Source organism: Bacillus sp. GbtcB10, assembly GCF_019091365.1.
In the GTDB taxonomy this organism is placed as follows: Bacteria; Bacillota; Bacilli; order Bacillales; family Bacillaceae; genus Bacillus; species Bacillus altitudinis.
In genome coordinates this window covers 576,012-683,958 of record NZ_JAGXJP010000002.1, presented here as the reverse complement: position 1 = coordinate 683,958, position 107,947 = coordinate 576,012, and the positions used below count along the sequence as shown (strand labels likewise).

The 107,947-nt window shown below is 42.6% G+C and carries 116 protein-coding genes and 1 pseudogene (1 of these 117 running past the window's edge); 84 read left to right on the top strand and 33 right to left on the bottom strand.

Going from position 1 to position 107,947, the window contains the following annotated elements; translation table 11 throughout:
* Both KVT11_RS21265 and KVT11_RS08855 read left to right on the top strand, forming a co-directional pair.
* A pseudogene (locus KVT11_RS21265) lies at positions 1 to 834 on the top strand (hypothetical protein); the annotation flags it as partial.
* A gap of 227 nt (positions 835 to 1,061) precedes the next feature.
* Positions 1,062 to 2,138 carry a chitobiase/beta-hexosaminidase C-terminal domain-containing protein gene (locus KVT11_RS08855; RefSeq protein WP_098680507.1) on the top strand — a complete coding sequence of 359 codons (1,077 nt, stop codon included), beginning with the start codon at positions 1,062 to 1,064 and terminating at the stop codon, positions 2,136 to 2,138.
* 45 nt (positions 2,139 to 2,183) lie between these two features.
* Here KVT11_RS08855 and KVT11_RS08850 read toward each other — a convergent pair whose 3' ends face one another.
* Both KVT11_RS08850 and KVT11_RS08845 read right to left on the bottom strand, forming a co-directional pair.
* Positions 2,184 to 2,993: a bifunctional hydroxymethylpyrimidine kinase/phosphomethylpyrimidine kinase gene (locus KVT11_RS08850; RefSeq protein ID WP_210552253.1), complete on the bottom strand. Its 810-nt coding sequence runs from the start codon at positions 2,991 to 2,993 to the stop codon at positions 2,184 to 2,186.
* Between the two features lie 126 nt (positions 2,994 to 3,119).
* On the bottom strand, positions 3,120 to 3,425 hold the full coding sequence (locus KVT11_RS08845) for a general stress protein (RefSeq protein WP_017368274.1): 306 nt from the start codon (positions 3,423 to 3,425) through the stop codon (positions 3,120 to 3,122).
* 127 nt (positions 3,426 to 3,552) lie between these two features.
* Between KVT11_RS08845 and KVT11_RS08840 the strand changes: the two genes are divergently transcribed.
* Both KVT11_RS08840 and KVT11_RS08835 read left to right on the top strand, forming a co-directional pair.
* A complete protein-coding gene (locus KVT11_RS08840) occupies positions 3,553 to 4,380 on the top strand; it encodes a glycosyltransferase family 2 protein (protein WP_035702458.1) in 828 nt (275 codons plus the stop codon).
* Positions 4,377 to 5,063, top strand: a complete 687-nt coding sequence (locus tag KVT11_RS08835) for a uracil-DNA glycosylase (protein WP_008343640.1) — start codon at positions 4,377 to 4,379, stop codon at positions 5,061 to 5,063. The genes KVT11_RS08840 and KVT11_RS08835 overlap by 4 nt, the downstream gene beginning before the upstream one ends.
* Positions 5,064 to 5,089: 26 nt before the next feature.
* Here KVT11_RS08835 and KVT11_RS08830 read toward each other — a convergent pair whose 3' ends face one another.
* Positions 5,090 to 6,448, bottom strand: a complete 1,359-nt coding sequence (locus tag KVT11_RS08830) for an aldehyde dehydrogenase (RefSeq protein WP_210552252.1) — start codon at positions 6,446 to 6,448, stop codon at positions 5,090 to 5,092.
* A gap of 172 nt (positions 6,449 to 6,620) precedes the next feature.
* Here KVT11_RS08830 and KVT11_RS08825 point away from each other — a divergent pair, with 172 nt between their 5' ends.
* From KVT11_RS08825 to KVT11_RS08815, 3 genes are all read left to right on the top strand, one after another.
* Positions 6,621 to 6,953 carry a YwdI family protein gene (locus KVT11_RS08825; RefSeq protein WP_008343634.1) on the top strand — a complete coding sequence of 111 codons (333 nt, stop codon included), beginning with the start codon at positions 6,621 to 6,623 and terminating at the stop codon, positions 6,951 to 6,953.
* 33 nt (positions 6,954 to 6,986) lie between these two features.
* Entirely contained in the window at positions 6,987 to 8,297 is a 1,311-nt protein-coding gene (locus tag KVT11_RS08820; protein WP_007497786.1) for a purine/pyrimidine permease, read from the top strand.
* A 67-nt stretch (positions 8,298 to 8,364) separates the two neighbouring features.
* Positions 8,365 to 8,736, top strand: a complete 372-nt coding sequence (locus KVT11_RS08815) for a DUF423 domain-containing protein (RefSeq protein ID WP_003215282.1) — start codon at positions 8,365 to 8,367, stop codon at positions 8,734 to 8,736.
* A gap of 42 nt (positions 8,737 to 8,778) precedes the next feature.
* On the opposite strand, the gene KVT11_RS08810 is transcribed toward KVT11_RS08815, so the two are convergent.
* From KVT11_RS08810 to KVT11_RS08800, 3 genes are all read right to left on the bottom strand, one after another.
* Positions 8,779 to 9,396, bottom strand: a complete 618-nt coding sequence (locus KVT11_RS08810) for a cupin domain-containing protein (RefSeq protein ID WP_007497783.1) — start codon at positions 9,394 to 9,396, stop codon at positions 8,779 to 8,781.
* Positions 9,397 to 9,527: 131 nt separating this feature from the next.
* Positions 9,528 to 10,070, bottom strand: coding sequence for a spore coat protein GerQ (gerQ, locus tag KVT11_RS08805; protein ID WP_007497781.1), 543 nt, complete (start codon positions 10,068 to 10,070; stop codon positions 9,528 to 9,530).
* Between the two features lie 223 nt (positions 10,071 to 10,293).
* A complete protein-coding gene (locus KVT11_RS08800; protein ID WP_017360120.1) occupies positions 10,294 to 10,968 on the bottom strand; it encodes a YIP1 family protein in 675 nt (224 codons plus the stop codon).
* 175 nt (positions 10,969 to 11,143) lie between these two features.
* On the opposite strand from KVT11_RS08800, the gene KVT11_RS08795 reads away from it, so the two are divergent.
* The 12 genes from KVT11_RS08795 (at position 11,144) to KVT11_RS08740 (ending at position 22,184) form a co-directional block, all read left to right on the top strand.
* Complete coding sequence (locus tag KVT11_RS08795) at positions 11,144 to 11,914, top strand: glycosyltransferase family 2 protein (protein WP_017360119.1); 771 nt, start codon at positions 11,144 to 11,146, stop codon at positions 11,912 to 11,914.
* Positions 11,915 to 11,920: 6 nt separating this feature from the next.
* On the top strand, positions 11,921 to 13,333 hold the full coding sequence (locus KVT11_RS08790) for a capsular polysaccharide export protein, LipB/KpsS family (RefSeq protein ID WP_210552251.1): 1,413 nt from the start codon (positions 11,921 to 11,923) through the stop codon (positions 13,331 to 13,333).
* 21 nt (positions 13,334 to 13,354) lie between these two features.
* Positions 13,355 to 14,533, top strand: a complete 1,179-nt coding sequence (locus tag KVT11_RS08785; RefSeq protein WP_074041784.1) for a DegT/DnrJ/EryC1/StrS family aminotransferase — start codon at positions 13,355 to 13,357, stop codon at positions 14,531 to 14,533.
* Positions 14,530 to 15,405 carry a GNAT family N-acetyltransferase gene (locus tag KVT11_RS08780; protein WP_210552250.1) on the top strand — a complete coding sequence of 292 codons (876 nt, stop codon included), beginning with the start codon at positions 14,530 to 14,532 and terminating at the stop codon, positions 15,403 to 15,405. Before KVT11_RS08785 ends, KVT11_RS08780 begins: the two co-directional genes overlap by 4 nt.
* A gap of 1 nt (position 15,406) precedes the next feature.
* Positions 15,407 to 16,534, top strand: a complete 1,128-nt coding sequence (locus KVT11_RS08775; RefSeq protein ID WP_060832738.1) for an N-acetylneuraminate synthase family protein — start codon at positions 15,407 to 15,409, stop codon at positions 16,532 to 16,534.
* Complete coding sequence (locus KVT11_RS08770; protein WP_048001140.1) at positions 16,524 to 17,264, top strand: cytidylyltransferase domain-containing protein; 741 nt, start codon at positions 16,524 to 16,526, stop codon at positions 17,262 to 17,264. Before KVT11_RS08775 ends, KVT11_RS08770 begins: the two co-directional genes overlap by 11 nt.
* Positions 17,261 to 18,289, top strand: coding sequence for a glycosyltransferase (locus KVT11_RS08765; protein WP_210552249.1), 1,029 nt, complete (start codon positions 17,261 to 17,263; stop codon positions 18,287 to 18,289). The genes KVT11_RS08770 and KVT11_RS08765 overlap by 4 nt, the downstream gene beginning before the upstream one ends.
* Positions 18,290 to 18,291: 2 nt before the next feature.
* Complete coding sequence (locus tag KVT11_RS08760; RefSeq protein WP_017360113.1) at positions 18,292 to 19,032, top strand: sugar phosphate nucleotidyltransferase; 741 nt, start codon at positions 18,292 to 18,294, stop codon at positions 19,030 to 19,032.
* A complete protein-coding gene (rfbB, locus tag KVT11_RS08755; RefSeq protein WP_081114238.1) occupies positions 19,029 to 19,994 on the top strand; it encodes a dTDP-glucose 4,6-dehydratase in 966 nt (321 codons plus the stop codon). Before KVT11_RS08760 ends, rfbB begins: the two co-directional genes overlap by 4 nt.
* A gap of 3 nt (positions 19,995 to 19,997) precedes the next feature.
* Positions 19,998 to 20,852: a dTDP-4-dehydrorhamnose reductase gene (rfbD, locus tag KVT11_RS08750; protein WP_057078905.1), complete on the top strand. Its 855-nt coding sequence runs from the start codon at positions 19,998 to 20,000 to the stop codon at positions 20,850 to 20,852.
* Complete coding sequence (locus tag KVT11_RS08745) at positions 20,845 to 21,300, top strand: dTDP-4-dehydrorhamnose 3,5-epimerase family protein (protein ID WP_035702434.1); 456 nt, start codon at positions 20,845 to 20,847, stop codon at positions 21,298 to 21,300. Before rfbD ends, KVT11_RS08745 begins: the two co-directional genes overlap by 8 nt.
* 92 nt (positions 21,301 to 21,392) lie before the next feature.
* Positions 21,393 to 22,184, top strand: coding sequence for an SDR family oxidoreductase (locus KVT11_RS08740; RefSeq protein WP_272937393.1), 792 nt, complete (start codon positions 21,393 to 21,395; stop codon positions 22,182 to 22,184).
* 15 nt (positions 22,185 to 22,199) lie between these two features.
* Here KVT11_RS08740 and KVT11_RS08735 read toward each other — a convergent pair whose 3' ends face one another.
* From KVT11_RS08735 to KVT11_RS08710, 6 genes are all read right to left on the bottom strand, one after another.
* Positions 22,200 to 23,393, bottom strand: a complete 1,194-nt coding sequence (locus tag KVT11_RS08735; RefSeq protein WP_170916843.1) for an aminotransferase class I/II-fold pyridoxal phosphate-dependent enzyme — start codon at positions 23,391 to 23,393, stop codon at positions 22,200 to 22,202.
* Between the two features lie 17 nt (positions 23,394 to 23,410).
* Positions 23,411 to 24,832 (bottom strand): alanine--anticapsin ligase, encoded by a 1,422-nt coding sequence (bacD, locus tag KVT11_RS08730; RefSeq protein ID WP_210552248.1) that lies wholly within the window; start codon positions 24,830 to 24,832, stop codon positions 23,411 to 23,413.
* Between the two features lie 14 nt (positions 24,833 to 24,846).
* Complete coding sequence (locus tag KVT11_RS08725) at positions 24,847 to 25,608, bottom strand: SDR family NAD(P)-dependent oxidoreductase (protein WP_008343608.1); 762 nt, start codon at positions 25,606 to 25,608, stop codon at positions 24,847 to 24,849.
* Positions 25,605 to 26,312 carry a 3-((4R)-4-hydroxycyclohexa-1,5-dien-1-yl)-2-oxopropanoate isomerase gene (bacB, locus tag KVT11_RS08720; protein WP_017368257.1) on the bottom strand — a complete coding sequence of 236 codons (708 nt, stop codon included), beginning with the start codon at positions 26,310 to 26,312 and terminating at the stop codon, positions 25,605 to 25,607. Before bacB ends, KVT11_RS08725 begins: the two co-directional genes overlap by 4 nt.
* 1 nt (position 26,313) lies before the next feature.
* Complete coding sequence (locus tag KVT11_RS08715) at positions 26,314 to 26,919, bottom strand: bacilysin biosynthesis protein BacA (RefSeq protein WP_008343604.1); 606 nt, start codon at positions 26,917 to 26,919, stop codon at positions 26,314 to 26,316.
* A 149-nt stretch (positions 26,920 to 27,068) separates the two neighbouring features.
* A complete protein-coding gene (locus KVT11_RS08710; protein ID WP_046526758.1) occupies positions 27,069 to 28,301 on the bottom strand; it encodes an MFS transporter in 1,233 nt (410 codons plus the stop codon).
* A gap of 145 nt (positions 28,302 to 28,446) precedes the next feature.
* On the opposite strand from KVT11_RS08710, the gene KVT11_RS08705 reads away from it, so the two are divergent.
* Positions 28,447 to 28,926, top strand: a complete 480-nt coding sequence (locus KVT11_RS08705; RefSeq protein ID WP_008343601.1) for an Lrp/AsnC family transcriptional regulator — start codon at positions 28,447 to 28,449, stop codon at positions 28,924 to 28,926.
* A 15-nt stretch (positions 28,927 to 28,941) separates the two neighbouring features.
* Here KVT11_RS08705 and KVT11_RS08700 read toward each other — a convergent pair whose 3' ends face one another.
* The gene (locus KVT11_RS08700) at positions 28,942 to 30,102 is read right to left on the bottom strand and encodes an MFS transporter (protein WP_144625557.1); all 1,161 of its coding nucleotides are present in this window, start codon (positions 30,100 to 30,102) and stop codon (positions 28,942 to 28,944) included.
* Between the two features lie 67 nt (positions 30,103 to 30,169).
* Positions 30,170 to 30,940 carry a hydrogen peroxide-dependent heme synthase gene (hemQ, locus tag KVT11_RS08695; protein ID WP_007497744.1) on the bottom strand — a complete coding sequence of 257 codons (771 nt, stop codon included), beginning with the start codon at positions 30,938 to 30,940 and terminating at the stop codon, positions 30,170 to 30,172.
* A gap of 239 nt (positions 30,941 to 31,179) precedes the next feature.
* Here hemQ and pta point away from each other — a divergent pair, with 239 nt between their 5' ends.
* The 15 genes from pta (at position 31,180) to KVT11_RS08620 (ending at position 44,366) form a co-directional block, all read left to right on the top strand.
* Complete coding sequence (gene pta / locus KVT11_RS08690) at positions 31,180 to 32,151, top strand: phosphate acetyltransferase (protein WP_008343597.1); 972 nt, start codon at positions 31,180 to 31,182, stop codon at positions 32,149 to 32,151.
* A gap of 136 nt (positions 32,152 to 32,287) precedes the next feature.
* Positions 32,288 to 33,139 carry a MurR/RpiR family transcriptional regulator gene (locus tag KVT11_RS08685; RefSeq protein ID WP_035389854.1) on the top strand — a complete coding sequence of 284 codons (852 nt, stop codon included), beginning with the start codon at positions 32,288 to 32,290 and terminating at the stop codon, positions 33,137 to 33,139.
* Between the two features lie 141 nt (positions 33,140 to 33,280).
* Positions 33,281 to 33,952: an RraA family protein gene (locus tag KVT11_RS08680; protein WP_080964930.1), complete on the top strand. Its 672-nt coding sequence runs from the start codon at positions 33,281 to 33,283 to the stop codon at positions 33,950 to 33,952.
* Positions 33,953 to 33,963: 11 nt separating this feature from the next.
* A complete protein-coding gene (locus KVT11_RS08675) occupies positions 33,964 to 34,842 on the top strand; it encodes a prephenate dehydrogenase/arogenate dehydrogenase family protein (RefSeq protein ID WP_046526754.1) in 879 nt (292 codons plus the stop codon).
* Positions 34,843 to 34,885: 43 nt separating this feature from the next.
* Positions 34,886 to 36,220, top strand: a complete 1,335-nt coding sequence (locus KVT11_RS08670; RefSeq protein WP_217608997.1) for a TRAP transporter large permease subunit — start codon at positions 34,886 to 34,888, stop codon at positions 36,218 to 36,220.
* 13 nt (positions 36,221 to 36,233) lie between these two features.
* On the top strand, positions 36,234 to 36,500 hold the full coding sequence (locus KVT11_RS08665) for a hypothetical protein (protein ID WP_035702413.1): 267 nt from the start codon (positions 36,234 to 36,236) through the stop codon (positions 36,498 to 36,500).
* Between the two features lie 170 nt (positions 36,501 to 36,670).
* The gene (locus KVT11_RS08660) at positions 36,671 to 37,069 is read left to right on the top strand and encodes a YwqH-like family protein (protein ID WP_008343584.1); all 399 of its coding nucleotides are present in this window, start codon (positions 36,671 to 36,673) and stop codon (positions 37,067 to 37,069) included.
* A 4-nt stretch (positions 37,070 to 37,073) separates the two neighbouring features.
* The gene (locus KVT11_RS08655) at positions 37,074 to 37,352 is read left to right on the top strand and encodes a YwqI/YxiC family protein (RefSeq protein ID WP_008343583.1); all 279 of its coding nucleotides are present in this window, start codon (positions 37,074 to 37,076) and stop codon (positions 37,350 to 37,352) included.
* An 11-nt stretch (positions 37,353 to 37,363) separates the two neighbouring features.
* The gene (locus tag KVT11_RS08650) at positions 37,364 to 39,151 is read left to right on the top strand and encodes a T7SS effector LXG polymorphic toxin (RefSeq protein WP_217608996.1); all 1,788 of its coding nucleotides are present in this window, start codon (positions 37,364 to 37,366) and stop codon (positions 39,149 to 39,151) included.
* A complete protein-coding gene (locus KVT11_RS08645; RefSeq protein WP_056704175.1) occupies positions 39,151 to 39,591 on the top strand; it encodes an SMI1/KNR4 family protein in 441 nt (146 codons plus the stop codon). Before KVT11_RS08650 ends, KVT11_RS08645 begins: the two co-directional genes overlap by 1 nt.
* A gap of 165 nt (positions 39,592 to 39,756) precedes the next feature.
* Positions 39,757 to 40,152, top strand: a complete 396-nt coding sequence (locus KVT11_RS08640) for an SMI1/KNR4 family protein (protein ID WP_056704178.1) — start codon at positions 39,757 to 39,759, stop codon at positions 40,150 to 40,152.
* Between the two features lie 233 nt (positions 40,153 to 40,385).
* Positions 40,386 to 41,231, top strand: coding sequence for an octanoyl-[GcvH]:protein N-octanoyltransferase (lipL, locus tag KVT11_RS08635; RefSeq protein ID WP_008343563.1), 846 nt, complete (start codon positions 40,386 to 40,388; stop codon positions 41,229 to 41,231).
* A gap of 39 nt (positions 41,232 to 41,270) precedes the next feature.
* Positions 41,271 to 41,756: a tetratricopeptide repeat protein gene (locus KVT11_RS08630; RefSeq protein WP_008343561.1), complete on the top strand. Its 486-nt coding sequence runs from the start codon at positions 41,271 to 41,273 to the stop codon at positions 41,754 to 41,756.
* A 103-nt stretch (positions 41,757 to 41,859) separates the two neighbouring features.
* Complete coding sequence (locus KVT11_RS08625) at positions 41,860 to 44,136, top strand: glycosyltransferase (RefSeq protein WP_116306396.1); 2,277 nt, start codon at positions 41,860 to 41,862, stop codon at positions 44,134 to 44,136.
* Positions 44,133 to 44,366: a DUF5970 family protein gene (locus KVT11_RS08620; RefSeq protein ID WP_008343557.1), complete on the top strand. Its 234-nt coding sequence runs from the start codon at positions 44,133 to 44,135 to the stop codon at positions 44,364 to 44,366. The genes KVT11_RS08625 and KVT11_RS08620 overlap by 4 nt, the downstream gene beginning before the upstream one ends.
* A gap of 35 nt (positions 44,367 to 44,401) precedes the next feature.
* Here KVT11_RS08620 and KVT11_RS08615 read toward each other — a convergent pair whose 3' ends face one another.
* Positions 44,402 to 45,202 (bottom strand): RsfA family transcriptional regulator, encoded by an 801-nt coding sequence (locus KVT11_RS08615; protein WP_046526748.1) that lies wholly within the window; start codon positions 45,200 to 45,202, stop codon positions 44,402 to 44,404.
* A 242-nt stretch (positions 45,203 to 45,444) separates the two neighbouring features.
* On the opposite strand from KVT11_RS08615, the gene KVT11_RS08610 reads away from it, so the two are divergent.
* The 3 genes from KVT11_RS08610 to KVT11_RS08600 all read left to right on the top strand — a co-directional run bounded on the left by KVT11_RS08610 (position 45,445) and on the right by KVT11_RS08600 (position 47,669).
* Positions 45,445 to 45,666: a YuzB family protein gene (locus KVT11_RS08610; protein ID WP_003215259.1), complete on the top strand. Its 222-nt coding sequence runs from the start codon at positions 45,445 to 45,447 to the stop codon at positions 45,664 to 45,666.
* Between the two features lie 170 nt (positions 45,667 to 45,836).
* Positions 45,837 to 47,138: an HD domain-containing protein gene (locus tag KVT11_RS08605; protein WP_007497716.1), complete on the top strand. Its 1,302-nt coding sequence runs from the start codon at positions 45,837 to 45,839 to the stop codon at positions 47,136 to 47,138.
* A 30-nt stretch (positions 47,139 to 47,168) separates the two neighbouring features.
* Positions 47,169 to 47,669 carry a YwgA family protein gene (locus tag KVT11_RS08600; protein WP_007497715.1) on the top strand — a complete coding sequence of 167 codons (501 nt, stop codon included), beginning with the start codon at positions 47,169 to 47,171 and terminating at the stop codon, positions 47,667 to 47,669.
* 104 nt (positions 47,670 to 47,773) lie between these two features.
* On the opposite strand, the gene KVT11_RS08595 is transcribed toward KVT11_RS08600, so the two are convergent.
* Genes KVT11_RS08595 through ssuE form a run of 8 tightly spaced genes read right to left on the bottom strand, consistent with a single transcriptional unit; the run spans position 47,774 to position 53,288 of the window.
* Entirely contained in the window at positions 47,774 to 48,517 is a 744-nt protein-coding gene (locus KVT11_RS08595) for an amino acid ABC transporter ATP-binding protein (RefSeq protein WP_217608995.1), read from the bottom strand.
* A complete protein-coding gene (locus KVT11_RS08590; protein WP_008343549.1) occupies positions 48,514 to 49,224 on the bottom strand; it encodes an amino acid ABC transporter permease in 711 nt (236 codons plus the stop codon). Before KVT11_RS08590 ends, KVT11_RS08595 begins: the two co-directional genes overlap by 4 nt.
* Before the next feature lie 16 nt (positions 49,225 to 49,240).
* Positions 49,241 to 50,083 carry a transporter substrate-binding domain-containing protein gene (locus tag KVT11_RS08585; protein ID WP_008343547.1) on the bottom strand — a complete coding sequence of 281 codons (843 nt, stop codon included), beginning with the start codon at positions 50,081 to 50,083 and terminating at the stop codon, positions 49,241 to 49,243.
* 17 nt (positions 50,084 to 50,100) lie between these two features.
* Positions 50,101 to 50,862, bottom strand: coding sequence for an amino acid ABC transporter permease (locus KVT11_RS08580; RefSeq protein WP_008343545.1), 762 nt, complete (start codon positions 50,860 to 50,862; stop codon positions 50,101 to 50,103).
* Positions 50,863 to 50,875: 13 nt separating this feature from the next.
* A complete protein-coding gene (locus KVT11_RS08575) occupies positions 50,876 to 51,439 on the bottom strand; it encodes a GNAT family N-acetyltransferase (RefSeq protein ID WP_008343543.1) in 564 nt (187 codons plus the stop codon).
* Positions 51,440 to 51,473: 34 nt separating this feature from the next.
* Entirely contained in the window at positions 51,474 to 51,728 is a 255-nt protein-coding gene (locus tag KVT11_RS08570) for a glutaredoxin family protein (RefSeq protein WP_008343541.1), read from the bottom strand.
* Positions 51,728 to 52,753, bottom strand: a complete 1,026-nt coding sequence (locus KVT11_RS08565; RefSeq protein WP_008343539.1) for an LLM class flavin-dependent oxidoreductase — start codon at positions 52,751 to 52,753, stop codon at positions 51,728 to 51,730. Before KVT11_RS08565 ends, KVT11_RS08570 begins: the two co-directional genes overlap by 1 nt.
* Positions 52,737 to 53,288, bottom strand: coding sequence for an NADPH-dependent FMN reductase (gene ssuE / locus KVT11_RS08560; protein ID WP_008343538.1), 552 nt, complete (start codon positions 53,286 to 53,288; stop codon positions 52,737 to 52,739). Before ssuE ends, KVT11_RS08565 begins: the two co-directional genes overlap by 17 nt.
* A gap of 150 nt (positions 53,289 to 53,438) precedes the next feature.
* Between ssuE and KVT11_RS08555 the strand changes: the two genes are divergently transcribed.
* Positions 53,439 to 54,323 carry a LysR family transcriptional regulator gene (locus KVT11_RS08555; protein ID WP_076821284.1) on the top strand — a complete coding sequence of 295 codons (885 nt, stop codon included), beginning with the start codon at positions 53,439 to 53,441 and terminating at the stop codon, positions 54,321 to 54,323.
* Between the two features lie 39 nt (positions 54,324 to 54,362).
* Here KVT11_RS08555 and KVT11_RS08550 read toward each other — a convergent pair whose 3' ends face one another.
* Positions 54,363 to 55,691, bottom strand: a complete 1,329-nt coding sequence (locus KVT11_RS08550; RefSeq protein ID WP_017368237.1) for an LLM class flavin-dependent oxidoreductase — start codon at positions 55,689 to 55,691, stop codon at positions 54,363 to 54,365.
* A 374-nt stretch (positions 55,692 to 56,065) separates the two neighbouring features.
* Between KVT11_RS08550 and KVT11_RS08545 the strand changes: the two genes are divergently transcribed.
* Positions 56,066 to 56,878 (top strand): zinc-dependent metalloprotease, encoded by an 813-nt coding sequence (locus tag KVT11_RS08545; RefSeq protein WP_210552245.1) that lies wholly within the window; start codon positions 56,066 to 56,068, stop codon positions 56,876 to 56,878.
* A 52-nt stretch (positions 56,879 to 56,930) separates the two neighbouring features.
* On the opposite strand, the gene KVT11_RS08540 is transcribed toward KVT11_RS08545, so the two are convergent.
* Positions 56,931 to 57,116 (bottom strand): 2-hydroxymuconate tautomerase, encoded by a 186-nt coding sequence (locus KVT11_RS08540; protein ID WP_008343530.1) that lies wholly within the window; start codon positions 57,114 to 57,116, stop codon positions 56,931 to 56,933.
* A 113-nt stretch (positions 57,117 to 57,229) separates the two neighbouring features.
* On the opposite strand from KVT11_RS08540, the gene KVT11_RS08535 reads away from it, so the two are divergent.
* Positions 57,230 to 57,886: a site-2 protease family protein gene (locus KVT11_RS08535; RefSeq protein WP_223255609.1), complete on the top strand. Its 657-nt coding sequence runs from the start codon at positions 57,230 to 57,232 to the stop codon at positions 57,884 to 57,886.
* Between the two features lie 12 nt (positions 57,887 to 57,898).
* The gene (locus KVT11_RS08530) at positions 57,899 to 58,417 is read left to right on the top strand and encodes a YwhD family protein (protein WP_007497712.1); all 519 of its coding nucleotides are present in this window, start codon (positions 57,899 to 57,901) and stop codon (positions 58,415 to 58,417) included.
* A gap of 125 nt (positions 58,418 to 58,542) precedes the next feature.
* Here the strand turns inward: KVT11_RS08530 and KVT11_RS08525 are convergent, their stop codons facing one another.
* Entirely contained in the window at positions 58,543 to 60,612 is a 2,070-nt protein-coding gene (locus KVT11_RS08525) for a transglycosylase domain-containing protein (protein ID WP_116306392.1), read from the bottom strand.
* Positions 60,613 to 60,837: 225 nt separating this feature from the next.
* Between KVT11_RS08525 and speE the strand changes: the two genes are divergently transcribed.
* The 5 genes from speE (at position 60,838) to argS (ending at position 65,253) form a co-directional block, all read left to right on the top strand.
* Positions 60,838 to 61,668, top strand: coding sequence for a spermidine synthase (gene speE / locus KVT11_RS08520; protein WP_003214614.1), 831 nt, complete (start codon positions 60,838 to 60,840; stop codon positions 61,666 to 61,668).
* Between the two features lie 69 nt (positions 61,669 to 61,737).
* Positions 61,738 to 62,610: an agmatinase gene (speB, locus tag KVT11_RS08515; RefSeq protein WP_017360073.1), complete on the top strand. Its 873-nt coding sequence runs from the start codon at positions 61,738 to 61,740 to the stop codon at positions 62,608 to 62,610.
* A 78-nt stretch (positions 62,611 to 62,688) separates the two neighbouring features.
* Positions 62,689 to 63,036, top strand: a complete 348-nt coding sequence (locus tag KVT11_RS08510; RefSeq protein ID WP_035389831.1) for a hypothetical protein — start codon at positions 62,689 to 62,691, stop codon at positions 63,034 to 63,036.
* A 124-nt stretch (positions 63,037 to 63,160) separates the two neighbouring features.
* Positions 63,161 to 63,583, top strand: coding sequence for a YwiB family protein (locus KVT11_RS08505; RefSeq protein WP_007497707.1), 423 nt, complete (start codon positions 63,161 to 63,163; stop codon positions 63,581 to 63,583).
* Positions 63,580 to 65,253: an arginine--tRNA ligase gene (argS, locus tag KVT11_RS08500; protein WP_007497706.1), complete on the top strand. Its 1,674-nt coding sequence runs from the start codon at positions 63,580 to 63,582 to the stop codon at positions 65,251 to 65,253. The genes KVT11_RS08505 and argS overlap by 4 nt, the downstream gene beginning before the upstream one ends.
* A gap of 520 nt (positions 65,254 to 65,773) precedes the next feature.
* On the opposite strand, the gene KVT11_RS08495 is transcribed toward argS, so the two are convergent.
* The gene (locus tag KVT11_RS08495) at positions 65,774 to 66,742 is read right to left on the bottom strand and encodes a S66 family peptidase (protein WP_210552242.1); all 969 of its coding nucleotides are present in this window, start codon (positions 66,740 to 66,742) and stop codon (positions 65,774 to 65,776) included.
* A 151-nt stretch (positions 66,743 to 66,893) separates the two neighbouring features.
* Between KVT11_RS08495 and cls (KVT11_RS08490) the strand changes: the two genes are divergently transcribed.
* The 3 genes from cls (KVT11_RS08490) to KVT11_RS08480 all read left to right on the top strand — a co-directional run bounded on the left by cls (KVT11_RS08490) (position 66,894) and on the right by KVT11_RS08480 (position 71,425).
* The gene (gene cls, locus KVT11_RS08490; RefSeq protein WP_025208143.1) at positions 66,894 to 68,396 is read left to right on the top strand and encodes a cardiolipin synthase; all 1,503 of its coding nucleotides are present in this window, start codon (positions 66,894 to 66,896) and stop codon (positions 68,394 to 68,396) included.
* Positions 68,397 to 68,501: 105 nt separating this feature from the next.
* The gene (locus tag KVT11_RS08485; RefSeq protein WP_048001119.1) at positions 68,502 to 70,217 is read left to right on the top strand and encodes an ABC transporter ATP-binding protein; all 1,716 of its coding nucleotides are present in this window, start codon (positions 68,502 to 68,504) and stop codon (positions 70,215 to 70,217) included.
* 209 nt (positions 70,218 to 70,426) lie between these two features.
* A complete protein-coding gene (locus KVT11_RS08480) occupies positions 70,427 to 71,425 on the top strand; it encodes a S66 family peptidase (protein WP_046344683.1) in 999 nt (332 codons plus the stop codon).
* A 220-nt stretch (positions 71,426 to 71,645) separates the two neighbouring features.
* On the opposite strand, the gene KVT11_RS08475 is transcribed toward KVT11_RS08480, so the two are convergent.
* The 3 genes from KVT11_RS08475 to cls (KVT11_RS08465) form a co-directional block, all read right to left on the bottom strand.
* Positions 71,646 to 71,900 (bottom strand): hypothetical protein, encoded by a 255-nt coding sequence (locus KVT11_RS08475; protein WP_008343494.1) that lies wholly within the window; start codon positions 71,898 to 71,900, stop codon positions 71,646 to 71,648.
* Between the two features lie 73 nt (positions 71,901 to 71,973).
* Entirely contained in the window at positions 71,974 to 72,936 is a 963-nt protein-coding gene (gene uvsE / locus KVT11_RS08470; protein WP_210552241.1) for a UV DNA damage repair endonuclease UvsE, read from the bottom strand.
* Positions 72,937 to 72,948: 12 nt separating this feature from the next.
* The gene (gene cls / locus KVT11_RS08465; protein ID WP_210552240.1) at positions 72,949 to 74,145 is read right to left on the bottom strand and encodes a cardiolipin synthase; all 1,197 of its coding nucleotides are present in this window, start codon (positions 74,143 to 74,145) and stop codon (positions 72,949 to 72,951) included.
* Positions 74,146 to 74,288: 143 nt separating this feature from the next.
* Between cls (KVT11_RS08465) and KVT11_RS08460 the strand changes: the two genes are divergently transcribed.
* The 6 genes from KVT11_RS08460 to KVT11_RS08435 all read left to right on the top strand — a co-directional run bounded on the left by KVT11_RS08460 (position 74,289) and on the right by KVT11_RS08435 (position 81,172).
* The gene (locus KVT11_RS08460; protein ID WP_146270901.1) at positions 74,289 to 76,400 is read left to right on the top strand and encodes a (Fe-S)-binding protein; all 2,112 of its coding nucleotides are present in this window, start codon (positions 74,289 to 74,291) and stop codon (positions 76,398 to 76,400) included.
* A gap of 103 nt (positions 76,401 to 76,503) precedes the next feature.
* Positions 76,504 to 77,679 (top strand): acetyl-CoA C-acetyltransferase, encoded by a 1,176-nt coding sequence (locus KVT11_RS08455; protein ID WP_060781516.1) that lies wholly within the window; start codon positions 76,504 to 76,506, stop codon positions 77,677 to 77,679.
* Between the two features lie 19 nt (positions 77,680 to 77,698).
* The gene (locus tag KVT11_RS08450) at positions 77,699 to 78,562 is read left to right on the top strand and encodes a 3-hydroxybutyryl-CoA dehydrogenase (protein WP_007497692.1); all 864 of its coding nucleotides are present in this window, start codon (positions 77,699 to 77,701) and stop codon (positions 78,560 to 78,562) included.
* An 11-nt stretch (positions 78,563 to 78,573) separates the two neighbouring features.
* Positions 78,574 to 79,686: an acyl-CoA dehydrogenase family protein gene (locus KVT11_RS08445; RefSeq protein ID WP_217608994.1), complete on the top strand. Its 1,113-nt coding sequence runs from the start codon at positions 78,574 to 78,576 to the stop codon at positions 79,684 to 79,686.
* A 16-nt stretch (positions 79,687 to 79,702) separates the two neighbouring features.
* The gene (locus KVT11_RS08440) at positions 79,703 to 80,845 is read left to right on the top strand and encodes an acyl-CoA dehydrogenase (protein WP_017368220.1); all 1,143 of its coding nucleotides are present in this window, start codon (positions 79,703 to 79,705) and stop codon (positions 80,843 to 80,845) included.
* 129 nt (positions 80,846 to 80,974) lie between these two features.
* Complete coding sequence (locus KVT11_RS08435) at positions 80,975 to 81,172, top strand: hypothetical protein (protein WP_135226406.1); 198 nt, start codon at positions 80,975 to 80,977, stop codon at positions 81,170 to 81,172.
* A 13-nt stretch (positions 81,173 to 81,185) separates the two neighbouring features.
* Here the strand turns inward: KVT11_RS08435 and KVT11_RS08430 are convergent, their stop codons facing one another.
* A complete protein-coding gene (locus tag KVT11_RS08430) occupies positions 81,186 to 81,659 on the bottom strand; it encodes a DUF2798 domain-containing protein (protein WP_474078682.1) in 474 nt (157 codons plus the stop codon).
* Between the two features lie 377 nt (positions 81,660 to 82,036).
* On the opposite strand from KVT11_RS08430, the gene rpoE reads away from it, so the two are divergent.
* Positions 82,037 to 82,573 carry a DNA-directed RNA polymerase subunit delta gene (gene rpoE, locus KVT11_RS08425; RefSeq protein ID WP_035389808.1) on the top strand — a complete coding sequence of 179 codons (537 nt, stop codon included), beginning with the start codon at positions 82,037 to 82,039 and terminating at the stop codon, positions 82,571 to 82,573.
* 238 nt (positions 82,574 to 82,811) lie between these two features.
* Positions 82,812 to 84,419, top strand: coding sequence for a glutamine hydrolyzing CTP synthase (gene pyrG, locus KVT11_RS08420; RefSeq protein WP_017360053.1), 1,608 nt, complete (start codon positions 82,812 to 82,814; stop codon positions 84,417 to 84,419).
* Positions 84,420 to 84,460: 41 nt separating this feature from the next.
* On the opposite strand, the gene KVT11_RS08415 is transcribed toward pyrG, so the two are convergent.
* A complete protein-coding gene (locus KVT11_RS08415) occupies positions 84,461 to 84,991 on the bottom strand; it encodes a DUF2529 domain-containing protein (RefSeq protein ID WP_008343445.1) in 531 nt (176 codons plus the stop codon).
* A gap of 180 nt (positions 84,992 to 85,171) precedes the next feature.
* Here KVT11_RS08415 and KVT11_RS08410 point away from each other — a divergent pair, with 180 nt between their 5' ends.
* From KVT11_RS08410 to KVT11_RS08365, 10 genes are all read left to right on the top strand, one after another.
* Positions 85,172 to 85,546, top strand: a complete 375-nt coding sequence (locus KVT11_RS08410) for a response regulator (protein ID WP_003214681.1) — start codon at positions 85,172 to 85,174, stop codon at positions 85,544 to 85,546.
* 178 nt (positions 85,547 to 85,724) lie between these two features.
* Positions 85,725 to 86,582 carry a class II fructose-bisphosphate aldolase gene (locus tag KVT11_RS08405; protein WP_007497678.1) on the top strand — a complete coding sequence of 286 codons (858 nt, stop codon included), beginning with the start codon at positions 85,725 to 85,727 and terminating at the stop codon, positions 86,580 to 86,582.
* Positions 86,583 to 86,693: 111 nt separating this feature from the next.
* The gene (gene fsa, locus KVT11_RS08400) at positions 86,694 to 87,332 is read left to right on the top strand and encodes a fructose-6-phosphate aldolase (RefSeq protein ID WP_003215343.1); all 639 of its coding nucleotides are present in this window, start codon (positions 86,694 to 86,696) and stop codon (positions 87,330 to 87,332) included.
* A 246-nt stretch (positions 87,333 to 87,578) separates the two neighbouring features.
* The gene (locus KVT11_RS08395; RefSeq protein WP_048001110.1) at positions 87,579 to 88,868 is read left to right on the top strand and encodes a UDP-N-acetylglucosamine 1-carboxyvinyltransferase; all 1,290 of its coding nucleotides are present in this window, start codon (positions 87,579 to 87,581) and stop codon (positions 88,866 to 88,868) included.
* 32 nt (positions 88,869 to 88,900) lie between these two features.
* Positions 88,901 to 89,866 (top strand): class II fructose-bisphosphatase, encoded by a 966-nt coding sequence (gene glpX, locus KVT11_RS08390; RefSeq protein WP_007497670.1) that lies wholly within the window; start codon positions 88,901 to 88,903, stop codon positions 89,864 to 89,866.
* Between the two features lie 365 nt (positions 89,867 to 90,231).
* The gene (gene rho / locus KVT11_RS08385; protein WP_007497667.1) at positions 90,232 to 91,515 is read left to right on the top strand and encodes a transcription termination factor Rho; all 1,284 of its coding nucleotides are present in this window, start codon (positions 90,232 to 90,234) and stop codon (positions 91,513 to 91,515) included.
* A gap of 130 nt (positions 91,516 to 91,645) precedes the next feature.
* On the top strand, positions 91,646 to 91,846 hold the full coding sequence (gene rpmE / locus KVT11_RS08380; RefSeq protein WP_003215407.1) for a 50S ribosomal protein L31: 201 nt from the start codon (positions 91,646 to 91,648) through the stop codon (positions 91,844 to 91,846).
* Positions 91,847 to 91,933: 87 nt separating this feature from the next.
* Positions 91,934 to 92,536: a thymidine kinase gene (locus KVT11_RS08375; RefSeq protein WP_007497666.1), complete on the top strand. Its 603-nt coding sequence runs from the start codon at positions 91,934 to 91,936 to the stop codon at positions 92,534 to 92,536.
* A 279-nt stretch (positions 92,537 to 92,815) separates the two neighbouring features.
* Positions 92,816 to 94,516 carry an oxaloacetate-decarboxylating malate dehydrogenase gene (malS, locus tag KVT11_RS08370; protein WP_072367350.1) on the top strand — a complete coding sequence of 567 codons (1,701 nt, stop codon included), beginning with the start codon at positions 92,816 to 92,818 and terminating at the stop codon, positions 94,514 to 94,516.
* A gap of 91 nt (positions 94,517 to 94,607) precedes the next feature.
* The gene (locus KVT11_RS08365) at positions 94,608 to 95,564 is read left to right on the top strand and encodes an AEC family transporter (RefSeq protein ID WP_108611056.1); all 957 of its coding nucleotides are present in this window, start codon (positions 94,608 to 94,610) and stop codon (positions 95,562 to 95,564) included.
* Between the two features lie 35 nt (positions 95,565 to 95,599).
* Here KVT11_RS08365 and racA read toward each other — a convergent pair whose 3' ends face one another.
* Positions 95,600 to 96,151: a chromosome-anchoring protein RacA gene (gene racA, locus KVT11_RS08360; protein ID WP_017360049.1), complete on the bottom strand. Its 552-nt coding sequence runs from the start codon at positions 96,149 to 96,151 to the stop codon at positions 95,600 to 95,602.
* Between the two features lie 210 nt (positions 96,152 to 96,361).
* Between racA and prfA the strand changes: the two genes are divergently transcribed.
* The 16 genes from prfA to atpF form a co-directional block, all read left to right on the top strand.
* Positions 96,362 to 97,429: a peptide chain release factor 1 gene (prfA, locus tag KVT11_RS08355; protein ID WP_008343422.1), complete on the top strand. Its 1,068-nt coding sequence runs from the start codon at positions 96,362 to 96,364 to the stop codon at positions 97,427 to 97,429.
* Complete coding sequence (gene prmC / locus KVT11_RS08350; protein ID WP_210552238.1) at positions 97,419 to 98,306, top strand: peptide chain release factor N(5)-glutamine methyltransferase; 888 nt, start codon at positions 97,419 to 97,421, stop codon at positions 98,304 to 98,306. The genes prfA and prmC overlap by 11 nt, the downstream gene beginning before the upstream one ends.
* A gap of 137 nt (positions 98,307 to 98,443) precedes the next feature.
* Positions 98,444 to 98,923 (top strand): hypothetical protein, encoded by a 480-nt coding sequence (locus tag KVT11_RS08345; protein ID WP_017360046.1) that lies wholly within the window; start codon positions 98,444 to 98,446, stop codon positions 98,921 to 98,923.
* Positions 98,924 to 99,085: 162 nt separating this feature from the next.
* Complete coding sequence (spoIIR, locus tag KVT11_RS08340) at positions 99,086 to 99,736, top strand: stage II sporulation protein R (RefSeq protein WP_017360045.1); 651 nt, start codon at positions 99,086 to 99,088, stop codon at positions 99,734 to 99,736.
* 63 nt (positions 99,737 to 99,799) lie between these two features.
* Positions 99,800 to 100,243 (top strand): GNAT family N-acetyltransferase, encoded by a 444-nt coding sequence (locus KVT11_RS08335; RefSeq protein WP_007497650.1) that lies wholly within the window; start codon positions 99,800 to 99,802, stop codon positions 100,241 to 100,243.
* A gap of 161 nt (positions 100,244 to 100,404) precedes the next feature.
* Positions 100,405 to 101,457: an L-threonylcarbamoyladenylate synthase gene (locus KVT11_RS08330; RefSeq protein ID WP_024718758.1), complete on the top strand. Its 1,053-nt coding sequence runs from the start codon at positions 100,405 to 100,407 to the stop codon at positions 101,455 to 101,457.
* A gap of 60 nt (positions 101,458 to 101,517) precedes the next feature.
* Positions 101,518 to 102,072: a manganese efflux pump MntP gene (locus KVT11_RS08325; protein WP_035702305.1), complete on the top strand. Its 555-nt coding sequence runs from the start codon at positions 101,518 to 101,520 to the stop codon at positions 102,070 to 102,072.
* A 63-nt stretch (positions 102,073 to 102,135) separates the two neighbouring features.
* Positions 102,136 to 102,594 carry a low molecular weight protein arginine phosphatase gene (locus KVT11_RS08320; protein ID WP_017360042.1) on the top strand — a complete coding sequence of 153 codons (459 nt, stop codon included), beginning with the start codon at positions 102,136 to 102,138 and terminating at the stop codon, positions 102,592 to 102,594.
* Positions 102,595 to 102,735: 141 nt separating this feature from the next.
* Entirely contained in the window at positions 102,736 to 103,185 is a 450-nt protein-coding gene (gene rpiB / locus KVT11_RS08315) for a ribose 5-phosphate isomerase B (protein ID WP_003214714.1), read from the top strand.
* 12 nt (positions 103,186 to 103,197) lie between these two features.
* Positions 103,198 to 103,737, top strand: coding sequence for a TIGR01440 family protein (locus KVT11_RS08310; RefSeq protein WP_116306371.1), 540 nt, complete (start codon positions 103,198 to 103,200; stop codon positions 103,735 to 103,737).
* 177 nt (positions 103,738 to 103,914) lie between these two features.
* Positions 103,915 to 105,162 (top strand): serine hydroxymethyltransferase, encoded by a 1,248-nt coding sequence (gene glyA, locus KVT11_RS08305; protein WP_024718755.1) that lies wholly within the window; start codon positions 103,915 to 103,917, stop codon positions 105,160 to 105,162.
* A 147-nt stretch (positions 105,163 to 105,309) separates the two neighbouring features.
* Positions 105,310 to 105,939, top strand: a complete 630-nt coding sequence (upp, locus tag KVT11_RS08300; RefSeq protein ID WP_003214553.1) for a uracil phosphoribosyltransferase — start codon at positions 105,310 to 105,312, stop codon at positions 105,937 to 105,939.
* 498 nt (positions 105,940 to 106,437) lie between these two features.
* Positions 106,438 to 106,821: an ATP synthase subunit I gene (locus KVT11_RS08295; RefSeq protein ID WP_007497639.1), complete on the top strand. Its 384-nt coding sequence runs from the start codon at positions 106,438 to 106,440 to the stop codon at positions 106,819 to 106,821.
* A gap of 7 nt (positions 106,822 to 106,828) precedes the next feature.
* The gene (atpB, locus tag KVT11_RS08290) at positions 106,829 to 107,563 is read left to right on the top strand and encodes a F0F1 ATP synthase subunit A (protein WP_007497637.1); all 735 of its coding nucleotides are present in this window, start codon (positions 106,829 to 106,831) and stop codon (positions 107,561 to 107,563) included.
* A gap of 48 nt (positions 107,564 to 107,611) precedes the next feature.
* The gene (atpE, locus tag KVT11_RS08285) at positions 107,612 to 107,824 is read left to right on the top strand and encodes a F0F1 ATP synthase subunit C (RefSeq protein WP_003214968.1); all 213 of its coding nucleotides are present in this window, start codon (positions 107,612 to 107,614) and stop codon (positions 107,822 to 107,824) included.
* A 120-nt stretch (positions 107,825 to 107,944) separates the two neighbouring features.
* Positions 107,945 to 107,947: the start of a F0F1 ATP synthase subunit B gene (gene atpF / locus KVT11_RS08280; protein WP_007497634.1), read on the top strand. Its footprint extends 510 nt past the window's final position; the window shows 3 of its 513 coding nt (coding positions 1–3); the start codon lies at positions 107,945 to 107,947; its stop codon lies off the right edge, out of view.

Sequence of the window (107,947 nt, the reverse complement as noted above, 5' to 3'; positions counted from 1 at the left end):
GGAGCAACCGGAGCGACAGGAGCCACAGGAGATACGGGCGCAACTGGAGCAACAGGAACAGGAGCGACCGGTGCTACAGGAGATACAGGAGCAACCGGAGCGACAGGAGCCACAGGAGATACGGGCGCAACTGGAGCAACAGGAACAGGAGCGACCGGTGCTACTGGAGATACGGGTGCTACAGGAGCAACAGGAACAGGAGCAACCGGTGCTACAGGAGATACAGGTACTACCGGAGCGACCGGCGCCACAGGAGATACGGGTGTTACAGGAGCCACGGGAGCCACAGGAGATACGGGTGCCACGGGAGCGACAGGAGCCACGGGAGCAACAGGAACAGGAGCAACCGGTGCTACAGGAGATACAGGTACTACCGGAGCGACCGGCGCCACAGGAGATACGGGTGCCACAGGAGCCACAGGAGTTACAATACTATTAGTAACTGCCGCTGCTTCTACTGTTAATACTGATACTCAAACTGTTGCTAATGATGGTAATTTCTCACTAGTAGGGACTCAATTCTTGAATAATGTAACTTTTACTGCACCAGATACTTTTACCATACAACAAAGTGGTAATTATGATATAAATGCAATTGTTTCTGCTGTCGCTGGGCAAGCTGGTCCTCTTGGAATTGATGTAGTAATCGATGGTATTACATCAATCGCTGGTGGTAGAGTTAGGGGAACCACAGCTGGTCAAGAAGTAACAGCTATCGGTTTTACAGGTGCAATTTTTGCAGGACAGACAATTCGATTAACGAATACTAGTGGGCAGGCTATTACAACAGATTATTTAAGACTTACGCTTAACAAAATCGGTGAAACTATTTGATTTAGCAACGATAGATAGTTGGGTAACTTTATACTTTGTGTATTGATAGAATTAGATTGACCCCTTCATGAATCTGGCTGAAACTCAGTCAGGTCTTTTTTATATCTACTTGTGAATTTTTTTATTTTAGTCAGATCATTCAGAAATTTAAATGAAAGCGTTGACATTTCTTTTGTCATGATACAAAATAAATAAAAATTCATCTGAGCATATACAGGAGGAACGATATGAACCATGCAACCAAGAAATGTCTGATCATCTTTATCATTGTGCTATTTTCTATGAGTTTTCTTCATCCTTCCGTTTCATCTGCCCGAACGCAACACACATCATTTTTTACACCTACTGCCTCCGTACCATCTGGTCAATATTATCGCTCACAAGAGGTGGCACTCCATTCCCAGGTGCCAAAAGCTTCTCTTTATTACACAACAGATGGCAGCCAGCCGACAACTCAAAGTCAGCGATATACAAAGCCTATTCATATCGATACCGATACGACTTTAAAAGTAAGCGTTTACAAAAATAGACATCGCTTAGCTACGTCTACATACAATTATCGTTTTGTCACGCGAGAGGACATTGCCTCATCATTTTTATCTTTTGAATATCAAGGAATGCCTTATCGGTTATACATTCCGAAAAATCATAAGAGGGGTAAAGCTTATCCTCTCGTCCTGTTCTTACATGGAGGAGGGGAGCGGGGGACTGATAATCAAAAGCAGTTACTTGCAAATGATGGTGCAGTTTTATGGGCTTCTCCTGAAGTTCAAAAGAAACATCCTGCATACGTACTAGCACCTCAGGCTCGAAATGCTGTGGATGGGGGTTTTGCTTTAACAAGAAACGCGCAAAATGAAATCGACCTGACAAATGTGTTTCAATTTTCACCAGATTTACACAAAGCGTATGAAGTGCTTCAGCATGTGTTAACTTCTTATAAGATTGATCAGAAAAGGATTTATGCGACTGGTTTATCTCAAGGCGGATTTGGCTCGTATCAGTTAAACATCACATATCCTCGTTTGTTTGCAGCGATGATTCCTATTGCGGGGGGTGCAGATCCAAGTAAGGCAGGAATTTTAGCGAACAAGCCAATATGGGCATTTCATGCAGAGGATGATTCCATTATTCCTATCAGTTATGCGAGAAATACAATTCAAGCGATTCAAAAAGCTGGTGGAAGACCGATTTATACCGAGTATGCAAGCAAGTATGGGTATGATCATGCATCATGGACGCCTGCTTATGAGACGCCAGGCTTAACAGATTGGTTATTTGCACAGAGACTCAGCTTACGATAAACAAAAAAACCGATTCACCCAAGCGGCGGATCGGTTTTTATTGTTTTATTTGTCCAAACGATGTGCGGAATGTTTCGTTGGTCCGATGTATTCGTTTAGTTGGAAAGAGCCTTTAATGGCAGCTGTGATGAATTCTTTTGCTGCATAAATGGCTTCTTTCACGTCTGCGCCGTTGGCTAGTTCAGCTGTGACTGCGGCTGAGAATGTGCAGCCTGCGCCGTGTGTGTATTCTGTGTCGATCTTATCTGTTTCAAGGCGTTCGAAGGTTTGTCCATCATAAAGCAAGTCAATCGCTTTATCTGGGCTTAGCTTACCGCCGCCAGTGATGACCACATATTTTGCACCAAGTTCATGGATGCGTTTTGCGGCTTCTTCCATTTGTTCCATCGTTTTGATTTCGCCAATGCCGCTTAATTGACCTGCTTCGAAAAGGTTAGGTGTGATAACTGTTGCTAGTGGTGTAAGCTTTTCGCGCAATGCTTCAGCATGCTCTGGGTAAAGGACTTCGTTCGCACCTTTACATACCATAACAGGATCAATGACGACATTTTTCAGCTCATTTGTTTTGATCGTTTCAGCTGCGAGTTCAATGACGTCAACTGTTGGTAGCATACCTGTTTTTAACGCATCTACACCGATGCCTTCCACGATCGTCGAGAGCTGCGCGCGGATGGTTGATGTATCGATTGGAAACACTTGATGATCCCAGTTGTTATGAGGATCCATTGCAACGACAACGGTTAAAGCTGTCATCCCGTAGACGTTTTTTTCTTGAAACGTTTTTAAATCTGCTTGGATACCTGCACCGCCGCTTGAATCCGAACCTGCAATGGTGAGTGCTTTATTCATAGACATAGTTGCTGAACCTCCAATGTGATGTGTAACAGTTACTGTTCTATCCCTTATTATAATCAGCTTTTCCATTTATCACAATGAAACGGCATAAAAAAGCGTTCCACTCTTCATGGAACGCCTCATTCTTTATCTTTTACAAATCACCAATTTCCCTTTTTTTAGCTCCTCTAAAAGCGTTAAGGCTAATTCTTGATCGGCACCGGTCGACATGATTTTGGCCATCAGTTCATCATCCCTGGTGCGAATGACATTGGCGATCTGATCTAAAATCCCTTGATCGACAGCTGTCATGCTCTTTGCTTCCGTGTACTCAGTAACGGTATCAGAGCGTTCGGGGTCATACGCAAACACAAACACATCGTCCTTTGCTGATTGTATCTGTTCGATCGTCTGTTTGGCTTCTTTACTATTCTCAACTGTGAAAAATTCCATCATCATCACTCCTTTTCATCAAAAATTCCCATTTTCTCGATCGATCAAACCGTCTTTTATATCATGAGAAGAAAGCCGATTTATGTTTTAATGAAAAAGACGAATCTATTAAAGGAGTTAGACCGATATGAAGATTTCTTTACTAATTGTGACACATAACCGGCTGAGCGCATTGTGTGAACTGCTTGAATCCATCTCGAGACAAAGTGTACAGCCTTTTGAAATTGTGGTCGTAAATGATGCAGGAGAGCGAGTGGACGTGATTCAGGAACTCTATCCAGAGCTGCCAATCCGCTTGATTCATTTAGATGAGAATGTCCAGCATGTGAACGCAAGAAATGTTGGCGTGCGGGAGCTGACAGGTGACGTCATTATGCTGAGTGATGACGATGATTATTTTACACCTTGTCATATTGAACGTATGAGCAAGGCGTTGGAAGACGCTGATTTTGTCTTTTCGGATGCGGAAATTGTTTCGTTTGAAGAACGAGGTGCGACTCGTTTTCCAGTATCAAGACGTTTGTTTGCTTATACAGCGGACATTGAGGACATGCGTGTTTTTTCTACATACGTTCCTTCTGGCAGTATGTACAAACGCCGCATACATGATGAGATCGGCTATTTTGATCCAGCGATGCATCACTACTGGGACTGGGACTTTTTCCTGCGTGTTACGCAGCATGCACGAGCCAAACGAGTGCCAGCTGCCAGTGTGATTTATGCGTTCTTTGATGGTGGGGGCAATCAGTCGAGTGATCTTGGTGAAACAAGGAAGAACTACTTAGATGACCTGAGTGAAAAGCATGGGCTCGGTGATTTGCCGACAGCGAATTTTGCTGTCCTATTAGAAGAACCTGCGATGAAAAATCGAGAATCAGAGAGTGAGATTGTATGGGATGGAAAACCGATGATCTCAAGATTGGCACAGCAGACAGAAGGAGGACAACCGCAATGAAGCCATTTTTAAATGATAGCTGGTGGGCTGTGATGAAAAGTGAATTTGAACAGCCGTATTATCAGGAATTACGTGAGTGGGTAAAGGAAGAATATCATACGCAGATCGTGTTTCCAAAGCCAGATGACATTTATCGTGCCCTCCATTTGACGTCGTATGAAGATGTGAAGGTCGTGATTTTGGGACAAGACCCTTATCATGGCCCAGGACAGGCACACGGATTAAGCTTTTCTGTTCAGCCTGGTGTCAAACATCCTCCATCTTTGAGAAATATTTTTCAGGAGCTAAAGGATGACCTCGGCTGTCCGGTCCCTAACCATGGCTCGCTTGTCAGCTGGGCAGAGCAGGGTGTCTTGCTGTTAAACACCGTGCTCACTGTAAGAAAAGGAGAAGCGAACTCGCATAAAGGCAAAGGCTGGGAACGTGTGACAGACCGCGTCATCGACGTCCTGAATGACCGAGATCAGCCAGTCGTTTTTGTGCTTTGGGGCAGACATGCGCAAAATAAAAAAGAACGCATTGATCAAAGCAAGCATTACATCATTGAGTCACCTCATCCAAGTCCTTTTTCCGCAAGAAACGGCTTTTTTGGCAGTCGTCCGTTCTCAAAAGTAAACGCCTATTTAAAGCAAATGGGGATCGATGAAATCAACTGGTGTATCAAGGACATCGAATCAAAATAGGACGAGGGAAAATCCCTTCGTCCTGTTTATTTTAAAAATTTACGGACAATGTCGAGTCCGTTTTTCGCATTTGGATAGCGGAAAGAAAAATCAAAGCGATTGGTCTGGCGCAGGACGCTTTTTTCATGCGTAAAGGTGAAAAAGCTTTCCTTTCCATGATATCGTCCGATACCACTTTCACCAACGCCGCCAAATGGTAAGTATGGAGTGGCGACATGCATCAGCGTATCATTGATGCAGCCTCCGCCAAATGAGAGGTTGTCAAGAATATAAGCTTCTGTTTCTTTATTTGTTGTAAATAAGTAAAGAGCGAGCGGCTTCGGTCTTGCCTTAATCATGTCAGCTGCCTCTTGAAGAGAGTCAAATGAGATGACAGGCAAAATAGGTCCGAAAATTTCCTCCTGCATCACAGGGTCTTCCCATGTAATGTGATCTAGAATGGTCGGTGCGATTTTGAGCTCTTGTTCATTGCGCTGTCCACCTGTCACAATCGTGCCATTAGAGAGAAATTGTGAAAGTCGATCAAAATGACGCTGGCTGACATTTTTTCCGAAATGCGGATTTGTTTCAGGCTGGTCCCCGTAAAAGTCTCGGATACAGGTCGTCATTTCACGCAATAGGTCCTCTTTGATCGATTCATGAACAAGTAAATAGTCTGGTGCAATACATGTTTGACCAGCATTCGTGAATTTACCAAAGGTGATTCGCTTCGCAGCGAGCTTGATGTCTGCATCAGGTATGACAATGCATGGACTTTTTCCGCCGAGCTCAAGTGTGACAGGTGTGAGATGTTTTGCGGCCGCTTCCATGACGACTTTGCCGACGGCTACACTCCCAGTAAAGAAAATATAATCAAAAGGTAGTTTCAGAAGCTCTGTGCTGACATCCACACCGCCTTCAACGACCGCTGCAAGATCTTCTTGAAACACGCTTTCCACAATCGTGCCAATCACGTTTGAGACGTGCGGCGTTAATTCTGACGGTTTTAAAGTAACGGCATTTCCCGCAGAAATGGCTCCAACTAATGGCGAGAGGGCCAATTGGAAAGGATAGTTCCAAGGGGCAATAATCAGAACACTTCCGTACGGTTCCTTAATGATCATACTTTTTGATCCGATATGGGTCAGAGGTGTTTTCGCGCGAGATGGTTTGGCCCATTTGTGAAGATATTTGACGGTATGATTGATCTCTTCATATACCATGCCAATTTCTGTTGTATAGGCTTCCTGTTCGGATTTATGTAAATCATGGGCTAAGGCTTGTAATATGTCCTTTTCATGATGTTTAATGGCTTTTTTTAAATCGTTAAGAAGACGGATTCGATCTTGAACCGCTGGTGTTTGCACGTTTTTTTGTTTGTGAATGAGTTCAGTGAGTTTGCTCATCTTTCAGTCCTTTCAAAGACGATATTGTTTCTTTTTTATTATGTGTGAATCTTGGGTAAGGGTCAAATCAGATGAACAGAAGCACACAGCTTTGAAAAAATGAGCCCATTCGGTTTGTTCATTTGGTAAAATAATGTTGGAAAACGAATTTTTTAGATTGGAGGGTCTACCCTTGAATATTCATATATCAAGTCTGCTTCAAAAAATGGAGGAAGCCATTCAAAAAGCAAAACAAAGTGGAAATGATGAAGAGGTGAAACGTCAAGCGGCGGTCATTTCTTCACTATGTGATGTCATTCTCGACACATCATCACAGGTGCAAATGCCGCAGTCTTCGGTTATTTCACCACCTCCATCTATACAGACACCATCTGCACCGGCTGTGTCTACGGATCAAGCCATGCTAGAGAAATTGATGGGCACTAGCGGTGCAAAGAAATTTCAGCATAAAGAAGAGGGTCAACAAGAGAAAGATGGCAACGGTGACTCTATTTTTGATTTTTAATGGTCTTGTCACGACAAAGGGAAGGTGATCGGGTTGAAACTATTTTTGGGCGCCATTCAGTGGATGGCATTTTTTATCGCAGCTTCTATTGCTGTGCCGATTGCGATTGCACAAGCATTTGAATTAAATCAAGTGCAGTCGGCGGAACTGATTCAGAGTACATTCTTTTCACTTGGACTTGTGGCGATGGTGCAGTGTTTATGCGGTCATATGCTGCCGATCAATGAAAGTCCAGCAGGGCTGTGGTGGGGGGTATATACCCTTTATGCAGGCATGACAGGGACGATTTTTGCTACATATCCTGAAACCTTGCAAGCGTTACAAGGGGCGTTAATTTTTAGTGCTGCGTTCTTTTTTATTTTTAGTCTTTTTAAAATCATTAATTGGCTTGCGTCTTTATTTACGCCGGTTGTCACAGGTATTTATTTGCTGCTGCTTGTTGTGCAGTTAAGTCAGCCAATCATGAAAGGGCTGATGGGGATCGGCTATCGGGGAAATCAGGTAGATGGGCTTGTCTTTTGTCTATCGATCTTGATTATTGTCATCACCTTCATGATCAGCCGCTCAAAATGGCATTATTTAAGACAGTTTTCTGTGTTATTTGCACTTGCAGGCGGCTGGCTGTTATTTGCTTTACTCGGACTAGCGAAGCCTGTTCGCATTCCTGAGCAGATCATTGAGTTTCCAAAACTGTTTCCGTTTGGCATGCCGGTCTTTGACAGTGGACTGCTTGTCACGTCCTTTTTTATTACGATCTTACTCATTGTGAATATGTTGGCAAGTATTCGAATTGTGGAAAGTTCCGTCAAGGCATTTGGTGAACTGCGTGAGCGGAAACGAGCCAGACCGGCTGGTTTTGTCGCCGCATTTGGTCATTTGCTGAGCGGACTGATTGGTGCGATTGCGCCTGTTCCTATTTCAGGGGCAGCGGGTTTTATACAAACAACCAAAATTCCATCGAGAAAGCCATTTTTCCTTGGCAGTCTGCTCATTGTCCTCATTAGTTTATTTCCATTATTGATGAGCTTTTTCTCTGCATTGCCTTCACCTGTGGGGCTGGCTGTGAACTTTGTGGTGTTCTCTTCTATGATTGGGATTGCTATGTCTGAATTCGATCAGTATGAAAAAGAAGACATCCCGCGCATTCGATTTGTGCTTGGCATCGCTGTTTTAGCAGGCGTGGGCGCAATGTTTGTGCCGCAGGGGGCATTGAAAGGCATGCATCCTGTGCTGATTTCTTTATTGAGCAATGGTCTTGTGCTTGGCACGCTGATTGCAATTGTGGTCGATCAAGTGCTGCTGCGAAAGAAGAAGAAATCCGACAATCTCGTGTCAGCATCATAGGAAAGTTGAATGTTGGATAAGACCCGCGCTATGATAAACATAATTGACGAGATAAGGAGAATGACGAATGAAACTATTTTTCATATTAGGTGCCATTAACGCCATGCTTGCGGTTGGTCTTGGAGCCTTCGGTGCACATGGACTGGAAGGGAAAATTCCTGAAAAGTATATTGAGATATGGAATAAAGGGGTTCAATATCAGATGTTCCATGCCATTGGCCTGTTTATTGTCGCCTTTCTGGCAGATAAGCTGTCAGGTGTTTCCCTAGTGCCGACCGCTGGCTGGGTGATGCTGGCAGGCATTCTTTTCTTCTCAGGAAGCCTTTATGTGCTTGCCTTGACTCAGGTGAAGATATTAGGTGCCATTACACCAATTGGCGGAGTGGCATTTATCGCTTCTTGGATCATGCTAGTGATTGCAGCAGCAAAAAATTTATAAGCTAGGAAAACCGATGCTCTCATAGGGGCATCGGTTTTTTTCTTAACTCCAATAAGGAGAATAGTTCGGAGGTGCTTGATAATAAGGTACATAGTGGGAAGGGGGGACAGGGTGAGTTTGTGCCTCTTCCTCCCGGTGGCAGAAAGGTCCGATAAACACACCAGGCTTCACAGGCTGCGTCGCCTGTTTCCACTGCGTTTCGTTCATGCAATAAGTATGTGCCATGATGTGAGAAGGCGTGAGGGTTAGAAGGTCTGAACCTAAGATGACTTCTGGTGTCGATGCGTTAAAAATGGCTAACAAATGGGTTTTGTCCTGTAAGGCGACTTCGTAATGCCACCAGCCTTGTGGCACATTGGCTACCTGCCCGGGGGTAATGGTGTAGGTGGACAGCTTTTTTGTAAAAGGGTTCAGCATGGATACAGCAGCAGAGCCGGCGATACAATAAACAAGCTCGGCAGCATTTTGATGATAATGAGGCTCTACTACTTTGCTTTTACTCAAATATATATCCAGCAGAGATACTTGATCGAGCGAATTTAATTGTTTTTTTCCTAAAACATTAATCAGGTTGTGTTGGTCATATTTCACAAGGGGGCTTTGATTCAAATCAAATGAATATTTGACATTCGGCGATGTATAATCCAGCTCAACAGTCATTGATGTCACCTCTAGGCGTTTAATAAAAACTACTAGGCATCTTATGAGCCTTCCCCCGAAGGTGTGTCAAAAACCTAGACAAAAGAAAAAAGCAAGGGCGTCTGCACCTTGCTGTTGATATGAACTTGAGGTTATCTCGGAGAATACGTAGACATCGAGTATGGATAGTCATATTGAATTTCCCCATCAAACGTAATGTAATCAAGATAGATCGTTAACAATAAGTATCGTGTCCCTGTTTTGTTATCACTGATGATAATGTGATCACGTCCTGCGGCCTCAATGACTCCTCTAAAAATCTTAGAGTTCCATTCTTTACTTGCCTCAAACGTCATATAGATCGTGGCTACTTTGCCGCGGTTTAATCGTAAAATATTTTCAATATAGGACTGCTCAAGCGGCAGCTGACCGGTGACATTCTGCTGATAAATCGGTCCAGAAGGAATTTGATAGGGCTGCCCGCCACTTTGCCCACCTTGGCCTCCTTGTGAAGTACCAGTAGACGGCATTGGCGAATACCCCTGCTGCATTTGACCTTGCATTTGACCCTGCGTTTGGGGAGGGACTGAATAACCCATCTGCTGCGCAGGATACGGATTTGCTCCATATTGTTGCTGGCGAAAATCTTGACCTTCGAAACCCGAACCTTGCCCAAATTGATTTTTCAATTTCATAACGTTCCTCCTCTTTCCTCATGGTGTTCTAAACAGAAGGCAGAAAAGCGCCTGTTGTTTCCATAGCATTCTTTTTCTCTTTCACACTATGAGACAGGAAGAGAGAATATGTACATTGAACGAAAAAAAGGAACTGCTTTGTGCAGTTCCTCAGTATTCCGACAAACCCCATATTCGTACTGCCTAGATTGCAAAGGTTTCCAACAATTTAAGGAATGCCTGTTTACATCAACCAATTCATAGCCCGCTGCACGTCATAGAGAAGGGTCATGATGAGAAAAAATAAGGCGATCGGTGTGATGGCAATGATAAAGGCCTGCCATATTCTCAGCTTCATCACAGCAACAAGGCCTAAAACAGCCATCCCAAATATCCATGCTTTGGTATACGCATCAACCAGTGGTAAAACGCTGAGATAATACCATACTTCATAGTGCTGGTCTAAATAGGGTGAGATTTTCACAAATGTATACGGACCAAGCAACCCCACAGTAAAAATCCAAGTAAGAGCAAATAAGGTGGAAGGGAAAATGACCGTCAGTGTGCAAGCTTTGAGCACATCTCGATACGGCGCTTTACTGCCAAAAAACAGTCGTCCTAACCACTGTAAAATGAATGAACCGAAAAATAGAAGAAAATTGCCTACTAAAATACCAAAACCTGCTCCGTGTAACAGAATAAAAGGATATGGAATATGATTGCCCATATACTCACTAAAATACCCTTCGTACATCCAGCTTGTACCAGCGATACTTGCAAGGAGTATCATCAGCCACATGGGAATAGAGGTATGTTCATATGAGCGAATAATCGTTTTTGTCGCGACAAAAATTTTAAAGAATCGAAAAAAACCTTTTGCTTCCTCTTCTTGGGAGAGATCACTCTTCATATACTCCAATGTTCTTTACTCCTTTAATACACATAAATGATTACTTATATTACCAAAATTTTTACGTTTTTCAAAGATAGATCATGAAAAAAATCCAATTTTATAAAAAATAGGTCACTCTACAGTCTCTTTAAGAGGAGACACATATGATAACCATAGTTTAAAAGAGACCGAGGTGAAAACATTGACGAAAGTAACGGTCATTATGACGAGCTACAACAAAGCGGCCTACGTTGGCAGATCAATTGAAGCGGTGCTGCAGCAGACCTTGTCAGACCTTGAACTTTTTATCATGGATGATGGATCAAACGAACAAACTCTTGCTGCTATTGAGCCTTTCCGTAAAGATCCACGCGTCCATTTTATCCAAAGCGGGGTGAAAACGCTGGAGGAAAGAACGGCGAAAACACGCTATGCCGTCCTCATTAATCAAGCATTAGAACAGGCAAAGGGCGAGTATATTTCCTATGCCACAGATGACAATGTCTATGCACCAGACCGTTTAGAGAAGCTCACGAAATATTTAGATGCTCGTCCGAATGAAGAAATTGTCTATTCTAGTTCAAAAGTTATCTATTTAAATAGCGAAAAAGAGCCAGTAAAGGAAACGATTCGACCTGCGCAAACGGTGCAGTGGAATGCACCTTGTGCCATTGATCACTGCTCGGTTGTACATCGTGCATCCATTTTAACAAAGATTCGTGCTGAGTTTGGATCCTACTGGGACGAGAGTCCGCATTTTTATCGAATAGGAGATGCCCGGTTCTTTTTTAGATTAAATCACTTTTATCCGTTCTACCCTTTTGATGAGGTATTGGATACAAACTACATCACAGAACAGTCTATTCATTATCAGTTGGCAGAAGAAGAGAAAAGCGATTTTATTCAAGCACTTCCTCCGCAGTCTACCTGCAGGGAGCTCCGCCATATATTAAAACAAAGACATGGGAGGTGACCTTAAGTGTCGCATTATATTCATCATTATTGGCAAGTGTACTTTGAGTATGTGAATCTGATGAAAGACTTATCCTATCGCCACATACCCCTTGGGTTAATCAGTAATTTTTATCAATACATCAGTCCTGAAGTGAGGGAACGTATGGAAGATGAAGCGTTTGGTGAAGAGCTGACAACGACTTGTCCAAAGCCGCAAGACATTCAGCCCTTTTTTGATCAGCATAAACAGCAGATCAAGCGTACCCCTTATCGTCCGAGTCATGGAAAGGTGCTTCTTCACTTTGAACACTTGCGTTTTACTGAACAAAATTACACGCGGTTTCATCCGAACCAAACAGTGGTGCTCGCGCGCTGGAAGAAGGCTGATTATTTCGGGTTACCGGTGATCAGCAAGCCGGAATTAGCCGGAGAGGTTAATAAAGAAGCCCATGTTGAATATATTGAAAAAGCAAATGCTCTATTGAAACCTTACGCCCAGCATCCTGTCTTTGGCAATGTCTTTTTTAGAGAAAAGCTTCAGAAGGACATTGTGCAATTTATTGATGTGATTGACCAAATAGAAACGCTATTTGAGATGCAGCCTATTGCAGCTGTTGTTGTTGGTACGACGGAGGATGCTTATAGCCGTGTGCTCGCCTTGCAAACCGTGAAGCGTCATCTCACAAGTATTTGTCTTCAGCACGGTGCGCTCATGGGAGACGAAGCCTTTTTGCCGATTTTCACCACCTGCCACGGAGTGTTTGGAAAATATGAAAAGGACTGGTATGTAGATAAAGGCTGTCAGCCTGAGCAGGTGGAGATCACAGGTCACCCGAGATTTGATTTGGTGCAGGAGCGAACACCGCTTCAACAGGAAGTGGTCTTTCGTAAATTGAACTTCAACCCTGCCCAAAAGACTGTGCTTGTGGCAACACAGCCGTTTTCAGAAGCCTTTTACGGTGATGTTCTTAAAACGATTGCAAAACGGAAAGACATTCAGCTGATTATGAAGCCGCACCCGTGGGAAATCGCTCGAAATCGTTTAAATGACTATACAGCGATTGAGCGCGCGGGGAACCATGTGAGATTAATTAAAAAAGAGATCGACTTGTATGACCTCCTGCCGTATATGGATATGGTCATTACGCTCACATCAACAGTTGGTCTGGAAGCAATGCTCTTTAAAAAGAGTGTACTGATTGGAAAAATGACAGAAGGCAGAAGATACCCTTATTACGAGTCGCTTGGCAGCTGCCACATGGAAAACCCTATTGAGCTGGCCGAGAAAGCGATCCGTATTTTATCGGATGAACAAGAAATGAAGCTGGCGAAACAGCAAGGGGCTCGTTTCATTCAAGAACATTATCCGCATGCACAATCGACCGATGTTCTGCTTTCTCTGCTCAAAACAAAAACAGGCGTGGATTTTCAGAGATGAAGATAGGGGTGTGCAAGCGATATGGGACAAAAGAGAGCACAATTTCTTCCTTATGCACTGCCTTTTATTGAACAGGAAGAAATTGATGAAGTCATTGGAACATTAAAGTCTGGCTGGTTGTCCACCGGACCAAAAGTTAGACAGTTTGAAGAAGAGTTTAGGCAGCTGACTGGAGCGAAGCACGCGATAGCAGTTAATTCATGTACAGCTGCTCTATTTTTAGCGTTAAAGGCAAGAGGTATTGGAGCTGGTGATGAGGTCATCACAACGCCTCTGACGTTCTGCGCAACAGCCAATACGATCATCCATACGGGGGCAGCCCCTATTTTCGTGGATATTGATCCGGCAACACTCAATCTAGATGCGAAGAAATTAGAAGCGGCCATTACACCACATACAAAAGCGGTTGTCCCTGTACATTTTGCTGGTCAATCGTGTGATATGGACCGAATTTTAGCGATTGCCAAAAAGTATGATTTGTTCGTGCTGGAGGATGCCGCTCATGCCCTTTATACGACCTATCACGATCAACCGATTGGATCAATTGGTGATGCGACCGCTTTTAGCTTCTATGCAACGAAAAACATAGCGACTGGTGAAGGCGGCATGCTGACGACAAATGATGATGCACTTGCGGCTAGAATCAGAAGGCTGGCGCTTCACGGGATGAGCAAGGGAGCGTGGAATCGTTATGGAGAAAAGGGAACATGGTATTACGAGGTCGAGGAACCGGGCTATAAAATGAACATGTTTGACGTGCAAGCATCGTTAGGGCTCGTTCAGCTAAGCCGGTTGAAGGAGATGCAGACACGCAGAGAACAGATTGCGAAGACATACAATCAGGCATTTCAACATGAAGCTGGTCTCATCTTACCGCCTGTACATGATGAGGGAAGACATGCGTGGCATTTATATGTGCTACAAGTTGATCCAAAAGAAGCACTGATCACACGCGATGACATGATTGATCAGCTGCAAAAGGAATATAAAATCGGCACGAGTGTTCATTTTATTCCCGTTCACTTGCATCCATATTATGAGAAGACCTACAACTATTCACCAGAGGATTTCCCTGAGGCACTCACTTATTACAAACGAACGCTCTCGCTTCCGCTCTATCCAAGTATGACAGATGAAGATGTGCAGGATGTCATCACCGCAGTCGTGTCAATTTTAAAAGACAAGAGGGCCTCTTCATGAAAGTCGTTCATGCAATAGACGATCAGGTGCTGACAGCTTGGCTGAAAACATATGATCATGAAGCGGAACGCATGGCAGGATTCAAGCAGTTTGCTCTTGTCAGCGGCGCTAAGCTCAAAGCAGTGCTGTTATACGAATGGTCCAAATGGGAGAGCGGCATTTTTGACAAGCATATTTTTCATGTGAAGTTTGTGGAAGCTGAATCAGCGCTGCTCTTTAAAGAATTGATGGAGAGATTCATCAATTGGATGAGAACAGAAAAATGTGATTTTTTCTTTTTACGTCTTGAGGCGGCTGATCTTGAAAAAAACCGCATTGTTCAAAAACTATCCCATGTGTATTATGTCGGTGGTCTCACTAGGCTTGAGGCACCGCCAGCCCTCATGGAGATGCCATTATCAGATCAAGATGTGGTGATGGGTGTGCCAGATGAAAAGGATTACGATGAGGCGGTCTTACTAGGTGATCAGGCTTTTGTGAAAAGCCGTTATGCCCTTGACCCATATTTAGACCAGCGTGTTGTTCAGCATTTTTATCAGGAATGGATGAGAAACAACCTACTTGGACGCGCAGATATTAACCTCGTTGCCAAGGTGAATGATGAAGTGGTTGGTTTGATTCAAGGTATGACAAAGGGTCATGAGATGAGGCTTGAGCTTTTTGCGATTAGACCGGATGTTCAAGGAAAAGGGATCGGAAAAAAGCTGTTTATTGAGATGATGAAAGTGTCTCATGACAGAGGGCATCACTTCATTTCTGCGGGGACACAGCTTCATAATACGACAGCCATCCAGCTGTACGAAAAGATGGGATTTAGGACAACAAATGCCTTTTTGTATTACCATGTGTGGCCGAAAAAAGGAGAGAGGTAAGATGGCGCATTTCTATATCGGAGATCGCAAAGTGGGAGATGGTGCGCCTGTCTTTATCATTGCAGAGGCAGGCATTAACCATGATGGAAAGCTGGATCAGGCACTTGCTTTAATTGATGTGGCAAAAGAAGCAGGGGCTGATGCGGTGAAATTTCAAATGTTTCAAGCGGATCGGATGTATCAAAAGGAACCGGGGTTATACGAAACGGCCAAAGGAGAAGAAGTGTCTATTTTTTCTTTAGTGGAACAAATGGAGCTTCCGCCAGAATGGCTGCCTGTCTTATTGACACGTTGTAAGGAAAAAGGACTGATGTTTTTAAGCACCGTGTGTGACGAAGAATCGGCTGATTTATTGAATCAAACGAATCCGCCTGCTTTTAAACTGGCATCCTATGAAATCAACCATTTGCCTCTTTTGCGTCATACGGCTTCTTTTCAAAAGCCGATCATTTTTTCAACAGCTGGGGCCACCATTGCAGATGTTCATGAAGCATACGAAACGATTACGAGCCAGCAAAATAAGCAAGTCGCCATCATGCATTGTGTGGCAAAGTATCCAGCGCCTAGAGCATTTACGAACCTGCGGGTGATTCAAACCTTAAGATCCGCTTTCCCTGAAGCAGTCATTGGCTTTTCAGATCATAGTGAACACCCGACGGAAGCGCCAGTAGCCGCTGTGAAGCTCGGTGCAGCAATGATTGAAAAACATTTTACAATAGATAAAACATTACCCGGAGCGGATCATTCCTTTGCTCTTGATCCTGAAGAATTAAAGGAAATGGTTCAGCACATTCGAGCGGCAGAAAAGCAGCGGAATCAAGCAGAAATAGACGTTCATTCATTACCAGAGGAGCTTCTTGGCAGTTCTTATAAAACAACAACAGCCATTGAAGGGCAGATTCGAGAATTTGCGTATCGAGGAATTTTTACGACAAAAGGCATTGCAAAGGGCGAGACCCTCACGTCAGAAAATGTAGCCGTGCTGCGCCCTGGACAAAAGAATCAGGGATTGCATCCGCGATATATGCCGATTTTACTTGGCACAAAGGCTGTGAGAGACATCCCAGCTCATACAGGCGTTTCGTGGAAAGACGTACTGACGCAGCAGGAGTCTCATGATGATGCATGATGTGCTTTTTGTCATTCAGGCTAGGATGGGGTCAACAAGACTGCCCAAAAAAGTGATGAAACCGATCGGCGGCATGGCGCTGATTGATTTGATTGTGGAGCGGGTGAAGCAATCAGATGATTACCATCACAAAATGCAAAACCTTATGATTGCCACAACGGTCGAGCCAGAGGATGACTATTTGGCTCAATATTGTATGTCAAAGGGCTATAAGGTGTTTCGAGGCAGTGAGGCAGATGTGCTTGAGCGGTTTGCGCAGATTGTCCGCCAATTTGAACCTAAAACGGTTGTACGTTTAACGGGAGACAATCCATTTATAGATCCTTCGCTTTTGTCGAAAATGCTTGAAAAACATAGACAGGAAAAGGCTGATTACACATATACGAACGGAACACCACTCGGTATTTCCGGGGAAATGATTGAAGCATCTATTTTATGTGAAATCGACAAATTTCCCCTCACTTATTCAGAACGTGAGCATGTCACGCTGTATATCAGAAAGCATCCCGAGCAATTTTCCCTTCAATTATTCACACCGCCCAAAGAACTTGCATATCCTGCTTATCGATTCACGATTGATACAGAAGAAGATTATGTGTTTGCTACCCGTTTACTAGAGAAAGCTGGTGGTTCTATTGCTGTGCCGACAGCTGAGCTCATTTCCATCTGTGAACAACATCCAGACATTGTTCGTTTGAATCAATCTGTGAGACAGAAGGATGCTGAATGAACAAAAAAATCATGATTGTTGTTTATGGTGGTTTTTTAAGAGGAATGGGGCATGTCGTCAGAATGAAACGTTTGGCAAAAGAACTGCTTCAGGAAGGGAACGACTTATATTTCTATACAAATGATCAGATTTGTGTAGAAATACTTTCGCACCCAGAGTGGTACGTTCACATGGTGCATGAGTCTAATGCGCTTCTCCAGGTCCAACAAGACATCAAAAAGCTAAAGCCTGACCTTTTAGTCATAGATGTCCTTGATTGTGATCTTCAGTTTCTTCAAATGATCAAAGACTCCTGCGATAGTGCGAGGCTGGTCTTATTTGAGGAAAAAAGAGAGGAAGCCTGTCAGCTTGCAGACACGGTCATAAACGGCATTTATGGCGGTCTGGACGGGAAGCACGAGCAGCTTAATGGCACGGCTTATTATCATGGAACGCCCTATTTATTGTTAGATCACGAGTTTAAACGATTCAAAGACACATATGAGGTTCGGAAAGAATGTAAAAAGGTGGTCATCAGTCTTGGCGGTAGTGATCCGTGCGGCCTGTTATCAAAGGCTGTATCGGCGCTTCTTCAAACAAATCACCTAGACATTTTAGCGGTCGCAGGAAAAGCCTCTCACATCAAAGAGCAAGTAGAGGCGGAACATATCCAATTCATTCAACATACAGATCAACTACCGGTTCTTTTATCAGAAGCTGATGTGGCTATCGTAGCAGGCGGTATGACGTTATATGAGGTAATTTGTATCGGGGTGCCCAGCATTGTCCTATCGCAAGTAGACCACCAAGCAGTGACAGCGAGCATGTTTGCGCAAAAGGGCGCTTGTTTTCACCTTGGATTAGGTGACCTTGTGGAAGAAAAAGACCTGTTGCAAGCTGTTCAAAAACTGTCTGACAGCTATTTTCTCCGCAGAAGCATTCATCTTAATGGACGTTCACTCATTGATGGAAAAGGAATCGAACGAGTGAAAAACATTCTTATACACCTCATGAATTCACACCAAAAAGAACATAAGGATGTGTAGATGTGAAGGGAGTTATTTTAGCAGGAGGAAAGGGATCACGGCTGGCACCATTAACGAAGATTTTCAACAAACACTTGCTGCCAGTTGGTCCATACCCGATGATTTATTGGTCATTATTCAAACTGAAAGAAGCAGGAATTGTAGATGTGATGCTGATTTCACAGGAAGAACAAATTCCGCTGTTTCAAAAGTTACTGGAAGATGATCGTGAACTTGGGATGAACATTGTGTATCAAGTACAGCCAGAAGCGTCTGGTATTTCCGATGGTTTATCCTATGCAAAGTCCTTTGCTCAAGGGGAAAAATTTGTGCTGATGCTTGGTGATAATGTATTTGAAGATTCATTACGCCCTTTTGTCGACGCCTTTAGGCAACAAGAAAGCGGAGCCAAGGTTTTATTGAAAGAGGTGGCAGATCCAAAACGGTTTGGCATTGCAGAAATTGATCCTGCTCATCACCGAATTTTATCAATTGAAGAAAAGCCAGAGCATCCGACGTCATCTTACTGCGTCACGGGCATCTATTTTTATGATCAAGACGTCTTTCAATATATCGAGGAAATCTCGCCGTCAGATCGAGGTGAACTAGAGATTACTGATGTGAATAATCTCTACATCTCAAATAGCCAGCTGACCTATGATATGTTAAAAGGGTGGTGGATTGATGCAGGAACTCATGAATCTCTCCACGAAGCATCAACAAAAATGTTTGAAACGATGAAGGAAAAAGAGGGATACGAATGACGAAGTCTTATTTAATTACAGGTGGAGCAGGGTTTATTGGACTGAATTTTGTGAAGCTGCTGCTTCAAGAATCCGATGTCCGGCTGACCGTATTTGATAAATTAACATATGCCAGTCATCCAGAGGAGATGGAATATTTATCAAAGCTGCCTCATGTCCGTTTTGTCCAAGGAGATATCACGCTACAAGACGAACTAGATCAAGTATTTGATGAAGCCTATGATGCCATCATTCATTTCGCAGCAGAATCACATGTCGATCGCAGTATTGAGTCAGCAGAACCCTTTATCCAAACAAATGTCCTTGGTACCTATCGTATGCTTGAAGCGGTCTTAAAGGGAAAGGCGAATAAACTCATTCATATTTCCACAGATGAAGTATATGGAGATTTGGAGCCGGATGATCCTGCTTTCACAGAACAAACACCACTCTCACCGAATAATCCTTATTCAGCAAGCAAGGCAAGTTCAGACCTGCTTGTGAAATCTTATATCCACACCCACCAATTACCCGCCATGATCACAAGATGCAGCAACAACTACGGACCTTATCAGCATGAAGAAAAATTAATCCCAACCATTATTAGAAAAGCGGTCAATGGTGAAAAGATTCCGATTTACGGAGACGGCCAGCAGATTCGCGATTGGCTCTATGTAGAGGATCATGCGAGAGCCGTAAAACAAGTAGTAGAAAACGGAACAGCCGGTCAGGTGTACAATATTGGCGGAGGCAACGAGAAAACAAATCTTGATTTAACCAAAACCATTCTCACACATCTAGGCATCTCTCATGACCAAATCGAGTTTATTCAAGACCGGAAAGGGCATGACAGGCGGTATGCCATTGATGCCAGTAAGCTAAAAGAAGAGCTCGGCTGGATGCAGGCAACTTCATTCGAAAAAGGTATCGAAAAAACGATCGATTGGTATCGTGCCAAATATGATCAAAGTGAAGAAGGGTGACCGATGAAAGTTTTAATCACCGGTGCAGGCGGCCAATTAGGGAAAGAATTGACGAAACAGCTGAAAGAAAAAGACATCACCGTCATTGCTTTAACAAGGAGTATGCTGAATATCGCAGATCAACAGGCAGTCAGACATGCAATGAGACATTTCCGACCGGATATTGTTGTCAGTGCGGCTGCTTATACGTCTGTGGATCAATGCGAAATAGAAACGGAAAAAGCCTATCTTGTGAATGGGATTGGCGCCTACTATACAGCGCTTGAGGCTAAGAACGTAGGGGCTGATGTGTTACATGTCAGCACAGATTATGTATTTGATGGGCAAGCGGATACCCCTTATCAAATCGACGCACAAGCAGATCCACAAACCATTTATGGAAAGAGTAAAAAACTTGGAGAAGAATTGATTCATCTTGTGTCAGATGAAGTGAAGATCATTCGGACATCGTGGCTCTATGGACATGAGGGACATAATTTTGTGAATACCATTCTTCGACTGGCTGAAACGAAGGATCATTTGCGCATCGTCAATGATCAGTTAGGGTCTCCTACTTATACAAAGGATGCCGCAGAAGCTTTGATTCACTTGTTTGACCAGAAAGCAGGTATTTATCATGTCAGTAACCGAGCAAGCTGTTCATGGTTTGACTTTGCGACAGAAATTGTGGCAGCAAGCGGTCTGTCTACGACAATTGAACCCATTTCCACTGAAGAGTATGGTTTCCAAACACCTCGGCCCGCCTACTCTGTTTTAGATCTGCAAGCGATTGAAGCGACAGGCTGGAAGCCAAGACATTGGAAGGATGCACTTCACGAATACTTGCAGAAAGAAGGGAGATTCGAGCAGCATGATTGATGGTGTACAAACGAAAAAACTCATGAAACATTGTGATGATCGCGGCTTTTTCGCAGAGCTTATTCGAGATGACGAACCGATGCTGAAGCGCTTTGGGCAGGCGTCGTGGTCGAAAAGCTTTCCGGGCGTGATCAAAGCCTTTCATTATCATGAAAAACAAGACGATGTTTGGTTTTTCCCAGCAGGTCATGCACAGGTCGTTTTATACGATTTGAGAGAAGATTCTCCGACAAAGGATCAAACCGATGTGTATTATATGGGAGAAGATAATCCGATGCTGCTCCTCATCCCAAAGGGAGTTGCACATGGCTACCGCGTATTAGGGGAGACGCCGCTGCAGATTGTTTATTTTACAACAGAATCGTACGACCCAAAAAACCCAGATGAGAAGAGAATTGCGTGGAATGATGAGGCGATCGGATTTAACTGGGAAACGACATTTAAATAGAGAAGAGAGGCCTTTCGCAGGAGAAAGGTCTTTTTTTGTTGAAATACATTCTATATGTGTCATTTTATGTATATTGATGAAAAGGGATGTGGATGAGTTTGTCGAAAAGAATTGCATTTGTAACAGGGGCAAGTACAGGCATTGGAAAGGCAATCGCAATAAAACTTGCCGCTCAGAGCGATATGAAGGTGATCATCAACTCTAGAAATATGGCCTCACTTGAACAGACGAAACAGCACATTCAAGATATGACAGAAACAAAAGAACCGCTGTCTCTATTCTGTGGAGATATGTCTCTTGAAGCAGTGAGGTCGGAAGCCTTTGAACAAATAGAAAAGGAGTTTGGCAGACTCGATGTGCTGATCAATAACATTCCAGGAGGAAAGCCAGATACATTTGATTCATGTGAAACTGACCAGATGCTGGCTGCTTTCTCCCAAAAAGCCATCGCTTACGTCGATACAATGAAGCGTGCAGCCGCATTGATGAAAAGACATGAATATGGACGGATCATTCAAATTGTCGGGAACCTGTGGAAGGAACCTGGTGAACAAATGTTTACGAATAGTATGATGAATGCAGCGATTATTAATGCCAGTAAAAATGCAGCGACACAGCTTGCGTCGTCTAGTATTACGGTAAATTGTTTAAATCCAGGTTTTATTGCAACCGATCGGTATGAACAATTTATCGGCAATATGATGACGAAGCAGGGAGTGTCACGAGAGCAGGCTGTACAAGCTGTCGCATCAGGTATCCCAATGCAAAGAGTGGGCTCAGCGAGTGAGATGGCGTCATTGGCTGCTTTTATGGCATCAGAGGAAGCTTCTTATATCACAGGTCAACAAATCTCCGTAGACGGTGGAACGATGAAAAGTATATAAACTGAAAAAAACCCGCTATAGGCGGGTTTTTTGATGAAATCGAATGGGGAGGATGGACAGGCGATCGATAAAGAGAGCAAGCTCCTCAATCGGGGCAACCATTGAAATGCGTACATGACGGCTTCCATTGGCTCCAAATACTCCTCCAGGCGTGACAACAACATCGGCATGTTCGAGTAAATAGTCAGCAAAGGCATGAGAATGTTCAAAGTCATCAGGAATCGGAGCCCATAAATAAAAGGCGCCGGGTGGACGTTCGATTGTCCAGCCAAGCTTTTTCGCCGCTTGCCGGATGAAGAAATTGATTCGTTCAAGGTATATCGCCTTTAATGATTGAATATGGCAGTCATCACTTTGCAAGGCAGCAGTCGCAGCGTGTTGAAATCCGCCATACATACTAACAAACACGTGGTCTTGGAAGGTGTTGATGGCTTGGATGATCTCCTCATTTCCAACAGCAAAAGCGACTCTCCATCCTGCCATATTAAATGTCTTTGATAGAGAATATAATTCGACTCCTACACTTTTCCCGAGAGGAGTATTCATGAAGCTCACGGGTGTTTGTTCATAATGAAATGAACCATAGGCAAAATCATGAATAACATACAGCTCGTGAGCGGCCGCAAAGGCAGCAGCCTCTTCAAAGAATGCCTCATTTGCAACAGCACCCGTGGGGTTATTCGGATAATTCAAGAACAGTACTTTTGCTTTTTTGACTATGTCAGGATCAATTGAGGAGAGATCTGGTAAATAGCCATTTTTCTCTTCAAGTTTGATACTGTATGGCTTGGCGTCCGCCATCAAAATGCCTGAATGATATTCAGGGTATCCTGGATCGGGAACGAGTGCGATATCTCCTGGATCAAGCAGACACTGACTCATGACATACAGCCCCGTTTTTCCGCCAGTGAAAAGAGCAATTTCCTTCTGCGGATCAATCTCAGCACCGAATTCCGATCTATAAAAATCTGCAATGGCTTGTTTGAAAAAGTCAAAGCCTCTAAAAGGGGCATATTGTTGAAATGGCAAAACACCCGCTGACTCCTGTAGGGCACTCACGATATGGGGAGGAGTTGGTAGATCAGGGTTTCCCTGACCTAGATTCATGATGTTTGCTCCGTTTTTTGTCTTTTGAGCTATTTTTTCAAAGACGGTGCCGAATTTCTGTTCAGGCAGCCGTTCAATCATTTTAGATGCTAACATTTTCACCACAGCAGCCTCTCTTTCTATCCCTTCACTAATTCATCCATTAACTGAATCGTTGCCTGTTTCTGAATGTTGCGGATGGACGCGGCAACATCTTGTGAGGATGATCCTTTTAATTCAAGAGATACGATTCCATTAAAAGCTTCAAATAAATCAAGATCCACCATAGTCCCTTTGGCAGGGAATGATTGACTGACAATCGCAGTATCTCCAACGAATGCTTCCTGCGGAATAGACACATGATCAATGGTGATATGTGTGGATTCAGGTGGTATGTGCCCACTCTCTTTAAAATGCTGAGGATACAAGTGGCAGTCCGCTACATAAAATGTATGTCCAGAAAGCAGTTGTTTTGGCAGTACAGCCTTTTTTCCATCAACTAATACATCAATCAATAGCTTGGCCATATCGACGCCAAAGACCTTTTTAATATTCGGGATCATATTCCAGCCAGCGAATCGAGCCGCTGATTCGATCAGTCCAGTTTCTCGATTTTTCATGAGTTTGATTTCTGTATGGGTTGCACAATGTTCAAGACCTAGCCCTTCATTTGCCTTCCTTGCTGCTTCAATGATGATTTGCTTTGCTTCATTGTCTAAGATCGTCGGAGTGATATGAGCCGTTTCTGTAAAGCCGATTTGAGGGGTTTTATCATGTATGACAAAAGGGAGATATTCGCCCTCTACGACCAGCCCTTCTACACTGACATAATCAGCATAACCTTCATCTTGATACCAATCTTCGTAAGCACCCTCTAAATACGTTTCAGCGACAAACGGTGCTTCATACGTGACAGCGTCTGGGACTGGTATGGTTTCCAAATACGATTGTACTTGTAAAAACAAGTCATCACTTCCGGCTTTGTCATGAAACAAGGTGACGCCAATAGAACTGGCTAAATATGTAGGCTTTAAAATGAGCGGTGTTCCGATAGACTCAATGGCTTTTTGGAAATCAGATAAAGTCATGACAGGCTGAGTTTTCACCGCTTTGACGCCAGAGGCATTGAATGCAGCCCTCATTTGGCTTTTATCACGCGCCATTTCGGCTGCCTTGACACCGGCACCTCGTAGCCCAAGACGTTCAGCGGCCTTTGCCATCGGTGCAATGAATAATTCATTATTGGTCGTGATTGCATCTGCTTTGAAAAAGGAAGCTACTCGAATGAAGTCTTCCACAACTTCTTCTTCTGATTTTGGATAATCATCATGTGCCCAGTAAATAGAATCAGGGTGTTCAAAAGAAGGGTGTGTCTCAAAATAATCACGGTCTTTGATGACCGCAATGGAGTATTTTTCGATTAGCTCGGCGTGTCCCTTTGTAATCGCAAAGGGTCTTGGGATATAAGAAACGATATGGTATGATGCCGCCACGCTTTCATAAAACATATGGGGCGGGCACCCTCCTAAGTCAGCAATGACAAGTACAGTTTTTTTACTCAATGAAAGCACTCCTTTTATCTAGCGGTGTAACCGCCATCTGCAGTGACGACACTTCCAGTCATATAGCTGGATAGGTCAGAGGCGAGAAACAGCATCACGCCAGCAATTTCTTCAGGTTTTCCAAGCCGTAGCATAGGATTCACCTTTGCTTTTTCCTTTTTGACGATCTCGAGACTTTCTGTGTGATTGTCTAAAAAGGACTTCTCGTTTAATGGTGTATCAATGATGCCAGGGGCAATACAATTCACCCTGATTTGATGAGCGGCATAGTCGATGGCCATTGATTTGGTGAGCTGAATGACACCGCCTTTTGTTGCGTTGTATGCAGGAATGTCAGGCCAACCCACAAGACCTCCGACAGATCCGGTATTGATAATACTTCCACTCTTCTTTTCAAGCATATGCGGCAATGTATGCTTACTCATGAGAAAGACGCCGGTCAGGTTGACCTGAAGAATACGATGCCAATCCTCCAGTGCCATCTCATGAATAGGTGAGACAATTTCGATGCCTGCATTGTTAATGAGGACATCAATGGCACCGAATCGGCTCAGCACGCTCTGAACGGTTTGGTGACAGTCAGACTCCTTCGTAATATCTGTTTTAAAAAATGCAAGGTGCTCATGCGGCAATGATTCAATGAGTTGGTTGCCGCTGCTTTCATTGATGTCAGCGACAGCTACTTTTGCTCCATGCTCGAGGAAGAGCTTGACGGCAGCAAGCCCAATCCCCGACGCACCTCCTGTAATGAGGACAACTTTTCCGTCCAGCTTCATTTCTTCACCTTAGATGCCTTTGGCTTCAAGCGATTATAGCGGGGAGGGAAGAAGAGATTAATAGACTTTGAAGCTTCTGGCTTTGGATTGATGGCCCCATGATCTTCCCTTGGGTCACAGAAATAGGTGGTGCCAAATTCCATCTTTTCTGTAAAGCCTTCGATCGTCATATCATACCCTCCGCTGATGCAAATGCCGATTTGTTCATTTCTATGTTTATGAAAAGGCATTTCTCCGCCGTTTCCAGGGATATTGGCAATCATCAGCTCCATCCAATCCTCCACAAAAAAAGTCACTTCCATGCCAGGGAGTAAATCCCGTGTTTTGAAAATGTCTAAGAAATAAGTGGGGGGAGCTGTATATTCTTCGTCATCCTTTAATCTCTTAATATCAATGGCGATCACTTCTTCATCTGTCAGATTTGAAGCGCCGTGAGGGACAAACGGTGGTGCGATATAGGCTGATTCTAAAGGGGTGAGCAGTTGAGTCGATTGGCCGACAGTCATTTGAAGCTCGCCCTTTAACACAATACCGATTTGTGCTTCGGGATGTTCGTGAGGTTCAATGATCGTGCGGGGAGGGACGTATGAAATTAATACTTCCGTACCGCCTCTTACAGTGGAATATTGGATAACGCCATTATCCCATTCTAATTTTTTCGCTTGAGGAAAATATCGTTCTTGCGTCTTTTGTTCAGTTTGCATCTTATATCTCTCCTTTTCCGAATATGGACCAGCTCATGGGTATACTTTTAAACGTTCGAATGAAGATGAGGCCATATGTGGCTCTTGCCACCTCATTCGTTAAAGCAAAATCAAATTCTCCGTCCCTTACTTTCTGCGCGGCAGTACTTGTAGAATTAACAAGTTCAAATTCAGCATTTTGGTGAATGAAATATTGAATTAAATTGACAGGTGCAGGATGTGAGACAATTTTTAAATGGTGGAGCATTTGTTCATGGAATGGGAAATCAGGTCTGACAGCCAAACCATACATGGGCGTGTCACATCTGAAAATTTGTAAAAGCTGTAGATCTGGTCTCATGTAGAAGTGTTTGATGCCTTCATATGCGTGTGGAACGAGAGTAAATTGAAGTGGTTGAGAGAGAGTATGTTCAATGCAAGTTTCGAATGTGTCATAAAGGGATAGTTTCGTATGAGTGCCGAGTGTAGTGGTGGATTGAGAGATGAAATGTTTTGCTGCGTATTCACTGCTTGTCCCCTTAGGGCCTAGTGTGTTGACTGTAAACATCTTGGGTGAAGGGCTAGGCTCTTCTTTGAAATGAAACACATCATCATTCTTTAGGATCATGTTTACCATCCAATCTTTTTCAAATTTTTACTAGATTATAAAATTTAAAATTGGCAATTGTCAACAAATTTTATAAAAAATGTAATATATGATGATATTAAAAATTGATCTAAAAAACTGCACATATCGAGATGTGCAGTGAAATGTGCTTACGTTTCAAGTGTAGTTGGCTGTTTTTTCTGTAAGGCACGTTCTCGTTTATAGCTGCCGAAGCTGATGATAAAACCAACAAGTGTGATCAATGCACAGACAAGACCTACCGTATGATATCCGAAATGGACATAAACGGGTCCCATCAGTGCGGAACCGAGCATAACAGCAAGGTTGGAGGCCAGGCTGTAAAAAGCCATCACTTTGCCGCGATGGGTTTGAGAGCAGTCGCTTAGAACGGTGCTTAGAAGCGTGACAGATAAGCTTTGCATAGCCCCCCAAATAAATAGGGCGAAAATCAGCAACATCCACGAGAATGGCGCATAAGGAAGCAAGGCTAGAACAAGCGCAATTCCACCCAGCACAAAGACAAGGGAACGGGTTTTACCGAACCAGTCTGCTAATTTTCCAGTAAACATACTCATAGAAAAGCCGACGCCATAAGCCATAATAAGAAGTCCAGCTGTTGATTGTCCGCCATCAAACAGACTTTGCAAATAAGCACCTAAAAACGAGTACATGCCGTAAAATCCAAGCATATTGCAAAACGTCACAGTCAAATAGGCAGGCACGCGATCAATTTTCAAAGCTCCCCATAAAGAGCCTGTTTTCTCTCTAGCTTGAGGTGCCTTCGGATCAGCTGCTCTGACTTGTTTTCTTGATTCAAGGATGACGAGTAGCAGGACAATGAGACTCATCATAGCGAAGATCCAAAACGTCCAGCGCCAGTTTAAACTCTGGCCGATAAAGGCGCCAATGGGCACACCAAGGACAAGAGAAAGAGACCAGCTCGATACAATGAGTCCCATCACTTTGCCGCGGTATTCGTATGGAACCCGGTCGCCCACAAGAGCATAGGCTGTTGGCACGAATACACCAGTTGCCAGCCCTGAAATAGCACGGCCTGCAAAAAACACTGCCAAATTTGGGGCAGCAGCACACATCACTGTTCCAATTAAAAAGAAGGACAGCCCAATTATCAAACACAGCTCTCTTGAATATCGGTCCCCTAAAGGAACGAGTAGCGGAGCTCCAACCAGCACAGCTAACCCATAAATGCTGATGGAAAGAGCGAGAACATCAAGAGAGTGCTGAAAGGAGTTTGATAAATCAGGCAGCAGTGGTGAAATCACCAGTTCCTCCGATCCCGCCGCAAAAACGCCAAGTGTGAGTGCAATGGCAAGTGTGATGGGAAAAGTTTTAGAAGCCTGGCTGTCTAAAGATTCTTTCATCAAGTGATCCCTCCATACTTGCTTTTTCATTCAATTCCGTTAAAATAAATTCTACCATTATTTAGTTTTATTTTACATTTCGTATCATAAGTATCATCATAAAATACTTTTCAAATGGAACGATTTTGGGATAGGAGCGTAACGAATGAAAATCACCGATGTGGATGTGCATATTTTAAACGAATTGAGAGAAGATGCCCGCTTATCAATGAGGGAATTGTCCAAACGAGTGAATTTATCGGCGCCTGCGGTAGCAGAAAGAGTGCGAAAACTAGAGGATGCAGGGATTATCGAAGGGTATTCTGTTCAAGTCAATTATAAAAAGCTGGGTCTGATGATAGACTGTTTACTGGAAGTCACCGTATTAAATGGGGAGTATCAGCGTTTTGTGACATTTATGAACCAGCATCCACGTGCGTTCTTTGCTTATCGAGTGGCAGGACAGTCCTGTTTTTTCATTAAGCTGTCTGTTTCTTCTCTTGAAGAAATTGAAGCCTTTATTCAAGATGTGTCTGGCTTTACAAAAACGGTCTCCCATATTGTCTTATCAGAGCATTCCTTTACCCATCCCATTCAGGAACGTGTGAAACAAATAGAAGAGCCAGAAATGACCGTGGTGAAATAGAAAAAGGACCTGCCCTCAGGTCCTTTTGATTCGTTTATCTGACTGATAGCTCATGATCGTAATGATCAATCCAATGAATGTTACACCTGCCGCAAAGAGTGGGACAAGCTGTAAATGAGTGATTTCGATAGCAAGACCGCCAAGCGCTGCACCGCCGGCATTTCCAATATTAAAGGCAGAATGACTGAGCGTTGATGCGAGTGTCGGGGCTTCATGTGCCATGTTCATCGTGCGGTATTGCAAGGTAGGAACGAGAATAAATGAAATAATTCCCCACACAAAAATCGTCAGCACGGCAGGCACTTTAAAGGCAGATGTATATGTGAATAACAACAGAACAGCCATCAGCAAGATCAATGTGACGATAATACTCGGCATCAGCTTCCAGTCGGCAAGCTTTCCGCCGACTAAATTCCCAATGGTGACCCCAAGCCCAAAGAGGACAAGAATGAGGGTGACCCCGTTTTCCTGAAAGCCAGTCACTTGCAGCAGGATCGGGCTGATATACGTAAAGGCGGTAAACACACCCGCAAAACCGAATATCGTCATCGCAAAGGAGACGAGGACCTGCGGCTTTTTCAACACCAATATTTCATTTCGAATATCTAATACTTCTTCTTTCGATTGATTGGGTACTAAACAGATAATACCGATTAAGGAAATGAGACCAATGATGGCAATGACGAGAAATGACATGCGCCAGCCGAATTGATTACCGATAAAGGTGCCAAATGGCACACCCAGTACATTGGCTACTGTCAGTCCTGTAAACATGAAGCTGATCGCACTTGCGCTTCGCTCCTTAGGAACAAGCCGTGCAGCCATAATGGCGCCCACACCAAAGAAGGTACCATGGGCAAATGACGTTAAAATACGTGCAGCCATCAAGAGACCATAAGAAGTCGATACAGCGGCGACAGCATTTCCTGCTACGAAAAGAATCATTAATAGAATGAGGAGACGTTTTCTCGACATTTTTCCAGTTGATAACGTTAAAATAGGGCCGCCAACTGCGACACCGAGTGCATATCCGGTAATCAGCTGACCTGAAGCAGAAATAGATACATGAAGATCATCTGCGACATTTGGCAAAAGTCCCATGATCACAAATTCAGTCATGCCAATCGAAAACGCACCGAGCGTTAACGCAAAAATAGCGATGGGGAAGTTTTTCATGATGAGATCACCTTTCTAAACAAATACATAAAAAGGCTTCGGAGAGATCCGAAGCCTTAAAAGTTTATCATACATGGAAATAAGACGCTAGTTGCTCGTTTGCTAATCGGTTTCCAACAAAGAAGGAACCAAATTCGCCGTAACGTGCACTCACTTCATCAAATCGCATTTCGTAAACCAATTTTTTAAATTGAAGCACATCATCAGAGAAAAGAGTGACGCCCCACTCATAATCATCAAAGCCAACAGAACCTGTAATGATCTGTTTTACTTTCCCAGCATAGCTTCTGCCAATTAAACCATGGCTTCTCATAAGGGATTTACGTTCATCCATTGAAAGCATGTACCAGTTGTCATTGCCAGAACGTCTTTTATCCATTGGATAGAAACAGACATATTGAGAAGAAGGAAGCTCTGGATAGAGGCGCGCACGTACATGCGGGTTCTCGTAAGGGTCTCCGCCATCTCCGCCTCCTGCTAAGTAGTTGCTGAGTTCAACAACTGACACGTAAGAATAAGCTGGAATCGTAAACTCAGCTAGTCGTGTCTTGTTGAATTCAAGTTCAATTTCACCTAGTTCTTCCATGGTCGGACGTAAAATCATGAGCATAATATCTGCTTTTTGGCCGACAATACTATAGATTGTTTGGCTTCCAGCCTGATGGTGCTCAGCTGTTTTCCATTTTTCTAATAGACCTGTGAACTCATGAATGATCGCTTGACGCTCATCGCTTGTCAGCAGCTTCCAAGCTGTCCAGTCAATCGTTCTAAAATCATGCAGTGCATACCAGCCATCTAGTGTTTGAGCTGCTTCATTTGTTGTATGTTGTTCGCTCATTTCTTTCACTCCTATTTACAGTTTTCCATCTGTTCCAACTATAACATAGTTTGTCCAAATGAAGATGTGATCAAAACTTGAACGACGAAAACGCTTTTCTAGAAATTGATTTAATTAGTTTGAAAAATAAGAATTTAAATTGTAAGCGCTATAATGTAAGTTGGTAGTTTGAATTTATGTAGAAGAAGAGTATGCTTAAAAGAGAACGCTTTTTTTGTAAAATCAAGGAGGGTATTGAAGTGGCAGATATTTTTTCAACAGTTCAGGAAAAGGTTGCAGGTAAAGGAGTTAAGATCGTTTTTCCTGAGGGAATGGACGAACGCATTCTAACAGCCGTTCAAAAACTAGCAGATGGCAAAGTATTGCAGCCAATTGTTGTAGGTAAGAAAGAAGAAGTAGAAGCAAAAGCAAAAGAATTAGGTCTTACACTTGATGGTGTTGACGTGTATGATCCTCATACATATGAAGGTTTTGAAGATCTTGTACAAGCTTTCGTCGAAAGACGTAAAGGCAAAGCGACAGAAGAGCAAGCGAGAAAAGCATTACTGGATGAAAACTACTTCGGTACAATGCTTGTGTATAAAGGTCTTGCAGACGGCCTTGTAAGCGGAGCAGCACACTCAACTGCTGACACAGTGCGCCCAGCACTTCAAATCATTAAAACAAAAGAAGGCGTAAAGAAAACTTCTGGCGTCTTCATTATGGCTCGCGGCGAAGAGCAATATGTGTTTGCTGATTGTGCGATCAACATTGCACCAGACAGCCAAGATCTTGCTGAAATTGCGATCGAAAGTGCAAACACAGCAAAAATGTTTGACATCGAACCACGTGTAGCAATGCTTAGCTTCTCTACAAAAGGTTCAGCAAAATCAGACGAAACAGACAAAGTATCTGAAGCGGTTCGCATTGCAAAAGAAAAAGCACCTGAGCTTGTTCTTGATGGAGAGTTCCAATTCGATGCAGCTTTCGTTCCTTCAGTGGCAGCGAAAAAAGCACCAGATTCCGTCATCAAAGGCGATGCTAGCGTATTTGTTTTCCCTAGCCTTGAAGCTGGAAACATTGGCTACAAAATTGCCCAGCGCTTAGGTAACTTTGAAGCTGTAGGTCCAATCCTACAAGGTCTAAATCAGCCAGTAAACGATCTTTCAAGAGGCTGTAATGCCGAAGACGTTTACAATCTTGCGCTGATTACAGCAGCTCAAGCACTATAAAATAGCATCTCGACTAGAGCAGTCAGTACGATAGATTCGTGCTGGCTGTTTTTTTATTTTGTCCAAATGTGTACAATAAAGGGTGAAAAGAAAACACGAATCGTAGATAAAGCCGATAGGATAGGCAGGTGCTATAATGGAGGATTTAATATATAAACTTCAGCATAAGGTCGCACTTTTAACCGATGCGCAGAGGAGAATTGCAGATTATATCGTACAAAATCCAATGGAAGTCGCTTTTTTAACTGTAGATAAATTGGCGTCAAAAGTCGGGACGAGTACAGCAACGATCATGCGATTCTCTGCTGCGATGGGGTATTCCGGTTTTTCTGAGTTCCAAAAAGAGCTTCAATCAGCTATGAAGCATAAAGCCGACCCTCAAACGAGACTGGAAGCGAATCTTAAGCATTCAAATAAGAATAAGCTCTTGCATGACCATGTAGAACTTCAATTTCAAAATATCCAGTACGCACTAGACAATATCACGGAAGAAACCTTTCAGCAGATTGTTGGGAAAATAGCCAGCGCACGCCACGTTTTGTGTACAAGTGTTCGAAGTGGAAGACCTGTTGGTGAGTATCTGTCACTCGGAATCAATCGGTTATTGGGGAATTGCCAATACATTGATGCAGACCAAAGTGATTGGGTGGATGATTTGGTTCATTTCAACTCTAGTGATTTCATTATAGCGGTCAGCTACCCGCGTTATGCAAAACGCATGAAGGATTTATTGGAAGCAGCGAAGTCTTATGGGGTGGAAGTCCTTTTAATTACAGACAGCTACAGCTCTCCATTAACCAAATATGCACAATATGTATTACCATGTTCCTCAGCAAGTGTAGGCTCTCATAACTCTGTCGTATCTGCTATCTTTATCGTCGATTACATTTTAAGTGCCTTAGCGATGAATGATCCTGAAAGAACAAAACCACGTTTAGATCAAATCAATCATATGTTAACGAAAATGAGTTACCACACAACACATTAGTCGTGTGGAACTCATTTTTTTATTTTTGAAAGCGCTTTACTAATTGAAAATGAGGTGGTATGATCATATCACGAAAGTAATAAATATTACTTTAATAAAAATAAGTGTAATGAATATAACTCAAAGGGGATGATGGAAACAATGAGTACTGTTCATTTCGTGTCAAATGATCTTATCGCTAGGGCAAAAAAGCTTAACTCGACCTTGCTGTCAGACGTAATGGGATGCACCGGCGCGATGGATCATCAAATCAAACCAGTTGCGAAAGGCATGAATGTAGTCGGCACAGCTTTTACTGTTAGCTTACGGCCAGGGGATAATTTATTTCTTCATCAAGCGATCTACTCTGCTAAAGAAGGAGATGTACTGATTGTGGATGGAAAAGACCATAAGGGTCATGCCTATTTAGGGGAATTGATGGCACATTCAGCAAAGGCTGTAGGAATAGAAGGAATCGTGATTGACGGGCTTGTTCGCGACAAACTCTCTTTAGAGGAGCTGGCTTTTCCAATCTACAGTAAGGGATTTATGCCAAACGGACCTTTTAAAGATGGTCCTGGGGAATTGAATCAAACCATCTCGTGCGGCGGTGTCAAAGTAGCCCCAGGTGATCTAGTCATTGCTGACGATGATGGAGTCGTCATCGTTCCAAAGGAAAAGGCGGAACACCTGCTGACACTAGCGGAAGAGAAACAAGCGTATGAACATCAGAGATTAAAAACGATTCAACAGTATGTGAACGAAGGAAAACAAGACATCAGTCTCTTAGCACCGGCATGGCTGGAAGGCAGAATGAAAAAATTTCAAGGATAGGGGAATCTGTGATGAAGATAGGCTTTATCGGATATGGTGAAGCAGCATATGAGCTGTCAACGGGATTGAAAACAGAAGGATTAAATCAATTTTATGCGTATGATGTCCTATTAAAAAATGAGAAATTAGCTGGCTCATTGAAAGAAAAAGCATCGCAAACAGGCGTTCAATTAACGAGCAGTATTAGCGAAGTCATTGAGAAATCTGATCTTGTGATTGCAGCTGTGCCAGCGAATAAAACCTTAGAAGTGGCACAATCCGTATCGGGAAGTTTGAAAAAGAATCAATTATATGTCGATGTATCGGCATCAACACCAGACATCAAAAAACAAGTAGCAAACGAAATTGAAAAGCAAGAAGCTCTATTTGTAGATGCCGCCATGCTAGGGCCTCTTCCAATCAACAAACACAAGGTTCCGATCACGGCAAGCGGCAGTGGAGTTGACCAATTCATGAAAGTGATGAATGCTTATGGCATGAATATCACAAAAATTAGTGACCAGCCAGGAGATGCTTCGGCACTAAAGCTAATCAGAAGCATTTATATGAAGGGGATTGTCGGTCTCTTGATTGAATTTTTGGAAATTTCCAAAAAATATAATGTGGAACATCAAGTGATTTCTTCACTAAGCGATACAATCGATAGCAAAAGTTTTGAAGAGACCATGAACCGTCTTGTGACAGGGAGTGCATTGCATGCAAAAAGACGGGCGGTTGAGCTGCTTGGCTCTATTGAAATGCTAGATGAAGCAGAGATTGATGCCAGCATGTCTCGGGCAGCACAACAGAAGCTTGAGAGATTAGCAGACTTTCACTTTGCTGAACGATTTGACGGGGTAAAACCTGCTAGCTGGGAAGAAGTCATTGACGTGATGCAGCAAGGGGAATAAATTGTAAGCGTTTTATTTAATAAAGGGGAGGCGAAGAAACGATATGGGTTTTATTGCGTTGATTGTGTTCATAGCTGTCATCATTATATGGAATGTTATGGTGAAACGGAATATGGGAGAAGCCATGCTATTAGGCTTTATTGCAACCACATTATTTGGCGGATTGGATGCGTTAAGACTTTTCTGGGATGGTTTAATCTTTGCATCCACATATGAGGTGCTTTATGCAGCTGTCGCATTTGTATTCATGGCCTATTTAATCGAAAAGTTGGAATTAATTCATGCACTCTTACGAATCCTAAATTCGGTTGTAGGCAAACTTCCTGGTGGAGCGGCTTATATGAGTACGTTAGGTTCAGCAGTGTTAGGCGCTCTTTCAGGTTCAAATTCTGCAAACACAGCTGCGACTGGCTCTATCACGGCCTCTTGGATGATTAAATCCGGGTGGAGCCGGACCCATACGGCCACGATTCTAGCAGGGAATGGCGGACTTGGAGCGGCACTGCCTCCGAACTCTTCCATGTTTATCATGCTTGGGTTTGCCCCGGTTGCCGCCCTTGTATCTGAGGGAGATTTATATATTGCCCTTCTAATAGGAGGACTGTATCAAGTCGTATACCGATTTATTTTGGTGTATCTTCTGGTGAAAAAGAATAAAATTCAGGCCATGCCGCCAGATGATATTCTTCCTTTCTGGGAAGCGGTGAAACAAGGGTGGAAGTCGATCTTTATTTTTTTCGGTGCCTTGATTCCTATCATGATCACCATTGGTCCGTTGGCAAACTACTTAAAAAGTAATCCAAACATCGGACCGGAGGCAATGGATCAAATTTCTTTAATTACGTGGATTCCGATTCTCATGATATTAATTAGTCTAACAATTGGAAGAAAAAAGGCGTCTGCACTTGATTGGTCTCAGTTTTTCAAGTCGGCTATTCCTAAGTTTACAACGATCGGAGCCTTGATGCTGTTTGCAGTGGCTGCTAGTCAAGTGCTTGCTGAATTAGGGCTCGCAGATGATTTGAAGCAAATCACATCAGTACTTGCCATTCCGAAATGGCTCATGGTGCTCATTGTGGGTGTTCTTGTCACACTGGTGGCAGGCCCTCTATCTTCAACAGCGACACTAACAGCTGTTGGCCTTGTCTCATTTTCAGCTTTAATCTCAGTTGGAGTGGACCCAGTTGTGGCTGTAGTTGCCATTCTTGCTTTTTCATCAACAGAAGGGGCTTCCCCGCCTGCATCAGGGTCCATATTTATCGCTTCTGGTCTTGCAGGGGCCAGACCAGAAAAAACCTTTATCCCACTGATCCTCTATTATATGCTTCCGATCGTTGGCATTGGCTGGCTCATTGGAATGGAGATACTTCCCGTATAGAAAGGAGAAACAGATGAGAGTATTGATGGAATTCTTATTTAAAGTGCTGCTTGTCCTATTCCTAACGTCAGGAACGTTGTTGGTATTCGGTCAAATACTAGGAATACTCTTGCAAAAGGGAGATATGATCATTGCTAGTACGAACCTATTTAAAAACCCAACACTGGTGTTAAGTGCCTTTTTTAGCCTTGTCGGGTTTTCACTCCATTATATCCCCGAGAAGAAAGACGCTGCATGTAACGATCATGGCTCAGCATCAGTCACTGAAACTTTAAAATAAGCATCAAAAGCTGGATCCTATCAAAGGATTCAGCTTTTTTATGTGAATTAGGTATAAAAACCCAATACATACGATTCATTTTTTAGTGAATTCGTTTTCAATCATATGCCTCTTGTGCTAGTAAATGGTAACATAACGGAGGACTATTTGAGGAATAGAGGTGTTTGACGATGTCTGGAGCTATCATCGGTTATACAACAGCCTTGTATTCGTTAAAGGCAGACATATCCATAAAAAAAGAACAAATCATAGAACTGAACATGTGTCGAAAAGAAATAAAAGAAGCAAAGTCTGCTCTGGCAGATGCTAACAAGAAAATGACTCATCCAGATCTGACATCACATACATGGTTTGGCCATCTCGCAGATACGTTTGATGACATTCGAGACGAGATGGCATCCGCCAGTCAAGAGATAAAAAGTGTACAGCTGACCAATCTAGTGAACCGAATTGATGAGAAAATCAGCGACTTAAAATCAGAGATCCATTCATTAGAACATGAAATTCATTCGGTTGAAAGAAAAATAGAGAAAGAAAAGCAGAAACAATTGGAAGAAAAAAGAGGGTAGTCACATGAGCAGAGAAATTAAAATAGATGCCAGTCAGGTCAAACGAGTATTACAGCATGCAAAACAATCAGGCGCTCAAATGAATGCAACACTTCCAACAACCATCAAAGGAAGAAATCAGCTCCTGACGGCAGACACATTAGAAAAAATCAATCAGCAGTTGAACGAATTAAGTACATCCTATATAGACATTCTTCAGAAACAACTTGTACAAACAGAACAAGCGGTGAACACCATGATCGAAACGGACAAGGCGCTTGCTTCCAGCAGTAAAAGAAAATAAAGGAGAACGCAATGAAAACCCTTGATGCTTTTGCGCTAATAAACGGAATTGACCAAACGCTGAATACATTAAAGCAGCAATCACAACAGATTAGCTCCATAGAAAAACAAATCCAACAGATCATCTCACTTGATGGCGCACTAAAGGGAGAGGCGGGACAAGCCATCCGCTCCTTTTATACAGAATGCCATATTCCCTTCCTGCAATTTTTTCAGGTTGTCATTGAGGAATACAGCTCTGCGCTCAAACAAACAAAGCAGGCACTTCATACACTTGAATCAAATCAGCACGGCTTTATATCACAAGCATTTATTGAACACGAACTTGATTCAGGTTTAAAAAAAGCAGAGCGAGCGATTTCTGACATTGTTTCAGATGTGAGCCAGGCGATCGGCAGGGTCAGTCATATCGTTCACTTGCCTCACGTAGACGAGTCTGCTTTTCAACAGAGCTATCAAAAAGCGTGGCTTGAGACATCCAGAACCATTGGACTGCTCCATGCCTTTGACAGAGAACAAACAAGTGCTATGAATGAAACAACAAGTGCATTGCAAACAATGAAGCAATACATCAACACGCTAAGCACCATGTTCACCGGTCCCAAAATCGACATCACGAGCTATCAAAAAGGGTCTATTTTCAAAAATGGAAAAGAAGAAAAAATAAGCAGCACGATCAGCGGATTGAATGACAAAATAGACAACACGAAAGACCATCCGATGATGATCATGCTGAAGAAGCTGAGAGAGAAACAACAGGCGAATGTGGAGACGGTTGTTCGGGACGAATCTCATAAAAACATTAATCAACAAGTCACAGCAAACGATCCATCACTTACGACATTGCAAAGGGAAGCTGTGGACGGGAAAAACAAGATTCATAGAGACATCAGGGTCATAAATGGTAAACTATACAACGTCAAAGGCATTAAAAAATTAAAAGAATTCGATATAGCAGATGAAGTCGTCACTGACTCATCCGATATTGATTTTATTGGCGGCCGATACACTGTTTACGCCAATAAACAAATCATCCGAACGTATATCGCAAACGGCGAAGTAAAAATAGAAGAAGTCGACAAAATTCCAGAAAGCCGCAGCCGTGGCAATGCGAAACGCATATTAGACGGTGAAGTTGTCTCAACAACCGAAAACATCATCCTAGAATACAGCGGAATCTATGACGGTTATCGAGCCGTCACCGGCAAAGACCCAGAAACCAGCAAAAATATTAGTAGCACAGAACAAGCTCTGTCCGCAGCTTCAATTATCCCAATCGCGAAAATAGGGAAGATAGGTAAATATGTTTTTAAGATAGATCAAGGGAAGAGTGCGGTAAAGAGGATTACTACTAGTACAGGGAGTAAGATAGATTCTGATACAATAAAAAAATATGTTAGAGATATAGAAGGACGAACAGGAAGAGAGTTACCTAAAAACCAAATAGATAATTTGAAAGCAGCATTAAGAAATAAAGAGTATAGCAAAATGTCACCTATAGAAACGGCTAAGCATCGGGCGAAATTTGATAGTGTGAAAAATAAAGTAATCAAAGAGTGGGAAAGAAATACTGGACAAAAGTGGCCAGTGTATAATGAGAATATTATTTCAGGAAAAACTGGTAAAGTAATTAGAAAAAAAGGAGATAAGTATGATGCTCACCATATAATTGAAAATACTTTTGGAGGAGAGCATGAGTGGTGGAATATGCATCCTGCAAAATTTCCAAATGAGCATCAAGCAGGTATACATGGAGCAGGTTCACCCGCAAATACATTATTTAAAGGAGTTAAAAAATAATGGGATATGAAATTATTAAGAAAAACGAAGAAAATAGTTTTTTTTTAGTAACTGAAAAAGAAATCTTAGATGTTGAAAAGGAACTTGATTTAAAGTTTCCTAAGGAGTTAATTCGTTTTTATATAGAGGTAGGTTACGGTTTTATTAATGGGTCTGAGTTTAACACTAATCGCATCATGGACCCTTATTCTGTAAGAGACTTTCGATTAAGGGCTAATGATTTTGAATTTTATCCTGACATTGAAATCTATGATGAATTTGAGAATAACAAATTAATCTTTTTTGAAGCAAATGAGACAGCATTAATGTCAATTGAATTGAATGAAAAGGATAAAAGCGCAATATATTATTATGATATAAAAATCGCTAATTCTTTGGAAGAATTTTTAACCAAAATACAAGAGGATGATAAATATTATCTAGATTTACTAGCAGACTAATAAAAGCCTTTCAAAAGTTACTTTGCATTGATTAACTAATAGATGAGAATTGCAAAAGTCGAAATTCATAATTTGGAATATAAGTATGGGTTGAGTGACCTGTTAAGTAAAATTTAAAGATAAATCAAAAATTTATAAACATAGCACTCATCGAGGAGGATTCACATGATCGATGTAACCCAAATTCCATGTTTAATCATCAACAAACCAGAAACTGATATAAACATCAAAGAGGCAGAATTCCAGCTAAACATGCTGCTACCCCATGCTTATAAGACATTGCTGAAACAGACAAATGGATGTTCCGTCGAAGGCGATGTTCTTCTATACGGAACTGAGGACATAGTAGAACGCAATAAAACATGGGAAGTCCATCATTATGCCAGCGGCTATGTAGCCATTGGTGACGATGGCGGCGGGCGAGTATTTCTTATGCGGCAGGCAGAAGAAGAGAAAAAAGTGTGGATCGTCGATGCTGGTGTGATGGACCCTCAGCATGCGGAATTGGTGGCTGAAGACTTGTTAAGCTGGGTAAGTCACGGCTGTTTCATAGAAGTTTAGTCTATTAAGGAGATGATCGATTTGCCGTGGAACACATTGATCGCTGCATGCCTCGTGGTTGGGGTTCCTGTCGTTTTGATTGCAGCTGTTTATTTCATTTCGAAAAGGAAGAACAAGAAAACCAAATCCAGTTGAAAAGCTCTGTGACGTTCCTTGTCATAGAGCTTTTTTCTCTCTCATTCTCCCTCCATGTTATAATAAACACAGTTTATGAACGAGAGGATATGCAGGACATGAAAAATGAACCTATTGAGTTATTGACGCAGCCGACATGGCGAATCATAGATCAATCGAGCCTTGGTCTCTATGTAGACCCAAAGCAATCTTTTGCGATGGATGATACGCTTTGTGCGTCGGTCGGGAAAGGACTCTCACCAGCGACAGCGCGTTCTTGGGTGCACCACAATACGATCGTTCTTGGGATTCAGGATACAAGACTTCCATTTCTCCAAGATGGTGTAAAGCTTCTTGCGAAAGAGGGATATCGCGTGATTGTGCGCAATTCAGGCGGTCTTGCTGTTGTGCTGGATGAAGGCGTACTGAATGTGTCTTTAATCTTTGCGGAACAAAAGAAGGGCATTGATATTGACCGAGGATATGATGCGATGGTGGAATTGATCCGCCGGATGCTGTCGCTGTATGAGGTGGACATTGAAGCTTATGAGATTGTCGGATCTTATTGTCCGGGCAGCTATGATCTAAGCATCAATGGAAAGAAATTTGCCGGCATTTCTCAGCGTAGATTACGCGGAGGGGTCGCTGTGCAGATCTATTTGTGTGCAGATGGAAGCGGCCGGGAACGAGCTGATTTGATTCGCCGTTTTTATGAGGCGGCCTTAAAGGATAAACGGCATGAGGTGAAAGCGGTATTCCCTGATATACAGCCTGATACGATGGCATCCCTATCAGAATTAACTGGAGAACCCATTGACTGTGCGCTTCTCATGCGTCTTTTACTAGAAGAACTTCAAAAGCTGAGCGAGCAACTGACCGCTTCAGGGTTGACCACCGAGGAACAACTGGAGTTTGAGAAGAACATGACACGGATGATTGAGCGGAATGAGAAAGTGTTCTCGTAAACATATCTTTCCAGCCATCTTAAAAATAGGGGTGATGTAATGGAAACGAAACTTCTGAAAGCGATTGAACTTCGAGAAAGTGGACATCTTCAAGAATCCAATGACATGCTCATCCGTCTTGTAGAAGAGTATCCAGATCATGCCTCCATTCACTATCAATGTGCTTGGAGCTATGATGTGTTAGGGAAGGAAAAACAAGCTGTCTTTTTTTATGAGAGGGCGCTTGAGCTAGGTTTGTCTTCAGAAGAAAGAGAAGATGCTTTTTTAGGATTAGGAAGTACATACAGAACCATAGGGGAATATGAACAGTCAAAACAGATATTCCTCCATGCGATGGAAGCTTATCCGCATAATAAAGCCATTCAAACGTTTTATGCCATGACTTTGTATAATTTAAATGAACATAACAAAGCCATGGAAATATTACTGAACTGTTTAACTGAAACGACAAACGATCCTGCTATTTTGAGTTATCGAAAGGCCATTGATTTTTATTCAAATCAGTTAGATCGATTGTGGAAATGATTTATATAGACATGGAGGGGCAATGTAATGGAAGAATCCCCTCCTTTGCTATGACATTTTATATGTGATCGTCCTTTATGACATAAGAAAGAAGGAAAATGTTTTGTCATTCATCACCACGTATTACCCGCTGTTTATGCTTTGTATTTTGTCTCTGTTGTATATGATATATCGTATCCAGCCAATGGCCTCTACTGTGAAAAAAGTCATCATTGTGCTATGTGTGTTAACAAATGCTGCCTATATTTGCTGGCGCCTCTTCTTTACATTGCCGCATGAAGGTACTTTTAATGTTGTCATGGGCATTTTGCTTGTTGCCTGTGAATGCATTGGGTTTATCCAGTTGCTTGTGTTTTATACACTGGTTTGGAAGCCTTCAAATCGGAAACAAGTCATGATTAGTGATCTTGACAGGCTGCCAACAGTTGATATTTTCATAGCTACATATAATGAACCAATTGAGGTGCTGAAACGTACTGTTGCAGGTTGTTTGAATCTCTCTTATCCGAAGGAAAGCGTTCAAATTTATTTATGTGATGATGGCAATAGGGAAGCAGTAGAGCAGCTTGCTTCTGAGTTTGGTGTTCATTATCTGACAAGAACAGATAACAGATTTGCTAAGGCAGGTAATTTAAATCATGCGATGTCTCAAACGGATGGAGAGCTGATTCTGACACTTGATGCAGATATGGTCCCTCTTCCTTCATTTTTAGAAAAAACAGTGCCCTATTTTCATGATGGGGCAACTGCGTTTGTTCAAGTTCCACAGGCGTTTTATAACGAAGATCCTTTCCAATATAATATGTTCTCGAAAGATCGAATTCCAAATGAGCAGGACTTCTTCATGCAAACTCTCCAAGCTGGTAAGGATCGGTTTAATGCCGTCATGTATGTTGGGAGTAATACGGTATTTAGAAGAACGGCATTAGATGAAATTGGCGGATTTGCTACAGGAGTAATTACAGAAGACATGGCAACAGGAATGCTTCTTCAGGGGAAATTCAAATCTGTGTCTGTCGGAGAAGTATTAGCCGTCGGTCTGGCACCTGAAAGCTGGCTTGATCTGTTAAAGCAGAGAGATCGCTGGTCGAGAGGGAACATTCAGTGTGCCCGTAAGTTTAATCCATTGAAGGTTCGCGGCTTAACGCTGATGCAGCGTGTTCTTTATTTAGATGGCATTGTGTATTGGTTTAACGGTTTGTTTAAAATGATTTATATTCTCACACCGATTTTGTTTTTATTGTTTGGTATTCAAAGTTTCTGGGCAGATTTCCAGTCCGTTTTCATGTTTTGGCTGCCGGCGTTCTTTAGCTCGTATTTAGCATTTAAACTTGTGTCGAATCAAAAAAGAAGTATGTTTTGGAGTCATATTTATGAAAGTTCAATGGCATTCCACTTAGCTGGTGTGGCACTCAGTGAACTGTTCTTGAAGAAACGTGTTGAATTTCTGGTGACACCGAAGGGAATTCAAACGGACAAAAGGCATTTTCATTTGAAAACGATGATTCCCCATCTGATCTTCTTGCTGCTCTCATTGCTTGCCCTTGTGAAAATAGGTTACGATGTGAAGGTAAATGGGACGATGAACGCTGATCTTATGTTGATTAATATTTTTTGGGTGCTTTATAACGGTGCAGGCTTATTCATGGCACTGCTTGTGGCGTTTGATCGACCGCGTTATCGGAAATCAGAGCGATTTGTCATTGAAAAAGAGGGGCATCTTCGTTCTGATCATCAAGATCAGTCGATAGCTTGTTTTCTACTAGATATGAGTGATTCAGGTGCGCGTCTGTCCATTCCATTGGACCAAGCGTCTTCTCTTTATCAAGGACAAACGCAATTATTTTTTTCAGAGAATGAAAGCGTGTCGTGTGACGTGGTTTGGAGCTATCCAGAGGGAGACAAGCTGATGGTTGGTGTTGCTTTTACTGACACAAAAAAATCAGAGTATTTATCACTGATCCGTTTCTTATTCACACGAGAGCATGTAGCGGTGACGGATCGTGAGAAAAAATCTCATGCTGTTCGCACGTTTCTCCGCTTTTTAAGAGAAACGGAGAAGGTACCAAAGGCTCTGCGGCGCAAATGGATGAGAAGGCCATTGCAAGGTGTGACAGGCACGATCGCCTATGAGGACCGACTAGAAGAGAAGGTGCCGGTGATCATACATGATATCAGTTTATCTGGGTGCAAAATTGAGTTTGAAGATTCAATTGAATTAAAAGGGCAAGTGCTGATCACCATTGACACAGAATCTCTAACGGATCAGCCGGCGATTGCGATTTGGACATCACAAAAACGCAGACGTACAATGGCCGGACTCAAGTTTGTTCAGCCTGAAATCAAGCAGATAGAAGAAAGAGAGGGAGTGGTTTCTTGAAATCCAAAAATGGCGGTTACCTCTATTTACTATGGCTTCCTGTCATCATAGGAGCCGGTTACGGCATTTCGCTTTTCGTGCCGTTTCTTCAGCCTGTACTGACGCTTGGTATCGCAGGGCTTTATATTTTTATCTTTGGTGATTTTCAGGTGAGGCAAGTTAGGTATATTTTTATGTTCGTCTTCTTGATCAATGTCCTTTTTAGCGTGATGCTATTTTTGGATATTTAAAAAAGTGCTTCCCGCAGGTGGGGAGCACTTTTTGGTTATTCTGCCATTTTTTCAAGGTTGCCGTTCCGGTCCATTTTAAAGGTTGGTGCGGCACTGTCGTCCTCTTCAAACAAAACTAGTTTTCTTGCACGGTTCATGATTTTGACGAGTGTTTCATAATCTTCTTGAATGGTGAGCTGATCCTTTTCAAGCTTTTTCACTTCAGCTTCTAGCTGCGACACTTTATGTGAAAGTTCATTGTTTTCTTGTTTTAACCGGCTGTTTTCCATCCGTAAGGCAGCTGATTGCTGTCCATCGCCTTCATAGCGGCGTAAGAAATCAATGATATCCTCAATGGTTAACTCTTGGCGCTGCCCAAATGGATTGGCTTCTAGCTTTTTCTCTGTCACTTGAGAAGCCTGTGACAATAAATGTGATAAACTAGCTAACTCTTCATTGTAGCTTTGATCCACAAACTGAAGCTGTTCGGCTGTTTCGGCTGCAGGTGCAAACGTTTCTTCTTGTGCAGGTTCCAGTTCTTGAGAGAACTCTTCCTGTGTGATCGTTTCTTCAACTTGCGGCTGATAGAGCAAACGTTTTTTCGCAGGTTGCCCATTGCCGAGTGCACGCATGCGTTGTTTACGCTGTTTTTTGGCAAGTGCCAATGCTTTTTCATATTGATGTCTCACGACAGCATTCCATCTAAATCCGCATGCCGCTGAGGTACGGTTTAGCTTGTCTCCCACTTCTTCAAATGCGTTCAGCTGTGTACTGCCCTCTCTGACGTGACGTAAGACGGTTTCTGCCAGAAGGAGATCATTTTCCTCTGACCAAGCATCTTGTCTTTGTTTTGACATGTGTTTAAACCCCCATAAGATTTGATGGTATTAGATTAGCCAAGTTGAAGAAGGTTTATACAAGTTTGCTAAAAGGATAGTGGAAAATACTAGCTTTTATGTGAATACGTCTCTGTGCTGACAATGCGTCTTGCAACTCCAGTCGCTTCGATGTACAATGTTGGGTGGTATATTATTCACTCTTAGTTGTCCAACTGTTTCATATAGAATGAAGTTTCATCATTGAAAGGAAGCGTAAGAACATGGCTAATGAGTTTCGCGTATGTGACGATTGTGATGCGACGAACCTAAAAACGTTATTGCCTCGACTTAAATCGGTTGACCCTGATGCAAAAATTGAGATTGGCTGTCAATCGTATTGCGGTCCAGGACGAAAAAAGGCTTTTGCGTTTGTGAACAATCGCCCATTATCCGCACCAACAGAAGATGAGTTACTCGAAAAGGTTCAAAAAAAAGTCAAATAAATGTCACTGAATGTGTTCAGTCGACCTAAAAAGAGGTCCGTCCCTGTCAGGTCGGGCTTTTTACGTCCGTTCAATCTATGAGAACACATTCGCCAGCAAATTCAAGGATGTTTTCGGGAAAAGTTACCCGATATAATAGAAACACGTCTTAAAAAAAGAGGGACGAAACGATGGCGTATCCAAAAGGGAAATTATCCGAAGAAAAGGTATTTAAAGATCCTGTGCACCGCTATGTTCACGTACGGGATGCATTGATATGGGATTTAATCGGAACGAGAGAGTTCCAGCGCCTTAGACGAATTAAACAGCTAGGCACCACTTATTTAACGTTTCATGGGGCAGAACACAGCCGATTTAATCATTCACTCGGTGTATACGAGATTGTCAGACGAATTGTGGATGATGTGTTTAAAGGAAGACCCGAATGGGATGAAGGGGAGCGTGAGCTTGTACTGAGTGCCGCCCTGCTTCATGACCTTGGACATGGTCCGTTTTCTCATTCCTTTGAAAAGGTCTTTCATTTAGATCATGAATCGTTTACAAGAGATATCATTTTAGGGCAGACGGAAGTCAATGAAGTGCTGCGCCGGGTCAGTGACGATTTTCCAAAGCATGTAGCAGAAGTCATTGCCAAAACGTATCAAAACAAACAGGTGGTCAGTTTGATTTCAAGTCAAATTGATGCCGACCGAATGGATTACTTGCAGCGCGATGCTTACTATACAGGCGTCAGCTATGGTCACTTTGATATGGAACGTATTTTACGCGTGATGCGTCCAAGAGAAGATCAGATTGTGATGAAACAGAGCGGGATGCATGCCGTAGAGGATTATATTATGAGCCGCTATCAAATGTACTGGCAAGTGTATTTCCACCCAGTGACACGCAGTGCGGAAGTCATTTTAACAAAAATCCTCCATCGTGCAAAAGAGCTGCATGAAACGGGATATATTTTTACACATGCCCCGGTTCATTTTTATTCAATTTTTGAAGGAAATGTCACCACAGAGGACTATATTAAGCTGGATGAATCCATTGTCTTATTTTATTTTCAGGCGTGGGAAGATGAAGAAGATCACGTGCTGGCTGATTTGTGCCGCCGTTTTATGAACCGCCGTTTATTCCAATATACAGAGTTTAATCCTAACGAAGAAATGACGAAATATTTCAAGCTGACTGCTTTGTTCAAAGAAGCAGGAATTGATCCTGACTATTATTTAGTGGTCGATTCTTCCTCTGATTTGCCTTATGACTTTTATAGACCGGGCGAAGAAGAAGAGCGGCTGCCGATCCACCTTTTGACGCAAAGTGGTCATATTAAAGAACTGTCGAGACAGTCAGATATTGTTGACGCCATTTCCGGTAAACGAAGAACCGATCATAAACTTTATTTCCCGATGGACTTAATTGTAGATATGTCGGAAAAAGCTGAAGAAAAGAAGGCGATCATGAAGCTGCTTGGATTGGGATAAGGAAGTACTGAAAAAGGAGATGTCGGGAATTTGTTGAAAGAGCATGCAAAGTTGATGAAGGTGTTCTCTGAATCTGGGGAAATCGTTGGACGGAAGAAGCTGCAAAAAATGATTTACATAGCAAAAAAGCTAGATTTGCCTTTTTACGAGAAATACGATTTTCATTTTTATGGCCCCTATTCAGAGGAGTTGACGCTCAGAATTGAAGAGCTGTGCAACCTTGGATTCTTGGACGAAATGAAGGAAAAAAAGGGCGGATACTATCAATATCGTTATTCGCTGACGGACAATGGGAAAGAGTTTCTCGATCAGTGTGAAGTGGACATGCCTGACCTCAAAGTGCTGACGCAGCAGATGAATGAGCAATCGTCTCGTTTTCTAGAGCTTGTCTCAACGATTTTATACTTTGATGATCTGCCAAAAGATGAGGTAAAGGAAAAGGTCTTCACCATTAAAAGCAAGCAGCGCTATACGGACGAAGAATTTGAGGCAGCCCTTGCTTATATTGATCAGTTGAAGGAATTGAACTAACGACAAGAACCAGTTTGTGATAGCCAATGGCTAGAACAGACTGGTTTTTATTTTGCACGCATATAGAAACAGAAACAAGTCGACCTCATGGATCGACTTGTTTTTTAGGAATGATGATAAGAAAATCTTGCTAAAAATTGTTTCGTCCGTTCTTCTTTCGTCTGTTCAAAGACTTCTTCTGGTGTGCCTGATTCGACAATCACACCATCTTCCATGAAAATGACCCTGTCGGCAATATCATAGGCAAAGCTCATCTCATGCGTGACGATGATCATGGTGACGCCTGTTTGTGCCACTTGTTTAATGACGTCAAGTGTTTCACCTACAAGCTCGGGATCTAAAGCGGAGGTCGGTTCATCAAACAAAATGACCTCCGGATTCAATGCAAGTGCTCTTGCAATGCCTACTCGCTGCTGCTGTCCGCCAGATAATTGATGCGGATAGGCATCTTTTTTCTCTAGTAACCCTACTTTTGTGAGCAACTGGAGTGCTGTGTCATAGGCTTGGTCTTTCGGTTGTTTACGGGCAATGACTAAGCCTTCCATGACATTCTCAAGTGCTGTTTTATGAATAAACAGGTCGTATTGCTGAAAGACCATGGCTGTTTTTCTGCGAATTGCTAGAATGTCTTTCGGTTTTGCTTGATTGAATGTGACAGTGGTCTGATCAATGCTGATTTCACCTTGATCCGCACGCTCAAGAAAATTTAAGCATCTGAGAAATGTTGATTTCCCAGAGCCGCTCGGACCTAAAATGACAACGACTTCGCCTTTTTCCACCGTTAAATCAATTCCCTTTAGAATCTGGTTTTGACCGAATGCTTTATGCACTTGTTTGATGTGAATCATGCGAACCGCCCCCTTTTACTTTTGTGTACATATTTCTCATATCCAGCAGTGATGGCTTCAATAGAGGCACACAAAGCCCAGTAAATAAGGGCAACAGCAATGTATGCTTCAAGATAACGGTAATTCACATTGGCTTTGATTAAAGCGCCGTTTAAAATATCGACCACAGACACCATAGAGACGAGAGAAGAGGCTTTGATTAAACTGATGAGCATGTTGTTCAGTAAAGGAAGAGAGATGGGAAAGACTTGTGGAATGATCACTCTTCGCAACACCTGCCTGCCTGTGAAACCAACGGATAGAGCGGCATCAAATTGACCCTTTGGGATGGACGCAAGAGAGCTTCGAAATATCTCTGATAACCCGCTGACGGCATATAAAGAAAGGGCGAAAATGGCAATCCATCGTCTATCTAAATCGCTAAAACGGATGGGCAACGAAAGAGATGCAGCCAATTGATCGAGCGAATCGGAAAAAATAAGATAAGATACGAGCAAGATTAATACAACAGGAATGGCTTTAAAAATCGCCACAAACCATTTGAACAATGGAGACAATACAGGCACTTGATAAAAACGGATAAGGGCAATACCAAAGCCAAAGATGGAGCCGAATACTAGCGGAAGAAAGCCTAATAGCAGCGTCGTTGGCAAATAATGAAGTGCGGCTACAAAGGCCTGAAACATAAAAGCAACGTCAAAATCCACTCAGATCGCTCCTTTCTTATGATGTAGTAAAGTCTCCGCCCAATATTTTTTTAGACAATTCAGCGAGCTTGCCGTTATCAATCAGTTTTTGCAGGGCTTGATCAATGTCCTTTTGAAGTTTCGTATTGTTTTTTTGGTATAAATAATACGTTTTAGATACGTTTACAGGCTTTCCGGATGTCACAAGATGAGCATTGAACTGTTTGTTTAGCTTATTGACGTCATACTTTGTGAGTAAGGCAGCATCGACCGTGCCATTCTGCAGGTTTTTGACTAAAATTTCGTTCCCGCCATCCCCGTAGACAATGTCAATTTTCCGATCATGCTTTGCGTTATATTGCTCTAGAAGATAAGCGAAATTACTTCCTGTAGAGGTGTGCACTTTGTGTCCAGCTAAATCGTCCAGGCTTTGAAAGTCATGACCGGATGCTTTATTTACCACCACATAGCTTGTATAATCTGTGTAGCCAACTTTTCCAAATAGATATTTCTTCTGACGCTCGTCATTGATTTCATATTGGTGTGCAGCGAGATCAACTTTACCGGCATCTAAAGCAGGCAGAATATTTTTAAACTCAAAGGATTCATATTTAAACTTATATTGTGGCAGCAGCTGATCCACTTCATCTAATACAGCCTTCTCGTAGCCTGTTAATTTGCCGTTTTCATCTAAGTAAACGAAGGGTTGATAGGCGTTCCCTGTCCCGATGACGATTTCTTTTGCATCTGGGTCATTATTGTTTGCTTCTGCTTTGATTTCATCCGATTGCTCATTATTTCCGCAGGCGGCAAGGAGCAATGAACCAAGTAGAAGCAGGCCGATGATGTAATGATTACTGAATATTCTGTTATTTTTCATGTAAATTCCTCCTCAGTTTATTTTGCACGTTTTTCTACAGTAAAGGCCGCTTCGGCTCTTTTTAAGGGAAGCAATGCCGTCTGACGCTGTTTTTTTGTTTTCGGTGTATTGATCCGTTTTTCCAATAGGTCAAATGATTTTTCTAACACCATACTTAAAATGATAAATATAACGGCAGCAATAAAGTATCCTTCTAATACGCGATAGTATAAAGCCCCTAATGTTTGAACCTTTCCGATCATGTCCATCACACCTAATGTAAAGGCGAGGGAGGTATTTTGTAATAAGTTGACAATGGCCACGCCGATATTAGGTAGGGCGATTCTCCCTGCTTGAGGAATAAGCGTTCTTCTATAAATCTGCCATTTCGTCAGTCCAATCGAGGCGGCCGCTTCATATTGAGATGCTGGGACACTCGATAGGGCAGATCGGAATATTTCTGAAAAATACCCAGCTGTATTGAGTCCATATGTAATATACAGAAAGATCAATTTGTTCCACATGGAGATATCAAGCCCTATTGTTGCAAGCACACCAGGCAGGCCATAAAACACAATAAACATTTGAACAAGGATAGGTGTTCCGCGAATAAATGAGACATAAATTGCACTGAGCTGATGCAGGATGGGAATACGCTCAATTCGAAAATAAGCAAGAATGAATCCAAGAAAACTGCCAATCAAAGTGGCAAATAAAACGATCAGTAAGGTTGTTGGAAGAGCTGACAATACTTTAGGGAAGAGTGTGACGACATACTCCCATTTGAAAAACTCCCCCATGTTGAATCACCTCCTATGTTGAAGTCGTTTGGACTTTTTCTTCTGAGGGCGGTGCGCCTAATATGGCGGCATCGAACCGTTCAGGGATGAGGACTTTATACATTAATACACCTAAGTCGCCATTATCGGCTTCACGTTCAATATATGCTGTATAGCCTTTTCGTTCGTACATCTCTAGAAGCCAGGGGTGTTTCCGGCCAGAAGTACCCAGTGTGTATGCTGGTGCTTTAAATGTCTGCCGGAGCAAGGTGTTTTCTACATAATCGAGCAGCTTATTTCCGATCCCTTGACCGGCTAAATCAGGAGCTGTGGCAAACCACCAAACAAATGGATAGCCTGAAACCGGTTGAGTGCTCTCCCACGGAAAACGTATGGTGATGGTTGATATGAGCCGCCCGTCTCGTTCTAACACAACAGCAACGGATTGTTTGATGTTTTCTGTGACCATTTCAAGTGTGGCGTTCGTGGATGGCCAATCAATGCCCATTTCTCCAAGCGGTTTAAATGCACTGGACAGCAATTCTAGAAAAGCCGGTGCATCTTCTTCGGTAGCGATGCGAAAAATATCTCGACTCATGACAAACCTCCAATCAAAAGGGTAGTGTGTAATGTCAGCTCAACGCTTTTCGTAAAGCATCGATATCTGGATTCAGCAATGCTTGATACACGTGGGGATCACGGCTGATTTCTACTACTGGCACGTAACGGACGCCGTATTTTTCTTCTAAAATATTTCTGTAATGATCATGTTCTGTTACATCAATGGTTGAATAAGTAATGTGCTGTTCGTTGAAATAGGACTGAATGTCCTGACAATAGCTGCATCCATTTTTGCTCCATAAAATGATTTTTTGATTATTTGACATTAGACGCTCACCTCTTGGTTTATTTGGTTTTTGGCTGTTAGTTCATGATCAAATGCTTCTTTTAATAATGTGATAGACGCTATTCTTGCCTCAATGTCTACAATCGGAGATAGCACAATGAACTCATTGATATCATATGTCTCGGCTAGTTCAGTCAGCCGGTGATGAACGGTTTCTTTTGTGCCAGCGGTATAACCGGTTTTTTGAACGTGAATGTTGTAGTGTTCCTTGTTTGTTCCTTTCACCAGCTTTTCTGCATCTTCTAGTGACGTCACATTAAGCTTTCTTCCATCGGAAAAGGAGACCTTTACTGTTTCCTTTTGCTTGATGTACGAGAGGGCTTGTTCATGGTCTTCTGCTACAGATACGGTGATGGCGAGAAGAAATTGCTGGTGGGTGTTCTGTGTCTTGAATTTTTGAAAAGTCTCTCTTGCTTCTTTTAATAATGCGTCATCCCCGTTAATAAAATAGGCAAACACAAAGGATATCCCAAGTTTTGCTGCGAATTCCGCGCTCTCAATACTGCCGCCTAGAAGGAACATGTCGGGTGATACGCTAGGAATTGGCTGAGCATTTAACTCATTTGCTTGTTCAGTAAGATACGTTTTGAGATCCACTAATTTTTGAGAAAAGTCTTTCCGTGACGCTTGATAATCTTCCTGAAGCGCTTGTGTCGAGAGGTTCAACCCTCCTGGTGCTTTCCCAACGCCTAAATCGACTCTGCCAGGCGCTAGTGATGCCAGTACATGAAATGTTTCAGCCACCTTAAACGGGCTGTAATGCTGAAGCATGACACCGCCAGACCCAATTCGCAAATGGTTCGTTTTTGCTAAAAGATAACCAGCGAGGGCTTCAGGGGATGATCCTGCCACTTGAGAATTATTGTGATGTTCAGACACCCAAAACCTGTGATAACCAAGCTGATCTGCTGCTTCAGCCAATCTGACAGTATGCTGAATACCCGTCTCTGCTTTCTCGTTTTCACTGACGAGGCTTTGATCAAGAATACTAAGGGTGAGCGACATTGGCTGTTCCTCCTATTAGACTTTGATATTGAGATAGTGCGAGGTTTAATCTGTTTGTGGCATCTGGATCAAGCACATAGCTATCTGAATCCTGCTTTGAGACCTGTTGATCGACAACATACACGCCAGATTGAACGACGGTTGCACCGAGTTGATGAATGATCGGTTTAAGTGCATATTCAATGACGAGCAAATGTCCGTATGTTCCTCCTAAAACAAAGGGAAGAACGGGTTTCCCTTGTAACGCTTTCTGGGGGAGTAGATCTAAAAAAGTTTTTAAAATACCGGAAAAAGACGCTTTGTAGACAGGTGTTAACACAATGACACCGTCGCTCTCATTCACAAGCTCAATGGCTTTGACAATGTCTTCGTTTGAAAAATCTGCTCCTATTAAGGCACTGCTAGGAAGCTGGTGGACTTGAATGACATGAACATCAATCCCATGTAACGCCAAACGATGATGGATGTGTTGCAGGACACCGGTTAACCGAGATTGGACGGAATGCCCGCCTGCTATAATCGTTACTTTTGCCAATTCGTCTCCTCCATTTCTGATAATTCCTTCTAAACAACTTGGAATAGTTGATAATATAAATTATAATAAGGCAAACCAATAGAAAAGTATAATTAGTAATCATAAATACACGATTCAGATATTTAAAATACAGGGAGAAGAGGGGTTTTCATGGAGATTCGAGCGATACGCACCTTTGCCACGATCGTGAAATACGGAAATTTTTTAAAAGCAGCAGAAGCGCTGAATTATTCTCAGCCAACCATCACTTTGCACATCAAACATTTAGAAGAGGAAATTGGAGAGAAGCTTCTAGAAAGAGGGAAGACCTTAAAGTTAACAGCATCAGGACAGCTTTTTTATGAAAGAGCCAATTCTTTACTCAATGAATATGAGAAATTGACGAAAACACTCCAAGATTTAGAAGTGGGCATTGCGGGGTTCATTAGAATCGGTGTTTCTGAGCCTACAGCCAGCTTAGAATTTCCTGCACTTATTGCAGAATTCAAGGAAAGGTTTCCGAATGTAGAATTTTCTGTGCAAGTAGCGGATGCGAATACGTTGAGTTCCTTACTTTCTCATGATGAGATTGATTTTGCGATTTGCGGAGCACCAGAAGCTTCGATGGAGAATAGCTATAAGCCTCTTTTTCAAGATGATATCGTGCTGCTCGTCCCGTCTTCCCATCGATTAGCGGAAAAAAGGGTAGTGGAGGTGACAGATTTAAAGGATGAGACCATTTTATTCACGCCACACAATTGCCCCATCCGTATTCAAATCGAACAACAAATCGTCGATGTCATTGGGACCAATTACAATAAGTTAGAGATTACGAGCAGCATGTCCCATAAACATTATGTTCAGGCTGGATTAGGTGTCTCTCTTTTTACACGAACTGCTCATTCCTTTACCCTTCCAGGCACCAAGGTATTAGAGATAAAGGGCATTCATGTTTCCCCGCCAGTTGGTCTATTGAGGAAAACAAATGATTCGCCAGGAAGAGCCGTACTTCAATTCATTGATCTCATCGAAAATCGACTGCATCAACCAACATGAAAAGAGGGGGAGCCTTTGAGCTAACCCCTCTTTTCATGTTTATTTCACGGTTTGTTTAAGAAACTGATTCTTCTTAATAGGCAGACCCAAATTTTCACGAAGGGTATGAGCTGGATAATTCGGGTCGTAATATCCTCTTTCTACTAATATCGGAATGACGTGCTCCGTCCATTCAGATAAACCGCTTGCTAGAATAGGCGCGCCAAAAATAAATCCATCTGCGGCATCTTCTTCGATCCATTGGATCAGCTGGTCTGCCACTTGTTCATAAGTACCGAAAAAAGCACTTTTGGGAGTGGTCACTCGTAGAGCGACTTCTCTTAAGGTCAAGTTTTGTTCTTTCGCCATTTTTTTAATCGATTCTGTTGTGGATTGAAAGCTGTTTGAACCGGCATCACCGATATCAGGAAATGGCTCATCAAGTGGAAATTGACTGAAGTCCAAGTGATCAAAGAACCTGCCCAGGTAATGAAGGGCTTCTTCAATAGAGACCAGATGTTGAATGGCTTCATATTTTTCTTCTGCTTCTTCGACTGTTCTCCCTGTAATCGGGTGGATGCCAGGGAAAATTTTGATATCAGCTGGATTTCTGCCCAGCGCTGCGGCTCTATTTTTCACGTCGCGGTAATATGCTTTCGCCTTCTCAAGTGAGTCTGCATTCGTAAATACTGCGTCCGCTTCTTTTGCGGCTAGATCCTTTCCTGCCTCTGACGCACCTGCCTGGAAAATCACCGGTTGCCCTTGTTCAGATCGTTCGATATTCAAAGGACCTTTGACAGAAAAGTGTTTGCCATGATGGTTTAATGTGTGCAGTTTATCCCGATCGAAGAAAACCCCTGTTGATCGATCTCTTATAAAAGCATCCTCTTCCCATGAGCTCCATAGGCCGTTCACTACTTTTAAGTATTCTTCTGCAATTTCATACCGAAGTGAATGGCTTGGATGCGGACGAATGATGTGGTTTTCAGCAGAGCCTTCAAGTGGGGAAGTCACAACATTCCATCCGGCCCGGCCTTTGCTTAATTTATCTAGGGATGCGAATTGCCGTGCAATGGTAAAGGGCTCACTGTAAGAAGTGGATACGGTGCCCACAAGTCCAATCTGTTTGGTGACCGCAGCAAGAGCGGATAAGATGGTTAATGGTTCAAATCGGTTCAAGAAATGAGGAATTGAATGTTCATGAATATATAAGCCATCTGCGACAAAGACAAAACGGAAACCCGCTGCTTCTGCCTTTTTTGTCATTGCTTGATAATAATCAATGTTCACACTTGCATCTGCTGGAACGGATTCATCCTTCCATGCATTCATATGACCTCCTGGACCATGTAACATCAATCCAAATTGTATGTGCTTGTTTTCAGACATGTGGATCGTCCCTTCTGTTTTGAAGTAGCATTGTTTTTATGTTCTTCATCATAAGGGAGATTCGCAGAGAAGTATAATTGGTATCAGTAAAGTCTGACTTTATCTTTTCTAATATCAATTTTTTCTCCCTTATATGATGTGGCTGGGTCTATGACATCATTTTAGAAAAAGGCGGATGATTACTATGTAAATGACCCAGACCAAAAGTGCTGTTTTTTGATGAAATGTGTGTCAAAATATCCGAAAAATTAGTGAAAATGACATGTTTCGACTTTCTTCCTGTATATCCAATTCCCTGTTTTTGACTGAATAGAAGGAAAATGGTGAATTTTCAGTGAATATATAACCTTGTGAAAAACAAAGGAGGGATAGGAATGAAAAAGCGTTCAGTCTTTTTGTCATTTTTATTGGTAGGTAGTTTGTTACCGGGGGTAAGTTCAGCTTCAGCACCAGTTGCAAGTGCAGGTCATGGGCATGATCATGGTCATGCACCGTTCGAAACACATATTAGTGAAGGGTTGCCAAAGGCAAGCGATTTTAAAGATTTGACGAAGGCACCTCCTATTGAAAGAGATGTGACAACAAAAATTTTAGACGAGTCTGGTAAACAGGTAGGGTCTAGAACCTTTAAAGCAAATACAGGAGATTCGATTTCAACAAAAGCTAGTACAGGCAGTCAGAAAGTGACCGTCTATGCAGTAGCTGATGCGCAGTATCGTGCGAAATATAGTGATTGGCAGACGCGCATTGTCAGCATCATTGAGCAAGCGGATGTGACATTTAACCGTGATCATGATGTGGACTTTGTCGTACAAGCCGTAGGATCTTGGACGTCCTCAGGATCAAATGCATCACAAATTTTGTCCAACCTTCAGCGCAGCTTTGATGGCAGAGGATACGATTTTGTCACAGGATTTACAGCAAATCCAAACTTTGATGCTGGCGGAATCGCTTATGTTTACAATAGTGCACCGAGCGGAAGTGCATTCAGTGTCAACCTTGATCAAGGAACAGCGAATACAGCAAAAGCGGCTACACATGAATACGGCCATAACTTTGGTTTGCCGCATGACCCTCAAGGCAGCGGAATTGTCTGCTTAATGAATTATGATTATTCTTACACTGTCGATTACTTCGATGCGGCTCATAAAAATCAAGTGAACCGTAATAAAGCTTGGTACAGATAAGGTAAGAGACAAAAGGACAAACACCGAAAAAGTGTTTGTCCTTTTTATATGCTTACAGGTCGCTCATTCGCTTTCCTGCTACAGCATAATGTTCTTTTTTCATTTCTTCAATAATGACAGAGACTTTTTCTGCACCTGCGCCTGTTGTTTCAACAACGGCATCTGTGACTTTCTCCACAAGAGCTCTTTTCTGCTCATCTGTTCTTCCTTCAAGCATTTGAACGGTGATAATTGGCATGGCGAAAACCTCCTTTTTCCTTTCATGCTACGCTTCCCTTTAGTTTAAGGGACTTCTTATAGTATACTGAATGAAGTAAATCATTGTATAGAAAGAAAGAGGGATTCATGCCTTTGGACCAATTTCTTGTTTATCCATTAGAACTGATTCCATATGTCGCCATTACGCTTGTTGTGGCTTTTACGATGCACGAGCTGGCGCATGCATATGTTGCGTATCGTTTTGGAGATCCGACAGCTAAAAATCAAGGCAGACTGACGCTCAATCCATTGAAGCACCTTGATATTTTCGGGACGATCTTGATCTTTGTGGCTGGGTTTGGCTGGGCGAGGCCTGTACCTGTGAATCGGTACCATTTCAAAAACCCGCGCTTAGCAGGAATTTGCGTCTCGATTGCTGGCCCATTAAGTAACTTGGTGTTGGCGTTTCTAGGCTTTTTTGTGTATGTGCTTCTTCAGAAATTTGGCGGGGAGTCGCTCATGCGCTTTGAGCCGGGGATCGATTATTTCTTCCAAATCTTTATTAACTTGAACGTGATTTTGTTCCTATTTAACTTATTACCGATCCCGCCGCTGGATGGATATCGTATTATTGAGGATGTTGTCAGTCCCGGCATCCGTGCAAAGATGACGCAATTTGAACAGTATGGAATTATCATTTTCCTCATCTTCGTCATCACACCGCTAGGTCAGTTTGTTTTTGGTCCGTTGATCGGAATGCGTAATCAAATTATTGACTGGTTCAATCTTATTTTTAAGCCGCTGCTTTAGGAGGTCTAATGAATGGAAGGTAAAAAGAAGAAACCAATTGGTTTTAATATCATTAAAAAAACAGATGCAACGGATGGGCATGGAGGTTTTGGGGCAGGTGCCCTCAGCCTTGATAATATCTCGCCAGTCATCATTGATGTGGAGGAAAAGGAAGCCGTCATTGATATTGGTGCGATGCATGCAAGAAGTGCCGTCGAAAAAGGAATTAAATTTTTAAAAACCAAAGAAGAGGTACCTAACGGAAAACCGTATTGGCTCGTATGGGTGACGATTGACCGTAGAGAAGAGGGGCCATATTATGCAGGAGTCACAGCTTGTGAAATGACGGTTGACCGCTCGATCCGCAGAGGATATAAGTCACTTCCTGAGCATGTGAATTTAATGGATAAATCCATGAAGCGTAAAATCGTTGTCAGTCATATGGATGATGGTTCGAAAAAGGTGCTCGCTGATTTCTTGAAGAGTCACAATGAGGCGTTATGGGAAGCATCCACAGATGAATTAAAAGAAGGATTGGCTGTTCCTGAGTAATTGTGAAATTTTTGTGAAGAATGATGAATGGATACCAATTCCAGTCGTTTTTTCAGTAAACTGGTGTTAAAGCTAGGACATGGAGAATCCCGAGATGCAGATCTCGGGGTTTTTCATGTCCATTTTTAACGTTTCAGCCACTTTTCCCACCATTTCTTAGGCTGTTGATCCTGAGCCGTGTCTTGCTCAGATGCTTTGTTCTCGGCACCATAGCAGACACCGGTCGGCTCCGTTCCTTCTATAAAATAGGTAAATACCTTTGATTCGCATCCTGGGCCTGCGAGATCACCGGTTTTTGGATTGATATATACGCCTTTTACACCGTCTGGCGGCATGAAGGAGGAGGCTGGCTGGTTTGAGAGGGCTGATTCCATAAAGGAAGCCCATATCTTTTTCGCATAGGCGGTTTCTTTGACCGAGTCAATGGTGCGTCCTTTATCATAGCCGGTCCACACACCTGTGACGAGCTGGGGAGAGAAGCCGATCATCCAGCTGTCAGCGCCTGTCGTCCCTGATTTTCCTCCATAATTTCTGGTAAGATCTTTTGAAATGGTACGTCCTGTGACACTTGTATAGCCATTTAATTGATCATTGAACATCCCTGACATCATGTCAGTGGTGACAAATGCTGCTTTTTCATCTAGTACTTGCTCTCGTTTTTGTTTCTCCTCAAATAGTACGTTGCCCTTTGCGTCCGTTACTTTCGTAATAAAGGTTGGTTTGACGCGTTTTCCTCCATTGACCAGCATCGCGTAAGCATTGGTCATTTCGATTGGTTTGACAGGTGAGGTACCTAGCGCAAGTGAAGGCACTTGATCTAGTTTTTCGTGAATCCCAAACGCCTTGCCTGCACGTACGAGCTGTTCCATTCCTAAAAACAGATGGGTTTTGACCGCATAAATGTTATCAGATAGAGCCAAAGCCTGAAGCATCGTAATACCGTCATTGGCGTAATAGCCGTGATAGTTGCTTGGTGAATAAGCAGCGCCGCTTCCTTGCTCATCCAGTTCAAAAACGGTTTCCTCACTGCGCATCACCGTTGCTGGTGTAAACCCATTTTGCAAAGCCATGTAATAGAGAAGTGGTTTCATTGTTGAACCGGGCTGTCTTTTCGCTTGTGTGACCCGGTTGAATGGGCTTTTCTCGTAATCTCTTCCCCCGATGAGTGCAAGCACATGCCCTGTTTGGGGATGGATGGCGGTTAAGCCAATTTGGATACCTGATTCAGAATCCATGATGTTGGTTAAAGTCTTTTCAGCGATTTTTTGTAATTCAGGTTGTAAGGTCGTTTCGATATGAAGACCATACGTTTCAATTTGTTCCTCGGTTAAACCCAGCGTTTGTTTCAGTTCGCGAATCACATCATCATAAAAATACGGGGCCTGCTTTGCTTGCAGCTGCTTTTGCTTGAGCGGGCGATAGGACAGCTTTTCCTTGCTGGCATCAGCAGCCGCTTTTTTTGTGATCATGCCATCCTCTTGCATTTGCTTTAGGATCATCTTTTTTCTTGCTTCGGCTCTTTCTTCGTTCACATAAGGGGAGTAGAGAGAAGGCCCCTTAGGAATACCGGCAAGCAAGGCAGACTCAGCTAAAGTTAAGTTCTTTGCTTTTTTTCCAAAGTAAAGGCGGGATGCCGCTTCCACGCCGTATGCGCCGTGGCCATAATATATGGTGTTCAAGTATCCTTCCAATATCTCATCTTTTGTATAGTTTTGTTCTAAGCGGATCGTGTAAAAGGCTTCATTCCACTTCCGCTTCCATGTTTTATCATGATCTAAATATAAATTTCGTGCGTATTGCTGGGTGATCGTGCTGGCGCCTTGTACTTTTGCCATTGCACGAATATCTGCCACCGCAGCACCTGCCATTCGTTTCACATCAAAGCCGTGATGCTGATAAAAGGTTTTATCCTCAACCGCGACCACTGCCTGCTGTATATGAGGAGACATGTCCTTTAACGGAACCCAGTATCTCTTTTCTCCAAAGCTCGATTCGCCAAGTTTAGACCCATCGGCTGCATAAATGGTCGTGGATTGGGGAACTTGAACAGAGGGAGCGCCTTGCCACTTAGCAAGTAAAAGAATCGTCAAAAAGACTGTGCCTGCAAATAGAAAAGCGAGCAAGCCGATAAAAAAACAGGCCCGAATCGTTTTCACGGTCATGCGGATTTTTTTATTACTCATGATTGTGTCCATGCAAAGCCCCCATTTTGACGATTTTTTATCAGTATGGGACAAAGAAAACCGTTTTAAACAGGCGACTGCAAGGGTGCGCTTTAAAAATGAAGTTATCTCATGCGGTTCTTTACAATTTGATACGAATCCACTATACTTTTTTCTTGGACAATCGATATAGTCATAGCCGATAAAAGGCGCTAACAATAGATGTTTGTTTATTATTGGATGAGAGGAAGATGAACAATGAGCGAACTTTGGTATACAGAGAAGCAAACGAAGAATTTTGGCATTACATTGAAGGTGAACAAAACCCTTCACACAGAACAAACAGATTTTCAGCATTTAGAAATGGTGGAAACAGAAGAGTTTGGCAATATGCTGTTTTTAGACGGTATGGTGATGACATCAGAGAAAGATGAGTTTGTATACCACGAAATGGTGGCACATGTTCCTCTTTTCACTCATCCAAACCCTGAAAATGTTCTTGTCGTAGGCGGAGGAGACGGTGGTGTTATTCGTGAAATCCTGAAGCATCCAAGTGTGAAAAAAGCGACACTTGTTGATATTGATGGCAAGGTCATTGAATACTCGAAGAAGTTCCTTCCTTCAATTGCTGGGAAACTAGACGATCCTCGTGTAGATGTGAAAGTCGGAGACGGCTTTATGCACATTGCGGAAGCCGACAACGAATATGACGTGATCATGGTTGACTCAACTGAGCCAGTTGGACCAGCTGTGAACTTGTTCTCTAAAGGTTTCTATGCAGGAATCTCAAAAGCACTCAAAGAAGATGGTATTTTCGTTGCACAAACGGACAACCCTTGGTTCACACCTGAGTTAATTACAAATGTACAGCGTGATGTAAAAGAAATTTTCCCGATTACCAAGCTATACACAGCGAATATCCCAACATATCCAAGCGGTCTTTGGACATTTACTATCGGTTCTAAGAAGTATGATCCACTTGCTGTAGAAGACAGCCGCTTCTTTGATATCGATACGAAATATTACACAAAAGAATTGCACAAAGCGGCATTCGTTCTGCCGAAATTTGTGAGCGACTTAATCAAATAAATCAAGCGAAGTAGAAATGCGCAAATGAAAGTTTGCGCATTTTTTGAAGCGTAAAAGGAGGAATCTTGTATGAGATTCGACGAGGCTTATTCAGGAAAAGTGTTTATTGGAAGTCATCCAACATGGGAAGATGCGAAAGTCATTTTATACGGGATGCCGATGGATTGGACCGTCAGTTACCGTCCAGGCTCACGTTTTGGCCCGAACCGTATTCGTGAAGTATCCATTGGATTAGAGGAATACAGTCCTTATTTAGATCGTGAACTGCACGAGGTACCATTCTTTGATGCTGGCGACATCCCGCTTCCATTTGGCAATGCACAGAAAAGCTTAGATTTAATTGAAGAGTATGTCGACAGCATTTTAGAAAAAGGGAAGTTTCCATTAGGAATGGGCGGAGAGCATCTTGTGTCTTGGCCGGTTTTCCGTGCGATGTATAAGAAATACCCTGATTTGGCCATCATCCATATGGACGCACATACCGATCTTCGTGAGGAATATGAGGGTGAGCCGCTTTCACATTCGACACCGATTCGTAAAGTTGCAGGACTTATTGGACCTGAAAATGTATACTCTTTCGGCATCCGTTCAGGGATGAAAGAAGAATTTGAATGGGCAAAAGAAGCAGGCATGCACATTTCTAAATTTGAAGTGCTGGAGCCATTGAAACAAGTATTACCAAAGCTGAAAGGCCGCCCAGTTTATGTGACAATTGACATCGATGTACTTGACCCGGCTCATGCACCTGGTACAGGAACGGTGGATGCTGGCGGTATTACGTCAAAAGAACTGCTGGCATCTATTCATGCCATTGCTGGTTCTGATGTGCATGTCGTCGGTGCAGACCTTGTAGAGGTAGCGCCTGTATATGATCATTCCGATCAAACGGCGAATACAGCAAGCAAACTTTTACGAGAAATGCTGCTTGGATTTGTGAAATAACATCTTGATAGAGGAGCTTGTCATCTCATATGGACAAGCTCTTTTTTTACATGGGTGACATGATAAAGGAGGCAGGTCGTGTTTTCTTCTGTATTGATGGTATTACTCGCTTTATGTGTGTTAGCGGCAGGCTTTCTTACGCTGAAAAGAGAGCTTGCAGCGAGTCCGCCTACTTTTACCTCGAAAAAAGAGGCAAAGGATGAGATGGTTCATCTGTTTCAGGATCGAGGCTTTTTCTATCTCACTGGCATCGCGCTGTTTATGCTATTTGTTTATAAGCAAGGGCATCTTCTCCCATTTGATTTCTTTCAGGCATTTTTGGCAAGTTCAGGTATCCAAGCACTGTTTTATCTCATCAATCGAAAAAGCGCAGGGCTCAAGACTGGACTCGTGATAGGCGTGAGCTTCATTTTTCTTTTTTTCTAAAGAGACAGGTGAAGATCAAGAATGGGGTTTCATCCACACGAAGATGAGAAATGATGGGATGATAGGCAATCGGGATTATGGTATACTATTTTAGTTAAACGGGTCTTAGCAAAGGAAGTGCAAAATGACACAAAACCAAATTTCAATTCATGTAAAGTCAGTGATGAAACCAGAGACGGAACCGGCTGAAACGATCGAATTCCGAACAACTGGAACGTATCAAGAGAAGAATGACAAAACGTATCTCACTTACCATGAAGAACATGAAATGGGTCAAGTAAAAACTGTTGTCAAAATAAGTGAAAAAGAAATTTTTGTCATGAGATCAGGTGCAATTCAAATGAAGCAGCGCTTTCTCATTGGAGAAACGACCGTGACACATTACACGATGCCATTTGGCACACTTCAGCTCGATGTGCACACACATGGCATTGATCTTGATGTAGACAATGGGCTTCTGCACATTACGTACGATATGCTGACAGGTGAAGATCAAAAGCATTTACATACATTATCGATTTCATATAAGGAGGATTTACGTTCATGAATATCGCAGAACAGGTCAAAGATGCGTTAAAAGAAGAAATCATTGCGGCAGTCGTCAAAGCAGGACTTGCTGATGAAAGCCAGGTGCCGGATGTTCTTTTGGAAGTGCCAAAAGACAAAACTCACGGTGATTATTCCACCAATATGGCGATGCAGCTTGCACGCATTGCGAAAAAAGCACCTCGTCAAATCGCCGAGGACATTGTGAATGCATTTGACAAAGGCAAAGCGTCAATTGAAAAACTGGATATTGCAGGTCCAGGATTCATCAATTTTTATATGAACAATCAGTATTTAACGAAACTGATTCCGGCAGTTCTTGAGGCAAAAGAGGCTTATGGCGAAACGAATACAGGCGGCGGTCAAAAAGTGCAAGTCGAATTCGTCTCAGCCAACCCAACAGGTGACCTTCACCTTGGACATGCCCGCGGCGCAGCTGTAGGAGATTCTCTTTGCAACATCCTTGATAAAGCAGGCTTCGACGTGAGCCGTGAATACTATATCAACGATGCAGGCAATCAGATCAATAACCTTGCTCTATCTGTAGAAGTACGTTACTTTGAGGCGCTCGGTCTTGAAAAAGAAATGCCAGAGGACGGGTACAGAGGAGAAGACATCAAAGGCATCGGACAGAAACTTGCGGATGAATTTGGTGACCGTTTCGTGCATGAACCAGAAGAAGAGCGTATGAAATTCTTCCGTGAGTACGGTTTAAAATATGAACTAGAAAAACTACGTGTCGACCTAGAGAATTTCCGTGTCCCATTTGATGTGTGGTATTCTGAAACGTCTTTATATGAAAACGGAAAAATCGAACCAGCGCTAGAAACACTTCGCGCTAAAGGCTATGTCTTTGAAGAAGATGGCGCAACATGGTTACGTTCAACTGATTTTGGTGATGACAAGGACCGTGTCCTGATTAAAAAAGACGGCAGCTTCACGTACTTGCTTCCAGATATCGCATATCACAAGGACAAATTGGACAGAGGTTTTGACCAGCTCATCAACATTTGGGGAGCGGATCATCACGGGTACATTCCTCGAATGAAAGCGGCGATCCAAGCACTCGGATATCCAGAGGACAAACTGGAAGTCGAAATCATTCAGCTCGTTCACCTTTACAAAAACGGTGAAAAGATGAAGATGAGTAAACGTACAGGTAAAGCCGTCACAATGCGTGACTTGATTGAAGAAGTGGGCTTAGACGCCACTCGTTATTTCTTTGCGATGAGAAGTGCGGCGACACATATGGACTTTGACTTAGACTTAGCGATTTCTACGTCTAACGAAAACCCTGTGTACTACGCGCAATATGCACATGCGAGAATTTGCAGCATGCTCCGTCAAGGGGAAGAAAAAGGCTACGAGCCAAACCTTGAAAAAGCAGATTTCTCTCACATTCAATCCGATAAAGAATACGATCTTCTGAAAATCATCGGCAGCTTCCCAGAGGTTGTAGCAGAAGCAGCAGAAAAACGTATTCCGCACCGCGTCACAAACTATATCTATGATCTAGCATCAGCCCTTCACAGCTTCTACAACGCCGAGAAGGTCATTGATGTTGAAAATGAAACAAAAACAACAGCACGTCTATCACTAATGAAGGCGACACAAATTACACTAGCCAACGCATTAAAACTCATTGGCGTATCTGCACCGGAAAAAATGTAATGCACAAAGCCCCGCTCTATTTTATGAGCGGGGCTTCTTTATATAAAAACCCGCTATTCTCGAGAGATAGCGGGTTTTGAACATTAACCAAGCGTATTAATAATGTTAGAAATAGAATCGAATAATTGACTAAGTACATCAGAGAACATGAGCGTATCCTCCTTTCAGAAAGCATGTAGTATGTGCGTGTCATAGGAATTACCCAAGTGTGTTAATGATGTTAGAAATAGAATCGAATAATTGGCTAAGTACATCAGAGAACATAGTTTGTATCCTCCCTTCGGCAAGCATGTAGTATGTGTGCGTTAATGGGATTATCCAAGTGTATTGATAATGTTAGAGATAGAATCAAATAATTGGCTAAGTACATCAGAGAACATGTTTTTGCCTCCTCTCTTTTCTTTTTACATCTACTTAACGAAGGGGATGAAGGGTTGGATCACTTTTTCTAAAAAAATTTTAAAAAGAAATGATGGCATAGAAAAAGCACCAACAAATGAGGGTGCTTTTTAGGTTTTATTTATGGATGAACACGCCATTGGATTTGTCCGTCGTAGCAGGATAGCTCGGCACTCCCGCCAATCGGCAAGGTGAAGACCGGCTGTGTATGTCCTATGTCTACATCATAGATCACCGGGATGTGTTTGAGCATTGGATGTTTATCTAGAATGAACCTCAAATGTTCCTCTGTCATCTTGGATTTCTTTTGAAAACGTCCGATGATTAACCCTTTAATAGATTCGGCATGTTGCAAGAGCGAGGCAAGGTCTCTGGCGAACATTTCAGGAAAGACCAAGTCATCATCCTCCACAAATAAGATGGCATCCTTGAGGTGAGGCATAAAGGGTGTCCCTTGCAATAAGTTCAGTGTACAAAGATTTCCGCCATACAAGGTGCCTTCAGCTGTTCCTTCCTGATAAATCCCCCATGTTGTCGGATGAAACTGCCTATTTGCTTGATCAAGATACCACGCATCATCACTCCACTTTGTAGAAGGGGTGACATCAAATGGCTCGCTACTCATCACGCACGCTTGAAACATGGCTGTCTGCTCCTCTTGTCCTTGTTCCATTTGGAAACTGGAGAAATGAGGACCTGAGTACGTCACCATGTCACATTTGGCGGTAATGGCGTTTGCAAGTGCGGTAATATCACTGTAGCCGCAAAGAACTTTTGGGTGCTGACGGATCAAATCATAATCTATATAAGGCAAAAGCTCATTGCAGTTAAAGCCACCGATTGCTGTCAAAATGCCGTCGACTTCATCATTTGAGAATGCCTCATGTAGATCAGATAAACGGTATTCAATAGAAGAAGAGGAATGCAGATCACATTCAAACACGTGTTGTCCAAAAGAAACAGTGAACCCTAATGCCTCTAAACGTGTTTTCGCCTGAGCCATTCCTTCTTCTGATAAAATGCTGGCACTTCGGCTTGGAGCAATTACCCGAATGTGGCTTCCCTTTTTTAAAGCAGATGGTGTACACATAAGTCATTCGTCCTTTCCTTCACATATTTTCCATTATATCGGATCAAAACGCTCCAGTCTGTAAAAGCTAAAAGAAAGCAGCAAACCGTGCGTTTCAGACAAGCTGTGCAAAGGGTATGGAAAAGAAAAAGACAGAATGAGGGCGGAGAATGTGAAAAAGAGGAGACTGGAATTTCTATTTTTATATTTCATGATATTTGGGGCATATGTGGTGTTTTGGTGGCCGGTTCCAGCGTGGGGTTTTCAGCTTTACGCAGCTAGTTATATCGCCATCATTTTATTTAGTATTATCTCGCTTATGCTAGAGAACCGGACATCACAGCACACGCTGTTATGGATGTATGTACTGATCTTTTTCCCGATCATCGGCTATATGTTTTATTTGTTCTCGGGGCAGCTTTATGTCAAAGGACATTTGTTTAAATCAAAGAGAATGTATAACCGAGAAAAATTACGCAGAATATCAGAGCTTGAGAGTAAACCGGATGAGACGCGTTTAACCGATAATCAGCGTGCTTTTTTTCATTACACAGAAAAAGCAACAGGGATGCATGTAAATACAAATAGTGATATGGAGATTTTAAAGAATGGAGAGGAAACCTTTCCACGTATTTTTGAAGAATTAAAAAAGGCAAAAACGTTCATCCATATAGAATATTACATGTTCAAATCTGATTTTCTCGGTCACCGGATGATGGAGATCTTGATTGAAAAAGTGAAAGAAGGAGTAGAGGTTCGATTCATCTATGATGCGGCTGGCAGCATTCGCTTCTCACGAAAAGATATTAAACGATTGAAGCAGGCGGGGATAAAGGTCGCTCCTTTTCTGCCATTAAAATACGGATTCTTTAATCAAAAATTCAATTTCCGAAATCACCGAAAAATCGTGATTATTGATGGAGAAACAGGATTTGTTGGTGGGCTCAATGTGGGGAAGGAATATGTAGGACGCGATGAAAACATCGGCTTTTGGCGTGATACGCATACGATGTTAAAGGGTGAAGCCGTTCAGACACTTCACTCCATATTTATGCTGGACTGGGAGTATGTATCAGATGAAGTGTTAATTGATGATCCCAAGTATCACACCCCGCATCCTGTGACAGGAGAAGATGTCATACAGGTCGTGCCGACTGGACCTGATATGAAGGAAAGTATGAGTGATTTATATGACGCACTCATTTCGAATGCACAGCAATTTGTCTGGATTGCGACGCCTTATTTTGTCCCAAATGAATCCATTCGCACAGCGTTAAAAATTGCGGCCACAAGAGGGGTGGATGTGCGTGTGATGGTGCCTGAGATAAACGATGGCTTTCTCACGCAATACGCCACACGATCTTATTTTTCTGAGCTTTTGAAAGAAGGCATCAAGGTGTATCACTATCAAAAAGGATTCATGCATCAAAAGGTCATGATTGCAGATGGAGAGCTTGCCTCTGTCGGAACGGCAAATGTCGATATGAGAAGCTTCCAGCTCAATTTTGAGGTCAATGTCTTTACAGCGGCAAAGAAGCCGATCGAGCAATTGATGGCTCATTATGAGGAAGATATGAAAGAATGCGAGCAAATGGGGCCGGTTCATTTTTATAAAAGGGGCTTAAAGGAACGTTTAAAGGAATCGTTTGCGCGATTGTTTTCAGGTGTATTGTGAGGGAATCCAGGGGAAGAAATCATTTCCTGATCTAGTATTTCGATAATGATTCCTCTATAATTGAAAATGATTATCAATTATAGAGGAAGTGAGGTTCTTTTACATATGCTAAAACGCTTTTTTGCCTATTACAGGCCCTATCGTGGTCTGTTCTTTTTAGATTTCTTTTGTGCTGTGGCCGTTGGGCTCATGGAACTCGGCTTCCCGCTGATCGTGAATTACTTCATTGATACATTACTGCCGACAGGGAACTGGACGGTCATTGCCTGGACCGCACTTGCGCTGTTTGTCATTTACGCACTCAGCTCAGTGATGCAATTTATTGTGTCATATTGGGGGCACATGCTTGGCATTAATATTGAGACAGATATGAGAAAAAAGCTATTTGATCATTTTCAGCGTCTGTCCTTCAAATTTTTCGATAATAACAAAACAGGCAAACTCATGTCACGGATGACAAATGACCTCATGTATATTGGTGAGGTGGCGCATCACGGACCTGAGGATTTGTTTATTGCGATTATGACCATTCTTGGCGCCTTTGCCGTCATGCTCATGATTAACTGGCAGCTTGCCATTTTAACCTTCTTGATTATGCCAGTCATCATCTGGTTAGCCCTTCATTTTAATAAAAAAATGACACAGGCAATTACACAACTCAACAATGACATTGGAGATTTTCATGCAAGGGTTGAGAACAATATTGGCGGTATTCGTCTTGTTCAAGCCTTTGCAAATGAACATTTTGAGAAAAAGCGCTTTGCTGAAAACAACAACCGCTTTCGAAAAGCGAAACTTCTTTCCTATAAAATTATGTCGGTTAACGGATCAATCAGCTATATTCTCACAAGGCTTGTGACGTTGTTTGTCCTTCTGGCAGGTACATGGTTTGTCCTTCAAGGTCAATTAACGGCAGGCGGATTTATCGCCTTTGTCTTGATCACAAATGTGTTATTCAGACCAATTGATAAGATCAACACGGTGATTGAAATGTATCCAAAAGGCATTGCCGGTTTTAAAAGCTATGTCGATTTGCTTGAAACAGAGCCAGATGTGAAGGATACAGAAGGAGCACGTGATATTTACGGCTTGAAAGGTGAAATTGAGTATCGAAACGTGACATTTGGCTACGATGAGCACAGTCATGTATTGAAGGATATCAACTTGAAGATCAAACAAGGGGAAACTGTTGCGTTTGTCGGGCCATCAGGAGCGGGGAAATCGACCATTTGTAGTCTGCTGCCTCGTTTTTATGATGTGGACGAAGGAGACATCACCATAGATGGTGTGAGCACAAAATCGATGACCTTGTCCTCTTTAAGACAGCAGATTGGCATTGTGCAGCAGGATGTCTTTTTATTCTCAGGCACCATTCGTGAAAACATTGCGTACGGTAACCTAGAAGCGAGTGATGCAGACATTTGGGAGGCGGTGCGACGTGCCCATTTAGAGGAGCTCGTTCAGCGTTTCCCAGAAGGGTTGAATACGGTCATTGGTGAACGCGGTGTTAAGCTATCCGGCGGTCAAAAGCAACGTCTGTCAATTGCACGGATGTTTTTGAAAAACCCATCTATTCTTATTTTGGATGAAGCGACGTCAGCACTTGATACAGAAACAGAAAAAGCAATCCAAGACGCACTAAACGAACTGGCAGTCGGCCGGACGACACTCGTCATTGCTCACCGCCTTGCGACAATTAAACATGCAGATCGAATCATCGTCGTGACAGAGGAAGGCATTGAAGAACAAGGCCGTCACCAAGATTTAATTCAAATGGGCGGTGTATACAGCAGACTGCACGAAGCGCAGTTTGGTCATTGAAGAGAAGTGATTGAATGAGTCCAGTTATTAAGCTGGGCTCTTTTTCGTATTGAGATATTTGCGACGCTGGTCATCAGTTTTACTGTCATCATATTTGGCCTGTTTAAGCTGTTAAATTGAAGTGTACTTTATTTTTAAATCGAGGCCCTTTTGAAAAAGGGCTTTTTTTGCTAGGATAGTAAAAACTCGTGTAGGAAGGATCTGATGGAATGAAGGGGCTTCGGCGTTTACAGAAGGGCGATAAAATAGGTATTTATTCTCCCTCAAGTCCAGCATCTTCCACCTCGCCTCTTAGGTATGAGCGGGCGAAGGAATGGCTTGAAAAAAAAGAATTCATTGTGGTACCAGGATCATTAACAGGGAAAGAGGATCACTATCGTTCGGGAACGATTCAAGAACGAGCAGCTGAGCTGAATGAGCTGATGGCGAGAGAAGATTTGTCCTGTATCATGTCGATGATTGGGGGGACGAACTCGAATAGTTTGCTGCCTTATCTTGATTTTGAGCTGCTGATAAAGCATCCAAAAATCATGATTGGTTATTCAGATGCGACGGCGATTCTTTTAGCTGCTTATGAAAAAACGGGTCTGCCTGTTTTTTACGGGCCTGCACTTGTGCCGTCTTTTGGAGAGTTTGAACCATTTGTCGATCATACATATCAATCTTTCGAGGACATTCTCATTCATCCGCAGCCCATCCCGTATCAGGTGAAAAAACCGCCCTTCTGGACGGAAGAACGGATCAACTGGGAAGAGAAAATACGAGAAAAAGAAAAACGTCCAAACGAGTGGATGTGCGTCATTGAAGGGCAGGCAGAAGGCAGACTGATCGGCGGGAACCTAAATGCCATGTATGGCATATGGGGAAGTGAATTCATGCCTCAAATCCAAAAAGGCGATATCCTTCTCATTGAAGATTGTATGAAAACAGCCTCCATCGTCGAAAAGAACTTCTCTCTGTTAAAGATAAATGGTGTGTTTGAACGGGTATCTGGTATCCTCTTAGGGAAACATGAGCTGTTTGATGATGAAGGAACGGGCAAAAGGCCGCACGATCTCTTACTTGAAGTACTGGGAGATACAAAGAGGCCGCTCATCGCAGAATTTGACAGTGCCCATACGCATCCGATGCTCACGATGCCAATCGGTACACAAGTAAAAATGAATGCAACGTCACGCGAGGTTTGGCTGACAGAAGCATGGATATAAGAAAAAGAGCAGCCCTAAGGCTGCCCCAGCGTGTAGACAAACCCTCGCATTCGGTGTCAGTCCTGCGTGCCGGTGCTCACGAATGTGACATTCGCTCCGCGCCGGTACTCGTCCTTCCTAGACTGCAAAGGTTTTCAACTACGCTGAAAAGAAGAAGACAAAGGGATAAAATAAAGTTCATTTTATCCCTTTGTCAGCCTAAGGCTGCCTTTCTTTACGATTACGAAGCATTCTCTTTTTCAAATGGCTGAAGGAGGTCTTGTGCCTCTTTTCCTTCTACCACGATTAAATAGTCTGATTCTAAATGAGTGAGCCTAAAGGTCTCTAGCTCTACGATGTTCTTAATGTTGCACATTGTTTTTTTAGAATATACATATAAACGATGCTGAGCGTGCTGGCACTTTTCGTATAGAGAAATAAGCTTATGTAAATTCAATGCTTTCGCAGCAATTCGGATTGAATAGATTTGTGACATCTTCATATCCTCCTGTTAAATACTTTCTCACAATAGCTTTGTTACCCCCGTTGCGATAGAGGTAAACCTTTCTCTACGATTTCCACTCAATGGTGCCTCCGCCCGTCCGCCGATTGCCTCTGATCGCTGACAGCTCCTCAACAAGACGGAGTAAGGCCTGATCCTTTTTCTTTGCCTCAATCATAAAATCCACATCACGACCATACGGCTTTAAAGCTTGAAAAAGTGGCAATACAAAGGACATCTCCACACCATCCGCATGGCTTCGTATCGCCTTTTCTGATTTTGGTGAGGATAAGTGGATTTTAGGCGGTATGCCAGTGTTTGCCCACGTGTCAAACACTCTTGGCAAAATGTCATCAAGCGCCGCATTATCATCTTTGTTTGCCATGTGATGGTGGTAATCAAATACAAACGGGATGCCATGCTTTTCACAAACATCAAGCGTTTCTAATGACGTATAGGTTTTGTCATCATTTTCAAGCGTCATTCTCGCCTTGATATGTGCAGGAAGCTGCTTTATATTTTCATCAAAACGCTGTAAAGCAGATGCCTTGTCGCCATATGCACCTCCGACATGAATGTTCATATAGCCTTCCTTTTCAAGCTTCATGGCCTCAAGCATTTCATAATGATAGGTCATATCAATGACGGCGTTTTCTGTAATAGATGGCTTTGGACTTGTGAACAAAGTAAATTGATTGGGGTGAAAGCTCACTCGTAATCCGTGCCGCTTTACGAGTTGACCAATCTCTAGAAATTCTTTGTGAAAGGGTGTCACAAAGTCCCACCGCACCTCAGGGTGGGTGGCGAGCGGGACAATCGAGCTTGAAAAACGGTAAAGCGGAATATCATGGGCAATCGCAAAATAAAGCGTTCTTAATGTATTGACGAGGTTGGCTTTCGTCGTTCGCAATAGAGCCTCTGTCCTCTCTTCCTTTGAGAGCTTACTGTATCTTGCAAAGGTCAGCGACTTGGCAGGTGAAGCTTCCCATAAAGTGACGGCGTTGGATACATAACCAAATCGATAACGCATAGGTCAACTCCTTTATAAAAAATACGAGAACAGGGCGCCTATCCACTCAATTGGACGCGTGAGAAGTGGGCGTTGTTTGTATTTTTCTTCAGTCATCAGTTCTGACACTTCCATGTGTTCACGAATCTTTTCCTCTACATGTGCGGTGAAGGCGGGATCATCAATGGCCACATCCACTTCTTCGTTGAAAAACAAACTTCGTTTATCAAAGTTCGCCGTACTGATCATACAACGGCTATGATCGATGAGAATGGCTTTCGCATGATAAAACCCTTTATAAAAACGATACACAAGACATCCGGCAGCGATCAGATCTTTCAAATAATGAAATCCAGCTTCTTTCACAAGCGGGTGATCTGCCTTCATTGGGATGATGATGTCGACAGTCACGCCTCGCTTCCGTGCGTCAAGAAGGGCGCTTAGAAGAGGAGCAGATGGAATAAAATAGGGCGTGCAGATGGTGATTTGCTTTTTCGCCTGTTGAATATCGTGAAGAAATAAGGCCTCTAAAGAAAAACCTGCCGTCGCACGTGTTGTGCACTGTAATGTTCCCGATTCCAGTGTAGGAAAAACCTCGTATTGCAGCTGTTGAATACCAGATGAGCGGTACAAATCATTCAGAAACACATGCTGGAGGTCTGCCACAACCTGTCCTGTCATGCGCAGGTGATAGTCTTTCCAAATGCCAAACCTGCCGTTTTTCCCTACATATTCATCGCCGATATTAAACCCGCCAATGTAGCCGATCTTCCCATCGATCACCGTGATCTTCCGGTGATTTCTCATGTTCAAGCGATAAATGAAAAAAGGAAAACGTGGTTTATTTAAAAAGTAAAATTGAATGCCGCTTTTTTCTAGCATCTGAATGGATGTTTGATCAAATGGATAGGAGCCTAATCGATCAGTGAGCAAAAAAACCGAAACACCTTGCTCTGCTTTCGCTTTAAGTGCTTGCAGAATCCTTTGCCCAATCTTGTCGTTCTTTACAATAAAGAACATCATATGAATAGAAGAAGAGGCTTGCTGTATATCCGTAAGAAGCTGATCAAACAGTGGTTCGCCATCATGATAAAAGGCTGCATCGCCGCTTGTTTGGTCAAAAGACCGTTCAAAAGCATGGGTAGAAAAATATTTTCTCCCTATATAAAGATCTAGCCTGACGAGTAGAACAATGACGAAGACGACGAGTAGAATGATCCATGCGATCATGAAGGTTCCTCCTTTTTTATATATGACGATAGTGTACCCAAATGGGCAAAAAATATTGACTGAATACTCATTCATTATTTATGATAGAGGTACAACATGGAAACGGAACAAAGTGGGTCTTGGGGAATGAAAGGGGGAGCAAGATGAATAGCCTTTTAATTGTTAACTTGATTGCATTTGCGGCAGTGACCGCTTACGCTGTGTATTTGTTTATTTATCTCATTCGAACACGAGCGGCGTATATTCGTCTTGGCAAAAAAGAAGAATTTCAAAAAGACATGAAAAAACGCTTAGAACGTGTTTGGGTGAATGTGTTTGGGCAAAAGAAACTGCTCAAGGACAAGAAGAGCGGCATCATTCATGTGCTGTTTTTCTATGGATTTATTTTAGTGCAGTTCGGAGCCCTTGATTTTATTATGAAGGGACTTGTTCCAGACAGCGGGCTACCATTAGGTCCGCTTTACGGTGTCTTTACGTTCTTCCAAGAGGTAGTCACACTTCTCATTTTAGTGGCGGTGGTTTGGGCGTTCCATAGAAGATATGTCGAGAAGTTAGTCCGTTTAAAAAGGGGCTTTAAATCAGGGCTTGTCCTTTTGTTTATTGGCGGATTGATGCTGACCGTATTACTGGGAAACGGAATGAACATCATTTGGCATGGGCACTCACTATCAGCAACTGAGCCAATTGCTTCCGGCATTGCTTTCTTGCTGGGCTGGCTGTCACCACTTGCAGCAACAATTGTGTTCTATGTCGCATGGTGGGTGCATCTTCTTATTTTACTGACGTTCTTAGTGTACGTCCCGCAGTCTAAGCACGCCCATCTCATCGCTGGCCCGGTCAACGTATTTGTCAGCAGATTGGACCCGCCAGGCAAACTGCAAAAAATTGATTTTGAAGATGAGACACAAGAAACGTTCGGCGTTGGGAAAATTGAAGATTTCCGTCAATCTCAGCTGATCGATCTTTACGCTTGTGTGGAGTGCGGGCGCTGTACGAATATGTGCCCGGCGACAGGGACGGGGAAAATGCTGTCTCCAATGGATTTGATTTTACGATTAAGAGATCATTTAACAAATAAAGGGGCTGCCATTACTTCAAAGACACCGTGGGTTCCGCAGCTTGCTTTCAAGCAGACGACAGGAAATCAGCTGGCGATGCAGGCAAGAGGAGCTGGAGCGGAAGAATCTGCGGCGAGCGCAATGTATCATCCTTCTCTCATTGGTGAGGTCATTACAGAAGAAGAAATCTGGGCATGCACGACATGCCGAAACTGTGAAGATCAGTGTCCTGTCATGAACGAACACGTCGACAAAATCATTGATATGCGCAGATACTTAGTACTGACAGAAGGAAAAATGGATGCAGATGCACAGCGTGCGATGACAAGCATCGAGCGCCAAGGGAACCCGTGGGGATTGAATCGAAAAGAAAGAGAAAACTGGCGTGATCTAAGAGAAGATGTGCACGTACCGACAGTGAAAGAACTGAAAAAAGCAGATCAGACCTTCGACTATTTATTCTGGGTTGGATCGATGGGTGCATATGACAATAGAAGCCAAAAGATTGCTCTTGCCTTTGCAAAACTGCTCAATGAAGCAGGGGTTTCTTTTGCCATCCTAGGTAATAAAGAGAAAAACTCAGGTGATACACCGAGAAGACTTGGGAATGAATTTTTGTTCCAAGAACTTGCTGCAAAGAACATCGAAGAATTCCAAAAAAATGACGTAACCAAAATTGTCACGATCGATCCGCATGCTTACAATTTATTTAAAAATGAATACCCAGACTTCGGGCTCGAGGCAGAGGTGTACCATCATACAGAATTACTGGCAGAGCTAGTAAAAGAGGGAAAATTAACGCCTATTCATGAAGTGAACGAAGTCATTACTTTCCACGATTCTTGCTACCTAGGCAGATATAACGAGGTCTATGATCCGCCAAGAGATATTTTAAAATCCATTCCGGGTGTGACACTGAAAGAAATGGAACGGAATCGTGAATCCGGGATGTGCTGCGGTGCCGGCGGCGGCTTAATGTGGATGGAAGAAGAGACAGGTACTCGAATTAACACAGCGAGGACGGAGCAGGCCTTACAGGTACAGCCGTCCATCATCAGCTCAGGATGCCCATATTGTTTAACCATGCTTGGGGATGGGACGAAAGCGAAGGAAGTAGAAGAGCAGGTCGGCACATTTGATGTTGCAGAACTTCTTGAAAAATCAGTGTTTGGCGAAACGAGAACGCAGGCTTCATAAAGGTGTCAGGCCGATGGATCGACTGTTCATCGGCCAGTGGACACCGATATTTTATGAGCTGTCTAGCATTTATGTAAGCGGTAACAAATAGGAGGGGAAAGAAATGAGCACGACGGTCATTGTATCTGGAGCGAGAACACCATTTGGGAAAATAGGTGGAACTTTAAGTCGTTTGACTGCTGCAGAATTAGGCGGGATGACGATAAAAGCTGCGCTGGAAAGAGCCTCAAATGTTCATGAAGTGGATGAAGTCATCATGGGTAGTGTCCTTCAAGGAGGACAAGGTCAAATTCCTTCAAGACAGGCAGCTAGACATGCAGATCTCCCTTGGTCGGTTCCGACGCAAACCATCAACAAAGTCTGTGCTTCAGGAATGCGCAGTGTCACGACAGCCGATCAAATCATTCGAGCGGGAGATGCCAATGTGATCGTGGCAGGCGGTATGGAATCCATGTCTCATGCTCCTTATCTTCTGAAAAAAGCACGATGGGGTTACAAAATGGGAGATGGTGCTGTACAAGATGCCATGATTTTAGATGGATTAACCTGTTCGTTTACAGGTGTTCATATGGGTGAGTATGGAAGCATGGCGGCGAAAGAGCTTGGCATTACACGAGAAGAACAAGACCTTTGGGCGTTAAGAAGTCATGAACGAGCCATTGAGGGGCAAAAAAGCGGCTTTTTTAAAAATGAGATCATCCCCGTTACCGTCAAGAATAAAAAAGGAGATCAGCTGATTTCAGAAGATGAAGCCCCGAGGCGTGATACGTCATATGAACGTTTGTCAAAACTGATGCCCGTTTTCGATCAGGCAGGTACGATCACCGCTGGCAATGCACCTGGTGTCAATGATGGTGCAAGTGCGCTTCTATTAATGAAAGACACATACGCCATGCAGCAAGGTGAAAAACCTATGGCAGTTGTGCTTGGGCATGCGCAAGTAGCAGTAGAGGCAAAGGATTTTCCGAAAACACCAGCCTATGCCATCGAAAAAGTGTTAAAGAAAACAGGGAAGCGAGTAGAGGATATCGATTTGTTTGAAATCAATGAGGCTTTTTCAGCGGTTGCATTGGCATGCGAAAAAATGCTTGGGCTGGATCGGCGGAAAATGAATGTGAACGGAGGGGCAGTCGCGATTGGTCACCCGATTGGAGCAAGCGGAACACGTATTATATTGACCTTGATCCATGCACTCAGACAAAGAGGCGGCGGGATCGGCATTGCGGCGATTTGCAGCGGCGGGGGTCAAGGTGATGCGATCATGATCAAGGTGGATTAAAAGGGAGGCGTTCATTGTCATGAGTATAGAAGAGACCGTCATGGTCGTTGGGGCTGGTCAAATGGGCTCGGGTATTGCCCAAGTATTTGCACAGTCAGGTTATACCGTCCTGCTCCATGATACGGAAGAGGAGCAGATTCATCGAGCCATTTCCTCTATGACCAAACAACTGACGAAACGAGCAGAAAAAGGAAAGCTGGCACATCAGGCAGTCCGTGATATTACACAGCGACTGGCTGTTTCAACAGATCTAAAGGATGTACAGCAGACGCATTTAGTGATTGAAGCCGCATCTGAACAAATGAAGATCAAAAAACAAATCTTTGAAACCCTCGATCAATTTGCACCTGATGACACGATATTTGCGACAAATACGTCTTCCTTGTCGATCACAGAATTAGCAGCCGTGACGAAACGGCCTGAGAAAGTGATTGGCATGCATTTTATGAATCCAGTTCCCGTGATGAAACTTGTGGAAGTAATCCGTGCGCTACAAACGGATGATGCCACGTACCAATTTGTTTTTGACACCGCAAAGACATTAGACAAAACCCCAATTGAAGTGGAAGACTTCCCTGGGTTTGTGTCAAATCGCATTTTGATGCCGATGATCAATGAAGCCATTTATACCCTTTATGAAGGCGTGGCAGATGTAGAAAGTATTGACGGCATCATGACGCTTGGAATGAACCATCCAATGGGCCCGCTTCGTCTCGCCGACCTCATCGGGCTCGATACTTGTTTATTTATTATGAATACCCTTCACGAGGGTCTTGGAGATAGCAAATATCGACCTTGTCCTCTTTTGAAAAAATATGTGAACGCAGGCTGGCTGGGCAAAAAGACAAAGAGAGGTTTTTACACTTACCACGACCACTCATAGGGGGAGTCAAGATGGATGTGTTGCTGACAGAAAAACAACGTCTTTGGAGAAAACGAATAGCAGAATTTGCACGCCAGCATGTATTCCCTGAAATAGAAGCGATGGAACAGGGCGTGTTCCCGAAAACGCTTTTAGCTGAAATGGGTCGGCAAGGCTTTTTAGGCATTCCGATCCCAGATAAGTATCATGGATTAGGGGCAGATTTCACAACCTATATCATGGCGATTCATGAATTATCCAAAGTAAGTGCAACCGTCGGTGTCATTGTATCCGTTCATACATCTGTTGTGACGATGCCGATTTTGGCGTTTGGAACGACTGAACAAAAAGAATCCTACGTTCCCAAGCTTGCGTCCGGGCAGAAGCTGGGCGCCTTTTGTCTAACTGAACCGAAGGCAGGATCAGATGCCTCTAGTATTCAGTTGAAAGCAGAGCGCACAGACGATCACTATGTGTTAAATGGAACGAAAATTTTTATCACAAGCGGCGGTGAAGCGGAAGTCTATCTTGTATTTGCGGTGACAGACCCTGCTTCTGCTAAGAAAAATATATCAGCATTCATTGTGGAGAAGGGGACACCAGGATTTACGATCGGAAAAGATGAGAAAAAGATGGGCCTGCATGGATCAAAAACAGTCACACTTCATTTTGAAGGTGTTCGAATTCCAAAAAAACAGCTGCTCGGTGCAGAAGGAGATGGTTTTCGGATTGCCATGTCTAGCTTAAATGCGGGGAGAATTGGCATTGCGGCTCAAAGCCTTGGTATTGCAGAAGCCGCATTAGATGAGGCGGTGACGTATTTAAAGCAGCACCCAGCTGGCCTTGAAACGACCATTCGGTTGGGCGATCTGGGCACCAAGCTGGAAGCGGCAAAACTTCTTGTCTATCAAGCCGCCTCTTATAAAGAGGCCAATCGCCCTGTCACGAAGGAAGCGTCGATGGCGAAGTTATTTGCATCTAAAACAGCGGTTGATATTAGTACAGAAGTCATCCATTTGCTTGGTCTAGCCGGTTACACGAAGCAATACCGAGCAGAGCGGTACTTTCGTGATGCGAAAATTTGTGAGATTTATGAAGGAACAAGTGAAATACAAAGGCTGGTTATTTGTAAACAGCTAATATGAAGTGAGGTGGCTCATGATGCAGTTCCAATTAAGTGACGAACACGAAATGATACAAAAAATGGTGAGAGATTTTGCGAAAAATGAAGTGGAGCCAACAGCAGCAGAGCGAGATGAAACAGAATCGTATGATCCGGCTATTTTTCGTCAAATGGCAGAGCTTGGTTTAACGGGAATCCCTTGGCCAGAAGAAAATGGAGGGATTGGTAGTGATTATTTGGCCTATGTCATAGCGGTTGAGGAGCTCTCGCGAGTGTGCGCCTCTACAGGTGTCACCCTGTCTGCTCACACATCACTCGCTTCATGGCCGATCTATACATTCGGAACAGATGAGCAAAAGGAGACGTATTTAAAGCCGCTTGCAGCGGGTCAGAAGATCGGCGCATACGCACTGACCGAGAGCGGCTCGGGCTCAGATGCCGGCGGAATGAAAACAACAGCAGTAAAAGCAGGGAATGAATACGTCTTGAACGGTGCAAAGATTTTTATTACCAATGGAGGCATTGCGGATTATTATATTGTGTTTGCTGTTACTGACCAGGATGCTTCATCCCGCAATACAACCGCTTTTATTGTAGAAAAAGAGACGCAAGGCTTCTCAATCGGCAAAAAAGAAAGCAAACTGGGCATCCGCTCATCGCCAACGACAGAAATCATCTTTGAAGACTGTCGTATACCCGAAAGGAACCGGCTTGGTCAAGAAGGCGAAGGTTTTAAGATAGCGATGATGACACTTGACGGCGGCAGAAACGGTATTGCCGCACAAGCTGTTGGTATTGCTCAAGGTGCTCTGGATGCAGCAGTCAATTATGCAAAGGAGCGCAAACAATTCGGTAAACCAATCATTCAGCAGCAAGGCATTGCTTTTAAGTTAGCGGATATGGCAACGGCAATTGAGGCCTCAAGACTGCTCACCTATCAGGCAGCATGGCTTGAAACGAAAGGGCTTCCGTATGGAAAAGAATCAGCTATGTCCAAGCTCTTTGCCGGTGATACAGCCATGAAGGTGACGACAGAAGCTGTACAAATCTTCGGCGGATACGGCTATACAAAGGATTACCCAGTCGAACGCTACATGCGTGATGCGAAAATCACTCAAATCTATGAAGGTACACAAGAAATCCAGCGGCTGGTCATCTCACGGAAACTGCTAGATATGTAGAAACGAAGCAAAGACCACCTGATGTGAGGTGGTCTGTTTTTGTATCAAATGTGAAATCTCTCCAATATGATCTCATATCACCTGATCACTATGGTAAAATTGGGAAAAACCAGAATGGAGGTTATCATGATGAACACAACATTTATTGGCATTTTAGGAATCGTCACGATGATCATATGGATTATGGTCTCCACAGAGCTTTCAAAGTCTCCAAAAAGGAAGGGAGAAAAAGAAAACAGCCGCAGAAAACTCATTGTACTCGTGTCTGCGGGCACTTTATTCACCGTACCTTTGGTTTTTTCACTCATTCAGAATATCCAGCTGTAACCTATCCATTCGACTAAACCGCTGCTGTCTGTTTTAATTTCACCCATTTGAAAAAAACAAAACGGACAAGCGGTCCCATAATCAACATCTGCAAAGGGAACGCCAACATGACATTATGACCGAAAATCGTTAAGTAATCAGATAGAATCGATTGTGTTTGAAATCCTGTGCTGATGCTTTGAACGACATATCCGCATAAAGACATGAGACACACCATCCCAAACACGATAAAGATAGAAAGAGTGAGAATAAAATAGATTTTCTTGCCTTTTGGGGCAAAACGGCTGGCTGCTTTTTTTGCTAAAGGCCCAACAATACACATCTCAATCAACAACGTGATGGCAAAACCGATCACATAGGTGAGTACACCTTCTAACCATGTCATATGTCCAAGCCGCCCATTTAGAAATAGGTTATAAAAGAACATCACTGAAAACATACAAAAACACATCAAGACACCAAATTGTATATCTTCTTTTTTTGTCATTGGCAATTCGATCAACCTCTCAAAATTAGTCTATTTATTATAGATTTCTGTTTCAATTCGTCGTAAGTGAACATTTTGTGAAGGAATAATTCCCCTTTTTTAAGAAGAGTAAATGACTTTGTATTCATCAAAAGAGAAGACAAAAAAGCATGCAAAACGTGTGCTTCACACATGAATTATGCCAATTCGGCACAAATGATTGACCGCTAGAGGCTCCTCTTGTGAAAAAATCAAAAATTAACATCAATAAAGGTGGCATAAACTCCCCTAATTTGTTTATAATGAGAGGTATGGTTTGTCGTAAGAATAAGGTATAAATACTTATTATTTCACTGATAAATGGATACATACATGTAATAGAAAGGGAGTGTCTGACCTTGAGTTTGAAAGAATACTCACAGGAACAGCTCAAACAAATGTCTTTAGTTGAACTTGCTTATGAAATTTTCAGAGACAGCAAAACGCCGATTACGTTTTCCGAGTTAATAGATGAAATGGTCCGTTTGCAAGGGATACAAAAATCTGATCTTGATGATCGACTTGCTCAATTTTATACAGACTTAAATATAGATGGCCGCTTTATTTCGTTAGGTGATCAGAGATGGGGACTTCGCAGCTGGTATCCAGTTGATCAAATCGAAGAAGAAGTTCAGCCAGCTGTGAAAACAAAAGCGAAAAAGAAAAAAACAAAAGCTGCTGTCGTTGAAGAAGACTTCGATGATATTGAAGAGGAAGAAGAAATCGACGAGCTTGAAGAAGATCTTGATCTTGTTGAAGACGACGAGGACCTTGACCTAGATGATGAAGAAATCGATGAAGAGATAGAAGACTTCGACGAAGATGATGATGAAGATGATGACGGCTTAACGGAAATTGATGAAGACGATTTAGACGATGATGAGGAAGACAAATAACCCTCACAAACCGGTCCTGAAAACAGGACAAAACCGTCTTGACTTTCCAGAGCGAACTATGTAGTATGTATTTTGGGCTCTCTAAAAAAGAGTACGTAAAGATACGTTCATTTACGCTCCCTTTCATTTATTTGAAAGGGAGCTTTCTTATTTTTCAAGAGATTTAGGGATACACTCTAAAAGGATGAAGCTGTGCATGTCTAGTCATGCAAGGGTAAAAAAGAGAGGAGCATACGAAATGACAAAGTATATTTTTGTAACAGGAGGAGTTGTTTCCTCACTTGGAAAAGGGATCACGGCTGCATCGTTAGGCCGCCTTCTGAAAAATAGAGGGATGGATGTCACCATTCAAAAATTTGATCCATATATCAACGTAGACCCAGGGACAATGAGTCCATACCAGCACGGTGAGGTATTTGTCACAGACGACGGTGCTGAAACAGACCTTGACTTAGGTCACTACGAGCGTTTCATTGACATTAACTTAAATAAGTACAGCAACGTTACAACAGGTAAAATCTACTCTACTGTTCTGAAGAAAGAGCGCCGCGGCGACTACTTAGGTGGAACTGTACAGGTTATTCCCCACATTACAAATGAAATCAAAGACCGTGTGTACCGTGCCGGAAAAGAAACGGGTGCAGATGTGGTCATTACAGAAATCGGTGGAACAGTTGGAGATATCGAATCCCTTCCATTCCTTGAAGCGATTCGTCAAATGAAGAGTGACATCGGCCGTGAAAACGTGATGTACATTCATTGTACTCTTGTTCCTTACATCCGTGCTGCAGGCGAACTGAAAACAAAACCAACACAGCATAGTGTAAAAGAACTTCGTAGTCTAGGTATTCAGCCAAACGTCATTGTGGTCAGAACTGAAATGCCATTGGCACAAGACATGAAGGACAAAATTGCGCTATTCTGTGATATTGATACGAAAGCAGTCATCGAATGTCAGGATGCAGATACCCTTTATTCGATTCCGCTTGATTTACAAAAACAAGGATTAGACAAGCTTGTATGTGAGCACATGAAGCTTGACTGTCAAGATGCGGACATGACGGAGTGGACGGCGCTTGTTGATAAAGTGCAAAACCTTTCAAAACAAGTTACGATTGGTCTAGTAGGGAAATATGTTGAGCTGCAAGATGCATACATTTCTGTCGTTGAATCACTTCGTCATGCGGGCTATGCATTTGATGCGGATGTTCAAATCAAATGGATCAACGCAGAAGAAGTCACAGCAGAAAATATGGCTGATTTCGCTCAAGATGTAGACGGCATTATTGTTCCTGGAGGCTTCGGAGACCGCGGAGTAGAAGGGAAAATCATTGCAACACAATATGCGCGCGAAAACAAAGTGCCATTCTTCGGAATCTGCTTAGGTATGCAAGTCGCATCTATCGAATATGCGAGAAACGTACTAGGTTTAGAGGGAGCACATTCCGCTGAAATTGATCCAGAAACAGCATTCCCAATCATCGACCTTCTTCCAGAACAGAAGGATGTTGATGACTTAGGTGGAACACTTCGCCTCGGCCTATACCCTTGTAAATTAAACGAAGACTCAAAAGCATTTGCTGCATACAATGACGAAGTCGTGTACGAACGCCACCGTCATCGCTATGAGTTTAATAACGAATTCAGACAGCAAATGGAAGCAGCAGGTTTTGTCTTCTCTGGTACAAGCCCAGACGGACGCCTTGTTGAAATCATTGAACTGAAGGATCACCCATGGTTCCTTGCTTCTCAGTTCCACCCAGAATTCATTTCAAGACCGACAAGACCACAGCCGTTATTTAGAGATTTCGTTGGTGCTTCACTACAGGCATCTGAATCAAAATAAAACAAAAAACTGCCGAGAATATCATCTTCTCGGCAGTTTTTTTATTCATATTCCTCAACGATTTCTTTCACAGTAAACGATAGAGCATGGTAGACATATAAGCAGGTCATCAGTGCAGGATAGCCGAACCTTGTTCCATCTTCAGCAGGCACAAGTGGTTTTTTGAGCTGAAAATCAATGTGGACATCACAATGCTCTTCAATGAATGACGTCTCCTTTTGTGCAGGGCCGACACCGACAATAGGTGTACCTTGTTCGTGCAGCTCTTTGACAAGGGATTGAATCTCTTGATCTTCTGGATCTGAATAAAATAAAAGCACCCTGTCACTTGGATGAAGTAAGCTGCGCTCCTTTTGATCCAGCGGCAGAACCTTCGCACCCGGAAACGGCTCTTTGCTCTCGGATGCCTCTAAGGCTACAGCCGCCAGTTCATTCTTGCCATGAAAATACACGGCATGGCCACTGACAACGGCCTGAGCAAGAAGGCGTGCACCGTCTTCGATCGCTTCGGCCTGCTTATCTCCAATACGTGAAAAAATACCTGATAATTGGGTAGTGAAAATTTTTAACAAGACTCATTTCCTCCTTCTGTCAGATCATTTTATAATAGAATATAAAGAGAATATTAGGAAAAATGCTCAGAAAATGTCGTAAAGTAAACTATTATAATTAAAGGAAATGTGAAAATCAAACAGAATTATTTAACAACAGCTCTTTTTATGGCGAAAAATGAAAGCAATGGGGTGTAACAGATGAATGAGAAAATTTTAATTGTCGATGATCAGTACGGTATTAGAATATTGCTGAATGAAGTGTTTCATAAAGAAGGCTATCAAACCTTTCAAGCCGCTAATGGACTACAGGCATTAGATATTGTGAAAAACCATAGACCAAACCTCGTCCTGCTTGATATGAAGATTCCCGGAATGGATGGCATTGAGATTTTAAAACGCATGAAATTAATTGATGAAGACATTCGAGTGATCATTATGACAGCTTATGGCGAACTAGATATGATTCAAGAGTCTAAAGAGCTCGGTGCATTAACGCATTTTGCTAAACCATTTGATATTGATGAAATCCGTGATGCAGTAAAAGAATACTTGCCGCTCGAAACAAATGGCTAGATGGAAATGATTGAATCAAGTCATTCTGTTGCCGATTTGTCGAATAATTGGTATTCTAGATAAGAAGAAGAAAGCGATCTGACTTTGAAAGTTTACATATGGCGAGAAATTCTGGTCATGCTAGGGTGGAGAGCTTTTTTTAGTAAGCAAATTAGCTACATAGGGAGGATTTTTCATCATGCCTTTAGTTTCAATGACAGAAATGTTGAAAGACGCAAAGGAAAAAGGTTACGCTGTTGGACAGTTTAACTTAAATAACTTAGAATTCACGCAAGCGATTTTACAAGCTGCTGAAGAAGAGAAATCTCCAGTTATCTTAGGAGTATCTGAAGGAGCAGGACGCTACATGGGCGGCTTCAAAACAGTTGTCGCAATGGTAAAAGCGTTAATCGAAGAATATAATGTAACAGTTCCTGTTGCGATTCATTTAGATCACGGTTCAAGCTTTGAATCTTGTGCAAAAGCGATTCATGCAGGATTTACTTCTGTGATGATTGATGCTTCTCACCATCCATTTGATGAGAACGTAGCGACAACTGCAAAAGTGGTTGAGCTTGCACATTTCCACGGTGTATCTGTAGAAGCTGAGCTTGGAACTGTTGGTGGACAAGAAGACGACGTCATCGCTGAGGGCGTTATTTATGCTGATCCAAAAGAGTGCCAAGAGCTTGTAGAACGTACTGGTATTGACTGCCTTGCGCCTGCACTAGGTTCAGTTCATGGTCCATACAAAGGTGAACCAAACCTTGGTTTCGCTGAAATGGAAGAAATCGGTAAAACAACTGGACTTCCACTTGTTCTTCACGGCGGAACAGGTATCCCAACTGCTGACATCAAGCGTGCGATTTCACTTGGTACAGCAAAAATCAATGTAAACACTGAAAACCAAATTGCTTCTGCGAAAGCAGTTCGCGAAACACTTGCTGCAAAAACAGAAGAGTATGATCCACGTAAATATCTTGGACCAGCTCGTGACGCAATTAAAGCGACTGTTATCGGCAAAATGCGTGAATTTGGTTCTTCTAACCAAGCATAATTTGATGAGAACCGAAAGCCGCCTGAGTCACAGGCGGTTTTCTCCATATCATGAGAAAGCGCAATCAAATTTACATTTCAGACAATTTATTGATAGGAGAGTGGCACATTTATGTTATTTTTCGTAGACACAGCGAATATCGCAGACATCAAAGAGGCACACGAGCTTGGCATTTTAGCAGGCGTGACAACAAATCCTAGTTTAGTAGCGAAAGAAAAGGACGTATCGTTCCACGACCGCCTTCGTGAAATCACTGACGTGGTATCAGGTTCAGTTAGTGCGGAAGTCATTTCTCTCAAAGCAGAAGAAATGATCGAAGAAGGAAAAGAGCTGGCTGCTATTGCACCAAATATCACAGTGAAAATCCCAATGACAACAGACGGTCTTAAAGCGGTCAAAGCGTTAACAGACCTTGGGATTAAAACAAACGTCACGTTGATTTTTAGTGCAAACCAGGCACTTCTTGCAGCTAGAGCTGGTGCGACGTATGTCTCTCCATTCCTCGGCCGCTTAGATGACATTGGCCAAAATGGTCTTGATCTCATTAGTGAAGTGAAAACCATTTTTGATGTTCATGGATTAGATACACAAATCATTGCTGCATCCATTCGTCACCCGCAACATGTGACAGAAGCTGCGCTTAGAGGTGCTCATATCGGCACAATGCCGCTGAAAGTCATCAAGCAGCTGACAAAACACCCATTAACGGATGCAGGCATTGAGCAATTTTTAGCAGACTGGAATAAATAAGTGATTGTGGCAGACGGATACGCATCCGTTTGCCGCAGTTTTCCTTAAATACGCTAAGAAATGTTTTGTGCAAAGAAGAGAACATCACAGCCTCGCAAAGCTTCGATTATTTTTCTTCCGACAAATTTCGTTTAACCTGTATTCTTTCTCTTGATATTGGCTAAATTTTGGACAAGACCTTTTAAAGCGCGACATCCACAAACAGTATAACTCCAACAGTGATCTTCTTTAAGAAGGGAGACAAATATGGAAAAGTTAAACATTGCCGGCGGTGACCCCTTGCGCGGGACCGTACATATTAGTGGTGCGAAAAATAGTGCTGTGGCACTGATTCCTGCCACGATTCTCGCTGATTCTCCAGTAACCATTGAAGGCCTTCCGCATATTTCAGATATTGACACATTACGAGATCTGTTAGAAGAGATTGGCGGAAAGGTCACGTTTGAAAAAGGTGAGATGGTTGTCAATCCTGCCTCCATGATCAGCATGCCGCTTCCTAATGGGAAAGTGAAGAAACTACGAGCATCCTATTATTTAATGGGCGCCATGCTCGGTAGATTCAAGCAGGCTGTCATTGGATTACCAGGGGGCTGTCACTTAGGACCTAGACCGATCGATCAGCATATCAAAGGCTTTGAAGCACTTGGAGCCGAGGTGACAAACGAACAGGGTGCGATTTATTTGCGCGCTGAAAAATTAGTCGGAGCCCGTATTTATCTTGATGTTGTCAGTGTAGGTGCGACCATCAATATCATGCTGGCAGCCGTGCTAGCTGAAGGGAAAACAGTGATTGAAAATGCCGCAAAAGAACCCGAAATTATTGATGTAGCAACACTGCTTGCAAGCATGGGAGCTAAAATCAAAGGTGCGGGGACGGATGTGATTCGGATCGAAGGTGTGGAATCTCTTCATGGCTGCAGGCATTCCATCATCCCTGACCGCATAGAAGCAGGTACATTTTTAATTGCAGGTGCAGCGATGGGGAATGAAGTTGTGCTTGATAATGTGATCCCAACTCATTTAGAATCAATTACGGCGAAACTTAGAGAGATGGGATTTACAATTGAAACAAGCAACGATCAAATGCTGATCGTTGGCAGAAATGAAGGACTCAAGCCTGTCGATATCAAAACCCTTGTGTATCCGGGCTTTCCGACCGATCTTCAACAGCCGATGACGGCTTTGTTAACAAAAGCGAAAGGCACGAGTGTCGTGACAGATACCATTTACTCTGCCCGCTTTAAACACATTGACGAATTGCGTCGAATGGGTGCTAACATGAAGGTGGAAGGAAGATCTGCCATTATTACAGGTCAAACGCAGCTTCAAGGTGCAAAGGTCAAAGCAAGTGATCTGCGAGCAGGTGCTTGTCTCGTTGTTGCAGGGTTAATGGCAGACGGTGTGACCGAAATCACAGGGCTTGAACATATAGACAGAGGATATAGTATGCTTGAGGAGAAGCTTGAAGGCTTGGGTGCAACCATCTGGCGTGAAAAGCTGAATGACCAAGAAATAGAAGAACTTCAAAATTCATAAGGCTTTGACTGTGAGAGGAGATTTGGACAAAAATGGAAAGAAGTTTATCGATGGAACTAGTACGGGTGACAGAAGCAGCTGCATTAAAATCTGCTCGTTGGATGGGTAGAGGTTTAAAAGACGAAGCGGATGATGCTGCAACAAGTGCCATGCGTGATGTATTTGATACGATTCCGATGAAGGGAACTGTGGTCATCGGCGAGGGAGAAATGGACGAAGCACCAATGCTTTATATTGGGGAAAAGCTTGGAAACGGATATGGACCTCGCGTGGATGTCGCTGTTGATCCATTGGAAGGAACAAATATTGTGGCAAGCGGCGGCTGGAATGCTTTAGCTGTTATTGCTGTTGCAGATCATGGCAACTTGCTGAATGCACCTGATATGTACATGGATAAGATCGCAGTAGGTCCAGAAGCGGTAGGCTGCATCGACATTGAAGCGCCTGTCATTGACAATCTTCGTGCTGTTGCAAAAGCGAAAAACAAAGATATTGAAGATGTTGTTGCGACAATTTTAAACAGAGAGCGACATGAAAAGATCATTGCTGAGCTGAGAGAAGCTGGAGCAAGAATCAAGCTGATCGATGATGGTGACGTTGCAGGAGCCATTAATACAGCATTTGATCACACAGGTGTTGATATTCTATTTGGTTCAGGTGGAGCGCCTGAAGGTGTCCTTTCTGCTGTTGCGCTTAAAGCACTTGGTGGAGAAATCCACGGTAAGCTTCTTCCACAAAGTGAAGAAGAGCTGAGACGCTGTGAGAAAATGGGACTGGATGTTGGAAAAGTCCTCAGAATGGAAGACCTCGTGAAAGGCGATGACGCCATTTTTGCAGCGACAGGTGTAACAGATGGCGAGTTATTAAAAGGTGTTCAATTTAAAGGCTCTGTTGGAACAACACATAGTGTTGTCATGCGTGCGAAATCAGGTACTGTTCGATTCGTCGATGGCAGACACAGTTTAAAGAAAAAACCGAATCTTGTCATTCGTCCGTAATCTGAAAGCGGGTATTCTTTACCCGCTTTTCATATAGGTGTCAAATATATATCATTTTCTTTTTAAAGTTGAATATTCCCTGCAAATGAGGTAAAACTAAAGAGTGCTGCGAAATTTTCTGCGAATTTACTTCTTTTAAGCTTCAACAAGTTTAAATACTGCCGCATCATGACGATATACTCATTATCCTTCTCTATGTTGACAAAGCTCTATTTCACATTGTTCCTATCTTTACGATAAAACGAGTGGGAGCGTTACCATGAGAGCAAGGTCATTCCAACAAAAAACGGAATTAAAAGCTAATCAAATACAATGGTCATGCATTTGTAATGAAATACATTGACTAGAAAAGTGTGGTGTCCATATTGAAAGATGTTTCGATTTCATCTTTGGAAAATATGAAATTAAAAGAGCTGTATGAGTTAGCAAAAAAGTACAAAATCTCTTATTACAGCAAACTAACAAAAAAAGAATTAATTTTTGCCATCTTAAAGGCAAACGCTGAGCAAGAGGATCTCTTATTTATGGAAGGGGTTCTAGAAATTATTCAGTCAGAGGGATTTGGTTTCTTAAGACCAATTAACTATTCCCCAAGCTCTGAAGACATTTATATTTCTGCTTCACAAATCAGACGCTTTGATTTAAGAAATGGTGATAAGGTGTCTGGAAAGGTACGACCTCCAAAAGAGAATGAACGCTACTATGGCCTCCTTCATGTAGAAGCGGTAAATGGGGACGACCCAGAATCAGCAAAGGAACGTGTTCACTTTCCTGCTCTCACACCGCTATTCCCTGATCGTCAAATGATTCTTGAAACACAGCCTAATCATCTGTCTACTAGAATTATGGATATGATGGCACCAGTTGGTTTTGGACAGCGTGGATTAATTGTTGCGCCGCCTAAGGCAGGGAAGACCATTTTACTCAAAGAAATTGCCAACAGCATTTCTGAAAATCATCCAGAGGCGGAACTGATTGTTCTTCTTATTGACGAACGTCCAGAGGAAGTAACAGATATCGAACGATCTGTTGCAGGTGATGTCGTTAGCTCAACCTTTGACGAAGTACCGGAAAACCACATTAAAGTAGCAGAGCTTGTATTAGAGCGTGCGATGCGTCTAGTTGAACATAAAAAAGATGTCATCATCTTAATGGACAGCATCACAAGGCTTGCTCGGGCATACAACCTGGTCATCCCGCCAAGCGGCCGAACGCTTTCCGGTGGTATTGATCCAGCGGCTTTCCACCGTCCAAAACGCTTCTTTGGTGCTGCGCGTAACATCGAAGAAGGTGGAAGCTTGACCATTTTAGCTACTGCACTTGTTGATACAGGATCACGTATGGATGATGTGATTTATGAAGAGTTTAAAGGAACAGGAAACATGGAGCTCCATTTAGACCGTTCTCTTGCAGAAAGAAGAATTTTCCCAGCCATCGACATTCGTCGTTCCGGTACAAGAAAAGAAGAACTGCTTGTGCCTAAAGAGCATCTTGATCGTCTATGGGCGATGAGAAAATCAATGTCAGATACACCTGATTTCGCTGAGAAATTCATGCGCAAAATGAGAAAAACAAAGACAAACCAAGAATTTTTCGATATTTTAACGCAAGAGTGGAAACAAGCAAATATGTCTGCATCAAGAAGATAGCTTCCTGAAAAAATACATTTGCAATCATAGACTTACACTGTTATAATTTTATCATGTGCGTTTCAGAATTTATTCTGAGATATTAACTCTGTTTCCGAATTGGATTCAGGGCGGAAGGAGATGACAGTAGATGAAAACAGGAATTCATCCTAACTACAAAAAAGCTACAGTCAAATGCGCTTGTGGAAATGAGTTTGAAACTGGATCAGTAAAAGAAGAGGTACGCATCGAGATTTGCTCTGAGTGCCATCCTTTCTATACAGGCCGTCAAAAATTCGCTTCTGCTGATGGACGTGTTGACCGCTTTAACAAAAAATACGGTCTTAAGTAATAATAGATACAATAAACAGGCAGGAATCCGTTCTTGCCTGTTTTTTTACGTGGATTGATGGAACTTTAAAACGGGGGAGAAGACCTTATGTATGTGATGAAACAAAGCGGTTGGCTTGAAGTCATCTGCGGAAGTATGTTTTCTGGAAAGTCGGAAGAATTGATTCGGAGAGCCAAAAGAGCCACCTTTGCCAAACAAGAAGTAAAAATATTCAAACCAGCGATTGATAACCGGTATAGCACAAGCTCAGTTGTGTCACATAACGGTTCATCCGTCGATGGGATTGCAGTAACCTCACCAAAAGACATAATAACGCACATATCAGAACGAACCGATGTCATTGGCATTGATGAGGTGCAATTTTTTGATGAGACAATCATTGATATTGTCACTCAATTGGCTGATAAAGGCTACCGAGTCATTGTTGCAGGCCTTGATCAAGACTTCAGAGGAGAGCCATTTGGTGTTGTTCCGCATTTAATGGCATGTGCAGAGCTTGTAACAAAACTTCAAGCAGTTTGTTCGGTATGCGGCTCCCCAGCGAGTAGAACACAACGCTTGATCGACGGTAAACCCGCATCCTATGATGATCCCATTATTTTAGTAGGTGCGCAGGAATCATACGAAGCACGATGCAGACATCACCATGAAGTACCAAAATTAGATGTTGGTACAACACTTGACAATTAAAAAAATAGCAAATGCCGCTGTGTTTCGTTTTTCGAGATTTTGGCTGAACACCCATCATTTGTACTTAAATAAATTAAATAACGCTACGAAAAAATTATCTAATTTTCAACGCTTGCGTTTTGGTATAAGCAGGCATAAAATGACTAACTGTAGTGTAAAGCATTTAAACGAAAAGTTCGATTTCTTGTCATAATTTTTTTGATTAAGGATTTTTCTCCTTGATCGTTCTTTGTATTAATAGTTCACTTTATTTATATTTTAGAAAGAGGGTAGTTTTTGATGAACAACGTGAAGAAAACAAAAGAAGGGTACCTCGAAACCACTTTGACAGGTAAAGATGTATTATCGATTCCAACGTTGAACAAAGGCGTTGCTTTCTCTGAAGAAGAAAGACAAGAGCTTGGACTAGAAGGATTACTTCCTCCAACTGTTCTGACTTTAGAACAGCAAGCAGAGAGAGCATACAAGCAATTTCTAGCTCAGCCAGATCGTCTTCGTCAAAACGTATACTTAAGTGATTTGCAAAACCGTAACGAAGTATTATTCTATAAGCTTCTAACGGACAAGCTTCGTGAAATGCTTCCTGTTGTTTACACACCAACTGTTGGTGAAGCGATTCAAGAATACAGCCATGAATACAGAAGACCTCATGGTGTCTACCTTTCAATCGACAACATTGACGGTATTGAGAAAGCATTTGAAAACTTACATGCAACAGCAGGCGACATCGACCTCATCGTAGCAACTGACTCTGAGAGTATTCTTGGAATTGGTGACTGGGGTGTTGGTGGTATCAACATCGCAATTGGTAAACTAGCTGTTTACACGGCTGCAGCAGGAATTGATCCAAGCCGCGTGATTCCAGTTGTGTTAGATGTTGGAACTAACAATGAAAAATTATTAAATGATCCATTGTACATCGGGAACCACCACAAACGTGTACAAGGTGAAAAATACGAAGAGTTCATTGATGCATATGTAAAAGCAGCACTTAAATTCTTCCCGAAAGCATTGCTTCACTGGGAAGACCTTGGAAACAAAAATGCGCGTAACATCATGAAAAAATACAACGACAACATCTTAACTTTTAATGATGATATCCAAGGTACTGGTGCCATTACTTTAGCGGGTGTTCTTGCAGCTGTCAAGAAAACTGGTACTCAATTGAAAGATCACCGTGTGATGATTTTCGGAGCTGGATCTGCTGGAATCGGAATCGCCGATCAAATGCGTGACACAATGGTTCTTGAAGGTCTAAGTGAAGATGAAGCAAACAATGCATTCTGGACGTTAGACTACAGAGGATTGCTAACAGATCAGTTTGAAGATGAAGTGCTTGATTTCCAAAAACCATACCTTCGTTCTTCTGATGAAGTAGAAGGCTGGGCTCGTGATGAAAAAGGACAAATCTCATTTGCTGAAGCAGTTCGCAAGGTGAAGCCAACCATTCTTATTGGTACATCAGGTCAAGGCGGCGCATTCACTGAAGAAATTATTAAAGAAATCGCAGCTCATACTGAGCGTCCAGTGATCATGCCGATGTCTAACCCAACTCCACTTGCTGAAGCAGTACCGGAAGATCTATTCAAATGGACAGACGGTCGTGCGCTTGTTGCAACTGGAAGCCCATTCGAAAATGTCGAGTATAACGGAATTGAACATGAAATCGGACAATCAAACAATGCGTTCGTTTTCCCTGGACTTGGTCTTGGTTCAATCGTAACGGAATCAAAAATCATCACAAAAGGCATGTTCGTTGCTTCAGCGGATGCGATTGCTGAAATGGTTGATCATGATAAACCAGGTGCTGGTCTACTTCCAAGCATTGATAAGTTACAAGAAGTTTCTATCAAAGTAGCTATTGAAGTGGCAAAAGCAGCAATTAAAGATGGTGTCGCAAGAAAAACACCTGAAAACATTGAACAAGCTGTGAAAGATGCTATGTGGATTCCTGAATATAAAAAAATTGTAAGAGCATAATAAAATGTGTAACGCGGCATTGTTTCGGGTAATGTAAGCAATGCCGCTATAAAATAAGAAACATGTAAAGGATTCAAGGAGGAATAGTAAGATGGACTTTTTAAATATTTTGATCCTCCTAGCACCGATTTTTTTCGTTATCGCGCTGGGTTGGTTCGCAGGGAACTTCGGCAGCTATGACGCTAAATCTGCAAAAGGTGTAAGTACACTTGTTACAAAGTATGCTTTGCCAGCGCACTTTATCGCCAGCATTCTGTCAACACCAAAAGATAAATTCTATAGTCAAATTCCATTTTTCGTTGCATTGATTTTCGGAATCGTAGGCTTTTATATCATTATCCTTTTAGTTACGAAATTTGCTTTTAAATATGATTTAACAGATTCATCTGTTTTCTCATTAAACTCAGCACAACCGACCTTTGCATTTATGGGGATTCCGGTCTTGGGCAGTTTATTTGGGGCTCAAGAAGTTGCAATTCCGATTGCTATTACCGGAATAGTTGTAAATGCATTGCTTGATCCAATTGCTATTATTGTGTCAACTGTCGGTGAAAAAACAAAAGGAAAAGCCAAAGACGGCGAAAGTTTCCTAAAAATGACGACGAAAGCGATTTTGCACGGTTTATCTGAGCCGCTTGCGCTTGCACCGTTAGCAAGTATCATTCTTGTTCTTTTAGGATTTAAACTTCCTGACATCGGACATGAAATGCTAGAGGAAATTGGAAGTGTGACATCAGGGGTTGCGCTCTTTGCAGTCGGTGTCACAGTCGGTATCCGCAAAATTAAACTGAGCTTACCAGCTTTCAGTATCGCATTGCTCAAAGTAGCTGTACAACCGTTACTTATGTATTTCATCGCCATTCTTATGGGTCTTTCGGCGGATGAAATTACAAAAGCTGTATTGCTTGTTGCCTTCCCAGGTTCAGCTGTTGCGGCCATGATCGCCACTCGATTTGAGAAACAGGAAGCAGAAACAGCATCTGCATTTGTGATCAGTGCGATCATGTCACTCATTACACTACCGATCATTATCGCACTTACCGTATAATATAGTAGAAAGGCTGCCTCGTTAGGCAGCCTTTCTTAGCGAAATGAATGAAACAGAGGGAAGAGCACACGCTTTTTTTTCATTTCGGGGTGTGCCTTTTCTTTTTCTTCTTCTTTTGATGGTTTTGGTTTTGTCAATGTGGCTGTGAGGCGTTCTAATTTTGCAGTTAATTCTTCAATTTCTCTTCTGTGCTGGAGGAGCTGGTAGGAAACGCCTTCATCTGCTTTCTTAGCGAGTTTCCGTTCCATTTCTTGAAAACGCGCTTCAATATGACTGACGTGTGATTGCTCTTGAAGGAGCTGTTTCACTTGTTCTTCTAAGGCTTCTATCCGTTTTGATGAGTCAGAAGTTTCTACAGCAGGTGATAATTGCTGGGCGGTTTCTTCATGGATCGGCAGTCTAATGTCATGGAGAATCACACCTTCGTTCATTTGGTGTTTGACCTCTTTGAGCAGCTGGACAATGTCATCGTGAAATTCGTAATGTCCAAGTTCATTCCGGGCGACAGGGATGTTGAGCTGTTTGACCCAGCGCTGAATGGTTTTTGAAGATACACCAATTTCCTTTGCAACCTCATTTGTATTCAAACCAAATGCCCTCCCTTTTTTCAATTACAAGTACCATTCTCTTTCGTGAGCATCCGTTCCTTCACGTTAGACAAAACAAGTAACCAATCGCCAAAGATCGTGTTTTCTAGTGAAAAATTGCAGAAAATCAATTGTTTTGGAAATTTTTTTGACTGTCATACCCCGCTATACTATAATTAGACTGTTACGCACAAAACAGAGGTGAAGACCATGTTAGACCGTTTAAAATCAATTGAAGAACGCTATGAAAAGCTAAATGAATATTTAAGTGACCCTGAAGTGGTGAACGACCCTAAGAAGCTTCGTGAATATTCGAAGGAACAATCTGATATTCAAGAAACTGTTGAGGTATATAGACAATATCGTGCGGCATATGATCAGCTAAGTGATGCGAAAGCCATGCTGGAAGATAAGCTCGATGCCGATATGCGCGACATGGTCAAAGAAGAAATTTCAGAGCTCACAGAGGAAACAGAACGTTTAGAAGACGAGCTGAAAATCTTACTCATTCCGAAAGATCCGAATGACGATAAGAACGTTATTGTGGAGGTTCGTGGTGCAGCGGGCGGAGAAGAGGCTGCGCTGTTTGCAGGAAACCTGTACCGTATGTACAGCCGTTATGCTGAAATGCAAGGCTGGAAAACGGAAGTCATGGAAGCGAGTGTCACTGGAACTGGCGGTTATAAGGAGATCATCTTTATGATTAGCGGTAAAGGTGCATATTCTAAACTAAAGTTTGAAAACGGTGCACACCGCGTGCAGCGTGTTCCTGAAACTGAGTCAGGCGGCCGTATTCATACATCAACAGCGACAGTTGCTGTATTACCAGAAGCGGAGGAAGTTGAAATTGATATCCACGAAAAAGATATTCGTGTGGATACATTTGCATCAAGCGGACCAGGGGGACAAAGTGTTAATACCACAATGTCTGCTGTTCGTTTGACTCACCTTCCAACAGGTGTAGTGGTTTCCTGTCAGGATGAGAAATCACAAATCAAAAACAAAGAAAAAGCGATGAAAGTTTTGCGTGCGAGAATTTATGATAAATTCCAGCGTGAAGCACAAGCTGAATATGACCAAACCCGTAAATCTGCTGTTGGAACAGGGGATCGTTCAGAGCGTATCCGTACGTACAATTTCCCGCAAAACCGCGTGACGGACCACCGTATCGGATTGACGATTCAAAAGCTTGATCAAATTTTAGAAGGAAAACTTGACGAGGTCATTGATGCATTAATTATGGAAGACCAAGCAAGAAAACTTCAAAATGCAAAATAAAGAGCGAACGATCTTTGAAGCCCTTAAATGGGCTTCTTCTTTGTTAACGGAAGCGGGCAGAGACCAAAACGCAGCAGAGTTAATGTTGATGCATGTGCTTGGATGGAGCAGAAGTGAACTTCTTGCCCGTTTTCATGATCCACTGCCAGAGGAGCAAGATTCACAATTCAGCGAGTTCGTAGTACAGCACAAGCGTGGAGTGCCTGTGCAGCATTTAACGGGTGTTGAATTTTTTTATGGGCGTCCTTTTGAAGTAAACAAACACGTTCTGATTCCTCGTCCTGAAACGGAGGAAGTGGTGCTGGCGGCATTGAATATGATGAATCGTGTGTTTCCTAATGATCAACCGCTCAAAGCAGTTGATGTAGGAACAGGTAGCGGTGCAATTGCGATTACGTTAGCTCTTGAAAAAGAATCTCTCACTGTGACAGCGACGGATATTTCACATGAAGCACTTGAAGTAGCAAAGCGAAATCAAGAAGCGCTTGGTGCAGACGTTCATTTTGTCCAAGGGGATTTACTTGAACCGATTATGTCTCAAGGCATCAAAGTCGATGTGTTTATTTCCAATCCTCCTTATATTGCGGCAGAAGAAATGGATGGATTATCAGAGGTTGTCACAAAGCATGAACCTGTTAATGCGCTGACAGATGGGCGTGATGGCCTGTGGTTTTATGAGCGTATCGCCTGTGATCTCCACAAGGTACTTCATCAGCAAGCGGTGGTTGTCTTTGAAATAGGACATACACAAGCACAAGATGTAAAAGCGCTTCTTTTGCAGGCGTTCCCTTCAGCTGATGTTCATATCATCAAGGACATCAACGGAAAGGATCGAGCAGTTTGCGCACACATTCAAAACGGAAGTCCGGCTGAATAAAGTCGGACTATTTTATTATGTAAAGATGAAACTTATGGTAAAAGGGAAACGTATATATAGAAGAATGAACATTCTGATCATGATTTTTTACATAAATTTGTTTTGAAGGAGCGAATGGTGTGAACAGAAGGTATGCGATGGTGTTGGTCATCGTCAGTGTACTATTGATTGTGAGTGCTTGCGGTAAACCGAGCTTTAAAAAAGAAGCAGCAGCATTTGGGGAAAACTATAAAAAAGCACAATACACAGTGAATCGAACGGATGACCTATCTGACATGAAGGAGAAGTTGAAGGATTATTTAACCGAGCATGAATATCAAGAATATACACAAGACAGCATGTTTCCAAGTGTATTAGAAGCAGCAAAAGATCAAGATTGTCAAATTAAACTGAAAAAAATTACGTTTACACCTTCAGATGAAAGCGATGACAGGATTGAATTTGACTATGAAATGATCATTCAATTTATTGACCATAAAGGAAAGGTCAAAAAGGAAATTGAGAAAAAAGGTGCAATGACAGTGATCAAAACAGATTCGGGATTAAAAATCAGCCGAGATTGGGATGGGAGACTGTACCCTTCCGATTACCAATCCTCACTAAAAAGCCGTTCATAAGTTGTTGAATGGCTTTTTTGCATGCAAAAAAACATTGATTCGCTCACCTCATGTAGTTGTTTTTTACTCATAATCTATTAAAAAAATCATTTTTGCTGTTTACGAGATGAGTTTCCTGGACACAATGTTTGTAGCGAAGAGAAAAAGTGGGGGGAACACATCATGTTCAAAAGTAAAATGATGATTTGTCTTTATATGTTTTTATTATTATGTGGTGCTTTTGCAAACCTTGGAAAAGAGGAGACGGCGGCTGCTTCTGCCAATCAGCCTGTTGTGATTCCAGATGAAGCCATTCGTTTACGCATTTTAGCCAACAGTGACCAGTCGGCAGATCAAGATGTGAAACGAAGTATTCGAGATGAGGTCAATGCCAATATAACGGAGTGGGTGAAAGACCTCACATCCATTGAAGAAGCTAGACGTGTGATTCGTTCAAAGCTTCCAGACATCAATCGTATTGCCAAAGCAAAATTAAAGGAACAACACATTGATCAATCCGTATCGGTCAGCTTTCAAAAAGCCTCATTTCCAACAAAGCTATATGGCAACTTTGTTTATCCTGCTGGGAAATATGAAGCCATTTTGATTACGTTAGGGGAAGGAGACGGAGCCAATTGGTGGTGTGTGTTATTCCCACCTCTCTGCTTTATCGATTTTTCAAACGGAGAAGCGATCGCCTCACCAGAAGGAGATGATAAAGAGCAGGTAGCCGCAGAGCCATCAAATGAATCTGTCAATGAAGTGGTAAAAGAAGAAGAGACGGGTGAAGTGAAATTCTTTCTGTTCGAATGGGTCTCTAGTCTTTTCTCTTAAAAAAGGTCTAAATCTGTTTTTGCCTCATAGAGTTGAAGTAAGAGAACAAAAAGAGGTGAAAGCATGTATTATCAATTAAGAATAGCGACAGAAGAAGATGCCCCGGCCATTAATGCCTTTCTTGAAAAAGGCCAAGCAAAAGGCGGGGTGACGATTGCAGAGCGTACGTCATTTGTGGTCATGGAAGATGCAGACGGTGAGCTTGCAGGCTGTTTAGGTCTTGAACGACTAAATGAACAAGAAGGATTGCTAAGATCACTTGTGATATCAGATAAACTGGGTCAGGGGCATATCGTTTCTCTGTTCCAAAGTGTTCAAACGCTAGGGGAAAAACAAGGTGTGGACACCTTTTATGTTGTAGCCAATCACTCCTCTTCGCATGATTTTTTAGCGCTGATGGGCTTTACGCCTATAGAGGAAATCCCAGAAAGTGTGTGGGTATCTGCGCATGCAAAAGAGTCATTGGGAAAAGAGCAGGCGGTTGTGCTGCAAAAAACAGCTAGTTAATCACAAAACACCGGACTTATTCACATACTTATCCACTGTAAAACAAGCGTTATCCACAAATTGTGGACAACGCTTGTTTTATTTAGCATCATCTTTTATACTTTCAAAAGGATAATTGAGATATATCAACAGTTTTATCTTTTTTAAAAGGAGTTTGTATGATGTTAAATACAAAAAGGTGGTCTGTGGATTTAAAAAAGGATTTATCCACATACTATCCACAAATTGAACAAGCAGCTCTGTTGTTGCGGCAGAATGAAGTGGTCGCTTTTCCGACAGAAACGGTTTATGGACTAGGGGCAAATGCAAAAGAGACAGAGGCTGTGAAGAAAATTTATGAAGCGAAAGGACGCCCAAGTGATAATCCGTTGATTGTTCACATTGCGGATGTTCAACAGCTTCATGAATTTGCGCAAATAGAAAATGAAAAAGTAACAGCGCTGATGGATGCCTTTTGGCCAGGAGCTCTCACCATTGTTCTACCTTGTAAGCCGGGCACATTATCAAAGCAGGTGACGGCAGGTTTAACGACAGTAGGCGTAAGAATGCCTGATCATCCTGTTGCGCTTGAACTCATCCGAGCAGCTGGTCTGCCAATTGCCGCGCCTAGTGCCAACCGTTCGGGAAAACCGTCGCCGACACTTGCGGATCATGTCGCGAGTGATCTTGATGGGAAAATTGCAGGCATTGTCGATGGTGGTTCAACAGGTATTGGCGTGGAGTCAACGGTTGTATCTTGTGTAGACGAGATTCCAGTGATCTTAAGGCCGGGCGGTATTACAAAAGAAGCATTAGAAGAGGTCGTAGGAACGGTCAACACGGATCCAGGGTTGACGAAAAAGGATGAGGCGCCAGTATCGCCGGGAATGAAATATACACATTATGCACCTGAAGCACAAATGTATATATTTCATGGGAGTGATGAAGACATGCAGCTGCACATTCAGAAGTACCGAGCTGAAGGGCTAAAAGTAGGTGTGCTGACGACAGAAGAAAAGAAGGAATGGTTTGCGGCAGATGTTATCTTTAGCTGTGGATGGAGAGAAAAGCCTGAAACGGTTGCGGCAAACTTATATCGTGTGCTGAGACAATTTGATGAAACGGATGTAGACTTGATCATTTCAGAAGCCTTCTCAGAGCAGGGAGTTGGTTCTGCGATCATGAACCGTCTGCAAAAAGCGGCAGGAGGGCGCACTCTCTCTTCATTCAAATAGTTCTATCCTCTCTTGGACAAACATAGGTTAAAGGAGAATGCGTGTCCAAGGGGGATTTACATGAATGAACTAGCTGGGGAATTGCTGACACTCAGTATCATGGCTTTTGCACTTGGAATGGATGCCTTTTCGGTTGGACTCGGCATGGGGATGATTCAGCTGAGATTCCGCCAAATCCTTTATATTGGACTTGTCATTGGGATATTTCATATGTTTATGCCTCTTTTTGGCATGCTAACAGGTCAGCTTTTATCTGGCTGGCTTGGGCTCCTAGCAACCTATATAGGCGGGGCGCTGCTTTTGGTGCTGGGTCTGCAAATGATCATCGCTTCTATCCGAAAAGAAGATAAGCCATTTATCGCACCTGTTGGGGCCGGTCTCGTTCTTTTTGCAACAAGTGTGAGTTTAGATAGTTTTTCCGTTGGCTTAAGCCTGGGGATTTACGGTTCTCGGGTGTTGATGACCATTTTATTGTTTGGCTTTTTTAGTATGATGCTCACATGGCTTGGATTATTACTCGGTAAACAGGTTCGGTCATGGGTAGGTTCATACAGCGGGGTGCTTGGCGGATTGATTTTACTAGCCTTTGGAATCAAATTATTATTTCCGCTCTAGCCTGTCTCCTTACATAACATGTAGAATGAAATGCTATATAATAGAAGAAAAGGAGGTCGAAAGATGAATATCTTATTTGTTTGTACGGGAAATACTTGCAGAAGTCCGATGGCTCAAGCCCTTTTTTCCTCCATTGCAGATGAAAAAGGCTTACAGGTCACTGTAAAATCAGCGGGCATCTTCGCCTCTGATGCAGGGAAGGCTTCTCCTCAAGCAGTCGAAGCATTATTTGAGAAAAGCATTCCACTGAATCACTCGTCGTCTAAACTAACAGAAGAACTTCTTCATGAAGCAGATTATGTCTTCACCATGACGATTCAGCATAAACAGTTGATTGTGGAGCAATATGCTCATGTGAAAGACAAGGTCTTCACTCTAAAAGAATTTGCGACAGGATCAGAAGGTGACGTGTCGGATCCATTTGGAGGGAGCCTCTCCATTTATCAGGAGACACGAGATGAACTAGAAACGCTATTGTATCAACTTGCTAAAAAGCTTAAACAGGATCATAAATCCTCATAAATGGACAACCTGTAAAACCGTTGCGCAAACGGTTTTTCTGCTTTTGTTTGCAAATGACTAGGCAGAGGTTAAAATATAACTGTAAATAAAGAATGAATGTAAGACATGACAGATTAACTCACCCTTAGGAGGAATTGCCCGATGAAAGTAGCCATTGCATCCGATCACGGCGGAACGAATATTCGTGAAGAAATCAAACAACTAATGGATGAATTAAAGATTGAATACATTGATATGGGTTGTGAATGTGGATCAGGTTCTGTAGACTACCCTGACTATGCTTTTCCTGTAGCCAATATGGTGGCAAACGGGGAAGTCGATCGAGGCATTTTGATTTGCGGGACAGGTATCGGTATGAGCATTTCAGCAAACAAAGTGAAAGGCATCCGCTGTGCACTGGCGCATGATACATTCAGTGCAAAGGCGACGAGAGAACATAACGATACAAATGTTCTTGCGATGGGAGAACGAGTCATTGGACCAGGACTGGCAAGAGAGATTGCTCACATTTGGCTGACAACAGAATTTACTGCAGGACGTCATGCTGTGCGGATTGGTAAAATCGCTGATTACGAAGAAAAGCACTTGTAAGGAGCGCTTAACATGAACATTGGTCAAGATTGGCTTGAAATGTTAAAAGAGTTTCATCAAACAGTTGAACTGCGAGCTGGCCACATTTTAGTGATTGGCTGCAGTACGTCAGAAGTGGCTGGCGAGCACATTGGGACAGCGGGAAGTGAGCAAATTGCTGAAGCTATTTTTCAAGAGCTCGATCAACTGAGACGCGAGACAGGAATCGAATTGGCCTTCCAATGCTGCGAGCATTTGAATCGTGCCCTCGTTGTGGAAGAAGAGGTGGCGTACCGGCTTAACTTAGAGATTGTAGCGGCTGTACCTGTCCGTCAGGCGGGTGGTTCTATGGCGGCGCATGCGTATCAGCAAATGGAACACCCTGTGTTGGTTGAATCCATTTCAGCGCATGCAGGGATTGATATCGGTGATACATTCATCGGCATGCACTTAAAGCGGGTAGCCGTACCGGTCCGTCTCAGCCGTCATCAATTAGGACAAGCACATGTGACGTTTGCAAAAACTCGTCCAAAGCTGATTGGCGGAGAACGAGCCGTTTATACAAGATCATAGTTCGGATATATTTCTAATATAATGTTGAATGATGAAGACGCTTAACCCTTTGAATATTCGGGTTTTCATAAAAAATAAGTCGATTTTCCAAAAAAAACTTTTACATTTTACTCAAAAACCGTGTACAATGAGATGGTGAAAACATCGAATGGAAATAGATTGGAGAGGATTTCGCTGATGAAACATTTACCTGAGCAAGACGCACAAGTATTCAAAGCAATTCAACTAGAGCGGAAACGCCAGCAGGACAAAATCGAATTAATTGCATCAGAAAACTTCGTAAGCGAAGCAGTCATGGAAGCGCAGGGCTCTGTCTTAACAAACAAATATGCAGAAGGTTACCCTGGTAAACGCTACTATGGCGGCTGTGAACATGTAGACGTTGTAGAAGATATCGCACGTGACCGCGCAAAAGAAATTTTTGGCGCTGAGTATGTGAACGTACAGCCTCACTCAGGAGCTCAAGCGAATATGGCCGTATACTTTACAATCCTTGAGCATGGCGATACAGTGCTAGGCATGAACTTATCACATGGCGGGCATTTAACACATGGAAGCCCTGTAAACTTTAGCGGCGTACAGTACAACTTTGTAGAATACGGTGTAGATAAAGAAACACAACATATCGACTACCAAGATGTACTTGAAAAAGCACGTGAGCATAAGCCGAAACTAATCGTAGCGGGTGCAAGTGCTTACCCACGTCAAATTGATTTCAAAAAGTTCCGTGAAATTGCCGATGAAGTCGGTGCTTACTTTATGGTGGACATGGCTCACATCGCGGGTCTTGTTGCAGCAGGTCTTCATCCAAATCCAGTTCCTTACGCTGATTTTGTGACAACGACAACTCACAAAACATTGCGCGGACCTCGCGGCGGAATGATTCTATGCCGTGAAGAGTTTGGTAAAAAGATCGACAAATCGATCTTCCCTGGTATTCAAGGTGGACCACTCATGCATGTGATCTCTGCAAAAGCTGTTTCTTTCGGTGAAGTATTGAACGGAGATTTCAAAACATATGCACAAAACGTGATTGATAACGCAAAACAACTAGCTGAAACACTTTTATCTGAGGATATTCAGCTTGTATCTGGTGGAACAGATAACCATCTTGTTCTCATCGACTTGCGCTCTCTTGGCATTACAGGAAAAATTGCAGAAAACGTTCTTGATGAAATTGGTATCACAGTGAACAAAAATGCGATTCCTTATGATCCAGAGAAACCATTTGTTACAAGTGGTGTACGTGTAGGTACAGCAGCAGTGACAAGCCGTGGCTTCGATCAAGAAGCGATGAAAGAAGTCGGTTCCATCATTGCGCTTGCGCTGAAACATCATGAAGATGAAGCGAAATTAGAAGAGGCGAAAAAGCGTGTATCTGATCTGACAGCTCGTTTCCCTCTATATCAAGAATTAGATTATTAAGATGCAGACCCATTTGCCTATTTTTGGCATGTGGGTTTTTTTTGTAGGATTTGCGAATCATATTGAAAGATGATGTCTTTTTATGTAGAATTGTAGGAAGTGTGCAAAGTTCACCGGAAGATGACAGAAAAGGAGTTGTAGCAAGCAATGGCAAAGGTTTATGTATTTGATCACCCGCTTATTCAGCACAAACTTACATATATTCGTGACGTTCATACAGGAACAAAAGAATTTAGAGAGCTAGTGGATGAAGTCGCAACATTAATGGCATTTGAAATCACAAGAGACTTACCGCTTGAAGAGGTAGATGTAGAAACACCTGTACAAGTCGCTAAATCAAACGTGATCTCAGGTAAAAAACTCGGAGTTGTGCCGATTTTAAGAGCAGGTCTTGGAATGGTAGACGGGATTTTGAAACTCATTCCAGCTGCCAAAGTGGGACATGTCGGTTTATACCGTGATCCGAAGACATTAAAGCCTGTTGAATATTATGTGAAGCTTCCATCTGATGTGGAAGAGCGTGAATTTATCGTAGTAGACCCAATGCTTGCAACGGGCGGATCAGCAGTAGAAGCATTAAACAGCTTGAAAAAACGCGGTGCGAAAAACATCCGCTTCATGTGTCTGATTGCTGCGCCAGAAGGTGTAGAAGAAATGCAAAAGCATCATCCAGATGTTGATATCTACATTGCAGCATTAGATGAGAAGTTAAACGAAAAAGGTTACATCATCCCAGGTCTTGGTGATGCTGGTGACCGTATGTATGGAACAAAATAAGAATGATTCATGAAAAGCCCACATGCAAACGTGCATGTGGGCTTTTTTGAAAAATATGACAAACGGTTGATATCGTTCTTAGAAAAATCAATGTATACTGAACATTAGCAGTTTTTTTGAATGAATGTCACATCTCTCCTAAAGTTTGATGAAATTGTGAACATTTTGTGTGCTCTCTCATTATAGAAAAGTTTTTTAACTTTCAACGGATTGACACATCATAGACGCTATTGTATGCTAAACGAGGGTATTATGGTAAGGTTTTCATAGCCTATAGCACTCTACTAATCCTCATTGTGAACCCTTTAATAATCAGGGTTTGTATCAGCGAATGAAGCAGAATCCCATAGATCTAAAGATTTCAAGTCTGATTGCACAATTAGACCGATGGGTGATTGATTTTTTTCAAACAGGACGGCTTATCATAAGCGTCTTCTACGCAGTTTTCATCACCATTTATCACCTTTTTTACAATATTTTTCATCGGGAGTCAGATGAATGAACGATCCAAACGTCATTTTCCGCAGACAGAGTAAATATATGTTCTATTTATTGGCAATTTTTGTGTTTGGCTATGCCATGCCTGGTTTTAAACCACTGTTTCTTGGTTTCATTATCGGCACAATTTTTGCTTTCTTTAATTTATTCCTGCTTATTCGGAGAATGCATGCTTTTGATCGAGCAGTTAAAAAAGGAAAATCTATTCGTTCAATGGGAAGTACAGCCAGGTGGGCCAACGCAATTCTCGCAGTAGCGATTGCTTGGCGTTACCCTAACGAAGTTCATCTGGCAGGTGTTGTTATAGGATTAATGACAATATATCCTGTCATTATGATAGATTCCTTCATTCAACTTAAACGTTCTACTATGGAAGAGAGGTGAATACTCTTTGGGTCACAGTTCAAAAACTACAGAATTTTTAGGGTTAACGTTCAACTTATCCAATGTTCTCATGATTACGATTGCTAGTATCATCGTTCTTCTCATAGCGGTGCTGACTACTCGTGTTCTGGCTATTCGTCCGACAAAGGCGCAGAACTTCATGGAATGGATCGTTGATTTTGTTCGAAATATCATAGGTAGTTCGATGGACATGAAAACAGGAGCCCCATTTCTAGCGCTTGGCGTTACATTACTCATGTACATATTTGTTTCAAACATGCTTGGACTGCCATTCTCGATTACGGTCGATCACAACTTATGGTGGAAATCACCAACTGCTGATCCTGCAATCACAATGACACTAGCGGTTATGGTCATGGGATTGACACACTACTATGGTGTTAAAGCAAAAGGAGTCAAGGAATATACAAAAGACTACTTTAGACCAATCCCACTTTTAGTACCGCTGAAAATTATTGAAGAATTTGCAAACACATTAACACTTGGTTTGCGTCTTTATGGAAATATTTTCGCTGGAGAGATTCTTCTTGGTTTACTTGCAGGACTTGCGACTAATTTCTATTCGCAAAACCTTGCACTAGGTATCATTGGTACATTAGGTGCCATCGTGCCGATGATTGTATGGCAGGCATTCAGTTTGTTTGTCGGAACCATCCAGGCATTTATCTTCACCATGCTGACAATGGTGTATATCTCCCATAAAGTCAGCGACGAACACTAAAAAATTGAGAGTCCAAAAAGGACGTTATTTTAAAGGAGGAGCTTTTTAATGAATTTAATAGCAGCAGCAATTGCAATCGGTTTAGGAGCACTAGGAGCAGGTATTGGTAACGGTCTAATCGTATCTAAAACAGTTGAAGGAATCGCTCGTCAGCCAGAAGCTGGTAGAGAACTAAGAACACTTATGTTCATCGGGGTAGCTTTAGTTGAGGCACTTCCAATTATCGCTGTCGTTATCGCATTCTTGGCATTCTTTGGTTAATATGTGAGAAGCGTTCTAATATGAATTTTAATGGCGAAGATCAGATTAGTTCGAAACTTCGCCATTCCTTTATGTTTTGTTTCTTAACATATTATTTAAAGAAGGGAGTTGCCGTACTAAATG

Coding starts and splice junctions, on each gene's coding strand:
- KVT11_RS08575 (WP_008343543.1), bottom strand. CDS start 51,439: ATGAGTCGAGATATTTTTCGCATCGCTACCGAAGAAGATGCACCGGCT.
- KVT11_RS08440 (WP_017368220.1), top strand. CDS start 79,703: ATGCAGTTCCAATTAAGTGACGAACACGAAATGATACAAAAAATGGTG.
- glpX (WP_007497670.1), top strand. CDS start 88,901: ATGGAAAGAAGTTTATCGATGGAACTAGTACGGGTGACAGAAGCAGCT.
- KVT11_RS08710 (WP_046526758.1), bottom strand. CDS start 28,301: ATGAAAGAATCTTTAGACAGCCAGGCTTCTAAAACTTTTCCCATCACA.
- KVT11_RS08725 (WP_008343608.1), bottom strand. CDS start 25,608: ATGAAGCTGGACGGAAAAGTTGTCCTCATTACAGGAGGTGCGTCGGGG.
- KVT11_RS08765 (WP_210552249.1), top strand. CDS start 17,261: ATGAACAAAAAAATCATGATTGTTGTTTATGGTGGTTTTTTAAGAGGA.
- KVT11_RS08845 (WP_017368274.1), bottom strand. CDS start 3,425: ATGGAATTTTTCACAGTTGAGAATAGTAAAGAAGCCAAACAGACGATC.
- KVT11_RS08665 (WP_035702413.1), top strand. CDS start 36,234: ATGAGAGTATTGATGGAATTCTTATTTAAAGTGCTGCTTGTCCTATTC.
- KVT11_RS08455 (WP_060781516.1), top strand. CDS start 76,504: ATGAGCACGACGGTCATTGTATCTGGAGCGAGAACACCATTTGGGAAA.
- glyA (WP_024718755.1), top strand. CDS start 103,915: ATGAAACATTTACCTGAGCAAGACGCACAAGTATTCAAAGCAATTCAA.
- KVT11_RS08840 (WP_035702458.1), top strand. CDS start 3,553: ATGAAGATTTCTTTACTAATTGTGACACATAACCGGCTGAGCGCATTG.
- prfA (WP_008343422.1), top strand. CDS start 96,362: ATGTTAGACCGTTTAAAATCAATTGAAGAACGCTATGAAAAGCTAAAT.
- KVT11_RS08740 (WP_272937393.1), top strand. CDS start 21,393: ATGAGTTTGTCGAAAAGAATTGCATTTGTAACAGGGGCAAGTACAGGC.
- KVT11_RS08570 (WP_008343541.1), bottom strand. CDS start 51,728: ATGTCAAATAATCAAAAAATCATTTTATGGAGCAAAAATGGATGCAGC.
- KVT11_RS08650 (WP_217608996.1), top strand. CDS start 37,364: ATGAAAACCCTTGATGCTTTTGCGCTAATAAACGGAATTGACCAAACG.
- KVT11_RS08785 (WP_074041784.1), top strand. CDS start 13,355: ATGGGACAAAAGAGAGCACAATTTCTTCCTTATGCACTGCCTTTTATT.
- fsa (WP_003215343.1), top strand. CDS start 86,694: ATGTTATTTTTCGTAGACACAGCGAATATCGCAGACATCAAAGAGGCA.
- upp (WP_003214553.1), top strand. CDS start 105,310: ATGGCAAAGGTTTATGTATTTGATCACCCGCTTATTCAGCACAAACTT.
- KVT11_RS08505 (WP_007497707.1), top strand. CDS start 63,161: ATGACACAAAACCAAATTTCAATTCATGTAAAGTCAGTGATGAAACCA.
- KVT11_RS08495 (WP_210552242.1), bottom strand. CDS start 66,742: ATGTGTACACCATCTGCTTTAAAAAAGGGAAGCCACATTCGGGTAATT.
- speB (WP_017360073.1), top strand. CDS start 61,738: ATGAGATTCGACGAGGCTTATTCAGGAAAAGTGTTTATTGGAAGTCAT.
- KVT11_RS08595 (WP_217608995.1), bottom strand. CDS start 48,517: ATGATTCACATCAAACAAGTGCATAAAGCATTCGGTCAAAACCAGATT.
- KVT11_RS08770 (WP_048001140.1), top strand. CDS start 16,524: ATGATGCATGATGTGCTTTTTGTCATTCAGGCTAGGATGGGGTCAACA.
- KVT11_RS08330 (WP_024718758.1), top strand. CDS start 100,405: ATGTTAAATACAAAAAGGTGGTCTGTGGATTTAAAAAAGGATTTATCC.
- KVT11_RS08540 (WP_008343530.1), bottom strand. CDS start 57,116: ATGCCAATTATCACCGTTCAAATGCTTGAAGGAAGAACAGATGAGCAG.
- KVT11_RS08320 (WP_017360042.1), top strand. CDS start 102,136: ATGAATATCTTATTTGTTTGTACGGGAAATACTTGCAGAAGTCCGATG.
- KVT11_RS08435 (WP_135226406.1), top strand. CDS start 80,975: ATGAACACAACATTTATTGGCATTTTAGGAATCGTCACGATGATCATA.
- KVT11_RS08365 (WP_108611056.1), top strand. CDS start 94,608: ATGGACTTTTTAAATATTTTGATCCTCCTAGCACCGATTTTTTTCGTT.
- rfbB (WP_081114238.1), top strand. CDS start 19,029: ATGACGAAGTCTTATTTAATTACAGGTGGAGCAGGGTTTATTGGACTG.
- KVT11_RS08850 (WP_210552253.1), bottom strand. CDS start 2,993: ATGTCTATGAATAAAGCACTCACCATTGCAGGTTCGGATTCAAGCGGC.
- KVT11_RS08295 (WP_007497639.1), top strand. CDS start 106,438: ATGAACGATCCAAACGTCATTTTCCGCAGACAGAGTAAATATATGTTC.
- KVT11_RS08605 (WP_007497716.1), top strand. CDS start 45,837: ATGGCGTATCCAAAAGGGAAATTATCCGAAGAAAAGGTATTTAAAGAT.
- KVT11_RS08855 (WP_098680507.1), top strand. CDS start 1,062: ATGAACCATGCAACCAAGAAATGTCTGATCATCTTTATCATTGTGCTA.
- KVT11_RS08640 (WP_056704178.1), top strand. CDS start 39,757: ATGATCGATGTAACCCAAATTCCATGTTTAATCATCAACAAACCAGAA.
- KVT11_RS08810 (WP_007497783.1), bottom strand. CDS start 9,396: ATGACTGTTGAGCTGGATTATACATCGCCGAATGTCAAATATTCATTT.
- atpE (WP_003214968.1), top strand. CDS start 107,612: ATGAATTTAATAGCAGCAGCAATTGCAATCGGTTTAGGAGCACTAGGA.
- KVT11_RS08585 (WP_008343547.1), bottom strand. CDS start 50,083: ATGAAAAATAACAGAATATTCAGTAATCATTACATCATCGGCCTGCTT.
- KVT11_RS08485 (WP_048001119.1), top strand. CDS start 68,502: ATGCTAAAACGCTTTTTTGCCTATTACAGGCCCTATCGTGGTCTGTTC.
- KVT11_RS08780 (WP_210552250.1), top strand. CDS start 14,530: ATGAAAGTCGTTCATGCAATAGACGATCAGGTGCTGACAGCTTGGCTG.
- KVT11_RS08705 (WP_008343601.1), top strand. CDS start 28,447: ATGAAAATCACCGATGTGGATGTGCATATTTTAAACGAATTGAGAGAA.
- KVT11_RS08815 (WP_003215282.1), top strand. CDS start 8,365: ATGAAACTATTTTTCATATTAGGTGCCATTAACGCCATGCTTGCGGTT.
- KVT11_RS08450 (WP_007497692.1), top strand. CDS start 77,699: ATGAGTATAGAAGAGACCGTCATGGTCGTTGGGGCTGGTCAAATGGGC.
- lipL (WP_008343563.1), top strand. CDS start 40,386: ATGAAAAATGAACCTATTGAGTTATTGACGCAGCCGACATGGCGAATC.
- KVT11_RS08445 (WP_217608994.1), top strand. CDS start 78,574: ATGGATGTGTTGCTGACAGAAAAACAACGTCTTTGGAGAAAACGAATA.
- KVT11_RS08645 (WP_056704175.1), top strand. CDS start 39,151: ATGGGATATGAAATTATTAAGAAAAACGAAGAAAATAGTTTTTTTTTA.
- KVT11_RS08345 (WP_017360046.1), top strand. CDS start 98,444: ATGGTGTTGGTCATCGTCAGTGTACTATTGATTGTGAGTGCTTGCGGT.
- rpmE (WP_003215407.1), top strand. CDS start 91,646: ATGAAAACAGGAATTCATCCTAACTACAAAAAAGCTACAGTCAAATGC.
- KVT11_RS08405 (WP_007497678.1), top strand. CDS start 85,725: ATGCCTTTAGTTTCAATGACAGAAATGTTGAAAGACGCAAAGGAAAAA.
- KVT11_RS08335 (WP_007497650.1), top strand. CDS start 99,800: ATGTATTATCAATTAAGAATAGCGACAGAAGAAGATGCCCCGGCCATT.
- rpiB (WP_003214714.1), top strand. CDS start 102,736: ATGAAAGTAGCCATTGCATCCGATCACGGCGGAACGAATATTCGTGAA.
- KVT11_RS08410 (WP_003214681.1), top strand. CDS start 85,172: ATGAATGAGAAAATTTTAATTGTCGATGATCAGTACGGTATTAGAATA.
- KVT11_RS08680 (WP_080964930.1), top strand. CDS start 33,281: ATGAGTACTGTTCATTTCGTGTCAAATGATCTTATCGCTAGGGCAAAA.
- KVT11_RS08565 (WP_008343539.1), bottom strand. CDS start 52,753: ATGTCGCTCACCCTTAGTATTCTTGATCAAAGCCTCGTCAGTGAAAAC.
- KVT11_RS08580 (WP_008343545.1), bottom strand. CDS start 50,862: ATGGGGGAGTTTTTCAAATGGGAGTATGTCGTCACACTCTTCCCTAAA.
- bacB (WP_017368257.1), bottom strand. CDS start 26,312: ATGCAAACTGAACAAAAGACGCAAGAACGATATTTTCCTCAAGCGAAA.
- KVT11_RS08775 (WP_060832738.1), top strand. CDS start 15,407: ATGGCGCATTTCTATATCGGAGATCGCAAAGTGGGAGATGGTGCGCCT.
- KVT11_RS08480 (WP_046344683.1), top strand. CDS start 70,427: ATGAAGGGGCTTCGGCGTTTACAGAAGGGCGATAAAATAGGTATTTAT.
- uvsE (WP_210552241.1), bottom strand. CDS start 72,936: ATGCGTTATCGATTTGGTTATGTATCCAACGCCGTCACTTTATGGGAA.
- KVT11_RS08745 (WP_035702434.1), top strand. CDS start 20,845: ATGATTGATGGTGTACAAACGAAAAAACTCATGAAACATTGTGATGAT.
- KVT11_RS08460 (WP_146270901.1), top strand. CDS start 74,289: ATGAATAGCCTTTTAATTGTTAACTTGATTGCATTTGCGGCAGTGACC.
- speE (WP_003214614.1), top strand. CDS start 60,838: ATGAGCGAACTTTGGTATACAGAGAAGCAAACGAAGAATTTTGGCATT.
- KVT11_RS08395 (WP_048001110.1), top strand. CDS start 87,579: ATGGAAAAGTTAAACATTGCCGGCGGTGACCCCTTGCGCGGGACCGTA.
- KVT11_RS08310 (WP_116306371.1), top strand. CDS start 103,198: ATGAACATTGGTCAAGATTGGCTTGAAATGTTAAAAGAGTTTCATCAA.
- KVT11_RS08830 (WP_210552252.1), bottom strand. CDS start 6,448: ATGAGCAAACTCACTGAACTCATTCACAAACAAAAAAACGTGCAAACA.
- prmC (WP_210552238.1), top strand. CDS start 97,419: ATGCAAAATAAAGAGCGAACGATCTTTGAAGCCCTTAAATGGGCTTCT.
- rfbD (WP_057078905.1), top strand. CDS start 19,998: ATGAAAGTTTTAATCACCGGTGCAGGCGGCCAATTAGGGAAAGAATTG.
- KVT11_RS08700 (WP_144625557.1), bottom strand. CDS start 30,102: ATGAAAAACTTCCCCATCGCTATTTTTGCGTTAACGCTCGGTGCGTTT.
- gerQ (WP_007497781.1), bottom strand. CDS start 10,070: ATGAAATTGAAAAATCAATTTGGGCAAGGTTCGGGTTTCGAAGGTCAA.
- KVT11_RS08555 (WP_076821284.1), top strand. CDS start 53,439: ATGGAGATTCGAGCGATACGCACCTTTGCCACGATCGTGAAATACGGA.
- KVT11_RS08375 (WP_007497666.1), top strand. CDS start 91,934: ATGTATGTGATGAAACAAAGCGGTTGGCTTGAAGTCATCTGCGGAAGT.
- KVT11_RS08655 (WP_008343583.1), top strand. CDS start 37,074: ATGAGCAGAGAAATTAAAATAGATGCCAGTCAGGTCAAACGAGTATTA.
- KVT11_RS08715 (WP_008343604.1), bottom strand. CDS start 26,919: ATGATCCTAAAGAATGATGATGTGTTTCATTTCAAAGAAGAGCCTAGC.
- hemQ (WP_007497744.1), bottom strand. CDS start 30,940: ATGAGCGAACAACATACAACAAATGAAGCAGCTCAAACACTAGATGGC.
- KVT11_RS08325 (WP_035702305.1), top strand. CDS start 101,518: ATGAATGAACTAGCTGGGGAATTGCTGACACTCAGTATCATGGCTTTT.
- KVT11_RS08550 (WP_017368237.1), bottom strand. CDS start 55,691: ATGTCTGAAAACAAGCACATACAATTTGGATTGATGTTACATGGTCCA.
- KVT11_RS08835 (WP_008343640.1), top strand. CDS start 4,377: ATGAAGCCATTTTTAAATGATAGCTGGTGGGCTGTGATGAAAAGTGAA.
- KVT11_RS08530 (WP_007497712.1), top strand. CDS start 57,899: ATGGAAGGTAAAAAGAAGAAACCAATTGGTTTTAATATCATTAAAAAA.
- KVT11_RS08670 (WP_217608997.1), top strand. CDS start 34,886: ATGGGTTTTATTGCGTTGATTGTGTTCATAGCTGTCATCATTATATGG.
- malS (WP_072367350.1), top strand. CDS start 92,816: ATGAACAACGTGAAGAAAACAAAAGAAGGGTACCTCGAAACCACTTTG.
- KVT11_RS08610 (WP_003215259.1), top strand. CDS start 45,445: ATGGCTAATGAGTTTCGCGTATGTGACGATTGTGATGCGACGAACCTA.
- KVT11_RS08545 (WP_210552245.1), top strand. CDS start 56,066: ATGAAAAAGCGTTCAGTCTTTTTGTCATTTTTATTGGTAGGTAGTTTG.
- KVT11_RS08525 (WP_116306392.1), bottom strand. CDS start 60,612: ATGGACACAATCATGAGTAATAAAAAAATCCGCATGACCGTGAAAACG.
- KVT11_RS08615 (WP_046526748.1), bottom strand. CDS start 45,202: ATGTCAAAACAAAGACAAGATGCTTGGTCAGAGGAAAATGATCTCCTT.
- KVT11_RS08430 (WP_474078682.1), bottom strand. CDS start 81,659: ATGACAAAAAAAGAAGATATACAATTTGGTGTCTTGATGTGTTTTTGT.
- cls (WP_210552240.1), bottom strand. CDS start 74,145: ATGATCGCATGGATCATTCTACTCGTCGTCTTCGTCATTGTTCTACTC.
- KVT11_RS08630 (WP_008343561.1), top strand. CDS start 41,271: ATGGAAACGAAACTTCTGAAAGCGATTGAACTTCGAGAAAGTGGACAT.
- argS (WP_007497706.1), top strand. CDS start 63,580: ATGAATATCGCAGAACAGGTCAAAGATGCGTTAAAAGAAGAAATCATT.
- KVT11_RS08475 (WP_008343494.1), bottom strand. CDS start 71,900: ATGTCACAAATCTATTCAATCCGAATTGCTGCGAAAGCATTGAATTTA.
- spoIIR (WP_017360045.1), top strand. CDS start 99,086: ATGTTCAAAAGTAAAATGATGATTTGTCTTTATATGTTTTTATTATTA.
- KVT11_RS08675 (WP_046526754.1), top strand. CDS start 33,964: ATGAAGATAGGCTTTATCGGATATGGTGAAGCAGCATATGAGCTGTCA.
- pyrG (WP_017360053.1), top strand. CDS start 82,812: ATGACAAAGTATATTTTTGTAACAGGAGGAGTTGTTTCCTCACTTGGA.
- KVT11_RS08685 (WP_035389854.1), top strand. CDS start 32,288: ATGGAGGATTTAATATATAAACTTCAGCATAAGGTCGCACTTTTAACC.
- KVT11_RS08660 (WP_008343584.1), top strand. CDS start 36,671: ATGTCTGGAGCTATCATCGGTTATACAACAGCCTTGTATTCGTTAAAG.